General features: G+C 40.7%; 116 protein-coding genes, 2 tRNA genes and 2 pseudogenes (1 of these 120 running past the window's edge). 45 read left to right on the forward strand and 75 right to left on the reverse strand.

What is annotated here, in order from left to right:
* Positions 1 to 100: 100 nt before the first annotated feature.
* From E0E36_RS25110 to E0E36_RS25195, 19 genes are all read right to left on the reverse strand, one after another.
* Entirely contained in the window at positions 101 to 1015 is a 915-nt protein-coding gene (locus E0E36_RS25110) for a DUF932 domain-containing protein (protein WP_130858244.1), read from the reverse strand.
* Positions 993 to 1175 carry a hypothetical protein gene (locus tag E0E36_RS25115; RefSeq protein ID WP_130858245.1) on the reverse strand — a complete coding sequence of 61 codons (183 nt, stop codon included), beginning with the start codon at positions 1173 to 1175 and terminating at the stop codon, positions 993 to 995. The genes E0E36_RS25110 and E0E36_RS25115 overlap by 23 nt, the downstream gene beginning before the upstream one ends.
* A gap of 52 nt (positions 1176 to 1227) precedes the next feature.
* Complete coding sequence (locus tag E0E36_RS25120) at positions 1228 to 1740, reverse strand: hypothetical protein (RefSeq protein ID WP_130858246.1); 513 nt, start codon at positions 1738 to 1740, stop codon at positions 1228 to 1230.
* A 534-nt stretch (positions 1741 to 2274) separates the two neighbouring features.
* Entirely contained in the window at positions 2275 to 2730 is a 456-nt protein-coding gene (locus E0E36_RS25125; protein WP_130858247.1) for a hypothetical protein, read from the reverse strand.
* Positions 2731 to 2860: 130 nt separating this feature from the next.
* Complete coding sequence (locus E0E36_RS25130) at positions 2861 to 3037, reverse strand: hypothetical protein (protein ID WP_013663556.1); 177 nt, start codon at positions 3035 to 3037, stop codon at positions 2861 to 2863.
* 146 nt (positions 3038 to 3183) lie between these two features.
* Complete coding sequence (locus E0E36_RS25135; protein ID WP_130858248.1) at positions 3184 to 4167, reverse strand: hypothetical protein; 984 nt, start codon at positions 4165 to 4167, stop codon at positions 3184 to 3186.
* Between the two features lie 83 nt (positions 4168 to 4250).
* A complete protein-coding gene (gene traM, locus E0E36_RS25140; RefSeq protein WP_165447078.1) occupies positions 4251 to 5336 on the reverse strand; it encodes a conjugative transposon protein TraM in 1086 nt (361 codons plus the stop codon).
* A gap of 26 nt (positions 5337 to 5362) precedes the next feature.
* Complete coding sequence (locus tag E0E36_RS27865) at positions 5363 to 5590, reverse strand: hypothetical protein (RefSeq protein ID WP_041387017.1); 228 nt, start codon at positions 5588 to 5590, stop codon at positions 5363 to 5365.
* Positions 5587 to 6198, reverse strand: a complete 612-nt coding sequence (gene traK / locus E0E36_RS25145) for a conjugative transposon protein TraK (RefSeq protein ID WP_013663559.1) — start codon at positions 6196 to 6198, stop codon at positions 5587 to 5589. The genes E0E36_RS27865 and traK overlap by 4 nt, the downstream gene beginning before the upstream one ends.
* A gap of 20 nt (positions 6199 to 6218) precedes the next feature.
* Complete coding sequence (gene traJ, locus E0E36_RS25150; protein ID WP_130858250.1) at positions 6219 to 7430, reverse strand: conjugative transposon protein TraJ; 1212 nt, start codon at positions 7428 to 7430, stop codon at positions 6219 to 6221.
* On the reverse strand, positions 7427 to 8026 hold the full coding sequence (locus E0E36_RS25155; RefSeq protein ID WP_446686259.1) for a TerB family tellurite resistance protein: 600 nt from the start codon (positions 8024 to 8026) through the stop codon (positions 7427 to 7429). The genes traJ and E0E36_RS25155 overlap by 4 nt, the downstream gene beginning before the upstream one ends.
* 46 nt (positions 8027 to 8072) lie before the next feature.
* Positions 8073 to 8759, reverse strand: coding sequence for a hypothetical protein (locus tag E0E36_RS25160; RefSeq protein ID WP_130858252.1), 687 nt, complete (start codon positions 8757 to 8759; stop codon positions 8073 to 8075).
* The gene (locus E0E36_RS25165; protein WP_242627395.1) at positions 8743 to 9426 is read right to left on the reverse strand and encodes a conjugal transfer protein TraI; all 684 of its coding nucleotides are present in this window, start codon (positions 9424 to 9426) and stop codon (positions 8743 to 8745) included. Before E0E36_RS25165 ends, E0E36_RS25160 begins: the two co-directional genes overlap by 17 nt.
* 53 nt (positions 9427 to 9479) lie before the next feature.
* Positions 9480 to 11933 (reverse strand): TraG family conjugative transposon ATPase, encoded by a 2454-nt coding sequence (locus E0E36_RS25170; RefSeq protein ID WP_130858254.1) that lies wholly within the window; start codon positions 11931 to 11933, stop codon positions 9480 to 9482.
* 9 nt (positions 11934 to 11942) lie between these two features.
* Positions 11943 to 12284, reverse strand: a complete 342-nt coding sequence (locus tag E0E36_RS25175; protein ID WP_130858255.1) for a DUF4133 domain-containing protein — start codon at positions 12282 to 12284, stop codon at positions 11943 to 11945.
* Positions 12285 to 12296: 12 nt separating this feature from the next.
* Entirely contained in the window at positions 12297 to 12635 is a 339-nt protein-coding gene (locus E0E36_RS25180; RefSeq protein WP_130858256.1) for a DUF4134 domain-containing protein, read from the reverse strand.
* A 32-nt stretch (positions 12636 to 12667) separates the two neighbouring features.
* Positions 12668 to 13192, reverse strand: coding sequence for a hypothetical protein (locus E0E36_RS25185; RefSeq protein ID WP_130858257.1), 525 nt, complete (start codon positions 13190 to 13192; stop codon positions 12668 to 12670).
* 134 nt (positions 13193 to 13326) lie between these two features.
* Positions 13327 to 14190, reverse strand: coding sequence for an RteC domain-containing protein (locus E0E36_RS25190; RefSeq protein WP_130858258.1), 864 nt, complete (start codon positions 14188 to 14190; stop codon positions 13327 to 13329).
* Between the two features lie 156 nt (positions 14191 to 14346).
* The gene (locus E0E36_RS25195; protein ID WP_130858259.1) at positions 14347 to 14592 is read right to left on the reverse strand and encodes a helix-turn-helix domain-containing protein; all 246 of its coding nucleotides are present in this window, start codon (positions 14590 to 14592) and stop codon (positions 14347 to 14349) included.
* Between the two features lie 102 nt (positions 14593 to 14694).
* Here E0E36_RS25195 and E0E36_RS25200 point away from each other — a divergent pair, with 102 nt between their 5' ends.
* Positions 14695 to 14934 (forward strand): hypothetical protein, encoded by a 240-nt coding sequence (locus tag E0E36_RS25200; RefSeq protein WP_130858260.1) that lies wholly within the window; start codon positions 14695 to 14697, stop codon positions 14932 to 14934.
* Here E0E36_RS25200 and E0E36_RS25205 read toward each other — a convergent pair whose 3' ends face one another.
* Genes E0E36_RS25205 through E0E36_RS28250 form a run of 5 tightly spaced genes read right to left on the reverse strand, consistent with a single transcriptional unit; the run spans position 14935 to position 19381 of the window.
* Positions 14935 to 16140: a hypothetical protein gene (locus tag E0E36_RS25205; protein WP_130858261.1), complete on the reverse strand. Its 1206-nt coding sequence runs from the start codon at positions 16138 to 16140 to the stop codon at positions 14935 to 14937.
* Positions 16141 to 16153: 13 nt separating this feature from the next.
* Positions 16154 to 16861 carry a LytR/AlgR family response regulator transcription factor gene (locus E0E36_RS25210; protein ID WP_130858262.1) on the reverse strand — a complete coding sequence of 236 codons (708 nt, stop codon included), beginning with the start codon at positions 16859 to 16861 and terminating at the stop codon, positions 16154 to 16156.
* Entirely contained in the window at positions 16861 to 18051 is a 1191-nt protein-coding gene (locus E0E36_RS25215) for a sensor histidine kinase (RefSeq protein ID WP_130858263.1), read from the reverse strand. The genes E0E36_RS25210 and E0E36_RS25215 overlap by 1 nt, the downstream gene beginning before the upstream one ends.
* A 13-nt stretch (positions 18052 to 18064) precedes the next feature.
* Complete coding sequence (locus tag E0E36_RS25220) at positions 18065 to 19198, reverse strand: LpxL/LpxP family acyltransferase (RefSeq protein ID WP_130858264.1); 1134 nt, start codon at positions 19196 to 19198, stop codon at positions 18065 to 18067.
* Positions 19199 to 19252: 54 nt separating this feature from the next.
* On the reverse strand, positions 19253 to 19381 hold the full coding sequence (locus E0E36_RS28250; RefSeq protein WP_278045580.1) for a hypothetical protein: 129 nt from the start codon (positions 19379 to 19381) through the stop codon (positions 19253 to 19255).
* A gap of 430 nt (positions 19382 to 19811) precedes the next feature.
* On the opposite strand from E0E36_RS28250, the gene E0E36_RS25225 reads away from it, so the two are divergent.
* The 9 genes from E0E36_RS25225 (at position 19812) to E0E36_RS25265 (ending at position 28166) form a co-directional block, all read left to right on the forward strand.
* On the forward strand, positions 19812 to 20921 hold the full coding sequence (locus E0E36_RS25225; RefSeq protein WP_130858265.1) for an ATP-binding protein: 1110 nt from the start codon (positions 19812 to 19814) through the stop codon (positions 20919 to 20921).
* 275 nt (positions 20922 to 21196) lie between these two features.
* The gene (locus tag E0E36_RS25230) at positions 21197 to 21565 is read left to right on the forward strand and encodes a hypothetical protein (protein WP_130858266.1); all 369 of its coding nucleotides are present in this window, start codon (positions 21197 to 21199) and stop codon (positions 21563 to 21565) included.
* Between the two features lie 227 nt (positions 21566 to 21792).
* Positions 21793 to 22356: a helix-turn-helix domain-containing protein gene (locus E0E36_RS25235; protein WP_130858267.1), complete on the forward strand. Its 564-nt coding sequence runs from the start codon at positions 21793 to 21795 to the stop codon at positions 22354 to 22356.
* Between the two features lie 90 nt (positions 22357 to 22446).
* Positions 22447 to 24864 carry a heavy metal translocating P-type ATPase gene (locus E0E36_RS25240; protein ID WP_130858268.1) on the forward strand — a complete coding sequence of 806 codons (2418 nt, stop codon included), beginning with the start codon at positions 22447 to 22449 and terminating at the stop codon, positions 24862 to 24864.
* 32 nt (positions 24865 to 24896) lie between these two features.
* Entirely contained in the window at positions 24897 to 25286 is a 390-nt protein-coding gene (locus E0E36_RS25245) for a hypothetical protein (protein WP_130858269.1), read from the forward strand.
* 330 nt (positions 25287 to 25616) lie between these two features.
* Complete coding sequence (locus tag E0E36_RS25250) at positions 25617 to 26123, forward strand: plastocyanin/azurin family copper-binding protein (RefSeq protein ID WP_130858270.1); 507 nt, start codon at positions 25617 to 25619, stop codon at positions 26121 to 26123.
* A gap of 103 nt (positions 26124 to 26226) precedes the next feature.
* Positions 26227 to 26472 carry a heavy-metal-associated domain-containing protein gene (locus E0E36_RS25255; protein WP_130858271.1) on the forward strand — a complete coding sequence of 82 codons (246 nt, stop codon included), beginning with the start codon at positions 26227 to 26229 and terminating at the stop codon, positions 26470 to 26472.
* A gap of 106 nt (positions 26473 to 26578) precedes the next feature.
* The gene (locus E0E36_RS25260; protein ID WP_130858272.1) at positions 26579 to 26995 is read left to right on the forward strand and encodes a helix-turn-helix domain-containing protein; all 417 of its coding nucleotides are present in this window, start codon (positions 26579 to 26581) and stop codon (positions 26993 to 26995) included.
* Between the two features lie 100 nt (positions 26996 to 27095).
* Entirely contained in the window at positions 27096 to 28166 is a 1071-nt protein-coding gene (locus E0E36_RS25265; RefSeq protein ID WP_130858273.1) for an iron-sulfur cluster-binding domain-containing protein, read from the forward strand.
* A 10-nt stretch (positions 28167 to 28176) separates the two neighbouring features.
* Here E0E36_RS25265 and E0E36_RS25270 read toward each other — a convergent pair whose 3' ends face one another.
* The gene (locus E0E36_RS25270) at positions 28177 to 28443 is read right to left on the reverse strand and encodes a hypothetical protein (RefSeq protein WP_130858274.1); all 267 of its coding nucleotides are present in this window, start codon (positions 28441 to 28443) and stop codon (positions 28177 to 28179) included.
* 206 nt (positions 28444 to 28649) lie between these two features.
* Between E0E36_RS25270 and E0E36_RS25275 the strand changes: the two genes are divergently transcribed.
* From E0E36_RS25275 to E0E36_RS25310, 8 genes are all read left to right on the forward strand, one after another.
* Positions 28650 to 29255, forward strand: a complete 606-nt coding sequence (locus E0E36_RS25275) for a helix-turn-helix domain-containing protein (protein WP_130858275.1) — start codon at positions 28650 to 28652, stop codon at positions 29253 to 29255.
* Positions 29256 to 29629: 374 nt separating this feature from the next.
* Entirely contained in the window at positions 29630 to 30196 is a 567-nt protein-coding gene (locus tag E0E36_RS25280; protein WP_130858276.1) for a DUF2652 domain-containing protein, read from the forward strand.
* 176 nt (positions 30197 to 30372) lie between these two features.
* The gene (locus E0E36_RS25285; protein ID WP_130858277.1) at positions 30373 to 31455 is read left to right on the forward strand and encodes an efflux RND transporter periplasmic adaptor subunit; all 1083 of its coding nucleotides are present in this window, start codon (positions 30373 to 30375) and stop codon (positions 31453 to 31455) included.
* Positions 31452 to 34553 carry an efflux RND transporter permease subunit gene (locus E0E36_RS25290; protein WP_130858278.1) on the forward strand — a complete coding sequence of 1034 codons (3102 nt, stop codon included), beginning with the start codon at positions 31452 to 31454 and terminating at the stop codon, positions 34551 to 34553. The genes E0E36_RS25285 and E0E36_RS25290 overlap by 4 nt, the downstream gene beginning before the upstream one ends.
* Before the next feature lie 23 nt (positions 34554 to 34576).
* The gene (locus E0E36_RS25295; protein WP_130858279.1) at positions 34577 to 35926 is read left to right on the forward strand and encodes a TolC family protein; all 1350 of its coding nucleotides are present in this window, start codon (positions 34577 to 34579) and stop codon (positions 35924 to 35926) included.
* Positions 35927 to 35970: 44 nt separating this feature from the next.
* The gene (locus tag E0E36_RS25300; protein WP_130858280.1) at positions 35971 to 37398 is read left to right on the forward strand and encodes an MFS transporter; all 1428 of its coding nucleotides are present in this window, start codon (positions 35971 to 35973) and stop codon (positions 37396 to 37398) included.
* 142 nt (positions 37399 to 37540) lie between these two features.
* Complete coding sequence (locus E0E36_RS25305; RefSeq protein WP_130858281.1) at positions 37541 to 37774, forward strand: heavy-metal-associated domain-containing protein; 234 nt, start codon at positions 37541 to 37543, stop codon at positions 37772 to 37774.
* 213 nt (positions 37775 to 37987) lie between these two features.
* A complete protein-coding gene (locus E0E36_RS25310; protein WP_207303812.1) occupies positions 37988 to 38791 on the forward strand; it encodes a hypothetical protein in 804 nt (267 codons plus the stop codon).
* Between the two features lie 149 nt (positions 38792 to 38940).
* Here E0E36_RS25310 and E0E36_RS25315 read toward each other — a convergent pair whose 3' ends face one another.
* The 9 genes from E0E36_RS25315 to E0E36_RS25360 form a co-directional block, all read right to left on the reverse strand.
* Positions 38941 to 39333: a biotin/lipoyl-binding protein gene (locus tag E0E36_RS25315; protein WP_130858282.1), complete on the reverse strand. Its 393-nt coding sequence runs from the start codon at positions 39331 to 39333 to the stop codon at positions 38941 to 38943.
* Positions 39334 to 39399: 66 nt separating this feature from the next.
* Positions 39400 to 39678, reverse strand: a complete 279-nt coding sequence (locus tag E0E36_RS25320) for a hypothetical protein (RefSeq protein WP_130858283.1) — start codon at positions 39676 to 39678, stop codon at positions 39400 to 39402.
* A gap of 112 nt (positions 39679 to 39790) precedes the next feature.
* The gene (locus E0E36_RS25325; RefSeq protein WP_130858284.1) at positions 39791 to 41971 is read right to left on the reverse strand and encodes a TonB-dependent receptor; all 2181 of its coding nucleotides are present in this window, start codon (positions 41969 to 41971) and stop codon (positions 39791 to 39793) included.
* 65 nt (positions 41972 to 42036) lie between these two features.
* Positions 42037 to 42357: a DUF6660 family protein gene (locus E0E36_RS25330; protein WP_130858285.1), complete on the reverse strand. Its 321-nt coding sequence runs from the start codon at positions 42355 to 42357 to the stop codon at positions 42037 to 42039.
* Between the two features lie 219 nt (positions 42358 to 42576).
* The gene (locus tag E0E36_RS25340; protein WP_130858286.1) at positions 42577 to 42972 is read right to left on the reverse strand and encodes a type II toxin-antitoxin system VapC family toxin; all 396 of its coding nucleotides are present in this window, start codon (positions 42970 to 42972) and stop codon (positions 42577 to 42579) included.
* Positions 42954 to 43154 (reverse strand): hypothetical protein, encoded by a 201-nt coding sequence (locus E0E36_RS25345; protein ID WP_130858287.1) that lies wholly within the window; start codon positions 43152 to 43154, stop codon positions 42954 to 42956. The genes E0E36_RS25340 and E0E36_RS25345 overlap by 19 nt, the downstream gene beginning before the upstream one ends.
* An 84-nt stretch (positions 43155 to 43238) precedes the next feature.
* Positions 43239 to 43607 carry a helix-turn-helix domain-containing protein gene (locus tag E0E36_RS25350; protein ID WP_130858288.1) on the reverse strand — a complete coding sequence of 123 codons (369 nt, stop codon included), beginning with the start codon at positions 43605 to 43607 and terminating at the stop codon, positions 43239 to 43241.
* An 11-nt stretch (positions 43608 to 43618) separates the two neighbouring features.
* Positions 43619 to 44017 (reverse strand): helix-turn-helix domain-containing protein, encoded by a 399-nt coding sequence (locus E0E36_RS25355; RefSeq protein ID WP_130858289.1) that lies wholly within the window; start codon positions 44015 to 44017, stop codon positions 43619 to 43621.
* Positions 44018 to 44027: 10 nt separating this feature from the next.
* Positions 44028 to 44411: a helix-turn-helix domain-containing protein gene (locus E0E36_RS25360; RefSeq protein ID WP_130858290.1), complete on the reverse strand. Its 384-nt coding sequence runs from the start codon at positions 44409 to 44411 to the stop codon at positions 44028 to 44030.
* A 471-nt stretch (positions 44412 to 44882) separates the two neighbouring features.
* Between E0E36_RS25360 and E0E36_RS25365 the strand changes: the two genes are divergently transcribed.
* The 3 genes from E0E36_RS25365 to E0E36_RS25375 are packed head-to-tail and all read left to right on the forward strand — an operon-like array spanning position 44883 to position 50849.
* Positions 44883 to 48146, forward strand: a complete 3264-nt coding sequence (locus E0E36_RS25365; protein ID WP_130858291.1) for a SusC/RagA family TonB-linked outer membrane protein — start codon at positions 44883 to 44885, stop codon at positions 48144 to 48146.
* A gap of 20 nt (positions 48147 to 48166) precedes the next feature.
* On the forward strand, positions 48167 to 49483 hold the full coding sequence (locus E0E36_RS25370) for a RagB/SusD family nutrient uptake outer membrane protein (RefSeq protein WP_130858292.1): 1317 nt from the start codon (positions 48167 to 48169) through the stop codon (positions 49481 to 49483).
* Between the two features lies 1 nt (position 49484).
* Entirely contained in the window at positions 49485 to 50849 is a 1365-nt protein-coding gene (locus E0E36_RS25375; RefSeq protein WP_165447079.1) for a TlpA family protein disulfide reductase, read from the forward strand.
* Here the strand turns inward: E0E36_RS25375 and E0E36_RS25380 are convergent.
* From E0E36_RS25380 to E0E36_RS25500, 27 genes and pseudogenes are all read right to left on the reverse strand, one after another.
* Positions 50839 to 51867, reverse strand: coding sequence for a hypothetical protein (locus E0E36_RS25380; protein WP_130858294.1), 1029 nt, complete (start codon positions 51865 to 51867; stop codon positions 50839 to 50841). The genes E0E36_RS25375 and E0E36_RS25380 overlap by 11 nt on opposite strands.
* 10 nt (positions 51868 to 51877) lie before the next feature.
* The gene (locus E0E36_RS25385; protein WP_130858295.1) at positions 51878 to 52165 is read right to left on the reverse strand and encodes a hypothetical protein; all 288 of its coding nucleotides are present in this window, start codon (positions 52163 to 52165) and stop codon (positions 51878 to 51880) included.
* A 111-nt stretch (positions 52166 to 52276) separates the two neighbouring features.
* On the reverse strand, positions 52277 to 52750 hold the full coding sequence (locus tag E0E36_RS25390; protein ID WP_130858296.1) for a MauE/DoxX family redox-associated membrane protein: 474 nt from the start codon (positions 52748 to 52750) through the stop codon (positions 52277 to 52279).
* Positions 52751 to 53063: 313 nt separating this feature from the next.
* Positions 53064 to 53639, reverse strand: coding sequence for a Crp/Fnr family transcriptional regulator (locus E0E36_RS25395; protein ID WP_130858297.1), 576 nt, complete (start codon positions 53637 to 53639; stop codon positions 53064 to 53066).
* An 85-nt stretch (positions 53640 to 53724) separates the two neighbouring features.
* Positions 53725 to 55737 (reverse strand): conjugal transfer protein MobC, encoded by a 2013-nt coding sequence (gene mobC, locus E0E36_RS25400; RefSeq protein WP_130858298.1) that lies wholly within the window; start codon positions 55735 to 55737, stop codon positions 53725 to 53727.
* A complete protein-coding gene (locus E0E36_RS25405; RefSeq protein WP_242627397.1) occupies positions 55734 to 57020 on the reverse strand; it encodes a relaxase/mobilization nuclease domain-containing protein in 1287 nt (428 codons plus the stop codon). Before E0E36_RS25405 ends, mobC begins: the two co-directional genes overlap by 4 nt.
* The gene (locus tag E0E36_RS25410) at positions 57002 to 57412 is read right to left on the reverse strand and encodes a mobilization protein (protein ID WP_130858299.1); all 411 of its coding nucleotides are present in this window, start codon (positions 57410 to 57412) and stop codon (positions 57002 to 57004) included. Before E0E36_RS25410 ends, E0E36_RS25405 begins: the two co-directional genes overlap by 19 nt.
* 189 nt (positions 57413 to 57601) lie before the next feature.
* Positions 57602 to 57778, reverse strand: a complete 177-nt coding sequence (locus tag E0E36_RS27870; RefSeq protein ID WP_165447080.1) for a hypothetical protein — start codon at positions 57776 to 57778, stop codon at positions 57602 to 57604.
* A 463-nt stretch (positions 57779 to 58241) separates the two neighbouring features.
* Positions 58242 to 58586, reverse strand: coding sequence for a four-helix bundle copper-binding protein (locus E0E36_RS28285; protein ID WP_130858300.1), 345 nt, complete (start codon positions 58584 to 58586; stop codon positions 58242 to 58244).
* Between the two features lie 29 nt (positions 58587 to 58615).
* Positions 58616 to 59233 carry a DUF305 domain-containing protein gene (locus E0E36_RS25420; protein ID WP_130858301.1) on the reverse strand — a complete coding sequence of 206 codons (618 nt, stop codon included), beginning with the start codon at positions 59231 to 59233 and terminating at the stop codon, positions 58616 to 58618.
* Positions 59234 to 59252: 19 nt separating this feature from the next.
* On the reverse strand, positions 59253 to 59816 hold the full coding sequence (locus E0E36_RS25425; RefSeq protein ID WP_130858302.1) for a helix-turn-helix domain-containing protein: 564 nt from the start codon (positions 59814 to 59816) through the stop codon (positions 59253 to 59255).
* 70 nt (positions 59817 to 59886) lie between these two features.
* Positions 59887 to 60297 carry an HYC_CC_PP family protein gene (locus E0E36_RS25430; RefSeq protein ID WP_130858303.1) on the reverse strand — a complete coding sequence of 137 codons (411 nt, stop codon included), beginning with the start codon at positions 60295 to 60297 and terminating at the stop codon, positions 59887 to 59889.
* 99 nt (positions 60298 to 60396) lie between these two features.
* Positions 60397 to 60609 carry a heavy-metal-associated domain-containing protein gene (locus tag E0E36_RS25435; RefSeq protein WP_130858304.1) on the reverse strand — a complete coding sequence of 71 codons (213 nt, stop codon included), beginning with the start codon at positions 60607 to 60609 and terminating at the stop codon, positions 60397 to 60399.
* A 43-nt stretch (positions 60610 to 60652) separates the two neighbouring features.
* Entirely contained in the window at positions 60653 to 61522 is an 870-nt protein-coding gene (locus tag E0E36_RS25440) for an alpha/beta fold hydrolase (protein ID WP_130858305.1), read from the reverse strand.
* Between the two features lie 15 nt (positions 61523 to 61537).
* Positions 61538 to 61789 (reverse strand): annotated as a pseudogene (locus E0E36_RS28450) (heavy metal translocating P-type ATPase); the annotation flags it as partial.
* Between the two features lie 252 nt (positions 61790 to 62041).
* Positions 62042 to 62263: pseudogene (locus tag E0E36_RS28455) on the reverse strand (cation transporter); the annotation flags it as partial.
* Between the two features lie 125 nt (positions 62264 to 62388).
* The gene (locus E0E36_RS25450) at positions 62389 to 64872 is read right to left on the reverse strand and encodes a multicopper oxidase domain-containing protein (protein ID WP_165447081.1); all 2484 of its coding nucleotides are present in this window, start codon (positions 64870 to 64872) and stop codon (positions 62389 to 62391) included.
* 35 nt (positions 64873 to 64907) lie between these two features.
* A complete protein-coding gene (locus tag E0E36_RS25455) occupies positions 64908 to 66983 on the reverse strand; it encodes a copper-translocating P-type ATPase (protein ID WP_130858308.1) in 2076 nt (691 codons plus the stop codon).
* Between the two features lie 27 nt (positions 66984 to 67010).
* Positions 67011 to 67487: a heme-binding domain-containing protein gene (locus E0E36_RS25460; protein WP_130858309.1), complete on the reverse strand. Its 477-nt coding sequence runs from the start codon at positions 67485 to 67487 to the stop codon at positions 67011 to 67013.
* A gap of 78 nt (positions 67488 to 67565) precedes the next feature.
* Positions 67566 to 68774, reverse strand: a complete 1209-nt coding sequence (locus E0E36_RS25465; RefSeq protein ID WP_130858310.1) for an efflux RND transporter periplasmic adaptor subunit — start codon at positions 68772 to 68774, stop codon at positions 67566 to 67568.
* Between the two features lie 2 nt (positions 68775 to 68776).
* Positions 68777 to 70003 carry an efflux RND transporter periplasmic adaptor subunit gene (locus E0E36_RS25470; protein WP_130858311.1) on the reverse strand — a complete coding sequence of 409 codons (1227 nt, stop codon included), beginning with the start codon at positions 70001 to 70003 and terminating at the stop codon, positions 68777 to 68779.
* Positions 69981 to 71231, reverse strand: a complete 1251-nt coding sequence (locus E0E36_RS25475; RefSeq protein ID WP_130858312.1) for a TolC family protein — start codon at positions 71229 to 71231, stop codon at positions 69981 to 69983. The genes E0E36_RS25470 and E0E36_RS25475 overlap by 23 nt, the downstream gene beginning before the upstream one ends.
* Positions 71218 to 73152, reverse strand: a complete 1935-nt coding sequence (locus tag E0E36_RS25480; RefSeq protein ID WP_130858313.1) for an efflux RND transporter permease subunit — start codon at positions 73150 to 73152, stop codon at positions 71218 to 71220. Before E0E36_RS25480 ends, E0E36_RS25475 begins: the two co-directional genes overlap by 14 nt.
* Before the next feature lies 1 nt (position 73153).
* Positions 73154 to 74452 (reverse strand): efflux RND transporter permease subunit, encoded by a 1299-nt coding sequence (locus E0E36_RS25485; RefSeq protein WP_130858314.1) that lies wholly within the window; start codon positions 74450 to 74452, stop codon positions 73154 to 73156.
* Positions 74453 to 74553: 101 nt separating this feature from the next.
* Positions 74554 to 75180: a DUF3347 domain-containing protein gene (locus E0E36_RS25490; RefSeq protein WP_130858315.1), complete on the reverse strand. Its 627-nt coding sequence runs from the start codon at positions 75178 to 75180 to the stop codon at positions 74554 to 74556.
* Positions 75181 to 75198: 18 nt separating this feature from the next.
* The gene (locus E0E36_RS25495) at positions 75199 to 75588 is read right to left on the reverse strand and encodes a heavy-metal-associated domain-containing protein (RefSeq protein WP_130858316.1); all 390 of its coding nucleotides are present in this window, start codon (positions 75586 to 75588) and stop codon (positions 75199 to 75201) included.
* Positions 75589 to 75687: 99 nt separating this feature from the next.
* Positions 75688 to 76089: an HYC_CC_PP family protein gene (locus E0E36_RS25500; RefSeq protein ID WP_130858317.1), complete on the reverse strand. Its 402-nt coding sequence runs from the start codon at positions 76087 to 76089 to the stop codon at positions 75688 to 75690.
* Positions 76090 to 76357: 268 nt separating this feature from the next.
* On the opposite strand from E0E36_RS25500, the gene E0E36_RS27875 reads away from it, so the two are divergent.
* Positions 76358 to 76522, forward strand: a complete 165-nt coding sequence (locus E0E36_RS27875; RefSeq protein ID WP_165447082.1) for a hypothetical protein — start codon at positions 76358 to 76360, stop codon at positions 76520 to 76522.
* A 28-nt stretch (positions 76523 to 76550) separates the two neighbouring features.
* Positions 76551 to 78113 (forward strand): recombinase family protein, encoded by a 1563-nt coding sequence (locus E0E36_RS25505; RefSeq protein WP_130858355.1) that lies wholly within the window; start codon positions 76551 to 76553, stop codon positions 78111 to 78113.
* Here E0E36_RS25505 and E0E36_RS25510 read toward each other — a convergent pair.
* Positions 78076 to 78147 (reverse strand) — tRNA-Glu (locus tag E0E36_RS25510). The genes E0E36_RS25505 and E0E36_RS25510 overlap by 38 nt on opposite strands.
* A gap of 116 nt (positions 78148 to 78263) precedes the next feature.
* Entirely contained in the window at positions 78264 to 79448 is a 1185-nt protein-coding gene (gene nhaA, locus E0E36_RS25515; RefSeq protein ID WP_013663409.1) for a Na+/H+ antiporter NhaA, read from the reverse strand.
* Positions 79449 to 79553: 105 nt separating this feature from the next.
* On the opposite strand from nhaA, the gene E0E36_RS25520 reads away from it, so the two are divergent.
* Together E0E36_RS25520 and E0E36_RS25525 are read left to right on the forward strand one after the other, a co-directional pair.
* Positions 79554 to 80123 carry a porin family protein gene (locus E0E36_RS25520; protein ID WP_165447083.1) on the forward strand — a complete coding sequence of 190 codons (570 nt, stop codon included), beginning with the start codon at positions 79554 to 79556 and terminating at the stop codon, positions 80121 to 80123.
* Between the two features lie 223 nt (positions 80124 to 80346).
* The gene (locus E0E36_RS25525) at positions 80347 to 81540 is read left to right on the forward strand and encodes a pepsin/retropepsin-like aspartic protease family protein (protein WP_013663407.1); all 1194 of its coding nucleotides are present in this window, start codon (positions 80347 to 80349) and stop codon (positions 81538 to 81540) included.
* Positions 81541 to 81590: 50 nt separating this feature from the next.
* Here the strand turns inward: E0E36_RS25525 and E0E36_RS25530 are convergent, their stop codons facing one another.
* Entirely contained in the window at positions 81591 to 81941 is a 351-nt protein-coding gene (locus E0E36_RS25530) for a VOC family protein (protein WP_013663406.1), read from the reverse strand.
* A 177-nt stretch (positions 81942 to 82118) separates the two neighbouring features.
* On the opposite strand from E0E36_RS25530, the gene E0E36_RS25535 reads away from it, so the two are divergent.
* Together E0E36_RS25535 and E0E36_RS25540 are read left to right on the forward strand one after the other, a co-directional pair.
* A complete protein-coding gene (locus tag E0E36_RS25535; RefSeq protein ID WP_130858319.1) occupies positions 82119 to 83081 on the forward strand; it encodes a hypothetical protein in 963 nt (320 codons plus the stop codon).
* Between the two features lie 24 nt (positions 83082 to 83105).
* The gene (locus E0E36_RS25540; protein ID WP_130858320.1) at positions 83106 to 83792 is read left to right on the forward strand and encodes a hypothetical protein; all 687 of its coding nucleotides are present in this window, start codon (positions 83106 to 83108) and stop codon (positions 83790 to 83792) included.
* Positions 83793 to 83848: 56 nt separating this feature from the next.
* Here the strand turns inward: E0E36_RS25540 and obgE are convergent, their stop codons facing one another.
* The 4 genes from obgE to E0E36_RS25560 form a co-directional block, all read right to left on the reverse strand.
* On the reverse strand, positions 83849 to 84847 hold the full coding sequence (obgE, locus tag E0E36_RS25545) for a GTPase ObgE (RefSeq protein WP_013663403.1): 999 nt from the start codon (positions 84845 to 84847) through the stop codon (positions 83849 to 83851).
* A gap of 23 nt (positions 84848 to 84870) precedes the next feature.
* Positions 84871 to 85443 (reverse strand): adenylate kinase, encoded by a 573-nt coding sequence (locus E0E36_RS25550; protein ID WP_130858321.1) that lies wholly within the window; start codon positions 85441 to 85443, stop codon positions 84871 to 84873.
* A gap of 433 nt (positions 85444 to 85876) precedes the next feature.
* Positions 85877 to 86632: an SDR family oxidoreductase gene (locus E0E36_RS25555; protein ID WP_013663401.1), complete on the reverse strand. Its 756-nt coding sequence runs from the start codon at positions 86630 to 86632 to the stop codon at positions 85877 to 85879.
* Positions 86633 to 86714: 82 nt separating this feature from the next.
* Positions 86715 to 87095 carry a helix-turn-helix domain-containing protein gene (locus E0E36_RS25560; RefSeq protein WP_130858322.1) on the reverse strand — a complete coding sequence of 127 codons (381 nt, stop codon included), beginning with the start codon at positions 87093 to 87095 and terminating at the stop codon, positions 86715 to 86717.
* Positions 87096 to 87360: 265 nt separating this feature from the next.
* Between E0E36_RS25560 and E0E36_RS25565 the strand changes: the two genes are divergently transcribed.
* Positions 87361 to 88755, forward strand: a complete 1395-nt coding sequence (locus E0E36_RS25565; protein WP_130858323.1) for a hypothetical protein — start codon at positions 87361 to 87363, stop codon at positions 88753 to 88755.
* Between the two features lie 240 nt (positions 88756 to 88995).
* Here the strand turns inward: E0E36_RS25565 and E0E36_RS25570 are convergent.
* Positions 88996 to 89069: transfer RNA gene (locus tag E0E36_RS25570), tRNA-Arg, on the reverse strand.
* 235 nt (positions 89070 to 89304) lie between these two features.
* Here E0E36_RS25570 and E0E36_RS25575 point away from each other — a divergent pair.
* Entirely contained in the window at positions 89305 to 90132 is an 828-nt protein-coding gene (locus tag E0E36_RS25575; protein ID WP_130858324.1) for an alpha/beta fold hydrolase, read from the forward strand.
* Here the strand turns inward: E0E36_RS25575 and E0E36_RS25580 are convergent.
* Entirely contained in the window at positions 90129 to 90314 is a 186-nt protein-coding gene (locus E0E36_RS25580) for a hypothetical protein (protein WP_013663396.1), read from the reverse strand. The two genes, E0E36_RS25575 and E0E36_RS25580, sit on opposite strands and share 4 nt — an antisense overlap.
* 114 nt (positions 90315 to 90428) lie before the next feature.
* On the opposite strand from E0E36_RS25580, the gene gap reads away from it, so the two are divergent.
* Together gap and E0E36_RS25590 are read left to right on the forward strand one after the other, a co-directional pair.
* Positions 90429 to 91433: a type I glyceraldehyde-3-phosphate dehydrogenase gene (gap, locus tag E0E36_RS25585; RefSeq protein ID WP_130858325.1), complete on the forward strand. Its 1005-nt coding sequence runs from the start codon at positions 90429 to 90431 to the stop codon at positions 91431 to 91433.
* Positions 91434 to 91696: 263 nt separating this feature from the next.
* The gene (locus E0E36_RS25590; protein WP_130858326.1) at positions 91697 to 92887 is read left to right on the forward strand and encodes a phosphoglycerate kinase; all 1191 of its coding nucleotides are present in this window, start codon (positions 91697 to 91699) and stop codon (positions 92885 to 92887) included.
* 68 nt (positions 92888 to 92955) lie between these two features.
* Here the strand turns inward: E0E36_RS25590 and E0E36_RS25595 are convergent, their stop codons facing one another.
* Positions 92956 to 93267 (reverse strand): BON domain-containing protein, encoded by a 312-nt coding sequence (locus tag E0E36_RS25595; RefSeq protein ID WP_013663393.1) that lies wholly within the window; start codon positions 93265 to 93267, stop codon positions 92956 to 92958.
* Positions 93268 to 93683: 416 nt separating this feature from the next.
* Here E0E36_RS25595 and mraZ point away from each other — a divergent pair, with 416 nt between their 5' ends.
* The 14 genes from mraZ (at position 93684) to E0E36_RS25665 (ending at position 111075) form a co-directional block, all read left to right on the forward strand.
* The gene (gene mraZ / locus E0E36_RS25600) at positions 93684 to 94148 is read left to right on the forward strand and encodes a division/cell wall cluster transcriptional repressor MraZ (RefSeq protein WP_013663392.1); all 465 of its coding nucleotides are present in this window, start codon (positions 93684 to 93686) and stop codon (positions 94146 to 94148) included.
* Positions 94141 to 95052, forward strand: coding sequence for a 16S rRNA (cytosine(1402)-N(4))-methyltransferase RsmH (gene rsmH / locus E0E36_RS25605; RefSeq protein WP_013663391.1), 912 nt, complete (start codon positions 94141 to 94143; stop codon positions 95050 to 95052). The genes mraZ and rsmH overlap by 8 nt, the downstream gene beginning before the upstream one ends.
* 4 nt (positions 95053 to 95056) lie before the next feature.
* Positions 95057 to 95470 carry an FtsL-like putative cell division protein gene (locus E0E36_RS25610; protein WP_013663390.1) on the forward strand — a complete coding sequence of 138 codons (414 nt, stop codon included), beginning with the start codon at positions 95057 to 95059 and terminating at the stop codon, positions 95468 to 95470.
* Positions 95471 to 97552, forward strand: coding sequence for a penicillin-binding protein (locus E0E36_RS25615; protein WP_013663389.1), 2082 nt, complete (start codon positions 95471 to 95473; stop codon positions 97550 to 97552).
* Positions 97549 to 99012 carry a UDP-N-acetylmuramoyl-L-alanyl-D-glutamate--2,6-diaminopimelate ligase gene (locus E0E36_RS25620; protein ID WP_130858327.1) on the forward strand — a complete coding sequence of 488 codons (1464 nt, stop codon included), beginning with the start codon at positions 97549 to 97551 and terminating at the stop codon, positions 99010 to 99012. The genes E0E36_RS25615 and E0E36_RS25620 overlap by 4 nt, the downstream gene beginning before the upstream one ends.
* A 23-nt stretch (positions 99013 to 99035) precedes the next feature.
* Entirely contained in the window at positions 99036 to 100280 is a 1245-nt protein-coding gene (gene mraY / locus E0E36_RS25625) for a phospho-N-acetylmuramoyl-pentapeptide-transferase (protein WP_013663387.1), read from the forward strand.
* Between the two features lie 7 nt (positions 100281 to 100287).
* Positions 100288 to 101661, forward strand: coding sequence for a UDP-N-acetylmuramoyl-L-alanine--D-glutamate ligase (murD, locus tag E0E36_RS25630; RefSeq protein ID WP_130858328.1), 1374 nt, complete (start codon positions 100288 to 100290; stop codon positions 101659 to 101661).
* A gap of 30 nt (positions 101662 to 101691) precedes the next feature.
* Positions 101692 to 102885, forward strand: coding sequence for an FtsW/RodA/SpoVE family cell cycle protein (locus E0E36_RS25635; RefSeq protein WP_130858329.1), 1194 nt, complete (start codon positions 101692 to 101694; stop codon positions 102883 to 102885).
* Positions 102886 to 102896: 11 nt separating this feature from the next.
* Complete coding sequence (murG, locus tag E0E36_RS25640; RefSeq protein WP_130858330.1) at positions 102897 to 104012, forward strand: undecaprenyldiphospho-muramoylpentapeptide beta-N-acetylglucosaminyltransferase; 1116 nt, start codon at positions 102897 to 102899, stop codon at positions 104010 to 104012.
* Positions 104013 to 104033: 21 nt separating this feature from the next.
* Positions 104034 to 105398, forward strand: coding sequence for a UDP-N-acetylmuramate--L-alanine ligase (murC, locus tag E0E36_RS25645; protein ID WP_130858331.1), 1365 nt, complete (start codon positions 104034 to 104036; stop codon positions 105396 to 105398).
* Entirely contained in the window at positions 105391 to 106224 is an 834-nt protein-coding gene (locus E0E36_RS25650) for a cell division protein FtsQ/DivIB (protein WP_130858332.1), read from the forward strand. The genes murC and E0E36_RS25650 overlap by 8 nt, the downstream gene beginning before the upstream one ends.
* Before the next feature lie 2 nt (positions 106225 to 106226).
* Positions 106227 to 107561 (forward strand): cell division protein FtsA, encoded by a 1335-nt coding sequence (ftsA, locus tag E0E36_RS25655; protein WP_013663381.1) that lies wholly within the window; start codon positions 106227 to 106229, stop codon positions 107559 to 107561.
* A gap of 256 nt (positions 107562 to 107817) precedes the next feature.
* The gene (gene ftsZ / locus E0E36_RS25660) at positions 107818 to 109515 is read left to right on the forward strand and encodes a cell division protein FtsZ (RefSeq protein WP_130858333.1); all 1698 of its coding nucleotides are present in this window, start codon (positions 107818 to 107820) and stop codon (positions 109513 to 109515) included.
* Positions 109516 to 109833: 318 nt separating this feature from the next.
* Positions 109834 to 111075, forward strand: coding sequence for an aminotransferase class I/II-fold pyridoxal phosphate-dependent enzyme (locus E0E36_RS25665; protein ID WP_130858334.1), 1242 nt, complete (start codon positions 109834 to 109836; stop codon positions 111073 to 111075).
* 97 nt (positions 111076 to 111172) lie between these two features.
* Here the strand turns inward: E0E36_RS25665 and dapA are convergent, their stop codons facing one another.
* The 4 genes from dapA to acnA form a co-directional block, all read right to left on the reverse strand.
* Positions 111173 to 112078 (reverse strand): 4-hydroxy-tetrahydrodipicolinate synthase, encoded by a 906-nt coding sequence (gene dapA, locus E0E36_RS25670; RefSeq protein ID WP_130858335.1) that lies wholly within the window; start codon positions 112076 to 112078, stop codon positions 111173 to 111175.
* A gap of 66 nt (positions 112079 to 112144) precedes the next feature.
* Positions 112145 to 114163, reverse strand: coding sequence for an NAD-dependent DNA ligase LigA (gene ligA, locus E0E36_RS25675; RefSeq protein WP_130858336.1), 2019 nt, complete (start codon positions 114161 to 114163; stop codon positions 112145 to 112147).
* A gap of 215 nt (positions 114164 to 114378) precedes the next feature.
* Entirely contained in the window at positions 114379 to 114564 is a 186-nt protein-coding gene (locus E0E36_RS25680; RefSeq protein WP_013663375.1) for a hypothetical protein, read from the reverse strand.
* Positions 114565 to 114766: 202 nt separating this feature from the next.
* A protein-coding gene (acnA, locus tag E0E36_RS25685; protein WP_013663374.1) for an aconitate hydratase AcnA crosses the window boundary here: on the reverse strand, positions 114767 to 115343 show its final stretch. The gene runs 2147 nt beyond the window's last position; the window shows 577 of its 2724 coding nt (coding positions 2148-2724); the start codon falls outside the window, past its right edge; the stop codon is at positions 114767 to 114769.

Here is a 115343-nt window from a genome sequence, read left to right on the forward strand (position 1 = left end):
TCACCGACATGCTACACTCCCTGTCCAGTTTCCCTTCCAGATAAGTCGGTTGATGATAGGCTTCAAAGAACACTCGCCTAATACCTCGCTACAGGTATATTTATTGCACATCCAGTACGGGCGCATCTGTAACCGCATTATAACAGCCATACAGCGTCCCCCTTGTGGTTGGATCAGTCTGAGAAGGATTATTAAAAGCATATTCTAAAGCAACATCAATCTTTTTATTGAACTGGGTCGATAGTTCTTCTTCCCTGTTACTATAAATCTTGTCCAGTGCTTCTTTATTGGAAGCTAAGGCCAGCTGTATTAAGCGTTTGACATTGGTATCAGTTATGCGAATTTTTGACCAGTGGTTGAAAATTTCCTGAAGCTCACAACCAACTGTATGGCTGATCCCTAACAGCTTATGCGCTTTTTTTAGCTTTTCATGTGCACTGACTGTATGCCGTATTTTAACTATCCTTTCTGTTGCCCGAAGGGCAGCATTAAGACTATTATTGCAAACGATCCTGATCGGTGTAAATGCAGCCGTAATACTATTTGTCCCGTCATGCGCAGTGGTAAGGAAAATATATTGATCTATCAGATCATCACGGCCAACCCTGATAAAGTCAGGCAATTTAGCTGTGATAAATATGCGTTCTCCCTTTCCCAATACACCGGCCGTTTCATACAGAATCCCATTTTTTGCCCCGACAATGCTATCAAAAAATTCGAATGCGAAAACGTTCTGTACAACTTCATAATCTTTGCCGACGTTCTCGCCTAAAACTTCCTCGTTATCGGTTCGATAGGTAAAAAAACTGTTTTCCGAAAACTGTTCTTTTCCGCTCGGGAAAACCTGCTTATTGGGTGATTTTGCAACTTCATAATTAAGCCCCGCATATTTTATGGCTTCCTCGCTTGTGGGGTAATCCTGCAATATTGTACCTAGGCCATGCCAGGGGATTTCCTTCACACTGAAAAAAGAATGTTCTCCCATTTCTGAATTATAATTTATATTGTGTGCCATTTCCTCTAATTTTTATTTTACGGTTTTCGGTCATTGTTGCATGCTCACAGATAAAAGCCGTTAACTGAACCTGAAACTCTCTAGGGTTTTCTTCTCTGAATACTTCGCCGTAACCTTCCCAATAAAGCCCGTCCAAATACTCTAAAAATGCTGTTTCCATAACATGGGTAATTAATTTGCCCCTCGCCGTAAATGACAAGGGGCATCCATAACTAAGCAGGTAGTTGAATTTCACCTTCAATCTCGGCTAATCTATCCATACAAAGCGTGTTGATGTATTCGGCTACCTTTTTGATGATGTAAGGGTTTTTAGTGATAAACTCTCTCCGCTTATCGTCCCCGATCGATAGTACGCAGCCCTGAAAATGGTTGCTATCGGTTTCTTCCGCATCGTCTTTCTGCGCTACTTCAAAAGCATTAAGTGTATCAATAGTATCGATCAGCTTATCCCGTTGGATTTTTCGACGGTGCAATTCTTCCACAAGCTTCAAGGTGCTTTCTAAGTTCAGTGCAAGTTTTTCCAGTTTTGGAGCTGTTTCTGCCGCTTTCGGCTCTTTTTGTTCAGCTATTGAAGAAGCTTCTTTTTTTGTATCTATAGTCTTATCCTGCTGTTTTTCCTGAGGCAAAGAAGGTTTTACATTGTCCTGTGGTTTAACTCCATTTTGCACACTGTTCTTTACAATATTCTCCAAATTGCTTTTGCTATTTATTTCTATAGTTTTCATAATTTCTATTTTTTGATGTCAATAATTCTGTTTGTGTAATTTCTTTTCTGGAGCAGAGCGAGCGGAAAGCCGCTTCGTTCTGCTGCTGCCTGTCATCAATGGCGGGCTTCTGCCTTTAATTTTTTTCATAGCGCCTAACTTTTAAGTCCTTCGGGCGCAGGGGCCCTCCGGCAATTGTTAAGCAGCCTCACCTTAATAGAATCCCCATCCGTGCAAGGCTTTGCCGAAAAAAATACGCTCGCGAGGAACGAGCGAGGAAGATTTTTTTCGAGCAAACCAACGGGCAGGCTTGCTCGGGTGGGGATTGTTTAATTTTTTTGCTAACGAATCGCCGGGGGTACGCAATCACTAAGCGTTTTATGGGTTAAAGGAATATTAAACAAAGGGTTTGACCTAAACAGAAAGCAACTGGCGGCCGAGGAACGAGGCTCCCTGTTGCAAAAAAAAGAGGATAGCGGCTTCAAGGCACGAAGAAGCGGCTATCCTCTTGCATTTTACAGAAGTTTATATAAAAAAGTTGATGGTACTATATTCTCAATCGCTGACTTTTGTATAGATCAGTGTTTCACCATCATCTCTTGGCCATTCCATTATTGCTTTATCAAGATTAAATTTGAGAATTTTCACACCTCCTCTTAGCTGACCTACGATACGCAGCGTGGTATCACTGGTCTGAAAATCCGCAACCAATATAGATCCCGGCTTTCCCTTATTCCACACCCCGGCAACTTTATTCATAGGACGTTTGGGGTCATCCTTTTTTGCATTGCTCCAATGGGCTATTACCTGAACATCAAATTTCCCTTCATCTGCTGATTTGATTTCCACCGTATCTTTGTAATAGTCAAAGATGGATTCACTTTGAGATGCATATTTACCAATTAGCTGATCTTGTAAATTTGATTCCCCCTTCTTTGGTGATGAACAGGAAAACGTAAAAGATGAAACAGATAGCAAAACGATCCATCTAACTTTTTTGTATACTTTCATAATCAGGAGTTTAGACTACAAATCAAACATAAGTATTAAACAAGAAGATAAGAAAGTATTATTCGAAACAGGGTATGTTAGCATACAAAAAAAGCCACTATGGTGTGGCTTTTCTTCTTAACTAAGAAACCTACTTGGCGTTCTTCTTTGCAGTAACTTCGTTGCGTATTTCCTGCGCCAACGCTTTTGTTTTCTGGAGCGCGTTCCGTAGACGCGTACCTGCTGCTTTGTTTCCTTTCTCATAAAATGCCTGTGCATCTTTTTCAGCAGATGCGATCAGTTCTTTCAGTGTTGCAAATTTTTCCATGATACAGATTGTTTTTAAGATTGAGATATAGAGCTCGTTTTGAAAAGCCCCCAAATCTTTGTGATTATAATTGTGTTAATACCGAACAATAGGCTTGGCCGGTAACCAAATCTATTGTTCAAAACCCTAAAATACGGCAAATCACTTTACCGGGCAATACCTGCCGCTCTTTCCTGCTTATTTTCCCTGGATACTTTATTCTGTTGTTCGGCTTTTATTCCCGGCTTTAAAAATTCTTCCCGTTTTTCAGGTTTACCATTTTCAAGGAAGAAATTGGCTTTACGAAACCTTACCGAGGCTTCTACATAAACATTAACCGTTTCTCCACTGGCTTTCTCCGCTTTTACAAGCTCCCTATTTCCGTTCATGATTCCTGTAAAAATCTTTTCCGCCCTTTCTGGATTTTCAAGATCTTTGATATTAAATGATTTGAGTGATTCTTTAAGATCAAAACCATAACTCGGATCGTGGAATATCCTTGTCGTCAGGTTATTGTACCTGTCACGGGGCTTGTCAGTATTCAGCATCACCCACGCTTTATAAACCATACCCTGTATATTCAACAGATCATCCCGGTACACGGCACGTCCCTGCACCAGATTTCCTGCCTGTTCCTTATTGAATCCTTTTCCTTCTTCTACGTAAAATGTCTGTGGTATGGGATTGGCATAATAGGCAGATTGGAAAGTTTTTGCTACAAAATTGACCTTTCCATTCTCCATGTTGGCAACCATACTTTTATGGGCAGGGTCTTTTCCGATAGCAAGTTCGGCGTTTCCTTCCTGCTTTTTGAACAGTTCAATAGCTTCATTAACGTTATCAAGCTTCTTGACTATGTTTTTGCCATCTTCGCCTTTGAGGATAACCATATATTTCTGACCGATCTCCAGTGGGTCGACCTTATTGTGTACGGCGTCAAATTTGTTGAAATAATAGAAATCCGATTGGCTGGATTTTTTGTAATGCAGCGTAAAATCAATCTGTCCTTTTGCCGTTGCAGGCATACTGTCATATGCTTTAAATTCGGGAACACCCAATTTGATATTTTCTTCAATCTGTGCAATGGTTTTTGGGCTAAAACCAAGGTTTTTAGCTTCGTCGATTCTATCTTCTAAATTGTTCAGATTCATAACATTTAATTTTTAATTTACGGATATTGTTAAATATGAAATGGTTGTTTTCTTCTCCTTTTAGGAGGGCGGGCTCTTCCAACCTATCTAGTGTTTTTTAAATCATTGTTCTTTAAGAGTACAGACTCCCCGGCTTTTACCTTAACCTTTATTTTGCGAACTTTTTTGCTGATTATGTTTTTAGCGGCCTCCATACCGGCACCCGCTACCTGCGTGGCAATGGAGCCATCTAGCCCGTACATACCAATTCCACGCACCAGATTGTCCGTCCCAAGATTTGCGGCTTCCGTGATGACCGCTTCGGGAGCGTAAAGACCCTCCATTCCATCGAGACTATAAACGCTTAGGTTTACGGGGATAATCGATGTTCCCAAACGGATATTGCGGATATTTAGCATAATCCGTTGATTCGCTATCCGGCAGGTAGCGAACAGATAAAAGCCTTTGGGAATATGATGGCCCTTGATGACCATACTATCCTGCAACTGAAGCCTTACCGTAGCTCCCTGTACTACTTTTTGTTTATTGGTAATGATCGCCGGTATTGCCCTGAAAAGGCTATCCTCGGCTGCAATCATCTCTTTTTCGCTTTGGAGCTTTTCTTTGACCCGGTCCGGGTGCTGAATATCCAGAATCGTCTGGAGTAGTCCATTGAGCTGCTCCACCTCTCTATCATCAGAGCTGTCTGCATGCATGCTTTTCATCAAAGATTCCAGCCGATCTACTTCGCTGTTCATCTCTGATTTGGGTCTTGGTTCCACCATTGGATTTTCAGCTACAACCGCAAAAGGAAATTTTTTCTGTTTTTCTTGTGGCCTGCTGATTTCCTGCCGGATTGCTTTTAGCTTTTCATCAATTTCCTCGGCTTTTGGATTTTCCTCTGGCGAGAAACCCAGCCTGTTTATGACATTTTCAATACCCTCCTGCTTTTTTTCCTCATCCCTCGTCGCCTGCCGGTAAAAATCCATCTTATCACGGGGTTGATTTTTTTGCCTGAATGCAGCATTAGGTAATTCCGTATTGATGCCTTTTTTTTCGATTTGAGCATCGTCCTTTGTTCCCTTACCGCCCCCTAATGTATAAAATGCAAATACCAAAAAGGGCATTACGAGCAATGGCAAGAAAAGCCATATTTTACGGGTGTCTCTCTTTTTTTCCTGTTCTATCATGATATTGTTTTTTTTGATGATCAATTTCAATTCAGTGCCCGGACCAACAGGTAAATACAGTAAGCTCCAATAGAGAGAAAGCATAAGAGGAAAGCGGATAGCAAAACCCATCGGGGTAAGCCACTGGCCTTTTTATTCAAAAAGGAAGCAAACCGTTGTTGTCCCTTAACGATTTTCATCGCTATCCGGTAAGCCGTTTCATCCTGTTCATGTTGCTGCTGCTTCCTATCCTGTTGTTTCCTGTAGAGTTTCATGGCAACTGGTTTTCGTTTTTGAGGACTTCCCAATGCTCTATCAGAAAGCCATGTGGGTTATTATCGGTCTGTTGCTTTAAGTCGCGTACTTTCCCTTTGGTGACCAGTCTCTTCAATGCCGTGCTGGTTGAGCGGGTGAGCTTTTGGGTAGCATAACAGATAAATGTGTAGGGATATTGGTCTATATCAAGCACGGTGCTGTCCACCTCAATTTCCTGTGAGATATTGGCCGAGATCAGGTTGTTGTAATAACCCGATTCCTTCAGGTTGTCATACTGCTTCTTGGCAGACTCGTCCGCGAGATAAAATGCCTTTGAAACACTGGTCTCTATGGCTTTATCGTCCGGAATGAGGTTAAAAAAGTAATAGTGGAACGTTTTGATATGATCCCGTAGCTCAACAGGCAGGTTACCTTGCCTATGTGTTGCAAGGGCTTCCATCACCTTCCCGTTATATAGAATATAAATCCGTTGCTGAGCTGCTTCTACCATCTGATAGCTTTTGTAGGCACAGAAACAGACTGTCAGAACATTGGCCAATATCAGGGCGATACTGAACCTTTTTATATGCCTGAAGGCCGTATCAATATTTCTGAACTGTGTAAACATAGGCTTGTCTTTAATTTGAATTATTTACCGGAAAGCTTGTCATAGAGGTAGGCTCCTCCTTTTCCCATTGTACCTGATGCACCATATGAGCCCGAACCTTCCTGCTGCCCGGAATATTGTTTTCCGGCCTGTAAGATGTTGGAACCTCCCTGCATTACACCAGCAGCCCCACCTGTCGCCAAACCTCCCGCGGCCATGGCCGAAGTGGTTACGATACTGGTTACTTTCTGCAACATCGCATTGGCTCCTCCTGCCTGCACCACGTAGTTAGCTACATTGGGAACAGTGAAATACCCTACAATTCCGATCAGCATAAATATCAGGTAAGCGGTATCATAGGTACTGAAAAAGGTGTCACCTGACTGGCCGATCTGTCCGATATCTATTTTGAGCATATTCTCCTGAATTTTGCCAAGTATACTTCCGAATATGTTACTGATGGGAAGCCATAAAAAGACGTTGATATACCGGGCAAGCCATTGGACAAGCGATTGCTGGAAACCATCAAAGACCGCTATACCAAGCACAAAGGGCCCTAGTATGGAGAGCACGATCAAGAAAAATGTCCGGATCGTATTGATGCACAGAGAAGCAGCTGCGAAAACAACCTGCAAAACCTCACTCATCCATTGCTTTACCGAATTGCGGAAATTGTAAGATTGTTTCTCCATCCAGAACTGCATATCGTGGCCCAGTCCTTCCAAAAGTCCCTCGCCGGAGCCGTTCTCGTTTTCGGGATACTTGTATTTATACCATTCGGAACGATCGCCGTTACCGTCTTCTCCGACATAAATATTATACAGATCGGATTTTTTTACTGCCGCCTCTTTTTGTTTCAGGAGTGCTATTATTGCATCATTACTGTCTCTGACCATTGCCCCAGTGGCAAGCACAGTCGGTTGCAGTACACCGTTCATCAGATCGATAACCGCGGGAAAAAACATAATGGCAAGACCAAGACCGAATGGACGCAAAAGCGGATAAAAATCGATGGATTCAGCGGCCGCAATCTGGCGCCATACACGACTGGCGGTATACCAGAGGGCGCCAAAACCAGCTATGGCACGCGCAACGTCGATGAGTTTTCCGCTTAACGGCTGCATGTCGTCCCGCACACTGTCCAGTACGGGCTGCATGCCGCCCAAGGTCTGGGCAATATCCGCGCGACTGGCAAGCGGGAAGACAAGTGCGACAACCGCCAACAGGACGGCCGCAAGTTTAATTTTTTTCATGGGTTTTTACCGTTAAAAAATTGACTGATACCTTTGATATCATTTATTTCTCTTTTCCTCTGCGCCAGCAATACATTACCTGATTCATTGAATTTCCGGAGGAAAAGTAACTTATCCTGTATGTCGTTGTAAATACGGTCGATCTGCGCTAGACGCTCTTCATCGCTCATTCTCAATTGAGAGGAAGTGATCACCAGGAGAAGATCCTCCAGGTTGTCTTTGCTCTGGTTCAATAGCCTTCCGTACACATTAGCCATATATTCCAATTCTCCGGAGTTGAATATTGCCGAACTTCTGAAATGTGATAGTGCGGATCGATATTCCGAATTGATCCTACCTTGCAAGCTGATGATGTCGGCAATCCGTCCATATTTTTTCACTTCGGGACTGACCAGCATCAGGCCATCAAGAAAAACGGTATGCAGGGAAAAGTTGCCCTCTGCTATATTCCTGATCGTATTATAACCATTGCTGATTATATCATAACCCGTTTTCATATCCCTTAAAATGTTTTTGAACTGGCTCAACTTTTCTGCATTGAGGATCAATTGCTGTATTTCGGTAGACTGCCCAGATGACCGTAAGGGCAATGCCATTGTTAGGCAGTAAGCAGCTACCGCAAAGAGAAAATACCTGCCTTTTTCAATTAGCTGTTTCATACATATGGTGGATTTGATTCACGGACTTTAATTCTGATCTTATCTGTTCTTTTAAAACATTTACTTGTCCCGCGAAATGTTGGGCAAATGAGAACTTGTCACGCATAGACGTAAACACCTTATCTAACCGCTGCAAGCGCTGAGCTTCTGTCATTTCGATTTTACCGGGAGCAATAATCAGGAACAGTTCCTCCATATCCCTGCTACAATCCTCCGACAGCTTAGCGTGAATCTTTTCGATATAGGCCTTATGTGAAACTGAAAGGTCTCCATTGTCCCTTTCGAGCATATTAAACAGTTTGCTGATGGTAAGCTGGAAAGCGATGATTTCAGCCACTTTTATATGGTTTCTGATGAAGGGGCTTACAGTTTTTAATGAGCTGATAAAGGCATTATGGAGACTGAACTCCCCACCAGTAAAACCCTTTACCGTTTGCAGTCCTGAACGCGCAATATTATAACCATCTCTTACATAGCCCGAATAAAGCTGCAAGGCTGCAATCTGTGTCAACAGGTATTTTTTCTGCGTCTTTTTCTGTTTAAAAAACTCCGAGAATGTTTGGGCTTGGGCAATATTGTTCACAGAAGAAAGTGGCAATATTGCAATCCAGCACAATAATACGCTGAACAGCGCACTGTAAAATACCGATAGCTTATTCCTGTATCCCATAAATCTCTTTTAAGGTGACCACTTCATCCAATGAGGTTGCCCGCTGGATGCTCAGTTTAATGTTTTCGTGATTGAATTTTTTCAGGTCGGTAAGGTTCCGATCGATTTTATCGGCTGCACCGGCAATGATTTCCAGTCTGGCGGCATCCGACATCTGTGTTTTAAAGCTGTTCACCACTAATAAAAGCTCATCCGCATTTTTGACGCTTGCATCCAGTATCCCTGAATAAACTTTCTCCATAACGGAAATCTCTTCGGGCGAGAAATGTTTATCACGTTTAAAGAGATTCCATGCCCACTTATATTCATTGACCAGTTCAACCTGTTTTGCCGTGAGTTCTTTCAGGCGTTTGTAATAGGTAACAGCTGATTTGATTTCCCAAAGTTCCTGATAGTATTTACGGTAGAGTTCTTTCTGTTTTTCCGTCCAATCGGCAATTTCGGTGAGTTTCAGCTTGGAAAGCTGATTTTCCAATACTTTCTGGGCATTCTGTAGCCATATCGCTTCGTTCTGCAAGCGTTGTATCTTTAGATCTACCGCTTTGATGACCCTTTTTACGCCCGTGCGGATCACTTCCGCTAGGGCAATCTGTGCGCTGGCCCCTTTCGGTACACCTACAAACAACGTGGCGGCGCTAAGGGGAAGCATAATCATATACTTCTTCATAATCTTCCTGATTTTGTGCGTCAAATTTTTTATAGTTTTCATTAGCTTATTCATTATTGACCGAGTGTTTCTTTGACAAGCATCTCAATACCTTTCTGCATACTACCATATCGCAGGGCGTATTCCTGTACCTTTACCTTTTCACTGGCCTCCGTGGTATAGGTCCAATACTCTTTGGGTGATACTTCGGTACGGTAGACCTTGCTGTGTCCACCAAGGCTGATAAACACCTCCTTGTACGAGTGGTCGGGATCGTTAGCTTTGTTCATGGATAGCACCAGTGCTTTCTCCTTATCCGTAAGCCCCAGCAGTTCCTGTACCTGCTCAAACTTGTTGGCATATTTGGACTGATCGAGCAATATCTTCGTGTCAGAATTATTAATGATGGCATTTTTTACGATGGGCGAACTGATAATGTCCTCGATTTCCTGCGTCACTACGATAGGTTCACCAAAGAACTTGCGCATGGTTTTCCATAGGTAGCGCACATGTTCGGCCATACTATCTTTTGCAATTGCCTTCCATGCTTCTTCCAGCAGCACAACTTTCCTGATCTGCGGTATTTTCCGCATCTTTGATATAATCATTTCCATTATGACAAGGGTAATCACAGGAAAAAGCACGGGGTGGTCTTTCACTGCATCCAGTTCCATCACAATGAACCGTTGATGAAGTAAGTCCAGATTTTCATTGGCGTTCAACAGGTAATCAAACTCCCCACCCTTGTAGTAAGGATTGAGTACATAAAGAAAACTCCCCAGGTCAAAATCTTTTTCCTTTACCTGCGCTTCTTTAAGTACCGGCGAATATTCGGATAAGAGAAATTCGTAAAAGCTGTTGAATGAAGGAAAGATGTCGGGATTTTCGTCTAAGTAAGCGTAGTAAAAGGTTAGGGCATTGGATATCGCAACATACTCGGACCTTTTGTAAGGTTCGCTATCCTTTTTCCATAAGGATAACAGCAAGGTCTTAATGCTTTCTTTTTTTTCGGTGTCGAGCGAGCTACCTTCAGGCAGATAGAAAGGATTGAAACGTATGGGGTCATCATCCGAATAAGTAAAATAGTAACCGCCTACCAGATCGCACAATCCCTTATAGCTGTGGCCAATATCCACAATAATGATATGTGCACCCTGCTCATGGTAGCTCCGCATGAAATGGTTGGTCAGAAAACTTTTTCCCGAACCCGAAGGACCCAATATAAATTTTGCCCGATTGGTGATCCATCCCTGTTTCCAGGGCTCGTCCGAAATATCCACATGCACGGGTCGACCACTTATCCGGTCTCCAAGACGGATACCGAACGGACTGATGCTATCTTTATAGTTGGTTTCCAGATTGAAGAAACATGCAGCCTGCTCGGCAAAGCTGTCAAAAGTATCATTGATGGGAAAATCGGCCCCTGCTCCGGGCATTCCGGCGTACCATATCTGGGCCATGCCGTCTGTCTCCTGTTTGGCCGTGCAGTCCATTTGAGCAAGTGCCGAACTGACCTGATTTCTAAGTTCTGCATCTTCCGGTTTATCCGACCATACCAGCACGTTGAAATGCGCTTTAATAGGCAGCCGCTGCTCACCGATGGCCTCGTTCAGAAAGCCGTTGACTGCCTCCATTGCCAGGGCGTTTTCCCTGCTGTACATCGAAAGAGATTGTAGCCGGAGCTTTTTAGATTCCAGCGCCTTGATCGTTTTTTGCGGATCTTCGATCAGTATATATTGGTTGTAAATATGATTACAATTTAAGAGCTGCCCTAATGGACTTGCAAAACCAATACTGAACTTGGTCCGATCTGTACTGTATTTTTCATAGTTGATCCTGCTTCCGCACAGGGCAGGAAGGTTCTCGGTATCAGCAAGTGTATACAGCTGACAGTACCGGTCACCTATTTTCAAACCATTTTGCAGATTAATGTCACGTACTATCGACTGCTCGTTTTCTGTTAACAGAAAACAGTAACGTTCCATAATCCCTGCCTTTACCGACGTTCCCGCTAACTCATCATTTCTCAATCGCCTCGGCCTAATAAATCCGCTATCTGTTAATATCCGTTCGAATTGCCCCGCGCTGTCCAGAAAATGTTGGAAAAGGTTTTCGTCCACGGTTTGCGCCGGAACAATCGTCCTCCGTAAAAGATTGTTATAAGCGGATGTGGCAGGCTTGCGCCCATTTGGCTTTTTGGTCAGGAAAAGATAGCAGGAATGAGCCAGATAAGGTCGTTCATTAAAAAACTTTTCACTGCTACGGGCAAGGAAACCATCCTTTCCTTCGTAGTCTGCTTTATAGCTCGCCTGTGTGTGCCAATCCTGTTTATGTAGGACGGTATGGTTTTGCAGTACCTTGATTGCCTTGACAAAGGTGCTGTGATAAGCCGTATAATCCCGTTCCGATAAAGTGAAAATCTCGGGCAGGGTCAGTTCATAGGCTACCGTAATATCTCCCTGTCTGCTGAGTATACAGTCGTGCTCCACTTTGTAAATAGGAAATATGTTTGTTGCTTCGGCTATCATATCATTTTTTTATTTATGGTTAACGGAATGCGTGTGTGCATTTAAAGAAGTAAATAGACGGCGCGAGCGGAATCGTATGGTGTGGGGCAGCCTTCTCTTTGCCAGATATTTCATCAGGCCGTGCGTTCCGAAGCGGTGGCTTAAATGAAAAACCAATAAAAAATGTGCTGTGCCCAGCATCAGAATCAGGGGTAAAACGATCAACAGACTGGTATCCATGATATACAATAACGCAAAGAGAATCAGAAGAACAACCAGCCCTATTGCCAGATAGATAATATACTGCGCCTTGAGGCCTTTGAACACAATTGGCTGCGAAACACCTTTGTTGATGGAATAAATGCCGCTCATAGTCTGCTCTTTTTATACACCAAAAAATGATTTGAGAACAGTGGCCACAATGACCAGAAAGACGCAGCTTCCAAACCATGAAGCTGCCACTTTATTCGTGTCGGGTTCTCCAGCATTCCATTTATTGAAAACCTTGACAGCTCCTATAATGCCTACCACCGCACCGATGGCATACATCAGGTCAATTCCCGAATCAAAATACCCCTTCACCTTATCGGTTGCTGACTGGATACCGGCATCCCCGTCCTGCGCAAATAGTGGAATGGAAAGGAAAAACTGATAACTGAAAAAGATATATAAGGCGAAGAGTATCCTGGCAATAGCCTGTTTTTTATGATTGTTGCGATTCATATAAGGATGATTTTAAGTTTCTCTAAAAAATTTTATTCCCAGAAGTTTTCCAACTCTCTTTCCGAAAGGGGAAAAGGGGCATGCCGGGTAATAAATTCATTAAGGGATTGCTGGTTGGAATCGGTACGGATAGCCTTGAGGCGTGGTTTGAATCCATCCATCAGGATAAGGAAATCTTCTTTTGTCCCTTCCTCGTCTTTTAGGATCTGAAAAAGCTGTTTCATCTCTTCCAGCAGATCGGGAATGTTGCCGAGCATTTTTTCTTTGTGCTCTTCATCCCTTTTCCGGAAAGAGAATTCGTCCATGCCCATGACACTCATCCCTTCGGGAAGTTTCGTCTTACCCATCAGGTCATCGTCCACGCTTTCCGTTTGTTCTGTATCGAGGTCATTCTCCTTTGTTCCGCTGTGTGGTCTTTTTTCGGCACCGTGTTTTTTACCTGTCAACAACCTTTTTAATTCTTTTCTGAAAAGGAGCAGGATTACGCTGATATACCATAGGAATGTCAACAAGGTGGCGGCAAGTAAGAACTCCTGCCATGTGATATGTTTTAACATAATACTTTGCTTTCAGCTGCACTCCATTATGCAGCTTTTACGAAGCAAAGTTTGATAGACTACGTTTTTTTGCTTGACAACCTACTGGGTAGTACCCAAAAATAAACGCGTAAACACCTGAAGGACAATCTGATTTAAAATCGTCTATTTTGGATGTCCGGGCGATATGCATCTTCATCATCCAGCTTTTGGATTATAGCTTTACCCATTTCGTCAATATATTTGGTACGACTGAGCCTTTTGCGCTGCTTGATTTCGGCAAATCTTCTGTAAGGGCGTCCGATTTTTACATTGAAGAGAATTTCCAGCTTACGGACAATTTCACCTATTCCCGCGTGACCCTTGTTGATCTGTCCGGTACAGTACCATCCGTAGGCAGTTTCCAGCAAATTAATGCTTTCTCCGGTCCAAACCATGTCGTTCCCCGCTTCGATGTCGGTAACATTGTCCTTTCCATCTATCAGCTTCCGTAGATAGGTGGTCATACGCTCATTGGAAAGAATCTTACCGATGAGATAATCTGCCGGGGTGGAGAAACGTTCGTCGTAGTCAATCCGTACCGGACAGAGCCATGACGGTGGTTCTGTAGACGAACGCATAAACAGAAGGCGGTCGAGGTGGTCAGCTCCGGAACGATGATAGCTGTGAAGTTCACGGTTGTCGCGATAGAATTTCTCGATCCCTTTGAGGAGATAACGGTAATATTTCTTAAGTTGATCGGCCGTGCCTTCCGGTTTCGTCAATTCAATCCGTTGTCTGGCAGAATAATAAAGTACCTGACTTATAAACGTAGGCTTTTTAGTCTTAAAAAAAGCTATTTCTTCCTGTTCACTGCTAAAGGTATAGTTTACAGTCCTGTTTTTAAGTTCAACGAGATAAGAACGCGCAGTCAGCAATTTTTTGGCAATTTCCAGCTTATCTGTTATTTCTTCCTGTTCGATCATTGCCAGCTCATCTGAAAGTTGCCGGTAAAGATTATTGGCGATTTCGAGTATCATAAGCAAAAATTTTGGTGCGCTACAAATACTCAGGTTTTACGGATGGAAATAAAGTGGTGAAGGTGGTGTCGGAACAGCTACATGTGTAATATCAGAGCTTATTTACGGCCTATTAAAGGTATTAGGTGGTGAAAAAATGAGAAAAAATGTGCAATATTAGTCAAAACCTTCACTGAAGAACTCTTTGGGTGTCACATTAAGTGCTTTCATGACTTTCAAAAGGCTTTTGTACTGTAAGTTTTCGCCTGCCTCATAGCGACCATATTGTGCTCGCGCTAGATCATGGGCATTGGCAAATTTTTCGTAATTGGCATACCCGGCTTTGATCCGGAGTGCTTTTATCCTTTCTCCCAGTTTTCTTAAATCTTCATCTTCCGATGGTGATATTTCCTTTTGCGACATACAAACAAAATAAGCCATAAGGATATTTATATGTTACCATTAATAAGTTACTACTAATTAGATACTACTAATAAGTAGTAAAATATTCTTATTTTTATGCCGATGAATAAGATGTCGGAACTGGAAAAATTAACGGGCCTGGAGACACTTCCCCTGAACCAGCACCCCTTAAGCGCTAGTTTTATTAAAACGTGCAACAAAATTGGATGGCTAACGATAGAAGATATTTTCAATGCCGGACTGGAAAAGGTTGCAGAACATCCAAAGATCAACGACGAATGGTTTGATGAACTGTTGGCTTACCTGAGAGAGCTTGGGATGCTATATAGGATGAACCCTTGATCAGGGATACTTGGAATTTATGTAATTCAACATTGAGGTTAACATCTGTTTTACTTTATTGATCACCTGTTGAGAGGGAATGGTATCCTTACTCAGTAAACTATGCAGCGCCAGGTGTTCTCTGTTGGGTGTTCCGATAAAGTCTGCTATAAAAGCAAATAACATTTTCTTGGTATCCACCACAAGTATTTTCATTTCCAACAGCACGCGGAAAAAGAAAAGTAGCTGCCGTTCGGTAAGGGAAACCTGAAAATGGTAGCGGCCCGTTGCCGGATCAATTGCACCCACCGGAAATTTTGACCATAAGCTTCGACGCTTGCGGAGCTCTTTACGCTTACGTTTACTGTATGTTAAAAGTTGCTGCCTTATGGACGGCATCTGGTTATCGGCGGCCTGTTTTTTTACTTCAGGGATCAGCGCCAACTGGTTTCTGTAAATTAGCCATTGTTCTTCTTTTTTATATTCATCGTCCAGATTTTCCACAGCCTTTGCCATTTTTTCTTTGATAAGATGACAGAAGGGGCCATAATTGAAATTCAGGGTTATCAGCTGTTCGATCAGCTCCCGTTCGTAGCGATCCGAATATTTCAGGTAAGACAGACGTGAAGGCAATTCAGCTACAAGCCTGATGGCATAATGCCAATGATGCCATTTAAAATAACTCATCATGCTTTTATCAGAAAACCCGGAAAAGTAGTTTTGTAGGGAGACGATCAGCTGTCGATCCACGCGATTTTTATATAGCTCTCCCAATAATGTGCGTACATTCCTCAAAAAGGTTGTTGACCTGAAATAGGGTATAAAAGGGGGCAGTGGTCTGTCTTCGTGAAAACAATCGGGATAGTGCTGAAATAAGCCTTCCAGAAACCGGATTCCCTGGTTCAGTGCATAGTAATAGACCGCAGCCCGGTAGTTATTCCCGTAAGCTATCTTTATTCTTCTTTCCTTTTCCTGTTCAAGTTTCCTCCACCACTCCTGCATTACATCGGTTATATTGAGTTGGTATTTTCCTATTAATGTATACCTGCTGAACGGCTCATGGAGGACTGTAGCCGAGATATTTGTTTCCAGACTTAAAAAATATTGTTTTATGACCCGTTTATAAGACGTGAAGCTCTCTTTATAATACGTTTCTGATATCAATACCTCATTAATGAGTTCATGAAGGTCATCGGCGCGCACAATTCGGTTCGATCTGGCATACATCTCATGTTGGTGATTAGTGTTGATACAACGTCTTTAGAACATAGTCCTTATATGTTTTTCCGATGATCAGCCCTGTTTTATTTTTCAGTATAACCATACCTTCATCGATCAGGTCAATCATCTTTATAGATATGATATAAGATCGGTGGATTCGTATAAAACCGTCAGTCAGACGCAGTTCGGATTCAACATCGTCCATCCGCATGGAAGTCAATACAAATTCATCATGTTTGTGGAATATTACATCGTTTCCCCTTGCTTCTACATAAATGATATCATTGAAATCTATCTTCTTTAATTTTCCTTTATGTTCGATCTGTACAAAGATGTAATCGTTTTTTACTGTGGGTAATTCCAATGTTCTGTGCAGTATCCTTTCCTTCAGCTTTTCCACTGCTTTTGCAAATCGATCGAATTGAACAGGCTTTAACAGATAATCCACTGCATCGAGCTCGATACTTTCGATTGCAAATTCTGTATAAGCAGTACAGACCACCACTTTAACCGAAGGGTCAAGCTCGCGCATCACTTCGGTACCCGTCATTTCATCCATTTCCATGTCAAGAAAAACTGCATGAACATTTAGTTTCGGGATCATTTTTAAACCTTCGAGTGGCCTTGTGGCGGTTCCTATCAAATGGACGTTCGGTACCTGCTCCAGATAACGGGAAATCTGTTCCAGTGCGGCAGGTTCATCATCAATTGCGAAACAGTTTATCATTATATTTCTTTTGTATCACTGGAAAAATCAATAAATAGCTCAACTGTATAAATCTCATTGTCTTCCGTACGACTAAGTCTCGCCTTGTTCTTAAAAGCACCTTTCAGTCTCCGTTCCACATTTTTCAAGCCAACATGGCTGCCCGAAGTATCCAATGTTTTGCTGATCCTTTTTTTATTGGAACTATAGAAATAAATCTTATCCCGGTTGACCACGATCTTGATCTGTAAGGGATATAGCGGATCTGATAGGTCTCCATATTTGAAGGCATTTTCCACAAGTGTAATAAAGGACAAAGGTGGAATCGAATGCAGATAGCGATCGCCTTCAAATTCAAATACAATATTTTTTCCTTTGCCGAAACGTCTCCGATTGATTTCGAGGTAAATTTCCAGATATTCCAGCTCCTTATGCACCGGCACAAGCTGTTTGCCTTTCACCGCATTGTCCAACGAATAACGCATCATCATGGAAAGCAGGTAGATGCTCTCGGCCAATGACTTGGATAAAGAGAGCGCCTCTGTATAGATAAAATTTAGTGAATTATGCAGAAAATGGGGATTGACCTGGGCTCTTAAAAATGCCTGTTCATATTCGAACTTTTCCCGTTCCATTTCGTAATGTGCTTTTTCCATCCGGCGTTTATACGCCAGATTGGCAAACCATTTCAGTATAAAATACACGATAATGGCATAGCTGGCGTATTTGATATAAGGGGAAAGTATATTGCGCAGGTACAGGCTCAGTTTAAACGGCACATCCTCATAATATAATTTAGCCCCAAATAGCGGCAATATTCCATAGATGCAAACATAGCCCAGTGCTGCCAGTATAAAGAAAGTGGAGATTACCAATAATATAGCGATCCCAATATTTATTTTCCGGCTTTCGATAAATTTAAAGAGAAAGAAATTACTGTAAAAGATAATCGAATACAACAAGCAGAGAAAAAGTATATGACTGTAGTCGACATAACTGATTTTGGGTAGGTTGTAGATATATACAAACTGGGCATAGATTATCCAACAGATAAAATTGAACAACAGGGGGTGTTTACGGAAAAAAGTGGCCATATCTTCCGGATTTTTTGGTTCATCATTCCACAAGATAAAAAAATTAGGCCATTTTCCGTAAAAAAGTGTGCAAAGAACGTTATTTCTCTTTGCACTGATAGCATCTAATGATTGCATATTCTCTTCTTTTTTAGATTTCCAGAACAACTCTGCCGGTTATGAGATCGCTCATATGATTCCGCTGTAATAAAGGGACTGTAAAAGGATAATCCCTTCTGTAAATCTGTTCCAGCCGCTTATATAACCAGTGTTCGATATCGAAACATTGATAATCTCTTTTCCTGAAAAGAAAATATTTGCCGGTTATACTGAAAAAGCTATAATCCTCTTCGTTGAATCTGATCAGTCTTTTCTTTTTTCCTTCTGTGATAATTGGTTCGGATATCTGTTCCGCGATCGGATTGACGATATCGGCATGCTCATGCAAATGCAGCCATGTTTCCCATTGCCAGGGCTTTATGGAGACAACTTTCTCCAGATGTTTATAGATTCGTGAAACGGCCTGCCCTATAAATATTTGCCTATTAAGCTCCTTATTCGGTAATATCGGAGGAAAAAAATCGAGACAGGGAACACGCTTCCATTGCCGTGTAGAAACTACCGGATAAATCGGGGATTTGCTCAGGTAAGAAATAAAAGCTGCCCCTGCTCTTACTTTGACATGTTGGTTCAGAAAAGGGATGGATATAAGGTTACGGCTCGTCAGGTCGTCTCCTGTTCCGGTATTACCATCTACATAAACTAAAATATTTTTTCCGTCCCTTAATTCTCTATTTATTCGCAGTAGGCTACTTTTATCGTTGGCATTGATCAGACTAAAACCAAGGTGTTCTATTTTTTTGTTGTCATATTTAGAATCAACCAGCTCTGTTTCCCTTTGCATCCCGTCTTTTGAAACCACCAGTACAAATGGAATATCATTTTTTGCCAGGTAATGCCCGATCATCCGGAAAGATCCGCTATGAAAGGTAGCAATTACTCCCGGTCTGGCTTTTATGTCCTGCAAAGCATAGCCATGAAAGCGAACTTTAAGGTTTTTGGGTACATCTGGGAGTGACTGTTCAAAATAGCTTTGCTGCTGGTTGGTCAACAGTTTAAAGAAATTTGACTCGTGCTCTCCATATTCCATCGATGGAAGAAAATTTCGAAAGCTTGCACTCACCACCTGAAATTTGTACCAGAAGGGGTTTGTAGGTTCTAAAGGAACCTTTATACCACTGATAGCAAAGCTGAGAGTATGACTTTTTACAAGAGCATTCTCCATTTTTTTAATGATTTAGCCCGACGGTCGAAAACCGCCGGGCGGTAAACACTACTTCTATAGTCCCTCATAAGGGATACATTTATCTTCAGTTTCTGCTACCAGCATAACAGCCTCCAATGCGAGCAATGTAATGGGCCGGCTGAAGAGTTTTCCTGTCCGGGATTTTCCACTTTTACGTTTCATCTTTTTTTGTATGTATAATTAAACCATTGCCTACTCTGATCAAGGGTTTTCGGTTACGCCCTACCAATGGCCACGGGTTTTCTGGATATCCGATAGCGAATTTCGAGCGTTAGGGAGGTCTGTCCAACTAACTTGGTTTAAATAGCGGGATTCTATATGTGAATGTCGCTTTTCTGTATGCGAAAGTTTTATAGCGACATTACAGCGGAGGTAAAGATTTTCGATGTAGTGAAAAGATGGGGTAACAAAATGTCAGGAGTATTTCTGATCTTAAACTATTAACTGAAAGTCTAGTTAAAATGAAATTATGTGCACATTTCTGTATCTATTATGAGTATACCGAAATTCTTTTTGCATTCCTAAAGTTTTATTTAAATTTAACGCTGAGACAAACTTATCCTATAAATATAATATACCGGTTATAACATTAATGAAGAATACGCTTATTGGCAATTGGCTAAAATATTATAGAAACAGCTTGGCAGATGGTGAGCTTTCCGATATATCTCCAGATGTCTGTGAAAAAAAAGGTCATTTCGTTGGTTCAAAATCTGATCTGTCAAATGAAAATCTAAAATCTATCAACATACTCATCTCTCCATTTTATATATCAACTAAAGTAGCGCACGGAAAGAACAAAGGTGAAATAAAAAAGAATTTCCCTTTCTGGATAGAGGTTAAGTTAACTCATGAAGGAACGATTATTGTAGACGAATCCCTGCGCAAGCCCTGGATATGCCGAAGCTTTTTAGAACCTATTTCAATAGCGTCAGGTATCTGGCCCATTCTCAGCACGATGGACAGTTATGATAGTGCCCTGGAGAACCATCGGTTTGATTATAAATCTTTTGACAACTATTGGGAAAGTGCCGCTAAGTTCTTTGAAAAGATAACAGGTTATAGGAACTATAAAGTAGTATTCGATGAATTTAACGCGAAGCATGAAGTGTGCATCATCAAATCGGATAAACTAATTTCTGCACAAAATATCCTGAACACCTATGCCGACCTTCAGAAAAGCGGAGCCTTTCCTTTACTACTATCCAGCATATTAGATTTTACACCCAAATCAATACGAAAGATTCCAGCTGACAATTTGCTTTTTGCAGAACCTGGCCACTACGAACAGTTCAGCAATCAATTCCCGCTAAATAATTCCCAACGAAAGTCACTGCTGGTATACGAACAGCAAACAAATGGCAACATACTGGCAGTAAATGATCCACCAGGAACAGGTAAGACTACACTATTGCAAAGTATCCTCGCGAATGAACTCGTAAAATCTGTTCTTAATGGTGCAAGACCTCCCAGACTGGTAGAAGCTCCTGCAGCAGGTGATATTTATTTTGGACATTACGAAGCGTACAAAGGAAAAGGTACCCCCATAGGTGCAAAAATTGGTTATGGCTGGTTTAAAGTAGTCAAAGTTGAAGGAGAAGACTATTATCTTGCAAGGAATACGGAAATGAATAAAGGCCATAAGCCAAAAGAACAACTCAATAGTACAGATTTTGAAACAGAAAGTATGCCCCGCCGCTAAAACTATCGAAACAAACGGGATATAACATACGTTTCAAATCATCCGACGGATTGACAGAGGTCTATATAACCGACAAAAAGTAATATGACGATCAAGAAAATAATGGGTATCGTTGCGTTGATAATCATTGGAGGTGTTGGTTTTTTCTCCTTATCCTGTACGGCACAATAAAAACCAAGTCCACCAGCCTTAATAAATACAAGCCGTTCAAAGAATGAGTGGGGAAAACCGTTGTACTGAATAGGGAAACAATACTGTTTAAAGAAAAAATCCGTATGAATGATAACACTGATTATCCCTTTATCCTGTTAGATAGTTTGCATCCGCAATGGCAATATGTGGAAGAGCGAAAGAATATGGCAGTGCCCGACTTGGAAGAAATTGTCACATTTCCGGCTGGAACGAAATTACGTATAGAAAAAGCTGTGCAATATACCAATGGCGTTTCCGGATCATCGTACCCAACGGTATTTGGTTCAATTAGCACAAACGGAAAGTCTTACAAAATGGGCTATCAATGGGGAAAGATAGACATTGGAAAAAGCTTCGACAAAATTGAAAAATGCTGGCACTTTCATCAGGCACCTTGGCAACAAAAAACCGATACCGCTTTTTATGCATTGCCAATAGCGAATTTTTGGTGATGAACAATGAAAATATAACCAATGAAGTGCCTTCATAAATAGTATGCATAAACAGGGGGTTAATTGTCCATATACCCCTACAATAGAGCAGATGTTAGCTGTTTTCTTCATGTACTTTCCTATACAGGTGCTTAATCGCATCACTTAACCGTTCTTAATAAATACTTATTTTATTCTACATTTGTCATATATGTTTATGCAAAATATTCATATTGATTTAGCGAAATATGCGTACATTATTTATAAAAAATATGGTCTGCAATCGTTGCATTCTCGTAGTTCAACATGAACTCGAAAAGCTTGGCATAGCGGTTAATAGCGTAAAGCTGGGTGAAATTACGCTAAAAAAAGATTTGACCACCAAGGAGCGTGCGGCAATGGAAAATGCTTTGATCCCCTTGGGCTTTCAGCTCATAGACGACAAGAAGAGCAGGATAATTGAAAAGATAAAAAACGTTATCATTGATTTGGTGCACCATCAGGACAATGATGCGAAAACCAATCTTTCGGACATATTGAGTAATGTATTGCACCACGATTACAATTATCTTTCCAATCTGTTTTCCGAAATTGAGGGTACAACCATTGAGAAGTATTTTATTGCTCAAAAAGTTGAAAGGGTAAAAGAACTGTTGGTGTACGATGAACTATCGTTGAGCGAAATCGCTTTCCGTCTAAACTATTCGAGCGTTGCCTATTTGAGCAATCAATTCAAAAAAGTAACCGGACTTACAACGAGTCATTTCAAGCAAATACGAGAGGATAAAAGAAAACCCTTGGACAAGGTTTAAAGTAAATTTTACAAAACAAACCCATAATTCTGCAATAGGCATCCAAATAATTGTCGCCAAATTTGTATTGTAAATAAAAGCAATCAGAAAATGGCGGCAAATAACAATAGAGAAACCGTTTATCTCCCTTTGGAGGACGTAGAAAGCGAACACTGCGCATTAATCGTTGACAAAGGATTGGCGCAGGTAAAAGGCATTGAAACCCATAAGGTAGAGCTTAATAACCATAGAGCTGCTATTACAGTGGACAATGATGAGGTGGTAGCAGCAGCCGTGCAGGCGATTAAAGATCTTGGCTATGGGGTTCCCACCATTAAAAATTCCTTCCCTGTATTGGGGATGACCTGTGCTTCTTGTGCAGGAAGTGTTGAAAGCATTGTAAAATACGAGCCGGGCGTTGTGAATGCTTCTGTTAACTTTGCTACGGGCAACCTTACCGTAGAATATCTACCCAACATGACTGATGCTTCTAAAATTCAGCGGGCCGTTCAGGGTGTTGGCTATGACCTATTGATAGAAGATGAAACCAAACAGCAGGAAACCCTGGAAGCGATTCACACCGAAAGATTCAGGAAACTTAAAAGCAAAACCATTTGGGCAATCATCTTATCGCTTCCGGTGGTCATTATTGGTATGCTCTTCATGGATATACCTTATGCCAATGAGACCATGTGGCTTTTCTCCACTCCAGTAGTTCTTTGGCTAGGCAAAGACTTTTTTATCAACGCATGGAAACAGACTAAACATCGTTCTGCCAATATGGATACCTTGGTTGCATTAAGTACAGGTATTGCGTATATATTCAGCGTATTCAATATGCTGTTTATGGACTTCTGGCATCGGAGAGGTTTACACGCACACGTGTATTTTGAAGCCGCAGCGGTTATCATTGCCTTTATTCTATTAGGTAAATTATTGGAGGAAAAAGCTAAGGGGAATACCTCATCAGCCATTAAAAAATTAATGGGATTACAACCAAAAACAGTTATTATAATAGAAACAGACGGCACAGAAAGACAAAAAGCCATTGAAGAGGTGAACGTAGGGGATGTTATTTTGGTAAAACCGGGCGAAAAAATCGCAGTAGATGGTATGGTAACTTCAGGCACTTCATATGTGGATGAAAGTATGCTAAGTGGCGAACCGGTGCCCGTACTAAAAAAAGAAAAAGAAAAGGTATTTGCAGGAACGATTAATCAAAAAGGCAGTTTTCGCTTCCAAGCCGTTAAAGTGGGTAAAGAAACCATGCTTGCTCAAATCATCAAAATGGTGCAGGATGCACAGGGGAGTAAAGCGCCTGTACAGAAATTGGTTGATAAAATTGCAGGCATTTTCGTGCCTGTAGTGATCAGCATTGCTATCCTTACATTTGTCCTATGGTTGATTTTGGGAGGCAACAATGGAATTGTGCAAGGTTTATTGGCCGCTGTTACCGTATTAGTAATTGCTTGTCCTTGTGCTTTGGGCCTGGCCACTCCCACCGCTATTATGGTTGGGGTAGGTAAAGGTGCTGAAAAGGGTATCTTGATTAAAGACGCAGAAAGTCTGGAACTGGCAAAAAAGGTAAATGCCGTTGTTTTAGATAAAACTGGAACGATTACCGAGGGGAGACCACAGCTTACCGATATTCAATGGCTAAATAATGATGATGCGACCAAAGATATTTTATTGAGCATTGAAAAGCAATCCGAGCACCCCTTGGCAGAAGCTGTGGTAAAGCATCTGGACGAAGTTTCTACTATTTCACTGTCGAATTTTGACAGTATTACAGGTAAAGGTGCAAAAGCTGATCATAATAATGAAACATACTATGTAGGCAACAAAAAATTGTTAGCCGAAAACAAGATCACTATTGCTGAACAATTGCAAAAACAAGCTGATGAATGGGGTAAACTATCTAAAACTGTTATTTGGTTTGCCAGCAGCAAACAAGCGCTATCGGTAATCGCAATTTCCGATAAAATCAAAGAAACGTCAGTAGCAGCAATCAAGGAAATGCAGGATATGGGTATCGACCTATATATGCTTACTGGAGATAACGAGGCAACGGCTAAAGCCATTGCTGAGCAAGCAGGTATTCATCATTACAAAGCGGAAGTATTACCGCAACATAAAGCAGACTTTGTGAAAAAACTGCAAGAGCAAGGCAAAGTAGTAGCAATGGTTGGGGATGGTATCAATGATAGCACGGCTTTGGCCACCGCCGATGTAAGTATCGCAATGGGTAAAGGATCGGATATCGCAATGGACGTGGCAAAAATGACCATTATTTCATCTGATCTTACCAAGATACCGCAGTCGATAAGATTATCAAAACAGACTGTTGCAACCATTAAACAAAACTTGTTTTGGGCATTCATCTACAATCTTATTGGTATCCCGATTGCTGCGGGTATTCTTTACCCAATTAACGGCTTCTTATTAAACCCGATGATTGCCGGTGCAGCCATGGCATTGAGCAGCGTCAGTGTGGTAAGCAACAGTTTACGTTTGAAATGGAAAAAGTGACATCATTAACTTCCTAAATTAGTTCAACAAAAATGAAAATAAACAAATTATTAATAGGGGCTTTTGCCTTGTTGGTCATGATTATTTCGTCCTGCGGCAGCGATGCTAAAAAGGCAAAAAACGATCACGTACATGCTGCGGATGATGGACACGACCACGCTACAGAACTGCTGGAAAAATCCCCGGGAAAAATCGGCAACAACAGAAATGAAAAGGGCGAGTTGGTAGATGCAGCTGGGCATTTGATTACCGGTTGTCCCTCGCATAAAGAAATGATCGGTTCAGAAGGAGATATGTGTCCGAAGTGTGGTTATATGACGATGATCCCTATTACTTGGGATATTAGCGGAGTAGACACTGTGCGTGTTACAACGTTGACTGACTACAGTCCTCCGGCGGATAAATTAAAAAATAATAACTAGGCTAGACTTGATTGCGTTTGTTAAACGGTGGTTCATTCAAAACGAACCGCCGTTTTTTTAGAGCCGTAAAAATTACAAATTTTACAGGTTATATCACACTTCCAACACATTAGCCGTTAGGTAGATTTGGATATTGCTAAACTGTCAAAGAGGAAATTTCTCATGAATAAAAACGATATAAAAAATGCTAGCCTTGTCCGAAAATCTATTACGGACATAAGGTCTATTTTGTTGACCAGGGAAATACAACAGCTAAAAATTTCAGGTATTGTTTCGGTAGCAAAACTCCCTAAATTGTGGTATCAGATAACAGATAAATCTTAAGTAAAAATGAAAAAGTTCATGTTAGTATTGTCCGTAATCACTTTAAATGCCTGTAACAATACGGCTAAAAACGAAAAAGCAATAGAAAATCATTATCCCGAAACGGAGAGAGCAACTATTCGGGCTGAAAACAGAAATGAAGAAGTCATTACCATTAATGGTGACGATGATATGAAATTCGACAAAACCGAACTCAAGGCCAAAGAGGGTCAAACCGTAAAGCTTATGCTGAAACATGTTGGTAAAGCACCTGTTGGAGCCATGGGGCATAATGTTGTCATACTTGCACAAGGCACAGACTTCAATGCTTTTGCCAATGCAGCGATAGATGCCAAGGACAATGACTATATTCCAAAGAGAATGGAAAATGCAGTAATCGCTAAAACCAATATAATTGGCGGCGGGCAAATTACTGAAATTACCTTTATCGCTCCAGCAAAAGGCTCATATGATTTCCTGTGTTCATTTCCAGGTCACTGTATCTATATGAAAGGGAAGTTCATTGTAGCGTAACTCAGCATCTCGAAATCAGTAAAAATCATAAATCTTACATGGAATAACATAATAATAGCCACCGTTTGATACGGAAATTTGTAACATAAAAAACAAGTTCAAAATGAAAAATGTAGAATTAAGCATACCAGATATGCAAAGTGCACATTGCCAATCAAGAGTAAACAATGCTATCAATGCTATTGCTGGTGTCAAAATCGAAAGATTGGAAGCAGGAAAACTTGCAGTTTCAGTTGAAAGTGACGAAATAAAAGAAGAGATGGTAGCGGTTATTGAAAAAGCAGGTTACAAAGTAGAGGGTAACGACAACGGAAAAACTTCGACTTGTTCAACGGGATGCTGTGACTAGTTTTTTTGGCAAATCTCGGGGAGATATTTTAGTACATCTCCGGGATTTTACCAAACCGCCTCTAAAGTATAAAACTGTAAAAATCTTGGTCTATAAGTAAAAAGGTATGTTATTTAATCAAAATTCAGGCGATTGTTCGGATATCATGACAAAGGTTTGCAATATAGCAGACCAGCATATTCAGAACCTATTGTATACAGGAACATCTGCACCATTCAACGTACAGCTTACAAAGGAACTAAAAACGGATTATAAACAATTGAACAAGATGTTCCTCATCAACTGCAATATGAGCCTCGAAATTATTTTCGTAATGCGGATCGTTGAAAAGGTAAAAGAAATGCTTGTATACACCGAGCAGTCTATATCGCAAATTGCAAAAGCATTAAGCTATAGAAAACCAACAAAACTATCTGAGCAATTGATGACCTATACAGGATTAACATCTGCCCATTTCAAACAGATAAGAAGAAACAAGCTGGAAATCATCAGAAAACGGCAGGAAAGCCAAAACGAATTATAATTATCAGACCAGCAACCTTCTATATAAAGGGCTCTATTAACCTCTCTTTGCGTAAAAGCGGAGGTTTTCTTTTTATAGGTAGCGTAAGAACAACTTGGGAATGAAGAAATACACCTGGCGAACACATAAAATTATAAAGGAAACTAAAGACGCGATTACTATATGCTTTGATCCAGGGCATCAGAAATTTGCCTATTTGCCTGGTCAATATCTTAACATCAGAATTAGCTTAAACGGAGAACTGTTGATACGCTCGTATTCGTTTTGCTCTAAGCCATCTGATGAATTTCCTGCTATTACCATTAAAAGGGTTATTGGCGGAAAGATGAGCAATTTTATTTTAGACAATGCAGCAGATATCGAAACCTGGGAAATAGAGGCTCCCTTTGGAAATTTTGTATTGGATAAGTCAATTGTAGAACAATCCGAAATTGTTCTGTTGGCAGGTGGAAGTGGTATTTCTCCTTTGTTCTCCATGTTAAAAAGCATTGAAAATACAAACCAAATTCCTCTGTTAGTCTATAGTAACAAATTGCCACAAGAAACCATTTTTTGGAATGAATTGGAGACAATGCATACAAACGAGAAACTGAACATTTGCTATTCCTTCACCGACCCTGAATTTATCTCAACAAAAATCAACCACATTGCAGGCAGGTTTTCCTTGCTTGTTCTCAGGTCAGTCATCAAAAGGCTAGTTTCGGCAGTTAATGATGCCCATTATTACATCTGCGGACCTACTGGGCTAATGGATTTATATAAGGATGCACTCACTGGCTTGAAAATCCCCGAGGAAAATATCCATATGGAATATTTTGATCCAATACAGATAGATGCAAACGATATGGAAACGGACTGTACTACCAAAGATGTTATTGTAAACTATTATGAGGACAACTATGTGAACGATGAAATGCAGACTTTTGAATGTACATCACTCATTGAAGTTCAGCCAAGGCAGTCTTTATTAGGGGCGATGAAAGCACACCATATCAAAGTTCCTAGCTCCTGTAGGAAGGGAACCTGTGGGGCTTGCTGGGCGGTAAAAACAGGCGGTGAAATTCGGATGCTTCATAGTGGTGCATTGACCGAGCAAGATATTGCGGAGGGAATAATTTTACTATGCCAAAGCTATCCACTGAATGCGGATGTATGCATTACCGTACAGTAAACATATCCATTCAAAAATCCTCTTTCAGCAAATCTTTGAGTTTTCGATATTGCACGTACAGATCGGTATACATTGTTTTTAACTTGCCGTTTTCTTCGTTTAAATTTACTAATTCTACGAGAATATCCATTCCTAAATCCTTGTATTTTTGTCTCAGTTCAAAAATATTTGTGCCGTAAACGCCGTATTTCTCGTAAAGCTCCAGACCGCTTTTCCCAGCGTTGTAGTCTTTCAGCACTTTTATAACCTGATGTTCATTACTTTTTTTGTTCTTCATTTTTTTAGGATGTTACCTGCTACAAAATTCTATAAGAACAGCAGGAGTAGCTATATACTTTTTCCCCTTTATTTTATAATATTTAATGTTGAAATATTGCTTTTCATAAAATTTCACAAATCAAAGCTGGAATATCATAATAATTTACTGGGTTCGAATGCTGAATTTTGATCTATGAATAAAGAGATTAAAACGGTCTAGATGTTATGACACTATTGATAAAAGGAATGGTGTGCGATAGATGTATATATGTTCTTGAACAGGAAATGACAGCTTTGGGTTTTGAGGTTTTAAATATAAAACTGGGAGAGATGGTTTTAAAAGATACAGAAGTGGTTTTACAGAAGTTGGAAGCCATCAAAACGATGTTGAAAAGTAATGGTTTTGAACTGATATACAACAAGAACCAAAAGACGATAAATATGATAAAGGAATTAGTGGAAAAAGGTATCAGGATGCAACTGGATAGCGGAACGCCTACTAAGTTCACAACCTTAATTAGTAATAAGCTGCACAAGAACTACAATACATTAAGTGCCTTATTTTCTTCGGCTGAGGGAGTGACGCTTGAAAAATATATCATTCACAGAAAAATTGAAATGGTAAAAGAGTTATTGGTTTATACCGAAATGTCTTTGACCGAAATTGCTCATCGGTTGGGTTATAGCAGTCAGGCATATCTATCCAACCAGTTGAAAAGATACACGGGCTTTACATCGCGCTATTTTAAACCGATGAAGCAGGAAAAAAAGGATATCATCAACATGCGGAGGGATGAAGCACTTAGCTCTGATGGTTCGCGGCCCATATAAGTCATTCAAAAAAGTAAATTTCATAACATTTAACCGTCATTTCGTATAGCTGCTCCTACGTTACAATCCGACCTTTGCCTTTGCTATTTGAATAGTCAGTTTGAGGGAATAAAGAAGTGTCATAAAATAAACATAAGATGAGAACAAGTAAAATAGGTTTGGTATCCCGCTTCCTAATTGGAGCAGGAATAATACAGCGTCTTGAGCAGCAAATGAAAAATCAACGGGCCGGATATGTCTGATACAAAATGAATTAAATATAAATTCGCAAAATTCGTAGGGTGATGCGCTAGGTTAAAGCATGTTAAGATTGAACCCAATATGGAGACCCTTAAATACTATTCTAACTTTTCATCATACTAAAATCCTAAGTCATGGAAGAACAGATTACCCAATATAAAACAGGAATGGTGATGATACCGGACATATCAGGGTTTACTGATTTTGTCATTAATACCAATATGTTCGTCGGTAGATATATAACTGAAAAACTTCTGAAATCGATTTTGGATAGCAATCGTCTAGCACTAAAGGTTTCTGAAATCGAGGGTGATGCTATACTGTTTTACAAATACAATAACATCCCCACATTTGATGATGCCATTACCCAGGTTGAAATAATGTACAATAACTTTAAAAAGGAAGTAGCTCGTTTAGCCCTGCAGTTTGCAATAAAAATTCCGCTATCATTAAAGATTATCCTACACTACGGTTCTTTTTCAAAATACAGTATTGGCAAATTTGAAAAGCTCTATGGAGTCCCAGTCATTGAAGCACATAACATGCTCAAAAATAGTGTTGCAGGATTTCCTCCTTATGCTCTTTTTTCTGAAGCTTTTTTAAAAATAAATTTCGAAATACCTTTCCATTCAATAAATAAATACCATGCCTGTGATAGCTGCAAGTATCTGCCAGACATTGGCTACATACATTATCTTTAGAACGCAAAAAAACCAGTAAATATTACAAATCAAACAAGGAGTTGCGTATTCATACCCCTTAGTGAATGATCAACTTTGTAGTGTTAATTCAGCATATGAATACTGTAAAAATTTCAATTATCACGCTATAAAATAATAAAGTTTAATCATTTGTTGCACAATTAAATAATAAGACCATGTTATACAAATATACGAAACTCAGGTTTGGGGTTTTGATTCTCCTGTTGGGTAATATATTGATTGCCTGTGAGAGCAAGCCTGAAAACGCATTAGAAGAAACGGCGACTGCTCATGACGATGCAGCCAAATTACCCGTAGATATTATGATCGCAAAAGAAAAAGAGCTTAATCACGATGAAATCGTGGTAGGAACAATGATGCCCTATCGCGAAGTATCCATTGTCAGCGAATTACCCTTAAAAATCACCCAAGTGGCTTTTAAAGATGGTGGCTACGTGAAACAGGGAACTATACTTTACACATTGAATGATGCCGATATCAGATCCCGTTTAAAGGAAATCGAGGCTGCACTGGAACTGGCACAACTGAATAAACAGCGGTTGTACAATCTTCTGAAAACCGAAACCGTAAAACAGCAGGAGTACGACGAGGCACTTATGCACTTCCGCTCCTTAGAGGCACGACAGGAATTGCTTCGCGTAGAACTTGACAAGACGGTGATCAAAGCCCCTTTTTCAGGAAAAATTGGTATTTCAAAAGTGCATACCGGAGCATATGTAAGGCCTGGTACAGATTTGGTTACCTTGCAAGACCAAAACAGTGTCAAAATCAATTTTTCCATTCCCGAAAGATACTTGCCATTAATAAGTACTGGAACGAAAGTACGGTTTACTACTGAGCTTTCTGAGCAACAACTTGAGGCTACCGTAGTGGCGACCGAACCCGGACTTGATGCTTCTGGCAGAAGCCTACAGGTTCAAGCCATGGCTAATAATTCCGATGGAAAATTCCGAGCGGGTCTGTCTGCAAAGATATATTTTGGTATCAGTGGCCAAGGTGCTAAAGGCGTAAGCGTACCAACCGAAGCCCTCATGCCCGGTGAGGGTGGGTACAATGCTTTTATTCTAGCCAATGGAAAAGCGAAACCTGTGGCAGTTACCATAGGTAACCGAACCGAATCAGAAGCTGTTATCACATCTGGTTTAAGCACTGGCGACAGTATCATTATCTCCAATATGCTACGCATTAGCGAGGGTATGCCAGTAAAAGCCATTATATCAAAAAATAATACGTTATGAGTATATCGTCACTAAGTATAAAAAAACCAGTATTGGCAGGAGTATTCTCTCTTTTGCTGGTTATATTGGGTATCATAGGATGGAAACAATTGGGAGTGCGAGAATTTCCATTGACAGAACCGCCGGTTATTTCTGTTATCACGTTTTACCCCGGAGCAAGCCCTGATGTAATTGCCTCCAAACTTACAAGACCAATGGAAGAATCCATTGCTGAAGCAAGCGGTATCCGTACAATTTCTTCCGAATCACGGGAACAGGTAAGCGTTATTTCAATAGAATTTAATCGCGACACCGATATTGAAGACGCCTTGAATGACGTTAGAGATAAGGTGGCCAAATCCCGTAAGCAACTTCCAGCTGATGTGGACCCACCGATTGTTCAGAAGGCATCTTCGGCGGATAATCTGGTTGCCTTTCTTGAAGTTGAAAGTGATACCAAGGACATCAAAGAAGTAAGTCATATTGCATCAACCGTCATCAAAGACAGAATGCAGTCTATTCCTGGCATTAACAACGTAGCTATCGTAGGCGAGCATAAATATGCCATGCGGCTCCGATTTGACCCCGTAAAACTAGCGACTTATAAACTTACGCCTGAAGATATCAGACAAGCTCTACTCAGGGAAAATATTGACCTTCCGGCCGGCCGGATAGACGGCGAGAATAGTGAGCTAAGCATACGGACACTTGGTCGGCTTACAACCGCAGAAGAGTTTAATGAAATGCTGATAAAGCAAACCGGCAATACGGTAATTAAATTGAAAGATGTTGGAACTGCGGAGCTTGGTGAAATGAATGAGCGTACAGCCATCATCAATGAAACCGGAAACTTGAACCGTATCGGCGTAGGGGTGGCCATCCAGATTCAACGGGATGCCAATGCCATTGAGGTAGTGGATGAGTTTTACAGACGCCTAGAACAACTGCGAAAGGATATCCCAACGGACTATCGTCTGATCGTCGGTTTTGACTTTACACGCTCCGTTCGCGAATCCATTAAGGAAGTAGAAGAAACATTATTTATTGCATTCGGATTAGTCGTGCTGATTATCTTCCTTTTCCTCCGTGACTGGCGTTCCACTATTATTCCTGTGCTGGCGATTCCTGTTTCGATCTTGTCTGCATTTTTTATTATGTATATAGCTGGATTCTCCATCAACGTCCTCACTCTTTTAGGATTAGTGCTGGCAATTGGGCTGGTGGTGGATGATGCTATTGTAGTGCTGGAGAATATCTATAAAAAAATAGAAGAAGGCATGACACCTATTCAGGCAGCATTTAAAGGGTCTAAGGAAATTTACTTTGCGGTTATTTCTACGACTATTACCTTAGCTGCCGTATTCTTGCCTATCGTATTCATGGGCGGTATCAGCGGTCAGCTTTTCCTGGAATTTGCTATCGTTGTGTCTGGTTCTGTATTGGTTTCAGCCTTTGTAGCGCTAACGCTTACACCTATGCTGAGTGCTTATTTCCTAAAAAAGAAAGAGGGACCGGGATGGTTCTACCGGGTCACAGAGCCATTCTTTGTTCGATTGAATAACGGATATGCCCATCTACTTAAGAATTTTATGCGGGTCAGATGGTTGGCCTGGGTCTTTCTGATAGCCACTACGGGGCTCATCTATTTCGTAGGGAAGCAATTACCATCAGAACTGGCTCCTGTAGAAGACCGTTCGAATATGAACTTAATTGCCATTGCTCCCGAAGGCGTTTCCTTCGATTACATGAAAAGAAACATGATGGAGGTAGGTAAATACGTAAACGATTCTACTGATGGATTGTACCAGACCTACTCGATGGTGGCCATTTCGTTCATTCCGGCCCCAGCACCTGTCAATATTGCCGTACAAAGTATCTACCTGAAAGATCCTAAAGAAAGAAAAGCTTCCATACAGGACCTGTATAATCAATATGGAGCAGCATCGGGCAATTTCAGGGGATTTCTTTTATTTCCTTACTTGCCGCCTACAATCGGTACACGATATGGTGGTGGTATGCCCGTACAGTTTGTATTACAGGCACAAAATCTGGACAGTCTGACTTCCGTACTTCCAAAATTTTTGGGAGCGGTACGTCAGAGTAAAAAACTTATGTTTGCAGATGCTGACCTAAAGATCAATAAGCCCGAGGTGAAAATCAGCATAGACCGTGAAAAGGCCGCCCTAATGGGTGTTTCCATAGAGGAGGTAGCCCGTACGCTACAGCTTTCTCTCTCCGGGCAGCGATATGGATATTTCCTCCGTAACGATCGTCAATATGAAGTGATCGGACAATTGTCTCGTTCGCATAGGAATAACATCAAAGACCTTAATGCTGTCTATGTCCATTCCACAACAGGCCAGATCATCCCCTTAAGCAACCTCATCACAACAGAGGAAGCGGTAAGTCCTGCAGCCATTTACCGGTACGATCAATACACATCTGCCACCATATCAGCTGCACCCGCACCCGGCGTTAGCCTTGCCGAAGCCATACAGGAAATTGAAGAAATAAAAGCCGATGTGCTGGGAGAAAACTTTAAGACTTCATTGGCTGGACAATCACGCGACTACACCGAAAGCCAAGGCAATATCACTTTTACCCTTATATTGGCGCTGGTGCTTATTTATATGATACTTGCGGCACAATTTGAAAGCCTGCGCGACCCGCTTACCATTATGCTTACCGTGCCAATGGCAGTAACAGGCGCAGTCCTCAGTTTGCACTGGTTTGGCCAGAGCCTAAACGTATTCAGCCAGATCGGAATTATTACCTTGGTAGGCCTGATCACAAAGAATGGAATTTTGATTGTAGAATTCGCTAATCATCTAAAAGATACCGGATTATCTAAGCTTGATGCGGCTATAACAGCTGCCGAACAACGTTTCCGTCCCATCTTGATGACATCGCTTGCGATGATATTTGGGGCATTGCCGATCGCCCTTACTGTCAACAGTCGCCAGTCTTTAGGAATTGTGATAGCGGGAGGTTTGGTCTTTTCGGGCATCCTCACACTATTTATTATTCCTGCAGTTTACTCCTATTTATCCAGCAGTAAGCGCAGAAAGGCTGTTGTGGAAGAAAACATAGAGGAAATAAGCGAATCGGCAGTGTCCTAGTTATAAATTTCGATTAAGTCACAATGAAAAAAACAGCATATATAATTATTACAACTTTTCTGTTATTAGGTGGTCACAGCCCCTTACAGGCACAGAAAAAACTGTTATCCCTTGCAGATGCTTTGGGAATGGCAAGTGAGGGAAATAAGGCGCTGCAGGTGCAGGTCTTGGAGGAAATTCACGCTGCGGCACTGACACGGGAGAAGAGAGGCACCTTGCTGCCAAGTATATCGGCAAACGTAGCCTACTCCCATTTCTTTGACAGACAGACAATATTCCTGCCCGGCTCGTTTGCTGGCACGAGCAAGCCGGTACAAGAGATAGCTGTAGGTGGCAGAAATGCCTACAATGGATTTATATCCCTTTACCAACCCATTTTTGCCCCCAGCATAAAGCGACAAACAAAAGCAGCTTTGATCAACGAAAAGATGCAGCACGGAAAAACAGCAGACTTCAACAGCAGGATTGCGCTTCGGGTATCTACTAACTATCTCGGTATATTGATGATGATGGGACAGTTAGATTTGCTGGAGCAAAGCCTGCAACGAAATATCAAAGCACTGAAGGATGCCCAGTCACTGTTTTTACAGGGGCGCGCATTAAAATCTGATACCTTACGGAGTTTTATCGCTGTTGAAAATTTAAAATCTTCGGTTTCGTATCTAAAAAACAGTATTAACGTGTCTACCATTGAGCTAAAAAGGCTTATTGGTTTGGAGGAAACAAACGATATACAATTGAGCGATAAACTCGATGTTGATCTACAGAGAAGTCAGTACGAGTTTTACACAGTAGATGAAGCATTGAAAACCGCAGAAGCAAACCGCAAGGATTTGGGCGTCCAAAAATTGGCTATTGATTTTCAACAAAAAAAAATGAAAGTGGCACAGGCAGAACTAATGCCTACACTATCGTTGATAGGGCAATATCAAGTGCAGGCGCAATCCGATGACATGCGATTTGGAGATTATGCCTGGCCGAGAACGTCGTTTTTAGGTGTGCAGCTTTCTGTCCCCATTTTTAATGGTAACCGAACTAGGTCTCAGATCAGTCAGGCAAATATCAGATTACAACAGGAACAGATACGTCTGAACGATTTCAAGGACGAAATCAAAACGCAATTGGCCACTATCATCAGCAAATGGAAAGAAGCAAAATCGCAATTGGAGATACAGAAAACAACGGTAAACTCGGCAGAGCTGAACTACCAAATGAACGAAAATCGCTTTGAAAATGGCTTGAGTTCAAGACTTGAACTGACAGATGCAGAACTGGCATTGACACAGGCAAGGATAAACCACCTGCGGGCAACCTATAATCTGCGGGTACTCCATACAGAACTGCAACATACGTTGGGGCTTTTGAGCCTTTGATAAAAGATAAATTTTAGAAGAACAATTTAAAGACAATTCATAAGATGAATAGGGAAACAATACAAGCGACAGACCAAGCTGCTCCATACCCCAAACGTTGGGCAGCACTTTTCTTGCTATGTACTGCACAGTTTGTGGTTATCATGGACACGTCAATCATTGGGGTGGCACTACCTGCAATAAAAGAAGATTTGGGCTATTCACAATCCGGCCTGCAATGGATTTTTAACGCGTACGTGATTGTGTTTGGTGGGGTTTTACTACTTGGCGGACGTTTGTCTGATCTTTTCGGGGCACGCAAGATTTTTATGTGGGGATTTGCTATCCTTACTGCCGCATCGTTGTTAGCAGGTATAGCCTGGTCGGAAACGGCACTTAATATGGGCAGGGGTTTACAGGGCTTAGGGTCGGCATTGATTGCCCCAGCAGCCCTTACGCTGGTCATATCCAAGTTTACCGACCCTAAAGAGCTGAACAAAGCTTTCGGTTTCTGGGGGGCATCAGCCGCTGCTGGAGGTTCGGCAGGGGTTTTCCTTGGTGGGGTGATTACCGAATGGCTTTCCTGGCATTGGGTGTTTCTGATTAATATTCCTGTTGGACTTCTTGTAATGCTTTTCAGTCAACGCTTATTGCTGAGGGGCGCCACTAGAAAAGGGAAAGTGGATGTTGCCGGTGCAGTACTGACTACAGCTGCACTTGTTTTAACGGTGTATACCATTGTATCAACAGAACATGCAGGTTGGCAGTCAGCACGAACCACCTTCCTATTTGGTTTATCATTGGTCTTGTTCATTGTTTTCTTCATAGTGCAGAAGCAAAAAAGCGAACCTCTGGTCCCCATAGGAATCTTTAAAGTCCCCAATCTTTTAGCTGGTAACCTCGTAATGGCGTTATTGGCAGGAGCATGGATACCGCTATGGTTTTTCCTCAATCTTTACTTACAGCAGATCCTGCACTATTCCGCCTTTCACAGCGGACTCGCCCTGCTACCCATGACCATCGCCATTATGGTACTGATGGTAGGCTTTACTGGAAAACTCGTAGCACGGTTTGGTTTTAAATCAAATATAATAGCCGGGCTTATGGTACTTGCAAGCTCGCTGTTGCTGTTTAGCAATATTCCTGCAGACGGGTCTTTCGTAATCAATGTCCTGCCAGCCTCTTTATTAGGTGCAGTGGGTATGTCCTTAACCTATATACCGGGGACAATTGCGTCCATGTCGGGCGCTAAACCTGAAGAAACCGGGCTCGCTTCCGGGCTGGTAAACACAAGTTATCAGGTCGGTTCTGCTTTCGGATTGGCCATCATCGTAGCTATTTCTGCTATGGAAACCAAGGCCGTAAAAATAAAGGGTGAAGCCGACATTGAAGCATTAAACGCCGGTTTTCAGACCGCGTTTTTCTCGGCGGGCATCGTATGTGTGGTGACGGCATTAATTGCGACGATTTCTATCAAAACCCTTAAACAATAAGGCGAGAAGGGTATGAAAGACATGGATAACGAATAAAATATTAATCAGTAAATTTTACAAATTAAAGCAAGAATAACGTAAGTAGGAGTAGCCTTTGTTTGCTCAACTTTGTATCATAGACAATAATAAAAATTAAAAGAAAATGAAAAATAAAAATCTTCAGTTCAAGACAAACCTTAATTGTGGAGGTTGTGTATCAAAAGTACAATCAGATTTGGATAATGCAAATGGAGTTTGCGAATGGAATGTGGACGTCGCCAATAATGATAAAATCCTTACCGTAAAATCGGAAGGTATTACAGAAGATGAAATCGTAGCGATTATCAAAAGTAAAGGCTTTAAGGCTGAACCAATAAGCGCTTCATCGCAATTCTAAAATTTGTATAAAAATGGTATTAGCCGTGGCTGTATTGTTGTACGGAGTTTCGGCATTACCCAATTCAAAGTCGCATTTAGACAATTAGATTAATATTAAAACGGTATTGATAGGGTTAAACACATAATCTAAAACAATATTGCTACAATCAGCGGTTTCTTGGAAATGTTAAGCCGTTACAATGCAGAATGCAATAAAAATAAATCATCAAATATGAACACACACCAGCACGCACAGCACAAACATTCCGATAGCAAAGGAAAATTTGAAGTAAAAATTGCTTCTGAGCCACAAGCGATCGAAGTGGGTAAACCGACAAAACTATCCATTGCCATTACCAAACATGGCAAAAATGTACCATTGGACGTTGTGCATGAAAGGAAAATGCATTTTCTGGTAGTGGATGAAGACCTAAGCTGGTTTAATCATACCCACCCTGAAGAACAGGCAGACGGAACATACAGCGTTTTAGAAACATTTCCATCAGCAGGAAAATACTTGTTGTTTGTTGATTACAAACCAATCGGCGCCGGGGCAGATATCAATAAGCAGGAAATCAATTTAACGGGTGAAAAGACTTTACAATTAGCAGAAACTGCGGTTAATTTTGTCTCCGCCACGGACGGGTTTACTGTAACTTTGTTAAACGGAAATGATTTTAAGACAAATGGAAACCAACGCTTGCAATTCACTGTGGAGAAAGATGGTCGCAAATTAGAGGAAAAAGATATGGAAAACTATCTCGGAGCACCCGCGCACATTGTGATGATAGGCCAAGTCGATAAAAACTTCTTACACATCCACCCTGTATCAAAGGAAGGTTTTCCAATTTATGCTGAAACCCATGTCGAAAAAGCTGGCATTTACAGATTGTGGGTGCAGTTTCGGATAGATGGGGTGGTACATACTGTTGATTTTACGATAAATATTACCGAAGGCGAAAAAACTGCGAAAGATGACAGAGCGATCATCACAAACATTAGGAAAAATCCTGATAGCAGGCCTAAATTAAGATAAGAAAAATGGTACATAATGCGCACGGCCCTATTTTATTAGCGTAAAAAAAGAAAACCGATGAGTTGTGTTTCCTCTTCTTCAGCATATCCTTCTGGTTCTCTATCCGTTACTGCAAAATAAAATACCTGCCATCTGCTTCTACAATAGCATCATTGGGTACAGCGGCAGTAGTCGGCAATTGTAGCAATTACCTGTCCCTTTTTTACATGATCGCCTATTTGTACAGTAAGTGCCTTTACCACACCGCCATATATAGAAGTTACGTTGGCCTTGTTGTTATTGGGCACCCTGAGCAAACCGTTGGCTTTTATGGTAGCGGTAAGTCCCTTTTTTTGGATTGAACCCAATTCTATACCTACCGTTTTTATTTGCTCTTCGGTAAGCGATGCAATGGTTGCTGTTCCTTCTTCGTGGGCTTCCGCTGCTTTAGCTTCTTGTTTTGGGTTCTTGTCGCTTTCCTGTTTATTATTGCCACAGGCTGAAATAAGAAGTACCGAAGCAATTATCGCTACCGTTATTATTTGATTTATATGGAATTTCATTTTTATCTTATTGGTTAATGAGCGAATAGATAGTAATAATAGACTGATTGACCTGCTGAATGCTTCTTAAATAGTCGAATTGTATGTCTGTAGCCGTTTCCATAGCGTAAAGATATTCGACGTAACTAAGTCGCCGGTGCGATAACCCAATTGGGCCGCAGAAGCAATATCCCTTGCATTGGGCACGGCTTTCTGCGGGTAATAGTTAAACTCTTGCAGCTCTTGCTTGTACTGGTTTATCGCATTTTGAAAGTTGCTAAACAGTAGCCTTTCCTGCTGTTGTGCACTGGCTGTGGCTGCCTGTTTCTGATAATCCAATGCCCTTACTTTTGCGAAAGCAGCCATTGCTCACCTTCAAGCTCGGGCCTTACACGTCCTTTCATGTTCACACTTACATCTGCTTCAATAAAAAATGGCAAAGTATATCTGAAACAGATACAGGGTTTCTAAAATTGAACTAGAGCCTGAGTTTCACGCCTCCGTTTATAACAAAGCCATCAACAGGAGCATAAATATCCCTGAATACAGGATTGGTGATACTTCCCGTATAAATGGTGTCAAATTTGGTCTGTCGGGTATCGCTGAAATTCTCCAAGTTTATGAAGATTGAAAAGCGTTCCCATAGTTTTTCTGCCATGAACCCGGTGGTCCAGTAGCCTTTGCCCGTAGCGCCATCATTGAGCTTTTGTTTGCTGAAGTAATAGGCTTCCAGGCCAATCTTCCACTGATCTTCTATTTCGTACATCAGCACATTGTTCAAACGGTGCCTCGAAACAAGCGGATAGGGGTTGCTGGTACTTTGGGTGTGCTGATTCACATCGGCCATGGTATAGCCGATGAACAGCTTAAAGTCAGCATAGGTAATCTTGGCGTTCGTCTCCATTCCTTTGGTATCCAGGCTGCCCTTGGCTTGCACATAGGCCAGGTTACCGCCGGTTGCAGCAGCTAACAGGATCGGATCGTTGATGCGGGTATAAAAAAACATGTGGTTGATACTGAACCCTACGTTACCATCAAAAAGTGAGGTACGGTAATTAACATCATAATTAGCTCCGTAAGAACGCTCCGCTTTTGTGTTAGCTACATCAATAGGCAATACATTCCTGAACTGAATACGCTCGGCATCTTCTGTGAATACAGTAGGTGCTTTATAACCCAGTCCACCGCCCAAGCGGGTTGAAAAATGTTCGCTGATCTTCCACAAACCGGAAATCTTCGGTAAAAGAAAGAAGCCATACGCATTGTGATAATCCCCGCGAATGCCCGATTCAATACTCAATTTTTCAGACAGATTCCAGGTGTTCTGGGCAAAGGCACCAATGGTATTGTAATTATAGTTTCTTAAGACTGTGGCGCTCTTCCGGTCTTCCTTGAAGTTGTCCGTCAGGAAATTGATACCCAATACCCAGTCCGCTTTTTCTCCATTCCGGCTATAATTAGCTTCACTATAAGTAGACGCCTGTACACCGGAAAAAAGATAGTTTGGCAGACCGATACTACGGTCATAATAGCTTACTGAATTGCGCAATGTCAGCTTCTGGTTTTCATCTATTTTGTGATTCATTTCGATCTGCGTACTATAACGCCCGGTTTTGTTTTCTTCAAAATAAGCGTGGTTTGCGCTGCCATTTCCTTTAACGTATTCCAGGTCACCCCCGATCCGTTTTTCAGCGGTGGCGTTAATCCCGGCAGACAGGGTGGTCGCTGCATTGAAATAAAAGTATAGTTTAGGGTTTAAAGTAAAGCGATCAAACTTAGGAATAGCCGTTAAGCCAATATCGGAAGGATCGTAGGCCGTTCCTTTATTATAGGCACCGTAAACGGTAATACCAATTTTATCAAATTTTTGCGCGTAAAAACCGCTGGCATCTAAGCCCAGTGCCGAAGTTCCGTTCAGCAGAAAATTGAGCTGACGTTCTTCGGTAGGCTTTTTGGAAACCAGGTTCACAAGCCCGGCAATAGCTCCACCACCATAAAGGGTTGAAGACGATCCTTTGATCACCTCAACCTGTTGTAAGTCCAGCGGAGCGATCTGTAACAGGCCCAAGCCGCCTGAGAAGCCGGAGTACAGCGGAAAACCATCACGGATAATCTGGGTATATTTTCCGTCAAGTCCCTGAATACGTATGGCCGAGTTACCACTCGTAGCGGATGTTTGCTGCGTTTGTATGCCGGTGCTTTCGGCCAGCAGCATACGAATGTCGCCCGGTTTCATATTGCCCTTTTCGTCCAGTTCTTCGCCAGAGATGACCTCCACACGAGTAGGTATATTGTCGATGGTACGGCTGCTCCGCGTAGCGGAAACCACCACTTCTTCCAGCTCTTCATCCTCTTCGGTTGCTTCTAGTAAAACGGTAGCTGCTGCAGTTTCGGCAAGCGGAAAGGTTAAGGTATCGGTTTTAGTCCGAAAACCTACATAGTTATATTGTATCACCTGCCGGCCAGAAGTTATTCCGGTAAGCGTTACCGAACCGGTATTGTCAGATGTTGATCCAAGTGTTGTCCCCAGAACTTTTACGGTTGCTCCCGGCAGGGGTTGATTTGTTTTTGCGTCTTTGATGATCGCTTTGTATGTGTTTTGGGCATAGACCATGGCTGTAAAAAACAGCATGGCCAGAAGCACAATTGTTCTTTTCATGATTTGATTTTGTAATACTGATTTCGATAAATAAGTCCATCTCGGACAGTGTGTAAAATGTGGACTTAATAAAGCTTAGGCGGCTGCCAGATGGAAAGGGCAATAAGAGGCAGTCCGGCCGTAATGTAAGCCGTATTATGCTTTACAGGTTTGATCGGTATGGCGAAGGTAACTGCCTGCTGTGTGGTAAATGTGAATCCGATGCAAGTTCCGCATAAGTAGAACGGAGAGCAATCTTTGCAGGAATCATCTGATTGCCCGTCGCATACGTGTTTTTCCTTTTGCGTTGTTTCATGTGCACATGAATCAGCCCCTTCCAAAGCACAGCAAGGTGCGACGGAAAGCACGACTACAATAATGGCCAGAAATAAGGATACGAACTTCACGCCGTAAAAATATTCATTTAAGATTTAAATCTTAAATGAATTTGATTTCAAATAGAATTCCCGTTGAAGCCCGCTTTTCAATGATATCAAAGCAATAAAGTGCGTCCAACTCAATTGTCGTATTGCTGATCCGACAATTAGTTCACGAAAATATTGTGACAGACCTATGTATTCTGCTTAAACAGGTCAAAAACAACCATACTTGATTGATTTTAACACTTAATAATCTATTTTCTTTGGATTGATATATTCCAGCAAAGGGACTTTAAGAAAATCTTTGTCATTGTCAGCAATTAAGGTGAGCCCGTTAACAATAGCTGTAGCGGCAATAAGGGCATCAGGCAACTTCAACTTATAAGCCTTCCTAATTCTTATCGTTTCTGCAACAATACGCTCATCAACTCCCAATATTGTAGAGCTGTTAACAAATTGGTGGAACGTTTCAATGTCTGAGGGATTTTCAGGAGACCATACTAACAATTCAATTTCTGTAATAAAGGATATTACACATTCTCCATCTATTATCTCATCGATCATTTCCAATGAAGCATCTGGAAATGTACCGTTGAGGTACTTAATTACGGCTGATGTATCAATTAGGTATCTCTTCGCCATTCGTTACGCAATTTCTCCAATTGTGTATCTATTTTATTTTCGCTCATAGGAGTTTGAATTTTCTTCCTTAACGAAGATAACTTGACGGGGCTTTTCATCATCTTTATCAGATTTAACTCTTCAAGCTCTTTCAATAAGCGATAAGCTTTTTGATTCGTCAACTCTATTACTATTCGTTCCATATAACAAATTTACGCATAAGTGGTGGAAAAAGAAAGATTAACGCGATGCTTTAACAAGCATCGCGTTAATCTTTCTTTATTGTTTCAATTATTCCTCGTTTGCACGCGTGCTTGTAGACGATTTGCATCCCGTTTACTTTTATCGACCTGTTCCTCTAAATTCTTGATCTGGTCAGAAGAGCAACCTTGGTACATTATGTTCACTCCCTGATTACCATCATAATTGTTAAAGTGGTTTGTATAAGTGGCCTTTTCTTGATAGTTGAGTATATATTCTGGGGCTACTCCGAAAATCTCCGATAGCTCGTAAAGTCTTGACACTGTAACGTCTGCAACATTATTTTCTATATTACTATACGCTTTAACTGTTATACCGAGAGCCTTTGCTACATCCTCTTTGTGCAAGCCTTTTTCCTTTTCTCGGATTTCTTTAATATTCTCTCCAATCTTCATATCTTAAATATTTAAAATTCTATATTATTGTTTTTCAATAGTGCTTCAAGTAAAGAGATTCGTTTCCGTTCGCTTTCTAGCAATTCCTCTTGTAATTTAAGGATTTTCTTATTGTTTTCGGACTCTACATTTGTTCCGCCTTGATGCATAATATTAGTCCCCTTATTGCCGCTTTTGTTGTGAAAATAATTATAGAATTCTTTCTTCGATTGCTTATAGTTCAGGATATATTCTGGACTACATTCAAATATTGAAGCAATCTCTTCCAGTCTAGTTAAACTGATATCTGTAACATTATTCTCAATGTTCCCATATGCCCTTTCGGAGATATTTAACCTATCGGCCATATAGCTCCTTTTAAAGTTTTTTTCGGTCTCTCTAATTTCTCTTATATTATCGCCAACTTTCATGTTAAAAGGTTCAAAAATCTATTGGTATATTGTTTTCGCGCAACAACTTTTCAAGCTTGGGTATCCTTTTTAGCTCTTCACTATACAACTCTTTGTATGCTTTCCTTACTTCTTTTTGATCAATTCCCTGAATCTTAATATTTGTTCCCGAATTATCACTATGATTAAAAAAATAATTTTTTATTCCGTTGGTCGGTTCGTTAAGCTGAAGTAATTCTACAGGAGTTAAAGACAAAACACTACAAATTGCGTCCAACATACTTAAAGTTATGTCAACATCATCATTTTCAATTGATTTGTATTCATCAACACTAATTTTCAATTCGTCGGCCATAAACTCTTCAGTATACTTGTGAGCTCTTCGGATCTCAATGATGTTTTTCCCTATTTTCATTTTATAAATTTTTACGATCGTAAATATAGTAAAACTTCCACAGAAGAACAAATACTTCTAAATAAACTTCCGTACAAATTCATCTTTCTGAACTACAACATCAATTACTAGAAGCGATTTTCTCTAATTTTCATCACATTTGTTTTTTCTTTGCTGTTCCTAACAATAGATTATGAAAAAGAAAAAGACACCAAAATCAATCCAAACCATTTTAGAAAAGGTTCTAAAGGGTTACCGTCTATCTAAGCTTTTTTCATATCAATCCTTTAAATTTCGTCCGATAGTAATACTAACTGATGAAGAAATCACTGTCAATAACTCGAATTTCAATCTAACGATTCAATGTGCTGCGGAAAAAAGCACTAAAAAGGACCTATACAAGAATCTCATTAAATCTCCTGTTTAGCCCCTTTCCCCTTCTTTCCAAAAAGAAGTTCAACCTAATTTTTAACCAAACCGTAATCACAGAAAATGAATTTAACGCTCATAAGGGCTTTGCTGTGCCCAAAAGGCGAGCTATCGGCTTTCGGCAATCGGCTATCAGCTAAATCCCTGTTCAAGAAAAAAAGTACTAATAAAAGAAATATCACCTATCTCCACGCTACTGTCCGTCCCCATTTTTTGGGACGAACGACCGTGTGCAGGGACGAACGACATAAAATTATTGCAAATGGCACTCTAGGGATTATTAACAGATGTTTCCCTAAGCTAGACATGAAGCCCAATTTGGCCAAAGTGGCCTTGCGCGGCCTTAATCCTTATAGCTCATACCTTAAACCTTACACCATATACCTTATAACCTTAAAGATTTTGTTCTGTGTTTGTTTGGCACACGCCCGGCAGTCCTCCTCCACGGAGGCTGCCACCGGCGTGGCTTTGCAGCAAATAACGCTGAAGGGTAATGTATTGTCAGCGGTTAATGGCGAACCGCTTGAAGGAGCCACCGTACGTACCGAAATCACCTCTATAAAGACTGATCAGAAAGGGAATTTCACTGTCATAACCAAAAAGAACAAGGGAACATTTACGGCCACCTATTTGGGTTATCAAACCAAGGAAATTCAGTACGATATTTCTACCAGCCAGTACTATACCGTAAAACTTGATCCACAGCAAAATACCCTAGATGAAACCGTCGTAATTGCTTATGGACAAACTACCAAACGCTTCAACACCGGTAGTGTTGGGCGTATAACCGCAGCAGAAATTTCAAGGCAACCGGTTGCCAATCCTATAGCTGCGTTACAGGGGAGAATTCCGGGAGTAGAGATAACACAACAGAGCGGACGTACGGGATCAAATTTTAATGTTCTTATCCGTGGAAGAAGTTCCATCGACAACGGCAACGAGCCATTATATATTGTAGACGGGGTACCTTGGTTGAGTAATAGTATAGGCCAGATAACGGTTACGGGAGGTTCAAGCAGTCCATTCAATAACTTAAATCCGAACGATATAGAAAGTATAGAAGTGTTAAAAGATGCGGATGCAACTGCTATTTACGGTTCACGAGGAGCTAACGGTGTTATTTTAATTACCACAAAGAAAGGAAGCGTCGGAAAAACCGAAGTTGATGTTAATGTATATAACGGATTTAATAAGGTCGCAAATATTGTTCCTTTAATGAATACCGAAGAATATCTGAATATGCGGAGGGAAGCATTGAAAAACGACAACATTACACCTACGGTTACAAATGCACCTGATCTTCTGCAATACGATCAAAATACATTTACAGATTGGACGGATCTCTTGATCGGAAGTAGCTCAAATGTCACCAATGGTCAAATTACGTTATCCGGTGGAACCGGCGAAACGAATTTTAGGCTCTCGGGAGGATTTCGATCGGAGGGAAACGTATATCCTGGCGAAGAACTAAATAGGCGCTATAGTGGTCAGTTAAACCTTAATCACAGTACAAATGACAAAAAGTTCCTGGCAGTTATGAGTGTCGGTTATTCCAACGACAACAATAATATTCTACCATTCGATCTGACTTCCGGGATATATTCTACTCCTAATTTAAAGCCTTTTGAAGATGATGGTACCATGCTTTATGGAAACTCTCCTTTTTCGATGACCTTACATCATTATAATCAATTACAAACCAATCTTATTACAAACATCAACTTATCATACTCACTTTTTAAAAGCGTAACCTTACGATTAAATAATGGATATACAAAAACAGATAATGATCAAATAGAGGTTACTCCTTTAGCTGCATTTGGGAATAATTCTACAAGAACAAGCGGCGAATCCCGTTTTTCAAATTCAGCATTTAGCAGCTGGATTTTAGAGCCCCAACTTTCATATCGGAAGACTTTCAGCGATCATGCCTTTGACATTTTGTTCGGAGGTACGTGGCAACAGGAATCTCTTAAAGGAACGAGAATCAATGCAACTGATTACAGCAGTGAAGAACTTCTATATACTACCACTGGAGCGGCATCAATTACCGCAAGTGAACAATACAGCTTATATAAATATCAGGCAGTCTTCGGAAGAATAAACTACCAATTTAAAAATCGTTATTTAATTAACCTGACAGGCAGAAGGGATGGATCGTCGCGATTTGGACCAGGGAAACAATTTGCAAACTTTGGAGCGCTCGGAATCGCATGGATATTCTCTGATGAGCATTTTATAAAAAACAAATTGCCAAAAATGAGCTTTGGAAAAGTGCGTGCAAGCTTTGGCACTACCGGTAACGATAAAATCGGTGATTATCAATTTTTGGACACGTATGGAGGAGTTGCCTATCCTTACGATGGTGTTAGCGGGTTAAAGCCACAACGCCTATACAATCCAGATTACGGTTGGGAGAGCAATCGCAAACTTGAATTTTCTGCCGATTTGGGTTTTTTCGATAACAAAATTTTGTTTTCAGCAGGATGGTTCAGAAACAGAAGCGGTAATCAACTTTTGCAATATTCCCTTCCAACACAAACAGGCTTTACCGGAGTTACAAGAAATTTACCGGCGTTAGTGGAAAATAGGGGATGGGAAATAGAGTTGAACACCATAAACCTTGCGAACACGGCAATAAAATGGAACACAGCATTCAACATAACCATTGCGGGTAATAAGCTGTTAGATTTTCCAAATCTTGAAAAATCTAGTTATGCAAGCCAATATTCCATAGGTGAATCGTTGAACATTATGAAGGTTTATCCATACTTGGGTGTAGATCCAATGACCGGCCTTTGGAGTGTGGATTTAAACGCCGGCAGATCAGTCGTCAAGGATTTAAGCACAAAATTTTACGGCGGACTAAATAATCAATGGCAATACGGTCGATTTCAATTGGATGTATTTATTCAGTTTGTGAAAAAGAATGCAAGAAATTATCTCTCCAGTTTACCGGCAACAGCCGGTATTCAGGGAGCCAACATGCCAAAACTGTTTGAATCGCGATGGCAAAATCCCGGCGATATTACCGATGTACAAAGGTTCGGCACCGTTGCACCCGCGACAACAGCGAGGACAAACTTCCTGATTTCAGAAGGGGCATTTGCGGACGCATCTTTTTTACGGCTAAAGAATATATCCTTAAGCTATTCACTTCCCGCATCGGTGACCAATAGAGTAAAAATGAAACTAGTAAGGTTTTATCTACAGGGACAAAACCTCCTAACCATTACAGGCTATAAAGGCAATGATCCCGAAGTAACTAATATGACGGTATTACCACCATTACGGACCGTTACTCTGGGAACACAAATTACCTTTTAGGCATCAATAAACTAAAAATAATGAAAAGCATATACTTATTTATGATCTTGATTTATCTGGCATCCTGCAAAAAATTTGTTGAGGTCGATATGCCACCCAATCAGTTATTTTCCGAGAATGTCTTTAATGATAAAACTTCGGCAAACGCCGCATTTTCCGGTATATACAGTGAGTTATCTACTATAACGCACCCATTAAACGCAGATATACAGATCGCAGCGTCTATGTACAGCGGTATTTTAGAATATACAAAATCTGAACAGAGCTATCTCGATTTTGGAAATAAGGCGATCCAGATCAATAACTCAATCGTAGGTAGTATGTGGACCGCTACATACCAAACGATTTATCAGGTCAATTTGGCAATACAAAAACTCCAGGCTTCTTCTTTGGAGTTATCGTTGAAAAATCAATTATTGGGAGAAGCTAAGTTCATTAGGGCATTCTGCTACTTCTATTTTGTAAGTCTATACGGTGGTGTTCCATTAATTACGGAAAATGCATATGAAAATAATGCAGGAGAAGCTCGTGCTATACCTGCAGCAATACATGAACAGATTTTAGCAGATTTAACAGATGCTATCGAATTGCTTGCGGATATCCGAGGCGAGGGTGAGAAAATCAGGCCCGATTATTTCTCTGCTTGCGCTCTGTTATCTAAAGTGTATCTATCCGTTGGAAATTGGCAGAAAGCTTTTGACTTCGCATCTTTAGTTATTGACCAGGGAGAATACGAGCTGGAACAAGATTTGCGCAATGTGTTCGCAAAGGAAAGTAAAGAAACGATTTGGCAACTAAAGCCATCATTTCCTTTTTACAACACCAACATCGGTCGAATTTTAACGCCTTCTTTAACAAATAACACGATTCCTAATTTCTGCTTAAGTGACCAATACATACGGTCATTTTTACCTGAAGACAAGAGATTTAAGGAATGGATTGGAAATAAAACCGTCGAAGAAAGGTCTTTCGCATTTCCTTATAAATACAAAGTACAGTCAGGAGGAAATCTGACAGAATATCAAGTGATATTCAGATTGGCCGAAATATATCTGATCCGGTCGGAGGCGGCTGTGAATCTTGGGAATTTTGAAGAAGCGCTGCAGGATATCAATAAAATAAGAGATCGTGCCGATCTGCCCCCTGTCGTTAATGAAATTTCGAAGACACATCTTATTGATATTCTCACTACGGAGGTACGTCATGAATTATTTACGGAATGGGCGAATGAATGGCTTGTTGAAAAGAGGCTTAATGATACTTCCATAAAGCTATGGCCGATTCCCTTAGCTCAGTTGGAGCTAAATCCAAATCTTGAACAAAATAATGGCTATTAAAATGAAAATCAGATTTTATTTGAGTGTATTTACTATCATATTATTTAGCATGAACGGTGCCTATGCCCAATCCATGGATATTAAGGAACTAAAGGTAAATGACACTATACCCAGCGAGTTGCTACTAGGCACGCCAAAGGATAGAACTGAACCGATCAAATTTTCGGACATTAAAAGAAAACTTATAGTGATAGACTTTTGGGCAAGCTACTGTCAACCCTGTATCAATGCCCTTCCTAAATTTCAAAAACTTCAACATATTTTTAGAGATGAAGTGCAGTTCTTAATCGTTACACATGAAGACGAAAATCGGGTAGAAGGCTTACTGAGACGATCAGAAATTACAAAAGAGATTGACTTTTCCATACCATTTTTGGTTCGGGATACCATACTGAGAAAATTGTTCCCACATCAGGTAATACCGCATGAAGTAATTATTGACTCCTCGGGTATCATTAAAGCCATTACATATGAATCGGAAATCACGGAAAAAAACATTCGCTTAGCTCTATACACCGATAAAATCAATGTAGCTTCCAAGAATGATTTTCAAGCTAATATCGATTCCATAAAATCGGACGAGCCTGAAATATGGTTATCTAGCCTACAGTTGGGAGGAAATGGTAGGGGCAGTGTAAAACACTATCGGAATAACGAATACATAAAATCCATAAGCTTGGAATTTACTCCGATAAATTTGTTTTATAAAGTTTATTCCTATTTCAAACTTGGTCAATTAGCTCCGCTGAATGTGAAAAGGGTTTTGGTACAGGTGAACGATTCTGCAAATTTTAAGAGATATGCAAATAGAGATTTACGTCCATTACCTTTCTTTCCGAGCCGATTTCCATACTTACATTACAACAATCGTCAAGAATACGATAATGATAACACATATATCTACAAACTCCATGTACCTTATGGAACAGCAGATTCTAGTATTTTCCGTGTTGCGATGGAAGATTTAAATCGTTATTTCCCGATTAAGGGAAAGGTTGAAAAACGAAAGGTACCAGTGTGGGTTATCCGCCGGAATAATAAACAACCGATAAAACCTTCAGACGGCGATAGCTCCAGATTAATACTTACAAATACGGAGATCGGCATTGTAAATAAGCCAATAGACGACATTTTCTTTTTACTGACCCGTTTTGTAAACGCTGATCCATTCATAAATGAAACTGGCCTGAAATATCCCATAGATCTTGTAGTAAATTTCAAAAACTCTAAGCTGCGAGATCCAAAAAATGGACTCGTTAACAATAGTCCTTTGGATAGCGAAATACTAAAAAACACGCTTGAGGACAAAGGATTGACAATGGTTCGGGAATATCGGGAAGTCGACTTATTAATCGTTAGTGACTAGTTAGGCGATTTAATCCCCGTATTCTGGAGATTAGTACGATATTATCATAATACAGCGCCGCTATAACGCCTTTATTATAAGCTAAGCTTTTGAAAATCTTGTTATTATGTAAAGGGAGATAAAAGCTCCCTTTATATTTTTCATTCATGAAATCGTAAATATCAACTGGCACATTTTTCAAATATTTCTGTCTCTCTTCATTGTCTGCTTTCAAGTTGGAACAGACAAAAATTAAATTTTTATAGATACAGCTTTTTTTGTTCGTTACCAGCAATGGTTTTCGACGATCCATATCGGGATTATACTTGATTGTATCAATAGTGTTCAGTGTTTTTTTTCTATGCAGAGTAGTGTCAAAAATTACAATGTTGTTGTTATAATAGTGCATATAGATACAGAGGCCAAATGCCTCGGCATAGTGCAGCTGACCATCTGTACTTAGTCCGCTATTATTGCTTTTGAAAGTAATATCATGCTCCCATTGCGAAATCGGATCATTTGTATTGATATACCTAAATCTCATATCCTTGGTATTACGAGAATACTGCCTGATCACGAAGGAGTGTCGGGAAATTCTTAGCGCATATGAAAAAGGGTTATCTGTTATTCTTTTTTGGGATAGTGGTTCAAGCTCGAAAATAGATGCAAGTTTTTTTGCAAAAAGGGTGACATCATCGCAATTTCCGCTCATTGAATAAGAGAATGTACTACCTATTATTGCCTTAAGAGAATCAGATAAGTTCCATTGTAATGTCTCTGTCCTGAGAGCACTAAGATGCAGGACTTTTATGATGCCCGGTGAATCAGTTGAAAAAAGTATCTTCGAATCATCAAAATATATTATTTCTCTTAAAGGACTGCCGAAGTTTATCCTTTTTGGGTCCTGTAACTCTATATCTAAAAATTTTCTAAAAAAACCGTTGCTGCGCTTATTTGGAAAATCGGTGTTTTCCCAGAGTAGGAAAACAAGGCTGAGACCAAGCAAGATTGCAGCAACGATTTTAAGAACAATTGTCATGGCTGACTAATTAGAACTTAGTTGCTCCTCCGTTCCATTCCTCGATATTGTTTGGATTTCCGACTTCTTGAGCGCATTCTTGTCCCGAAGACGGACATAGTGCTTGGACTGTAGCCAAATCTCCTTCAAGTCCAAAGTTTGGATGGCTTTCATCTGTTATTCTGTACACTTCCTGAACTTTAGTCATCGGAGTTACTGAAACTTCAGCAGCATTTACTTTGTTATCATCATTCATTACCCAGTTTGCAACACCGACCAACCCTGCGGCCAGTGTTATTCTTAAAATTATTTTTTTCATTTTTTTTGTTATTCAAGTTTATCTGTTAATTCGCTTTTCATGGTAGAAGAGACCGTCGTACAGTTGTTCATCATGGCGGTGGATGAGGAAATAAGGTGTTCAAAAATTTTTTCATAATCCTATTTGTTTTTGTTGGTTGGTTTCCTGAAGTGCGACTCCGGTTATGGCTAGAATTAAAAATATGATATTGAATATCAGATGCTCTTCCCAAGTGAGTGATTCAACGGCTGCCGAGCACAAGCAAGACGTAAAATAACTGTAATTAACTAGCATGTATATATAAGCGGTAAATAAGCTCATAAGAAAAACCGATGCGTACAAGCCTTTTAATCTTGTTTTATCTATACTTAATGCAACGGCCACTGCCAACTCAACCAATGGTGTCCCTATTGCAATTATGAAAGCATAATTCATAAGAAATGGGGACTTACCCAATTCGCTGTAAAACCTCTCAAAGCGAATTGCCTTGTCAAATGCAGTTAAACCAAAAAGAGCAATGAGAAGAATAGCAACTACTTCCAATGTTATATCTTGCCAACTCTTCCTTTCCTTTTTTCTTTTTATGTCGATATACGAGGCATCCATCTTAGTATCTTAAAAGTTGTGATCTAATATGATAAAGTTCTGAAAGTGAGAAATAAATCTTTGTATCAGTTTTCGAAAACTTTTGTCGGATATGAGACATGGTCTTGTCGTAAAAGACACAGATTCTTGTCACAAAAGCGATAAATTTTTAGGTCATTAAACATGCTTAAGCAGCCTTTATGTTAAACTAGAGCAGTTTTGAAAGAAATGTTGTGTGGAATAAAATGGTTTCACCCCATAAAAATCGTCGGTGTGAAAATCTGCTTATTTTTGGCTTGATGTAGAGAAAACCTACGATTTTACAGTAGTGATTTTATTTGATAATCTTGTACAGATATCTCCTGTCAATTTGTAGGTATTGGGCCTGTTGTTCAATGGTCAATTTTCTGGCAAGATCAGGATATTCCATAAGAAAGTAATTATATCGGTCTGTTGCATTTTTAATTCGCAGCATGATCTCTCTTCCGGCACCTTCCACTACGGCCTCTTCATAAATTTCCAGCAGCATTCTGTACATATTGATGTTGTTGCGTGCAATGGCATCTGCGCGTAAAAGGTTAAGGGCGTATCCTTCTGTATCATTTAAAACCTGAATAAGTTCCTCTTTTTTTGTTCCGGATAGAAAGCCATTACCCGGCACTATAAAACCTTTGTCGATTATCCATAAGCAGTAGTCTCCACTGGATTTAGAAACCACACTTCTTACCAGACCACCTGTGATATAATAAAGATATGCAGTAGAAATACCTGTAGGATAGGAAATCACCCAGCTTCGTTTAAATGAAATTGGGGAGAAGAGATCCTCTAACAACATGATGGTCTTTTCGTTAGCTGTTTTTAGGGATTGTAGTCTTTGTCGTAATTCCACCATAGCCTGAATTTTATTCATAAAGGAAAAATTATTTTTTCAATAAAATGGGTGGTGAGGGTGGCGCGGATTAACCACCCATTTTACAATCGATTAAAAAAGTACTTTATAAAGACAGGGAAGTCTGTTCAGGAGGCGTTGGAATATTTTTTGGAAGGGTATCATTTTCTTTGGGAAGTGATCCGGTCATCTTTGCCAACTCTTTTGTTATCAACTGCTGTATATCATCTTTTATACTGAGATAGGTTTCCTGTATATCTGCTGCTGTTACCTTTTCAACAAGTGGTATATCTCTATAGGAAGCTTCTTCTGCCTTTATAACTTCATGGTCATTCTGTATTTCTGCATGAAAAATTTTCTGTGGTATCTTACAGTCCGGGTTGTCGGCAACAACGCCAACAAACACGCCTGATGAAAGTGTTGCTATCTTGCTTGCCGGAATGGCGGCATCCAACTGCGTAGATTTTGAGATGGATGTGTCACTGCTGTTTATGCTCAGACTCTGTCGATCCTGAACAATTTTGCCAAACGTCTCCGATAACTTTTTTGCAGTATCGCCGGTCACCTGTCCGCTGATAATATTCCCGACAATTCCGGTTATTACATCTGCTTGGTCGGCCCCGTAATCTTTTTTTAGCTGGCTGAAATCCTGAACGGCTAATACCGTGGCCACTTTGTTGCTCCTTGCTGTGGCAATAAGGCTATCAATATTGTTAAAGTAGATCGTTGGAAACTCATCAAAAATAAGGCTGCTTTTAAGTTGGCCTTTCCTGTTGACCAGTTTTATCATTCTTGAAATGAAGAGGGAAAGTATAGGGCCGAACACCTGTAGTTTCTGCGGGTTGTTACCAACGCATACGATTTTTGGAGCTTTTGGGTTATTAACATCCAAGGTAAAATCATTGCCGCTCAGAACATAATATAACTGGGGCGAGGATAATCTGGCCAATCCGATTTTTGCGCTGGCGATCTGCCCCTCCAGCTGCTCTTTTGCGTTATTCTGAAAAGCAGATATAAATGGGTTGATCAGTACCTTGATCTGCTCCTCCTGTTGTAATACGGCAAAAAGCGGATCGTAATCCACCTGCATTAGCTCTATAACATGCGGCAAGGTACAATATCTCCCATTTTCATACTTCCGAAGAAACCAGATAATGGCTGTTAGGAAGTTTATGGGACTCTCTACAAAGAAGTCACCTTCCTTTTTTATCCAGTCGCGGTTAAGGCCAAGCATAATGGTACGGCTTGCCTCCGTAGCATCGGTAATATCGTCCATACTTTCGGGATCCAAGGGATTGCACCGGTGATATATTTTCTCGAAATCAATCACCCAGAAAGTTGGCTTCACGGCATAATTCTTCCGATATCTCAATAATGCATTATAGGTAATCCTGGACAGATCATCGAATTTAAAATCATATAAGAAGACGGAGAACCCCTTTTTTATATGCTGATCAATGATATGGCGGATGACAAAATAACTTTTCCCTGCACCGGGGGTTCCCGCTACCAATAGTCCTCTGAAAAGATTGATAAAGTTTATCCAACCGTTCCTTATCTTCCCCTTAAGCTGATATTTTGTCTGAAGGTTAACGGAAAATTCGTTTTCCAATAGCCGTTCTTCCTGTGGAAAGGTTTCATTCTCTGTATTGAAGATATCATGGCTAAGCTTTTCTTTTAATAGCCTTGAGAGGTATACGCCTCCCGTTAGGATCAGGAGGTAACCTATTGATGTCATCAGCATATAGAGTGCTGCAATGACCGCTATTCGTGTAGGGAGATAAAAACAAAGTATACTTATGAAGTAAAGTAACAGTCCGGTAATAATATAGCAAACGATCACCCTTACCTTCATCTTTTCATCCTTTTTGCCCTTTGCTCCCAACAGGGATATCGACAGCAAACCCAGTGCAGCAAGTTTGGGCAAGAAGATGTGGGAATAAAGGCCCGTCTTTGCAATAACACTTATGATTCGATTGGTAATTTCTGCTGTCCAGCCCCATTGTTCAAAAACTTTATAACAGCATAGGTAAAAATGGATAGCCAATATGAATATGCTGATCAGTCTGGAAAAGTCTATAATTTTCCTTAAGCCCTGTATATCTTCTCCTGTGTTCATGGTTGTTTTCGCTTTATCTGTCTTTTTTTCTTTTTGGAAGTAATAGAAGGTGCATATCCGGTATACTCGGGATTCAGAAGGTCTTTCAGTATTTTATCGGTTGTAGTGGAGACAGTCAGATTGGAAAAGTTGGTTTTTCCGGCATGTTGAAGGTGCTTTTCTTCACTGTGGGGTTTTAGGTAACTGTTTATTCTTTTTGGCTTCGCCAGATAGGTCTTGACCTTATCGTTTTCGGCAAGTTTTTCCTTCAGGGCTTTTGCACTGTAAGCTTTCCCAAGACTGCTGCCATTAAAAACGGTTTTACACCGGTGATCAATAAACGTGGTGCCGTATATAAATCCTTCTTCGTTCTGGCGGAAAAAAAGCGCTATCTCACTTTTCTGTAATTCGGTATTCAAGGTCTGTTTGGTGATGCCTTCATACCTGTTAAGCACCTGGTCGATCCGCTCTTTTAGATCATCGCGATACGGCTTCCTTTTCTCGACATTCTGTTCAAACTTTCTTTCCAACCGTTTAAGGATAGGTTTACTATAAAAGCTGCTTGCTTTGATCGGAACTCCAACCTTATTGCCCTGTCTGTCCAGCACTGAATAAAGAAGACCTTTTTTTCTGAACATTTCGCTTTCCTCACTCCCCCTGTCTGCCACGACATTGAACTGTTTGAGCACTGCATTAAATTCTGCAAGTGACGTGAACTTATAGCTATTCATCACCGTCGTAACCACACTGCCGATTGCCCTTTTGGTAGGCAAATGACCATATTGTATTCTCTCAGGATCAATTGCCTTTATAGCTGGCTCTGGATGATATGTTTTGCTCTCCGCTTTTATCAGGCCAAATTCTTTCTCTATGAATTTTCTTGCCTGTTCCGATTTTATCCTTCCTATGTTATGTAGGTTGATAGAGTTGCCATCCTTTTTTATATTTACCGTTGCGATGTGGAAATGCTGATGGGAAACATCGTGATGCCGATATACCAGAAAAGGTTGGTCACCAAACCCGATACCTTCCATATAGGCTGCTGCGATCTGTTGCATTTCAGCGTCGACCAATTTTTCACTTGAATGGAAGTTAAGTGAAATATGAAGTGCATTCGTTTTTACGCTTGGTTTGAGATTGGTTAGATGTTCAAATCGCGTAAGTTTATGAGCGAAATTCAACTTTTTGATGTCATCTGCAAACCCACTGGCCATAATCAGCGTGGCAGAACCTTCCGCAACCTTCTGCTCGTTATAATGCAATATGCCCCGAATACTTTTACCTATCATGATCTTTGCAACCATTTTTCAGCAAGTTTTGAAACGATATCCAATAGCCGTTCTATTTTTGGTTCCATCTGTTTATAGGTACTGGCTGTTTTAAGGGCAAAAAAAGCCCGTTCAGCCTCACTCTGACTGGTGTGAAAACGATGCGTCTGCTGATTGATATTGACACCTATTGCTTTGATCTCTTTTCTTATCAATGCAAGCTCTTCCATAGGACCATTCATAGAAACATCCCTATGCAGGTAAGTTATCCGTTGTTTTAAGAGCGTCTTTCTGACCACTTCTCCAATGCTCCTGCAATTACTTTCTTTCCGGATTTTTTCGAGCTTATTAAACTCATTTAAAGTGACTCTAATAACAATCGGATTAGTAAGTACCTGTTCTTGATTTTTGATTTCTTTCCTTGGCATAAATCACACCTTTTAGAAAGTTCAGACTTTACGAGTTCCGAGTAAAGTCTCCGGCCTCAAGGACGGCAAAGATATTTTCGTATACGAAAATACATCTTTGCTGCCCACCCGCGTGGGCCATAACTCACCTGCTGGAATGTAGTCTGAACTTCGGTTATATTTTAGGATTGTCCTTACTTATCTTTTTATTTAATTGGGAAATTGCTGATAAATATCATTGACATCTTCAGGTAGAAGGAGCGGAATAAAAGACCGAAGAAGTTGCCTTATTCGTGCTCGAGTATTTCTTACAGGTTTGATAATTAGTTTGAGATTTTTGTGTAAATCTGTTCTTTTAATGGTCTCGTCTTTTGTGTTCTTTTTCATGTTTTTGACTATATTTTCAGTCAAAGTTGAGGGAAAGTTTTTGGCCTATTTGACAACCTGTTGGGGAGTGGTTAAAGATTCTTTTTTTCATTCCAAAAAAGAATATGCCTTGATATTTTTTAGTAAATTTTTTTAATGTACTGTTTATGAGCGAAGCTATTGGTCAGCACATTGTTCACCGGTGCTATTTGAAAATTTCGCAGTTGACAAACGAGCCGAGGAAGCGTAGATAGATGTGTAATGTTTAAAAGAGATAGCAAAAAACGATACATCGACAAAACATAAAAAACATCCGTAAAATCAGAGAGTTTTATACGTTTGATAATTTGCACGGACAAGATAGGCGCTGGTTAGAAAATTACTATTCACAAAATATAGAAAGCTTGTATCATGAAGTTTATCGAACTTGATAATTTGTGGTAAATCAGCGAGGCTCCACCTTGAACAGAGCCCCGCTGATTTATTAGGCTACGTGAGCCATTTCCTCACATGCTTGCGCACATTTACGACATGCTTCCGCGCATTCGCGGCAATGTTCCATCCCCATTTGGGCATGTTTTTCACACTCCTCTCCGCATACATTACAAATTTCAGCGCAGATTCTACAAAGTTGTTCGCTGTAGTTACCTCCCAAGCTCATAACTTCAGCCGCAGACCGACAAATCGCTGCACATTCAAGGTCCAGATGAATGCATCTTTTAAGATGACTTACATCTTCTTCATTTAAACATGCAATAGCACAGTGGTTGCAGATAACTGCACAAGCATTACATGCTTCAATGCAGTTTTGATACTGTTGATGTGACATAGATAAAATGTTTAATGTTAAAAAAATGATTAATTGTTTCGGTTAGTCAATAACCAGTCCTGTAAGTCGGCGATCTCTTTTTGTTGGTCGTCGATAATCTTCGTTGCCATAATCTTCATTTGTTCGCTCTTACCCAACTGTAGAAGCAGTTGTGAGCTTTCGATTGCACTTTGATGATGGACGATCATTAATGTGGCGAAATCTTCGTCTGTACTACCATTGATAATCTGTAAATCAGCATTCTTGGATGATTTTTCCATACCTTCCATCGTTTTCATTTGAAATTCTTCATTGACAACTGAGGGTTCGTTACTTTCGATGAAAGCCGTCAGTTCTTCAATTTCGGCCTGTTGGGCGGCTACAATATTTTCAGCCGTTTTGCGTATGGTGCCGTCAGTTCCTGTCGATAGTTCCTGATTGGACATCTTAATTGCCCCTTCGTGATGCATACGCATCATCATGGCAAAATCGATATCAGGATCCTTCGTAAACTGCATAGCATGCATATTATCCATCATTTCATGCATGATACCCATCATCGTGTTTTTATCATGCTCCTCAATTTTAATAGTGTCATCGTCTTTTGAACAGGACGAAAATGCAAAGGCAACTGATGCCAATAGTGTTAGTTTAACAACGTTCTTCATGGTAGGTGCTTTTAATTTTTTAAACTTTATCAAGTGATAGCCTTACTTGTTTATTCAACCCTTTGAACTGGCTAGGCGTTAAGCCTGTAATGGACTTGAATTGATTCGAAAGATGAGCATTACTGCTATAACCCATTTCGTAGGAAATCTCATTAAGGGTCAATTCTCCATATAACAATAATTCTTTTACTCTTTCGACTTTCTGCTGGATAATATATCGCTCAATGGTAACGCCTTGAGAATCGGAGAAAAGGCGACTTAAGTAAGCTTGATCCTTGTTTAGACGCTTGCTGACAACATTCATTATACTCTCGTTTAGACTTATAAGATCGGAATGATGCACAAGCTCAATCACTACATTTTTTATACGTTCGATAAGCTGGTTCTTTTCTTTAGTTAATAGCTCAAAGCCTAAAACGTTCAAAGATGAGCTTATCAGATGTAATTGTCCTTCCGTTGGATCGGGCGATATTTTGACAGTACCGAGAGATATCTCTAAAACCTGTAATCCCAGATTTTCTAATTGTTGGCGAACAACCATTATACAGCGGCCGCACACCATGTTTTTAATATGTAATAACATGTAATTTCCAAGCTTAATAAAAAAATAGAGTTATGATCTCTTGTAAAGAGCCTTACAAGACAGCTTGAAATCAAATAAGGAAGGTTTGGTTTAGTATATAAATGGGCTTCTTTCGAACCTTGGGCGGTCCGGTATCCATAGAGTATACCTGTACTTTTACCTCGGTTCTGTAGAAGGTGTATAAGAAACTTTTTTCTTGGTCAAGCAAACAATATAATTCAGGCTCGTTTATCGTCTGTTTATGGGTTGCGATATTTTCCTTGATGACATATTCGCCATGTTCGTTACAACAATCGCAGTCTTTGCCTTTGTCGCAAGTCTTCTTTGATTTGTGCTCTTTGCTGTCGCTATCGTGTACTAATGAAATTGAGAGTTCGTCGTTAAACAGATAGGCACCGCTACAATGCAGAATACATACAAACAGACCCGTTGTAAGTAACAGATAGAATGCTGCAAAACTTATGGCTCCGACTTTTCTCATATTCTTCACCGAGGACTGGTTTCCTAATCTTAGTACATAATAGACTTTTTTTTGTTTTAAAAAAATAAAAAAACAGGCAGAATTTTCTACCTGTTATGATTAGGCCTTTTCTGCCTTATATCCCGCTTGATCCAGTGCAGACATTACCTTCTGACCGTCTAGCGATTCGTCGCCTTGAACGGTTAGTATTTTGTCTGGATCAGTGATGTCAACCTCCCATTTTTTAACTTCTGAGAGGTTATTCAAAAAAGGGGTAACAGTCTCTATACAGCCGCCGCATTTGATGTTTGTTTTGAACTTTAATGTTTCCATGATATTTACCGAAAAATAATAGAAAATGTGGGTTTAACTTGTATTAGTCTTTATGTAAAATTTTCTCAGACGGCAGATCATTTATAAATTGTTTTATACACGGCGCCAAGAACTTTGAGAAATCATTGATCGTTCGAATATCGCTTGAAAGTGATGTCGTCGAAAGCTGTGCATTAACCAAAAGTTTTACTAAATTTTTGGCTAGTGCCGCAGGATGTCTATCATCATCCCCGGGTATTATAAATGTTGGAATGGCAATATCTTTTAATTCTTTATAACTATGAAAAGCCCGATCGTATACTATTGCCGCCGCCGCCGCAATACTTGCCGGTTCCGAACGGGGAATGGCATCTTTCACCATATCTCCGATCACAGGTGACAAATTCTTAAGAATAGGTTCCCAGGCAGCCTCCAGGCCATGACTTAGGACTCGAGTGGCAAACGCTTCCAACAGTTCAATTTCTTTCGCTTTCGCGTCATCGTCTTCAATTTCTTCAATACTGATAAGAATCAATGCACATAACCTTTCAGGAAAAGTCATTGCCGATTTGAGGGCAATCGTCGTTCCTATTCCAGCGCCTCCCAAGATTATTGAAGGCACTTGTAAATAATCGATTAAGTCCCTGATATCCTCCACATATCGATTCCATGTATATGAGTTCCTATCATAACAAATTGACTTTCCGTATCCTCTTAAGTCTGGCAAAATAACGGAATGTCTGCTAGACAGAGCTTTTGCTAAAGGAATGAGACTTTGATGATCCGGGCCACCTCCGTGCAACAACATGATAATTGAGTTTGCGTTTTTTTTGATTGCGCCAATAGAAGTCGCATAAAGGAGTCGGCCATCACTGCTTTGAAAGCAAAATCCCTGTATTTCATTATTGGTTGATCGTATCAGCTGATTTTCCATCTTGCCTATTTTTTGTCATTTTAAACGAATACTGTTACTAACAACAGAAACAGAACTTAGGGTCATCGCGGCACCTGCAATAATTGGATTCAACAGAAATCCGTTGATCGGGTATAGAATCCCTGCCGCAATAGGAATTCCAATTAGGTTATATATGAACGGCCAGAAAAGATTCTGTCTGATCGTTTTAACCGTTTGCCTCGAAAGACACAGGGTTTTGTAAACCTGCTGTAAATCAAACGATACCAAAGTTATTTTTGCTGCGTCAATTGTATCCGAGTTAGCTTCCCCATGCTTAGCTTGCTTGTATGCATTGATAAAAAAGCTTTTCCCGAAGATAAACAGTACAAGAGTTGCCAATACACAAGACATGTCCGTTAGGAACATTCCGAGAATGACAATGGGAATAGTTAGAATAGAAGTGGCAATAATTCTGGATTTTAATGCTTTATAATGGATTTTTTGCACCTCTAGTACTTCTTTACCCTTTTCCGTATCCAAAATTAAGTCATAACCGATAGATTGCAATACTTCCTTGAATTTATTTAACTGAACTGCAATAGAGTCAAATACAACCTTTACGGTTTGGGTAGCATAGTTCACTTCAGCATTATGCACTCCGAATATCGATTTAATCATAGATTCTACGCTTACACCGCAAGCTGCAAAGGTCACTCCCAGGACAGGGAGCGACGCGGTTTCTATATTTTCTTTGCTTAACATTTCCTTCGATTTTGACATTACAAGGGTAAGTAGGGACCTTGTCCGATACTTTACATGATTTCGATAAAAGTTTACATAATTTTTAATTAAAAAAGTGATGCCTTTTAAAAAGGCACCACTTGGACTAATCTCCACACTAAAAACTAAAATCGTACCAATAGACCTCCTCCCCAGCGATACCTTGAATCGTAGCCAGCTGAGATTGATAACTTCTTTGCAAGCATATATTCAATGTCCAAATGATATTCTTTATCTGTATTTGCACGCCAGTTAAAGAACATTCGTGGAAGTAGCCATTGCTCTCCCTCAAGTTCAGCCCTTACACGCCCCTTCATATTCACACTTACATCTGCTTCAATAAAAAATGGTAACGTATACCTGAAACCGAGAACCGGGAGTTCATAATCCTGTTCAAAGGTTTGTCTACCGTTAAATACGTTATAGTATTTTTGCTGTAAGCCCCGAAATCCGATATAAGGCCTCAACCAATCATTCAGATACCTTTCATATGACACTTCGGCTTCATACTGACCGCCATAGTTTGCATTTGCTTCTAGACGAAAAGCGTTTCGCGAATTAAAGTAGTTGGCCTGTAATTCACTCATATGGCTTTTGGCAGCAAAATTTCCGTAAAAAAACCACTGTCTATCTTCCTTAAATAAATTCTTGAGAGGTGCTGTAGCCAACGCAGTGTCACGCTTGCTTCCTTCATAATGCACGATGCGTGCCATGCCGCTCATCATATGATATAAGATATGACAATGAAAGAACCAGTCTTTATCCTCATCCGCAGCAAACTCGATGGTAACGCTGGTCATTGGTGGAACATCAACTGTATGTTTAAGTGGGGAGTAGTCCCCGTTTTTATTCAGAACCCTGAAAAAGTGGCCATGCAAATGCATGGGGTGATTCATCATCGTGGTATTCTCCAAAGTGAACTGTACAACTTCACCCTTCTTCACGTTGATCATATCGGCTTCCGATAGTACTTTTTTATTGATTGACCACACGTAGCGGTACATATTGCCTGTCAGCGTAAGATGATAATTCTTTTTTGTACGAGCAGGATCAAAAGTGGTTTTTTCCAAGGCCTTCAGCATGTCGTAATTAAATACTACATCTGCCATTGAATCCTGTCCGATTTGGTGATCAGCCATTTCATCGTGCATGGAATGATCCATGTTTTTTTCGTTATGCTCCTTCGTTTCCCTATGCTGTCCATATGCTTTATGGTCGGCACTGTCCTGTTCCAACTTCATTTTCGCCATATCGTTGCTCTCCATATTGTGTCCACCGTGATCCTGTTTTTGTAAGGAATCCAGTATCTTCTCCCCGTCATCCATCTTCATATCATGAGCGGGGTACTGATTGTCGGATTGGGACTGTTTTTCCTGAGAAACTTTTTTAGGCGCCTTGTTTTTTTCTTCCATACCACCCATGTCCATTCCGTCCATATCGGTGTTTTCCGTCGCCCCATGATTCATGCCGTTCATTTTCATTCGTCCTGGAAAATTTACGGTCATATCCATCATCATTTTGTTCATGTTCCATACATCCGGCTTAGAAATGTCTCTTGCCATTACCTTCTCACCAGAGCCGATAAACACAGAAGTAGAACCGGAAATATCCTGTGGGGTAGCCCGCAATTCATAGGCACCGTCGGATGGTACGGTGATCAGGAAATCATAGGTTTCCGCCGTTCCGATCAATATCCTATCAATAGATATTGGGCTAACATCTAAGCCGTCTGCCGCTATAAGGAGCATTTTTCCTCCTCCGTAATTCAGGTAAAAATAAGTAGACGAAGAGCCATTGATTACTCTTACTCGAAGACGGTCACCCGGTTTATATTGCGACAGATCAATGGAACGTTTTCCGTTTACCAGAAAAGCATCGTAATAGACATCTGATAGATCCATTGCAGGCATCCTTGTCCATGCACTTTTTACCCTTTGGAAATAAGACCCGTGCGAAATCAGTTTATCAAGACTTTGCGCATAACCCTTTTTGATGGTATACCACTCACTTGCGGGGTCGTTACGCCGGAGGGTGCGATGAACTTCGGATGGGTTTTCATTGGTCCAGTCCGACAATAGTAGAACAACGTCGTGATCTACGGTATGTGCTTCCTTTTTTGGATGTATTAAAATAGATCCATATAACCCACTCTGTTCCTGCAACATTGTATGAGAGTGATACCAATAGGTTCCGCTCTGTTTTAAAGGAAAGACAAACTTTCGGACGCCTCCTGGTTTTATGGGTGGGGTAGTGAGATAAGGAACGCCATCTTCGATATTGGGTAACAATAGCCCATGCCAGTGCGTGGAGGTCTCGTGATGATGTAGCATATTATGAACATAAATAATAGCTGTATCACCCTCGGTAAACTCAAGTGTCGGCGCCGGAATCTGTCCATTTATGGCAATTGCCCGAACTATTTTATTGTTTGCGTAATTGACAGTTGTATCGCTCACATAGAGGTGGTAGGTAACTGTTTTTTCGGAGCCTGAAGACACTTCAATTTTATGGGACAGTGGATTGTCAAGCGCGTTTTTATTAGGATGCGAATGCTGCGCTGATGCCAGCGTAGCAAATGCTAACTGAACGGCTACCAATATTATTTTCATTATATTTTTACTTTTCATCATCTTCATCCTTTATTTCAGTTTCCTACTTTTAGTAGACTGGCATTGATAGCAACAACGACGGTACTCACGCTCATCAGAATAGCTCCAGCGGCTGGGCTCAAAAGAATTCCCTGTCCGTAAAGTACACCCGCAGCCAATGGTAGGGCGATAACATTGTATCCAGTGGCCCATATCAGGTTTTGGATCATTTTACGATAGGTTGCCTTCCCGAAAAGGATGAGATTAGCAACGTCTTTTGGGTTGCTGTTTACTAATACGATACCTGCTGTCTCCGCAGCTATATCGGATCCTGACCCAACAGCGATACCAACATCGGCTTGAGCAAGTGCTGGTGCATCATTGACGCCGTCTCCCGTCATGGCTACATATTCACCTGTTTTTTGCAGCTCTTTTATTTTTTCCAGTTTTTGATGCGGTAAAACCTCCGCAAAGAAACTGTCCATATTCAGTTTACTGGCTACAGATGCAGCCACTTCTTTATTATCTCCTGTTAGCAAGATAGATTTAATATGGTGATCGTGTAATGTACGGATTGCATCAGCGGATTCGGGACGAACGGTGTCGGCCAATGCAATATAACCGATCGGCATTTCATCAAGCAGCACAAATACGACAGTAGACGCTTTATCGGTGTCCGGTTCGATCGGTAAATTCAGTTTATTTTCTTTAAGGTAACCCGGACTGACTACTTTTATATGCTGTCCCTCTACATCTGCCTCCACTCCTTTACCAGTGATAGCGTTGAAATTCTTTGTCTTCGGAATATCGATATTCAGATCTTTAACCTTTTGGATAATACCTGTAGCAATGGGATGTTCTGAATTTTGTTCTAAAGCCGAAGCAAATCGTAGTATTGCAAGCTCGTCTAGGCCGCTTTGATAACTAACCACCTTCGACACCTCAAACTTACCTACAGTGAGTGTTCCGGTCTTATCGAAAACCAGCGTAGTGATCTTACGGGCATTTTCAAAAGCTGTCCGATTTTTGATCAACAAGCCATTCTTGGCAGACTGAGCAGTCGATTTGGCAACTACTAAGGGAACCGCCAACCCAAGGGCGTGGGGACAGCAGATGACAACCACGGCAACCATACGCTCGATGGAAAATGCCAGATCTTTCCCTCCAGCAAAATACCAATAGGAGAAGGTAAGGATTCCTATCACAATCGCTATCAAGGTAAGCCATCTGGCAGCAGTATTGGCCAGAAGCTGAGTTTTGGATTTTGAATTCTGCGCATCCTGAACTAGTTTGATCACTTGCGATAAATATGATTGCTCTGATCCATGAGCAACTGAAATCCTGATGGCACCGTTTCCGTTGATGGATCCGGCAATTACCTCATCTCCTTTTCGTTTCTGCACGGGTTTCGACTCACCAGTAAGCATGCTCTCGTTTAAAGAACTTTCACCCTCTACTATGGTGCCATCGGCAGCGACTTTTTCCCCTGGCTTGATCAGTATGACATCGCCTGTTTTCAGATCGGCTGTTTTGACTTCATTGACCAGACCCCCCGTTACCAAATGTGCTTCATCTGGCATCAGCTGTACAAGTAACTCAAGTTCTCTGGAAGCACCCGCAATAGATTTCATTTCGATCCAATGCCCTAGCAACATAATCAGGATCAAGGTTGAAAGCTCCCAGAAAAAATCCATCCCTGTCAACCCGAATACCGTTGCAACACTATATCCATAGGCTACGGTAATCGCAAAACCAATCAGGGTCATCATGCCCGGATCTTTGCTGCGCATTTCATCCGTCCATCCTCTAAGAAACGGCCATCCGCCGTAAAAAAACACCACCGTTGAAAGTATCGCCAAGACATATTGATCTCCCGGAAATTCGACATGAATACCTAGCCATTGCTGGATCATGGGAGACAGAAGGAGTACCGGAACGGTAAGTATAAGAACTACATAAAAGCGTTTTCGGAAATCGGCGATCATCATTGCATGATGATCGTTTCCTGCATGTTCCATGGGCGAATTATGTGTAGGATGTGTCCCGTTGCCGTGCTTTGGATGTGCTAGCTGACTATGGATATGATGGTGATCACTACTGTGTTTGCCTCCATGAGAATGAGAATGTTCCATAACTGTATTGTTTACTCGGTTTATACTTTACAATTTAGCATCGATCTTGTTTCTTAATTCCTTCGACCAGTTGATCAGAAGTGCGACTTCCTCTTTCGTTAGCCTCGCATCCCTATGGATAAGAGTATACGTCTTTAGAGGCATCGTCCGGTCCTTTAATTGGCTCTCGATTGACCGAAGCTTATTGTATCGTTTCTTTATTGGATATGATCCGAATTCGTCAAAATTAAGTTCCTCTTTTCCATGGATAATGTGGTTTTCCATAAACCTAGCAAAAGGCTGTATGTTACTATACCATGGATACTCCGTACGATTGCTATGGCAGTCAAAGCACGCCTTTTTTAACACAGCGTTTACCGGTTGTGGGACTGTATATATATGAGTAATAGCATTTGTCCCTGCCGATCCGGTGTTTCTTTTCTCTCTTGGAATCAGTTGTATCAGTAACATCGCAAACAAAAGGAAAATCCCGATCACTAACACCAGTCTTCTTAACGTATTCATAAGAACGTTTATTTAAAATTAAATAATTTAACAAAAATTTACTACTTTTTTGTCTCTTAATGAATATCATTCAGGAAGCTAAACGTCTTGTAAAGGATGTTTCCCTTTTTTCAAGACATACTCGCTATAGAGTAAATAGGCACCGGTGACTACCACTGTGTCGCCTACTTTCAAACCTGATCTGATTTCAACTTGTTCAAAGGATTCTAGCCCTGTGGTCACTTTTCTCGGTTCAAAGCGCTCATTATCCAGCGCAATCCACACATGTTGGGTATCTCCATCATTGATAACGGCATTTATGGGAATCGACAAGTATTCGGACGACGACTTTTTGGATAGCATGATATTAGCCTGCATCCCGGGTTGCCAACGGTTGTCCAGATTGGGGATACTTCCACGAATCTGCAAAATCTGTTCGTTGCTCGCCAGGTTAGGTGTTATAAACTCAACGGTCATGTCTTGCGGATCATTTTCCCAGCCAGCAACCATTACTTTCAATGTTTGACCTTCCTTTATTTGGCCAATTTCGGAAGGATATACGTCTGCCTCGACCCACAAACGCTGGTAGCTTTCTAATTGTAGTAAGGTGGCACCTTCTGATACATACTGGCCTTCGGTAATAGAAATCTCAGAAACTTTGCCGCTTTGCGGCGCATAATACGTAATGTAAGGATTTGTTCTTTTTGTATCTGCCAGGTGTTTGATTTGCGTATCGGATTGGCCATATAGAATCAGTTTCTGTTTGGACGCTTTATGAATATCCTGAAATCTCCTGTCGTTATTGAACTGCGCGGATTGTGCAAGCGCCATCAGGTATTCTTCTTGCAAGGTCAACAATTCTTCTGAGTAAATTTTATAAATGGCCTGCCCTTTTCCTACTGATACGCCGGTCTCTTTTACATATAGTTCTTCGATCCTTCCGGCAACCCTGCTGCTAATAAACGTCGTCTGTTCCGGATTGACAACAAGTTTTCCATTTAAATAACTATTGTCTTCAAATCCTTCGGTTCCGATTATAGCTGTTGTGATGTTAGCCAATGCCTGTTGATCCTTACTCAGAGTCAGACCTTTGTCTTTGTTGTTTTTATTGAAGGGGACAAGATCCATACCACAGATGGGACAAGTCCCTGGTTTATTCTGAACGATCTGTGGATGCATCGGACAGGTAAACGTTTTAAGCGAAGCATTCCCTTTCGCACCCTTCTCTTTCTCCGAACATGCGGCAATGATAATGGACGGCGACACGACCGTGAACAATACCGTCTTTAAAAAGGTTTCTCTTTTCATAATTAGCTGTCTTTTTGCGTGATGATGAAACTTTCACTATCTACCAAATAATAGGCATTTTCCGCAACGGACCATTCGCCGATATTATTTAATATTTGAACTTGTCCATTGACTGTAACACCACTTTTAACTTCAGTAGGTACAAAAACGCTCCCCTGTTTTTTGAATACAATTGATCGGCTACCCAATTTTAATACCGCCTGCTTCGGAAGCCACCAACCGCTTGTGATCGTTGTTGGGATTTTTCCACGTAGTAACTCACCAACCCGGAGATTCGTGGTTGCCCCATAAACCCTCGCCAGCGTGAAATTTTCCCCTGCCCTGTAGGTAGGTTCGAGTAGCTCAACCCTATCCAAATAACTTTTGCCCGGGTTTGCTGTGCTATTGTAGAGTATTCTTGCATTTAATTTGACCATGGTAGCCAGTTGAGGAGCGATGGAAAACTCTGCGATCAGATCCCTGTTGGTATAAATATTGAACAATCCTTGGCCCACGCTGATATACTGCCCTTCCCGTAGTATCAGTGGGGTAGTAGTCGCAGTGGTTGGAGTGCTTGTTGCGTTGCCTAGAGACATGGAATTCCCTCTCGACATCCCCTCCATACCGCCATCTATGCTAGGAGCCAGAGCTGCCGCTGTAACCGGAGCTGGGGATGTGCCTTTTTCCAAGATGTAGCCATCCGCTGGACTATAGATGGACACCCGATAGTCCGGTTGACCTTTCTGTAATATGCTATTAATCTGCTGCTGCGTTAACCCAAGAAAGCGAAGTTTGTTGATTGCCTTGTTGTATAACTGTTCGTTGGTCATTTTATTTCCCTTCAGCAGTAATAACTCCCGCTGTGCTGAAACCAGTTCAGGAGAATATATTTGCATGATCAGTTGGCCACGCCTGACAGGCTGATAGTTATATTTTATATACAGTTTTTCAATTCTTCCTCCAACACGAGAGCTGATCGATGTATTATTTCTGGTATCCAACGTTACTTTACCGGGAACTTCAACCATCAAAACCTGTATACCGCTATCGGCCTTAGTAGTCGATATACTGGTTTTAATCTGTTCATTTACCGGTTTCAATAACGATTGAAGACTAGCATCTACTGGGGACTTTCCGTGCTGTTCATGCCCCTTACTCGGAACCTGATCGGGTTTTTCCTGCCGACAACTAATGATCAGAGCCGTCAAGTAAAAAAGCACTATACGCTTATTTATAAAGTTCTTTCTCATAATCTACAATCATTTTGTATAGTTTAAGCTTTTCGTCCAATAACGAATTTCTCATCATAGTTACCGCTTCCCAGTCATTGATTACCACGGTGAGCTCCTGTTTATTTTCTTGGTAGGCTTGAAAATTTGCATCAAGTGCGCGGTTCAGTGACGGAATTACTTTTTCCTCGATAGCGCTGATCTGTTTCTGCATATTTAGTATTTCGTACTGCATCCCATATAGCATACCTTGACTCTCCACCAACATGCCGGTTCTTTCTTTTTGCATTGCCTGTACGTTCAGCTCCATCGCTTTTACCTCGTTCTTGTACATCTTACTGCTCCAGGGAGCTATTGGTATACTTACCATTCCCATTATACTATAAGCGTTCGGCATCATTTTTCCCAACGGGGACATATGGTCAAAGCGGATTTTAAAATCCGGTTTTGACTCCTTTTTCATGGATTGTATGTTCAGTTGCATGCTTTCGATATCGGCATCCATCTTTGTAATATCTTTTCTTCTTGTAGCCAGAATGGAAGTGTCCAAACTTGCTTGAGGTGTAAATTCCGGAGAAAAAGTTGTGTCAACTGTGAACAAGGTATTCCCCGGCTGGTTCATTAAGCTATTGAGCCATGCACGGGCTTTGGCAATTTCCCCTTCTTGCATGCGGATTATATTCTCAGTGTCCTCTATGCGCGCATCTGCTTTAAAGACGCTACCTAGGGAAGATCGGTTATATTCGTAGCGAATCCCTTCTATTTCCTTCATGGTTTTCATCAGAACCACATTTTCTCTGAGTATATGGATGCGCTTTTCGGCAACTAACCAGCTATAATAAAGCATTTTGGCTTGTGCTTTCAGTTCATTGAGCTTGACCTTTCTTGATTCCATTTCCGATTTTCCCTGTGAGGCAATAAAATCCCGTTTTCCCCTTAGTTTTGATGGATTCGGAATATCCTGTTCAAATTGCAGCATAAGCGATCCTTTATCGCTATCCGACATAATTTCTTGTCCCGGATATGGTGTCATAAACGTTCCTACACCAACCATTGGAGCCATCCACGAAGTGGCCGCTTTTGCGCTATACTGAAATCCTTCCGCTTTCAACGAATAAGATTTCAGTTGCTCATTTTGCTCATCAATGCGTTTTAGTATAGTATCTAACTGTAACACAGATGTGTCTTGCCCGTAAGTGAAAACAGGATATAAAACGAGGATAAATAGTAATTTCTTAATGGTTTGCATCGTATATTTCTAATTTTCCGTATTTACGTAATTCATATTCTTTTGTCATCAGAAATATCAACGGAGTGACTAATAGGATGTGCGTAGAAGATGTTAGAACACCTCCAATCATCGGAAGTACAATAGGTTGCATGACATCGATCCCTACACCATTTGCCCATAATACCGGCACCAAACCGAACAAAGCGACACTTACCGTCATCAATTTTGGTCTGAGGCGTTTAGCGGCACCATGTATTACATATTCCCTTAAATCTTCTTTGGTTATGGTATCGCTACTGTTTCCTTTCAGTTTGACCAATTGTTGCATGGCATCGTTAAGATAAATGACCATGACAATACCTGTTTCTACTGCAATTCCGAACAGAGCTATAAATCCTACTGCCACGGCTACGGACAGATTGACTCCCCAGAAGTAAATCATATAAGCGCCACCTATCAGCGCGAATGGTATCGTCACAAGGCTTAAAAACGCTTCCCGCAGAGAATGAAAGGCAAAATATAAGGCGAAAAATATAATCACGAACACGATGGGTGCAATCCATAACAGTGTTTGCTGCCCTCTGATCAAATTTTCGTACTGCCCGCTCCACTCTAAGAAATAACCGTCCGGCATTAACCCCTTGCTGCCGTTGATCTTGTCAATAGCTTCTTTAACCGTACTTCCCAGATCCCTGTCACGAACATTGAACATGACAGCACCTCGCAGTAGCGCATTATCTGACGTGATCATAGGAGGACCTGTTTCAAACTTGACGTTGGCAACAGAGCTTAATGGAACTTCTCCGAATGATGGACTCTTAAGAGGAATTCTTTCGATTTTTGTGATGCTGTTTCTATAATCCTGACTTAGCCTCACGTTTATGCTGAATCTCCGACGGCCTTCGATGGTCTGTCCTATGGGTGCACCTCCTAAGGCCGATTCAACGGTTTGATTCACATCATCGACGGTTAAACCATAACGGGATAATGCTGATCGGTCAATATCTATATTTAAGTATTTTCCACCTGTAATAGGCTCTACGTATAAATCCTGCACACCCCGAATCCCTTCCAGAACGTTTTTGACACGTTCAGAGACCGATGCTATGCTGTCCAATTGCTGTCCATAAACTTTAATCCCCACATCGGTACGGATACCCGTTGCCAACATATTAATCCGATTGATAATGGGTTGTGTCCAGCCATTCACCACCCCCGGAATCTGAAGCTTTTTATCCAATTCGTCGATGATATCCTGCTTCGTTATGCCTTCTCTCCATTGACTTTTAGGCTTGAGCATAATAATGGTTTCGATCATACTGATAGGGGAGTTATCCGTTGAAGTACTTGCCCTACCGGCCTTACCGAGCACCTTTTCTACTTCCGGAACACTTTTAATGATTTTGTCTTGGACCTGTAAAATGCGCTTCGCTTCACTGTTGCTTATATCTGGAAGCGTAACCGGCATGAAGAGAATGCTTTGTTCATCCAAAGGGGGCATAAACTCGGTACCTAAGTTTTTAAGTAAAGGAATAGTTATTAAAAGAGCGATTACATTAATGGCTATAGTCGTTTTCCTCCATTTTAATACTTTCCGGATAATCGGCTCATAGATTCTGCTGAGAAAACGGTTGACAGGGTTTGCGTCATCTGACTTGACCTTCCCTTTCATAAAAAAGGATATCAACACAGGGGCCAGAGTAATAACCAAAAATGCATCAACAATCATAATGAAGGTTTTGGTATAAGCTAAAGGATGAAACAGTTTTCCTTCCTGTCCAGTCAACATAAAAACCGGCAAAAATGAGGTTATAATGATAACGGTTGCAAAAAAGACGCCCCGGCTTACCTGTTTGCTACTTTTTTCAATGACCTTTATTCTTTCTTCATCAGAAATCCATTGAGGCGATCTTTTGAATATATTTTTAAATTTCTTCATATTATATTTCGCTGGACTTTTTATTGGATGATTCCCACTGCTCGTATCGCTCTGACAGATGTTTATACGCATTTTCGCTCATGATAATACCATTATCTACGATGACACCTATAGCGAGCGCGATACCGGTCAATGACATGATATTCGATGAAATTCCAAACGCGTTAAGTAATATAAAACTGACGGCCAATGTGATGGGTATCTGGATAATGATACTGAGAGCACTTCTCCAATGGAAAAGGAAGATGATAACCACAATGGAAACAACGATCATCTCCTCTATCAAGGTACGTTTAATTGATTCGACCGACTCCTTTATCAATTCTCCACGGTCATACACAATGTCAAATTTGACCCCTTCAGGGAGTCCTTTTGCAACTTCCTTCATTTTCAGCTTGATACGATCTATCACTTCAGCGGCATTCTCGCCGTAACGCATAACAACAATTCCACCTACACGCTCGCCCTCCCCATCTTGATCGAAAATGCCCAACCGTGCCTCGCCGGTCATCTGGACGGTGCCTATGTCCGATATTTTGATGGGATTTCCGTTTTGGTTGGCAACCGGTATATTTTCGATTTCTTCTATAGATTGTAGATAACCGCTTGTTTTAATAATGTAGCCGATGTCGCTCATTTCAAATTTTCGCCCTCCGCTTTCGTTATTGTTCGTTCGCACGGCGTTGATAACATCAGGTACAGATAATTTATAATAGAGAAGTCTGTTCGGATCAACGGTAACTTGGTATTGCTTTTGAAAACCACCGAAAGAAGCTATCTCACTTACTCCTTGAACATTTTGCAAAGCAAACTTAATGTACCAGTCCTGTACAGCTCGCTGTTCTCCAAGATCTAGTTTGGGTGCATCTAAGGTATACCATAAAATATGTCCAACTCCCGTTCCATCCGGACCGAGCTGTGGGGTTGCGCCTGTTGGCAAGGTACTGGAAACAGTACTTAGCCGTTCCAATACACGTTCACGCGCCCAGTAGATATCGACATCGTCGTCAAAAATGACATAAATAAAGCTCATACCGAACATTGAGCTTCCTCGAACGTATTTTATGCGGGGTAATCCCTGTAGGTTTGTAACCAAGGGATAAGTGATCTGGTCCTCGATCAATTGTGGTGCCCTTCCCATCCATTCGGTAAATACGATCACCTGATTTTCAGACAGATCAGGAATGGCATCGATGGGATTCTTCTTTACCGATATTACTCCCCAGACAAATATGCCCAGGCTTAACATCAGTACGATAAAACGGTTACGTAACGACCACTCGATAACTTTATGTACCATATCGATAAAGTAATTTTGCTGTAAAAACTAATTGATGGTTTAATTTGTAGTAACGGAGCAGCCTGAAAAGTAACCCGTGACTACGTCACGGGCGAAATAAACTAATTAATAACTTCCTTAACAGACCCGCACTTAAGCATTTTACTTCCGAAATATGGATTTTTTATTTCATTCGATTCCGTTAACCACATAGCGCCTTCATTATCTTTTGCCATAGGGCAATGTGCATTATACAATGTTCGTCCAGCTCCGAAGCCTTTCACCAACGCATATACATCCTCGCTCATCATGATGAAATGTTCTCGTTGATGGTTAATATTGCCCACATTTTCACCAATATGTTCCGCATGCTCTTTCAGATCGGCTTCATTCTGGTTATAAAGTGCTGCTTGTTCGGCAGTTAAGACAGATTTATCTAACTGGTTCATGGCTGCAACCATTGCTTCACCGCCACTTGCAGCTTCTTTATCATCATCATTGGATAATGCAGTTTTTACATGGATATAATGATCGACGATCTGTTTTATCGATGAGGCCACTTTTGGATCCACATCCGTAAAACTGGCCTTGATCTCCGTAATGTTAGTGTTTCCATCGGCCGCTTGATGTTCTACATTTTCCATGGTCTCCATATTTTGATGATCATCGGTTTTCTTTTCTGAATTTGAATTACACGCAGCGAAAGTGAAGGCTGTGACGGCCATCACACCAAAAATTAGATTTTTCATTTCAGTTATTTTTATTGTTTAATGATTATGTGGTTGTGATTTTTCCTGTTGATGCCCTTCATGTTCACCCTGTGATGCATCTTTGCGATCGTATTGACAACACCCCGGTAGCTTGTCATAGGCAGCATCCGAGGCAGAGAGACCTTGTGTATCGTGCCCAGCCTTGGCGATTTGCTTCTGCACATCTTTTTCGGATACTTTGTCCGCATTGAATGCTAACGTCATCATTTTTGTTTCGACATTCCAGCTCGCGCTTTTTACACCTTCAATATTGGCGGCCTTTTCAATGCGCTTTTTGCACATTTCACAATTGCCATAAACTTTAAAAGATGTGTTTTTTTCCTGACCGTATACAGTGGTTCCAATGATAGCCATAATAGCTACTAGCATTAATCTGATAGATTTCATGATAAGAAGGATTAAATGTTTAATGATTATTACAGGCATATAGAAATGCCATCTTATTCGAATCTGAGACGAGATCGAAAAAAAGAAGTAGAAATAGTTTTAAATTCGGAAAACTTGGTTTTTGAGGTATAATGGTGTTTTGATCACCGCGGGAGGCGAATTGCTTGCCAGATTCTCTTCGGTTACCGATGGAATAATCAGATAGTTCGAAATACCATTTGGAGTTTTCGGTAATAGGAAACTGATTTTTTGGAATTCTAAAAAGGTATTCTCCGAACTTTTATGAACTTTATCCAGTTTTACCTGTTTATGCTCATCCTTGCAACAGTCATTTTTCTTCTTCGATTTCTTAATCATACCGCACACTTCGCAGGCATCGTCTTGGCCGTGCCATAAGGAGGTGTCTACCAGTTTTTCCATGCAGTAATGCAGATGCATGGTAAATCCGGTAGATGTACCGAGATAAAAAAGGGTCAATATGATAAGTAATATCTTCTTCACAGCATTGCAAAGTAAATAAAAAATTTACATAAAAAATTACATAATTCCGTTGTTATCTTACAAAATTTCGTTGTCAATTAAAATTGTATCATTAATACAATATAGGTTAAATAGATATCATAGTGATTTAATTTACGGGCATTGTAAATTGCTTTTTACGTAGCCTAACTGATCTTTTTATTTTTACATCTTCTAGCCAGTCACCAAAGGGTTGTCAAATACTTTTAAATATAGTCAGCAATTTTGTCTATTGTAAATAAGAACAAATATGGCAAAACGGCTTTTGGAAAAAAGAAGTATCGCTCCAGAACAGGCTATGAAAATCTTGATTAAAAACGGTTTAGAAGTAAACGAGAATCAAGCGAAAATTATTTTGGATTTCTTGCGTATTTTGGCTAAATTAACAGTGAATCAATACTTTAATAAAGATTAGTATATTCGTTTATGTAAAAAAAAGCGCCATGATACCAACGTACCTTTATATCCGAGTAAGTACAGACGAACAAGCAAGAAGAGGTTATTCTTTAAGCGAGCAGGAGGACAGACTCTTACAATATTGTACTCTAAACGGCATAGAAGTTTTAGGCATCATCCGTGAAGATCATTCAGCTAAGACATTTAACCGTCCGGAATGGAAAAAGTTGATGATAAAGCTAAAGAAAAAACGTAAGATGGCCGTTCAGATACTTTGCGTCAAATGGGATAGATTCAGCCGTAGCATAGAAGCCGCCTACGAAATGATAGGAATATTGAGATCATTAAGTGTCACAGTTAACTCGATTGAACAACCTGTGGATGTGTCTATTCCGGAAAACAAAATGATGCTTGCCATTTATTTGGCAGTTCCGGAAGTTGAAAATGACAGGAGAGCACTAAATGTTTTTTACGGAATGAGAAAGGCAAGACGGGAAGGGCGGTGGATGGGAACAGCGACCATAGGTTATATAAACAGAATTACCCCCGATGGGAAAAAATATATCATGCCGAAACGACCGGAAGCAGACATTATGAAGTGGGTTTTTGAAGAGCTGGCCAAAGGTATCTATGCCGCTGAGCAGATACGTAAAATGGCAAACGAAAAAGGGCTAAAATGTGAAAGGAATAACTTCTGGAAGATTATCCGTAATCCTGTATATTGCGGAATAATCATTGTCCCTCCTTACAAAAATGAAGAGATGGAATTTGTTAAAGGCCAACATCAGCCGATTATTTCTGAAGCTCTTTTCTACAAGGTACAGGACATATTGAATGGTAACAAAAGACCTATCGCAACAAAAGTTGTTTCCAAAGATATGCTACCGTTAAGAGGATTTCTTCAATGTCCCAGTTGTAGCAGAATGCTAACCGGAAGTGCGTCAAAGGGACGTAATCGGCATTATTACTATTATCACTGCTCCTCCTCAGCTTGTGGCTGTAGATTTAAGGCAGAGGAAGTGAACAGATACTTTGAAAGGGAGTTATTAAAGTACAAGATCATGCCCCAAGCAGGTGAGCTTTTCAAAATGGTTGTTCTGGAGGAATATCGTTTATCTAATCGCGAGGAACTAGATGAACGTGCCACTTTGTTTAAAAAAATCGAAGAGCAAGAGGCTATTTTATCTAATGCCAGAAAAAAATTAATGAAGGATGAAATCGATAGTAGTGATTTTAAGATCATTAAAATAGAGTGTAGTGAAGAACTAAAAAAATTGGAAGCACTATTGGCGGGTCTCCCAAGTAAGTCCCAAAATTTAAGAACCATAGAAACCTTATTGGATAACGTAGTAGAAATGTATTCAAATATCGATAAGCACTATTTGGAGGCAGATATAGAAGGGAAGCGTAGAATCATTGGTTCGATGTACCCGGAAAATCTGTGCTTTGACGGCACAGAACATCGAACCGTCCGGCTTAATGAAGCACTATCGCTTATCTTACTGATCAACAACGAATTAGACGCAATAAAAAAAGGGAAAGATTCGTTTAATTTGAATCTTTCCCCTGAGGTAGCCCGTAGGGGAATCGAACCCCTGTTTCAAGAATGAAAATCTTGCGTCCTAACCCCTAGACGAACGGGCCTTTTTTATTCCGGAATGCGTGTCCGTTTTTCGGTCTGCAAAGATAGACAAGGATTTTATATTTCAAAAGACAAATTTTAAATATTTTGTTAGAGCTTGACTATCAGTAAATAAAAATTACAGCGCTTTCTTAGCCTTCTTATTTGTCAACAGTAGTAGGACGCTGCCCGCGATGCCGGATAATACGGAACCGGCTAAAATGGAAAATTTAGCTTCGGCTAATACATGCGTAGCATTCGCGAAAGATAAGATGGCAATAAAAATCGACATGGTAAAGCCAATTCCTCCCAGCATACCGACTCCTAAAATGTGTTTCCAAGAAGCACCGTGTGGTCGATTACTAATTCTTAATTTAACAGCTAACCAGGAAAAAGCAGTAATCCCGACTGGCTTTCCAAGAAACAAACCAAGCGCTATTCCTAATCCTAAAGGTGTAAATAAACCTTCTAGCATGCCATCTTCATATTTGATGTTCGTGTTTGCCAAAGCGAATATCGGCATGATCAGGAAATTCACCGGCTTTACTAATAGATGCTCTAATTTTTCTAAAGGAGACTCTGTAGCGTCCGGCGTGGTAGGTAAGGTAAAAGCTGTAAGAACACCGGCAATCGTTGCATGAATACCTGAATGGTGAATGAAATACCACATGAATATTCCCGGGATTAGGTAAAAAATAATTTTTTTGACTCCTAACTTATTGAAAATCAAAAGTAGGGCGAACAATAGACCGGCATATAGGAGGTATTGATATTGCAGGGAGGTTGAGTAAAATATAGCAATAACAAGTATGGCCATTAAGTCGTCTACAATAGCCAATGCCGCCAAGAATATTTTCAATGAGGAAGGTACTTTATTGCCTAAGAGCGTGATGATAGCCAAGGCGAAGGCTATGTCAGTTGCCATTGGAATGCCCCAACCTCCTGCGAATTCCGAGTTTTTATTGAAAAAGGTATAGATCAATGCCGGTGCGATTACACCACCGAGTGCAGCAAATACAGGTAAGGTTGCCTTTTTGATCGATGCCAATTCACCTTCTACCAATTCCCGCTTAATTTCCAAGCCTACTAAGAGAAAGAAAATGGCCATTAATCCGTCATTAATCCAAATGATAATAGGATATTCCAAATGAAGGGTTTCAGAATGGTAACCTACTTTCATTTCTAAAAAATTATTAAAAGCACCACTGAAGGTTGTGTTGGCAATGATAAGGGAGATGACAACACAAAGAATCAGAATTACCCCACCCGCAGTACCGGATTTTAAGAACTCTTGAAAGGATTTGAAGTTAATTATTTTAGCCATACTGGCGAAAATAGCAAAAAAAGCCTGTATTTGGCAGAAAAAATGGTAAAACTATAGGGGTATGAAAGGGCAAAGGTGTCATAGTTTTAAAATAATATGAGAACTATGAAGCTGTTTAAATTATTGGCGATTATCGCTATTATCGTAACAAGTGCATCAAGTACAAAAGCGCAAGTAGGGGATTGGACCATTGGCTTAAAGGCAGGAGCCAACTACGCTAATCTTCATTCGGATGCACAAGGACTAAATGACAAAAAAGGAAAGGTAGGTTTTACGGCGGGTGCATTCGCTCGCATAGGCCAAACAGTTTTTTTTCAACCGGAGCTCAATTTTGTACATTTTTCCAATGAATTTCAATACAACGGCCAAAGGCATAATCCAAAGCTGAGCCAGTTAAATGTGCCTTTGATGTTGGGATATAAGCTGCTGGACCAAGAAGCACTTGCGTTAAGAGTTTCTTTAGGGCCTGATTTTAGTTACAATCTGAATGAGCCGGATGTGTTTAAATCCGGCGACTTTAAAAAATTCAACATAGGCGGCGTTTTTAATGTGGGGGTGGACATAGGAAATATTACCTTGGATGCGCGCTATAGTAGAAGTTTTACCGATCTGGACAAGCGTCTTGGCCAAAAGACAGGCATATACTCATTAGCTGTCGGATTTAAGATTTTTTAGGTAACAATAAATTGTTTTGTAGACACTTATCTTTTTGTTGTTTTTTAAAAAAGTTATAACAGCTTAGAAAATTTTGTGTTTATGGAAAAAAGTATTAGCTTTGTGCTTTCATAATTTAGGTTTATAATTGGTTGACAGGCCTCTAATCTCCCCGATTATTGGCCTGTTACTTTTTAAAATTATTTAGTATTTTTATACTTTAATAACCATTTATAAACAGAACATGCGTCTCGTCTTTTTTGCCTTATTACTGGTGGGCTATATGCGTAGTGCTGCGCAAGAAGAAATTGTTCCTTCGCCTTCTCAAGTATTAAGCGAGGTGCATTTTAAAACCTTAATGGGTGGAGTGGTTGTTTTGCCCGCCTTGTTGAATGGTTTTCCAGATACATTAAATTTTATTTTAGATACCGGGAGCGGGGGTATTTCCCTGGATTCTTCCACGGTTGTTTCTCTTGGATTGAAACCGACGCCAAGCGCCACCCGCATCCGAGGCGTTGCAGGCATTAAACAGGTTAGCTATCTATATAATCAGCATCTTAAGTTCCCGGGATATACGGTTGATAGCTTAAATTTTCATATCAACGACTATTCTTTTCTTTCAAGTGTGTACGGGGTTAAAGTTGATGGGATCATTGGCTACTCATTATTTAGCCGATATATAGTGAAAATAAATTATGATGATAGCCTGATGCATATCTGCTCGCAAGGCACCATTCGTTATCCAAAGGGAGGTTTTCTTTTAAGGCCTAACATAAAAAGTTTAGTGGTGCAGCGGGCCTTATTAAAAGATAAGCACCAAGTGAATGCGCGCTTTTTGCACGATATCGGTGCGGGTGTATGTGTTATGCTTTCGAAAGAGTTCGTTGAAGATAGTACACTGTTAGCATGGAATCGAAAGCTATGGCCGAAAGAAGGACATGGTTTGGGGGGTAAGATACAGATGGATTTAACGGTTATTAAGGAGCTCCGTTTTGGTCCGTACAAATTTAAACATGTCCCTACCTTGATTTTTGATGATGTGTATGATGTGACTTCCTATCCCTACTTGGGCGGCTTGATCGGGAACGATATTTTCAGGCGTTTTAACATGATCTATAACTATGAAAAGGGAGATATTCACCTCATACCTAATAACAGTTTTCGGGATCGGTTTGATTACGCCTATTCGGGCTTGGACTTGCAATTAATTGATGGAAACATAGAAATCGGAGGCGTGGCGAAAGGGTCACCCGCAGAATTGGCCGGGTTAAAAGTTGGCGATTTGTTGCTCGCTGTAAATGGTGATTTCAGTGTGAATTTTGCCCAATATAAAAAGGCGCTGCAGCGGCCAAAAAAGGAAGTCATGTTGCTGGTACGACGAAAGGAAGAGCTGCTAATATTTAAGTTCAAGATAAAAAGTATAAAACAAGTTTTTTAGTCACTTAACCTAATTTTACTTCTATGCGGATAGCTTTGATGAAGTGGGGCTTATTCATGAGATAGAATATTGATAATATTGTCGAAAGGATCCTTTACAAAAAAACGCCTTACTCCCCAAGGTTCATGGGAAGGTCCATAAATGATCTCAAAGCCATGTTTTGTTATTTCCGTTAATGCTTGGTCTAAGTCGTCCACTTCGATAGACAAATACGGTACAGGCAGGCCGTCTCCTCCCTGAGAGGCGAAACTTACCTGCGTTCCGCTTTCTTCAGAGGACGCATAAGTTGCGATCCATCCATGGTTCATCACGTTTTGTAAGCCTAATACGTCACCATAAAAGGTTGCTGCCAATTCAATGTTATCTGTTTCTATATTTGCTACAATACGTTTTACCTTCATGAGCTTACTTTTTCTTTGTCCCCTTAGATGAAAATTTATCTAGCTGAAAACAGGGGTTTTCCGGGTTCAATCAGCCTAATTTAAGAATCTTTCTTTATTATTGTAAACGTTGCTTTTGAAATCGTTGTGTTTTTTGGGATGTGTATTGCAAACATGTTGACCTTAAAATGAAATATAATGAGTTACTTTTGGAAAGCTTACATGTTCTTCTTCGCGGTTCCCTTTCCGATGATATTGTACTATAGTATCAATTACAATTCTGAAATAAGGGGAGACGGTACAAATCCTTGGTTGGCTTTAACCTATCTGTTAATTTCGCTGGTATTGTGGACGATCGTTTTATATAAGCTTTATCAGCGATGGATCGCACTCACTTTACAGACCAAATCAAATATTGAGTCGCTGCTTCGTGATGGCGTGTTAAAGGATGGGGAAATTGTGGACGTGAAAACGCTCAAACCTGTCGCAAAAGACGTTGAAACCTTGGAGGTATCGGTGCGGTTTGAGAATTTTTCAGGCACGAAGGTTTTACAGACAATACCTATTAATGATAGTAAGCCGCAACAGAATCGATACGAAGCAGGTAAACGTATAAAACTACGGATTGATAAAACCTTAAAAAGCAGCCCCGTCTTCATACCGGATGGGGTGCAAGTAGAATTAAGGAAAAGTCAAATGTTTCTTTCTATCATAGGATGGTTATTGGCTTTAGGGCTTGTTATCGCCTATTATATTTTCTCCTATCAATTGGAAAGCAGAGGCACCGGGTGGCGATTCCTTATCTTCTGGCATCCCTTATTATTATGTCCTTTAATTTTATTGCTCAGCTTCCTCGGCTTGGATGCTTTACTGGGACAACTTAGTGGCTTACCCAAGGATGTATTACGATTGATCTTCTATGGAAAGCAAGCTACTGCGAGGATTTTAAGCGCAAAACAAACCGGTACTTACATTAATGAACAGCCACAGGTGCGGTTTGAGTTGGATTTTAAGGACGAGAGGGGTCGGACGCATAGGGTAAGTCTTAAGAAAATCGTAAGTCTGCTGGAGGTGAGTATAACTCAGCAACAGACGGTAGACATTTTTTATTTAGAAGAAGATCCCCAAACAATAGCTTTTAGCAAGGATCTGAATGATTAATTTCAATAGGGTATTTAAATTTTCATGAAAACTTACAAACTTACTATCTTATTGATAGGTTCCCTAAATATTATGGTTGCTTGTAACAGTATAACCAAAAGCATTCGAGATACTTTTGATGACTCTTCAAAAGCTGAGAAAGATACTGCGGCTTCAGCAAGTAACCTCATGCCGGATACTAGTAAGCAAGAAACTGTTCAACAAAGAAAAATATATAAAGAAGTTACACCACCTCCGGTAAAAGATTTTTTAAGTGATACCCTTGCCCTTGGAAAGGCAGAGCAATCCTTAAGGAAACTTCCGCAATATAATGGAAAGAAAATCAGACTATATGACGATATTCACTTTTACGATGATGGAAGGGTGATGCTTAATCTTCAACATCCCGAGAATCCGGAGTATATTGATGCTTACGAATATGATGATGGGGTATGGAGTGAGCCAAAGCCTGTTCAAATTTCTATTAGAACTAATCTACAAAGTAAGCTGTTTGATCTGGATAGAATTAAATTCAGAACGGTGTCAACTATTATGAATAACTATAACGAAAAGGCGGGAACGATAGAGGGAGCAAAACCGGTCAACCATGTGTACGGTATTGTTTGGGATGGTGAATTTATTTGGTATCCTCGAAGTATAAACGGTTCAAGGCAACGTTTTGCCATCGACTTTAACCTAGATGGTTCGGTGAAAATGTTTAGGCGTGAGTAGTTGGACAATATGAATTTAGCCTTAACATTGGTTTTCTGTTTTGCAAAAAAGAGTGCTTAGCTGTTTATCGCTTTCCAGATTAAATCTTTAAGTTCCTGCAGTCCTTTTTGTGCGACGGAGGAAATGAAGATGTAAGGGATTTGCTCTGGAAGGTCTTGCTCCATTTCCAGCTGTAGTTCCTCGTCTAGCATATCGGATTTTGTAATGGCTAACAGACGGGGTTTATCCAAGAGCTCCGGATTGTAAGCCGTGAGTTCGTGTAAGAGAATATTAAACTCTTCTGCAATTGAGCGGTGAGTGTCAGCAGGAACCATAAAAAGCAATACGGAATTACGCTCGATATGTCTTAAGAATCGATAACCCAGTCCCTTTCCCTCAGAGGCGCCTTCAATGATGCCAGGAATGTCGGCCATCACAAAAGATTTGTTATCGCGATAAGATACGATACCCAAATTGGGAACTAATGTTGTAAAGGGGTAATCGGCTATTTCGGGCTTAGCTGCAGAAACTACGGAAAGTAGCGTGGATTTACCTGCGTTCGGAAAACCGACCAAGCCTACATCAGCCAATACTTTGAGCTCCAAAACAATCCATTCTTCTATGCCAGGCTCACCAGGTTGAGCAAAGCGTGGTGTTTGTTGCGTTGGTGTTTTGAAATGCCAGTTGCCTAATCCGCCGCGCCCCCCGGGTGTGAGAACCTTGGTTTCACCGTCTTCGGTAATATCAAATAGGACTTCCCCTGTTTCGGCATTCCTGGCGATAGTGCCCAACGGAACTTCCAAGATTTCATCTTTTCCGTTCTTGCCATGTTGCAATGCGCTGGAGCCCGGCCCGCCGGGCTCAGCGATAATGTGCTTTCTGTATTTAAGGTGCAAAAGCGTCCATAATTGACTATTGCCCCGCAGTATAATATGGCCTCCTCTGCCCCCGTCGCCCCCGTCAGGTCCACCCTTTGCTGTATGTTTGTCGCGATGGAGGTGGGCAGAGCCAGCCCCTCCATGACCGGAACGACAACAAATTTTAACATAATCGACAAAGTTTGAACCTTGAGCCATTTTTTGTTATTGAATTACTGGAATTAATAGCGGTCTACAACAGCGCATATTGCCTTAAAAATCTCATCAATGGATCCTATTCCATCAATATTCTGTAGTTTTCCTTGTTGCTGGTAATAACCGGCAACCGGTGCTGTTTTTGAATTATATTCTACGATACGTTTGCGGATGATTTCGGGATTAGCATCGTCGGCACGACCGGAATCTTTTCCACGTAGTAATAGTCTTTTTTCCAGCTCGTCTTCATCAACCTGAAGTGCTATCATGCCGGATATTTGCGCTCCTTTTGATGCTAAGAGTTTGTCAAGAGCTTCAGCTTGCGCTACGGTACGTGGAAAACCATCGAAAATAAAACCCTTTGCCTCTTGATTACTATCAAGCTTGTTACTGATCATACCGATTACAACTTCATCAGGAACCAGCTTACCATCATCCATCAGTTTTTTAGCTTCTAGTCCTAAAGCAGTTCCCTGCGCAATTTCACTTCTAAGGAGGTCTCCTGTAGATAGATGGACTAATTGATACTTTTCAATAAGTTTTTGGGATTGTGTACCTTTTCCGGCGCCTGGAGGGCCAAATAAAACTAAATTTAGCATGTTATGAATTTTTTGCTCAATGTGTTTTTACATCGAGACACGGTTAAACTTGTACAACCAACGGTTTCCACAATCTACATCTTTGCCGCTAGCTTTCTTCGGAACTTTACTTCTTTGAAGTTTTGTACGTTGTTAATGATAACAAAAGCCTTGCCCACTTAAGAATTCGGCCCTTGTTACATTCGTATAAATGACTCTTTAGTAAAAAAGAGCGGTCGCAAAGGTAAGGCTTATTTTTTTATTTTTTTGCATTCAATCATGAAAGATTCATATGTGCAAACAGGCGCTAAACGATAAGTATCCGAATACTTTGTAAGAAGGAAGGTTTGTTTTATAGGTGGATGATATGTTTTAAGTCAAAAGAACCTAATGTGCTGACTATATACAGGAAAAGAAAGATGATGGATAAAACATCATCTTTCTTAGATATGCTTTAGCGTGTGGTGTAGCCACCGTTTGCAAAAATGGTTTGTCCGGTGATCCACCAACCATCTGTTACCAAAAATTCAACTAACGGCGCGATATCTTTGATGTCTGTTAGGCCACCCAAAGCGGAGGCAGATTTATGATAAGCCACCGCATCGTCGCTTTCTTGCCCATAAAAGAAGGGGGTATCCATTGGTCCGGGCGCTACTGCTGTAACGGATATGCCACGTTCACCGAATTCCTTCGAAGCCGATCGCGTAAAGTCTTCTACCGGTGCTTTTGCACCGGCATAAGTTGAATAATAACCGGTATAGGCAGCAAGTAAGGAGGTTACAATGGTACATATTTTTCCGTTATCGTTAAGCTGTTTTCCAGCCTCCTGAAGGAAGAAATAGGCTACTTTTGAATTGATGTCAAACATGTTGTCATATTCTTCTTCTGTAGTATCTACGAATGGTTTTTTCAATACACGTCCTACCGTATTAATCGCAATATCGATTCCTCCATATTTGCTTTTTGTTTCTTCAAAAAGCTTTTTGATATTGGCAATCTGGGTGAGATCAGCCTGAAAAAGAAACGCATCACCACCCGATTGTTTTATAGCTGCAAGTGTTTGCTCGGCATCTGGCCGGGTCTGCTCACTGTTGTAATGAATTGCGACTTTTGCACCTTTTGCTGCCAGATTTCTACTCAGCAAACCTCCAAGGTTTTTACCTCCACCGGCAATAAGAACTACTTTTCCATTCAAATCATTTCGTGCCATAGCATTTAAATTTTAAGTTTATGAATTAGACAAAAATCGGATTCGGTTCACTATTATTATGGTGAACTTTTCGGATTTTTATTTAAGAGACCTTCGGTGTCCGGGATTCCCGGAATTGACCGGGAGTTTGACCGGTCATTTTCTTGAAGAATTTTGAAAAATTAGAAGGATCATAAGTTAAGAGAAGCGCAATTTCCCTGACAGGATGTTCAGAATCAGACAAAAGCCTTTTTGCCCAATCAATTATTTTTAGATCGTAGAAATGACAAGGATGGTGGCCCCTCGTCTTTTGTATTGTATCAGTTAAATGATTGTGCGATACAAAAAGCTTTTCAGCGATTTGCTTAAGGGACATCATTTCTGTGGCTCGCGCCTCAACGATATCCAGTAGATGCTTATCTAATAAGCGAAAGTATTGTTCCGTGATCTCTTCACTCCTTGTAAGCTGTTTCTCGTTTTTCATCGTAGACTGATTAACGGTTTTATTAAACAGTTGAATTATTTAGCGTTAATCGCAAGTTAAAAATAATTCTATAAAGACGAATAGCGTATAGTCCTGAAATTTGCGGCTTGTTTGTGCATTTCGCCAAATACCGGAAATTCAGTTCGCAAGTTTAAGGAATAGTTTACTGAGCTCCTTATTGATTTTTAATCGAACAATACGGATATTTAATTGGAATAATTTTTACAAATAAGTTGTCCGAAAAGATTGTTTAACATGTATTTTTATGACAAAAAAACGCTTCCTATCCCTTTGTCTGTTCATTGTAATGATATTTGTTGTGCATGCACAGTCGTTAAGGATTAACGGTGTATATATTGGTGCAGAGCTATATACCACACCCTTTCAAGGCATGCAGATCAATAATATCGTGATCTATTTCAGAAACGATGGTACCTTTAATAACGCATTAAGCCAAACTGACTGGAAAACGAAAGTTAGCGGTTATTATACAAATACAAATAATATCGTACAGCTGACATTCCAAAACGGGGATGAAAGCGAAAAGTATACGTTGGCAACCAATGGTAATCTCGAAAGCACCGCTGGTGTGAAGCATACTTTACATAAGGTGAAGAAAGTGGCGGTTCTTCCCGCGGGGGGATATGAAAAAAGGAATGCTTCTACCAGTGGGGGTATGGGAACAGGTACGCCGGCTGTAGGTGCTTTTTCTTCAAATTATCTGTATTTTGATGGAAAGGGAAATTTTTCGATGGACCGTTCCGGCATGGTAGGAGTAGCAGGAGATGCAACAGGGGGTACCGTGGGTGGCCAATTTGAAAAAAGGGGTATAAGCAGTGGAACGTATCAGCTTGGCGATGGAGAAATAACGTTTACATTCGGCAATGGAACAGTTTCCAAACATAGCTTCTTTTATAGTCCACCGAACGAAGAAGACCTGGTTTTGCTGGATGGAGAATTCTATTTCCGACAGGAAGAGGGGGAAGCGACTATAACTACACAACGAACAACAGAGGATAGCGGCCCCGCCGACCTATCTGTGACAACCCGGCTTCCTACACCAGCCGATCTATTAATTGGTCTCCGGAGGCAGTATGGTGGCGAAAGTATAGATAAGATAACAACTGTCAGAGAAATTGCCACCATAACAGGTAATATACAAGCTACCCTTGTAACCGATATTGTCAACAATAAAATACGCGCCGAGCTGCGACGAAACGGTAAGTTGCTGCTGGTAAAACAGCTGAACGGAAATGAAGGCTGGCAGTGGGTAGAGGGAGTAAAAAAAGCCCTGTCGCAAGACGAAAAAGAGGAGCTAATGTTAAGCTTGTACCAAGGGGTGCTGGGTTTACATAAAAATTTAAATAGCTATTTCTTAAGCGGAGTTGTCTCTCCATCCGGAGACGATTATATCATTACTTTCTACAAAAATCAGCATAAAATTGTTTATTTGATTGGCAGTGATTATTCCTTGAAAGGAAACGCCTATACCATTCATGCTGATCCCAATATGTCCATTTATAAAGATTTTAGGGAGACAAACGGCATCACATACCCCGGTACTACGGAATCTTCCGATGGAAAGACAAAAGTTACCGCAACCACTACTTCGATTGAGTTTAATCCGGTTTTGATGAGTAATGACTGGAAGATACCGTAGAAATATAAAAACGAACGCAATAGAACGGACAAATTAAAGTGGTAGAAAATTAAGAGCAAAAAAAGTTGAGAGTATAAAATTATTCGAAGGAACAGGGTTTCTATAATGGATGCTATAGAAAGGAGCCGAATGAAAAGTGAAATACCAAGTACGCAAGGTTACATTTGGGCTAGAAAAGAATAAAGATTTTTGCAAAATAAAAAAGCGAAATATATTCATTATATATCTCGCTTTCTGATGTGCACTTGAAGGGAGTCGAACCCCTAACCTCCTGATCCGTAGTCAGGTGCTCTATCCAATTAAGCTACAAGTGCGTTCCGAATTGGAATGCAAAGATATGAACGATTGTTAAAATTCCAAAAATATTTAAATAAAAATAGCTTAAAAATTTTGTGCTCTTTGTTAAATAATTGATTATGTGGGTAAAAAAAGAAGTGATTTTTTTGATGGGATGTATTTCAGTGAATATTTGTACATCTTGGTACAAGATATGTGGTAAAATGCATGCATTGGTAAAACTTATTTTTAGCTTTGAAGTTTATAAAGAACATGAATTATCAGTTTTCCGTACAACGAAAAAAAATACGAGTGGGGGATATCAGCGTCTCTTATTTGCTGAAAGAGTCTGCCCGTCCAACGAAGACCGTCATTTTTATCCATGGCTTTCCCTTTAATAAAAATATGTGGATATATCAGTTAGAAGCACTACCGGAAGACATTCGAGGTATTGCTATGGATGTGCGTGGCCATGGGAGGAGTACAAGTGGACATGGTTACTTCAGTGTGGATGTTTTTGCACAGGATTTAATCGCGTTTGTAGAGAGATTGGGATTGGATAAAGTGGTGTTGTGTGGAATTTCTATGGGAGGTTATATCGCTTTACGGGCTTATCAATTAGCTCCTTCAGTCTTCCATGGAATGGTGCTGGCCGATACGAACTCGCAAGCGGATTCAAATGAGGCTAAAATTAAACGCTTCGATACCATACAGTCGGTACTAAAATATGGTAGACGAACTTTTGCTATAGGTTTTGTAAGGAATGTTTTTTCGGAGACGAGCTTGCAGACAAGGACGGAAGAGGTCGACTTGATTCGTAGTAGCATCAGAAGGAATGATATCCGTAGTATATGTGCAACTCTTTTGGCTTTGGCTTCAAGAACGGATACAACAGAAAGTCTGCATACCATCCCTTTTCCTTGTTTGATCATTAGGGGAAGTGAAGATAAGTTGATGACCCGAGAGCAAGCCCAAGTATTGAAAGAGCATATTAAATATGCAGAATTAGTGGAGATTGAGCACTGTGGGCATCTGCCTAATTTAGAAGCCCCTGAAATTTTTAATCAGATCTTGGAGCAATATCTTGCCAAACTTGTTTAGTTGTGGGTATTGTGCTTTGTGGGAGGTTGTTCGCTGAATTCTTTCTTTTTGGCAGGGCTTTTTAAATTGGCCGGCTCTTTTTTGTATTGCGTGTCTTTCTTTTTTTTAACGACTTTATTATCCTCCGGTGTAGATTGCTCGGAGTCGTGGGGTTCAAACTTGTTTTTGCTTTGCCTGTTCATGGTGTAACGATTTGTTTGTAGAATGTTTACGTTGATTTAACACAAAAACACATTTTTTGTTTTAACTGCACAGTTAGGTAAAGTAAATTTGCCTATTCCTAATATATCAAACGAATGAGGGTAGCTATTAATGGTTTTGGTCGTATCGGCCGAAACACTTTACGAAATATAATACGAAGAAATGATGCGATTGAAATAGTTGCCATTAATGACTTGGCTGATGTAGCGACGCTTGCACATTTATTTAGATATGATTCGGTACATGGTCCGTTCGAAGGGCAAGTCGCTATCAGTGGTGATGATTTGGTTGTAAATGGAAAATCCATTCGGATTGTTAACGTCCGTTCTCCACAGGATTTACCTTGGGATACGCTCGACATTGATGTGGTGGTAGAAAGTACCGGAAAGTTTACGGCTAAGAACCTGGCAGCGGAACATTTGAAGGCGGGCGCGAAAAAGGTTTTGATTTCGGCTCCCTCTCCTGATAAGGAAGTGCCAACAATCGTATTAGGAGTAAATGATGAAACGGTCGATTGGAGTAGTCCCATTTTGTCTAATGCTTCCTGTACCACAAATAATGTAGCTCCACTCATTAAAGTATTGGATGCACATTGGAAGGTTATAGATGGTTATATAACGACCGTCCATTCCATGACCGGTGATCAGAATCTGCACGACGCGCCACATAAAGATTTGAGACGAGCGCGAGCTGCTTCTTCATCCATTATACCGACCACAACAGGGGCTGCGAAGGCAGTAACGAATGTTTTTCCTCATTTGGATGGAAAATTAGGTGGTGCAGGCATCCGTGTACCTGTATTGAATGGTTCGCTAACTGATTTTACCTGCATATTGGAGAGAAAGCCGTCGGTATCGGAAATTAACAATGCGTTTGCTAAAGCAGCTGAAAACGATCTGAAAGGAATTTTACAGTATACGGAAGATCCCATCGTTTCGATCGATATTGTCAACTCACCTTTTTCCTGTATTTTCGATGCCCAACTAACGTCAGTTGTAGGGGGACTGGTAAAGGTTGTGGGCTGGTATGATAATGAATTTGGGTATTCTAATCGCTTAGTAGATCTATTGCTTAAGTTAAAAGCTAATCAGGCTTTTTAGTTATCGATTTGATGTTTAGGGAATAGGACTTCGGAGCGTGATGTGTTTAAGTCTATGTTAATTCACGCTTTCCGCGGTATTGCTTTATTGCAGAAGCAAGCATTTTTCTATATGTTTGCTGCAACAGTGCAAGCTGCAAGGTTAATGAACAGGGGGCTTTCGAGCTTTTGCGAGACGGAAGTAACCCGTAATGGCATACTGAGCAGCAGGTTCTTTTTTACTGACTTAGCAACGCGAACAACATATTATTAATAACTATTCAAATGAAGACAATTGAAGATTTTAACTTTTCCGGGAAGAAGGCTTTAGTGCGGGTGGATTTTAATGTGCCATTGGATGAAAATTTTAATATCACAGACGATAATCGTATAAAAGGAGCAAAACCAACAATCGAAAAGATTTTAAAGGACGGTGGAGCTGTGATTTTGATGTCGCACCTTGGACGACCAAAAGATGGGCCTACCGACAAATTTTCCTTAAAACATATTGTAAACCATCTCTCTAAAGAGCTGGGTGTTCAGGTCGCTTTTGCAAATGACTGCATTGGTCAAGAGGCGATTGATAAAGCAAAGAATCTAAAAAATGGCGAGGTATTGTTGCTAGAGAATTTGCGCTTCTATAAAGAAGAGGAAAAAGGTGATGAGACTTTTGCCGAAAAATTAGCGGCATTGGGTGATGTTTATGTAAATGATGCATTCGGTACTGCCCACCGGGCTCATGCATCAACAGCAGTGATTGCGAAGTTTTTCCCTCAGGCTAAATATTTCGGTTATTTGATGGCCGCAGAATTAAAAAACGCGGAAAAGGTATTGAATAATCCAGAAAGACCATTTACAGCTATTATGGGTGGTGCAAAGGTTTCTGATAAATTAGAACTGATTGATGCATTACTTTCTAAAGTGGATAATCTGATTATCGGTGGCGGAATGGCCTATACTTTTGTGAAAGCAAAAGGAGGAGAAATTGGACAATCGCTTGTTGAGTTGGATAAACTTGACTTAGCAAATAGCTTAGTGGAAAAGGCGAAAGCAAAAGGAGTCCAGTTGATTTTGCCTACAGACTCGCAGATTGCCGACAAATTTGCAAATGATGCTGCTGTCTATGATGGTCCGAACAACCAAATACCAGCCGATAAGATGGGCTTAGATATTGGGTCCGAATCAGCGAAGAAGTTTTCAGAAGTTATTAAATCGTCTAAAACTATTTTGTGGAACGGACCAATGGGTGTGTTTGAGATGGACACTTTTGCAAAAGGAACCAAAGCAGTTGCGGAAGCGGTGGTGGAAGCGACGAAGGAGGGGGCTTTTTCTTTAATAGGTGGTGGCGACTCTGCTGCGGCTGTTACAAAGTTTAATATGACAGATGATGTAAGTTACGTAAGTACCGGTGGAGGTGCCCTGCTTGAGTATATGGAAGGTAAAGAGCTGCCAGGAGTAAAAGCAGTGAACGATTAGTTTTACCTAAAGATATAAGACAGCAAAGGAGGGACACTGCCCTCCTTTGCTGTTTATTTTTACAGAAATTATTGCGTTGGTTCATTTGAATCTACCGCTGTTTGCACTTTGTGTGCGACGGTGGCCTTGTTGACTACCGATTTGACACTTTTAATACTTCTTGCCGTCTGTTCCGCTTCTCTCATGCTTTCTTCATCCGGAAAAGTGCCGGTAAATGTTGCGATGCCTTCTGACACAACAACTTGTGCTCCTGGTTCTAATACGTATTCAATTTCCTGCTGGGCACGCTGATCCTTCAATGATTTTGAGCTACATGATATTAGCCAGAAACATACTCCCATTACTATAACAGGTAGTACGAATAACCGTTTGGAGTTCATGACTGCTAAAATTTGATTCTAAATTATAATTGGCCGCTATTTGTTTTATGGATGCGGTTTTCTCTAATACAATTTTGGTTGTATAATGTTTTAAACTGTTGCTCCTCAGTTGTTTAATCTGTTATAAATTTAGGGATATTCCATCAATGTTACAATATTTTTCAGTATTTCATTCGGTTTTTTTCAGCTGATATTTTTTCTTTTTTCGTTTGAAGGGGCTGATGGTCGAAGGTAAAAAAGGACTTGAAGCGCTTAAGAGACTGGTTTTTTCCAATCGTCAATTTATGGTTGGAAATTGCGAAAAAATGGCGGTGAGTGGGAGGAAGTACCTGTGGAAAACTTTTTTGTGGGAGAAAGTGGGAGAAAGTGGAAGATTTATCTAATTTTACATTTGATTATTTGGATAAACTGTATAGATGGCTCATTTTCTCGGAGAATTTGAATGCAAGCTAGATACCAAAGGAAGAATGGTATTACCTGCCGGCCTCAAGAAGCAAATGCCTGAGGTGGAGCGGGAAGGGCTTGTTATTAACCGGGGGTTGGAAGCTCATCTAGTGATTTATCCAAGAAAGGAGTGGGATCGTATTATGGAGGAGTTGAGTAGGCTAAATACCTTCGAGCGTAAGACTCGGGAATTTGTGAGAAAATTTATGCGCGGAGCCACTGAACTTACTTTGGATGCTGCTAACCGGGTATTAGTACCCAAGCCTTTGTTAGAATACGCGGGAATTGACGGGGAGGTGGTCTTGGCGAGTCAGTTTAACAAGATTGAAATGTGGGCCAAAGATGCTTATGACGCGCAATGGGATGATGAAGGAGATGATTTTGCTGCTTTGGCGGAGGAGGTGATGGGGAATTTAAATAAAAGACTGGATGGATAATGGTTATCATTTACCGGTCATGTTGCAAGAATGCATCGAGGCACTTGCCATAAAGCCCAATGGCGTTTATGTAGACGTCACATTTGGAGGCGGGGGGCATTCGAGTGCTATTATCCAACATTTAGGTGAGGAAGGGAGACTCATTGCTTTCGACCAAGATCCGGACGCTTTAAATAATGCCCTGCCGGATGAACGGTTTACGCTGATTCATCAAAATTTTAGGTATTTAAAGAATAATTTGCGTTTACAGGGACTTAAACAAGTTGATGGGATTTTAGCAGATTTGGGTGTGTCTTCGCATCAATTTGATGAAGCGGAAAGAGGGTTTTCCATTCGTTTTGATGCAGACTTGGATATGCGAATGGATCGAGTAGGTGAATTAGATGCAAAAGGTATTTTGAATTCGTATTCCGAAGAGGATTTGCATCGCATTTTTGGGATGTACGGAGAAGTTCAAAATGCAAAAAGCCTGGCCAAGGTAATCGTGACAAGTCGTTTGTCGAGGCCTATTAATACGGTGTCTGACTTGAAGTCCATCGTATCGAAATTGGTTCCGAGGGGAAAGGAGAATAAGTACTATGCACAACTTTTTCAGGCCCTACGTATAGAAGTAAATAAAGAATTGGAGGCCCTGCAAGAGTTTTTGGTACAGGCGCAAGCGGTTTTAAAGCCGGGAGGAAGGTTAGTCGTGATGTCGTATCATTCACTTGAAGATCGATTAGTTAAGAACTTTATGGCAAAAGGCAAATTTAAAGGGGAGGTTGAAAAGGATTTTTATGGGAATGAAATAAAGCCTTTTATGCTGGTGAGTCGAAAAGCCATTATTGCTTCGGAGGATGAAATAAGACAAAACAACCGAGCAAGAAGTGCTAAATTACGGGTGGCGGAGAAGTTAAATGGTTAAAGGTATGTTGAACAGGTACAAAAATGAAGGATTAAGTGAAGAGCAACAAGAGGCCTTGCAAAATGATGTAGAAGCGAAAGCAGATGAATCAAAGGACTTTCTGAAATCGCTGTTAACACCTAAAGGCTTTTCCGCGGCAAGGGCGGTTGCGGCGGTTCCTTTTATTGGTTATTTGGCACTTTTAGCTATTATATATATAGCCAATCGGCATTTTGCAGAAGACAGTGTACGTGAAATCGACACCTTGTCAAAAGAAGTAAAGTATTTGAGCTGGGAATATAAGTCGCTAAAGGCCGATCTCATGCTTAAGAGTACACAGAGTGAAGTGGCGAGGAAGGTTGATACGATCGGACTGAAGGCTTTGGTTGAGCCACCAAAGAAAATCGTTTTAGGGCAAGAAGATATTGTTAATAAATAAATGAATATTAGAACAGACATATTGTTGCGGGTGTACCTCTCCTTCGGGGCTATGGTTCTCTTTGCGGTGGCTGTACTATATAAAATGTTCAGCCTTCAGGTTGTACAGGGAGCGCATTGGCAGGCAATGGCAGATAGTTTGTCTACCCGCTATCAAACCATAGAAGCCACTAGAGGGAATATTTTTTCAGTAGATGGAAGTCTGCTTGCCACATCGGTACCGGAATATGATGTACGCATGGATATGATGGCGCCAGGTATTCTGGAAGACGATGTCTTTTATTCTAAAGTTGATTCATTAGCTGCGCGTTTGGCATCTTTCTTTCAGGATAAATCGGTTGAACAGTATCGACGTTTATTGCGTAAAGCCAGAAAGGATAAGAACCGTTATTTTTTGGTGAAGAGAAACGTGAGCTTTCAGGAAATGAAAGCCGTGCGTTCTTTTCCCATATTTAAATTGGGGAAATACAAAGGAGGGCTTATCGCGGAGCAAAAAAACAAAAGGATTTTGCCTTTCAAAACCTTGGCGGCCCGAACAATAGGTTATAAAAATGATAACGTGCAGCCCGTTGGTTTAGAGGGGGCCTACGCTGAGTATATGGACGGCGTTAGTGGGAGCAGGCTGGTACAACGAATTGCCGGCGGAAGCTGGATGCCTATCAACGAGGATACGGAAGTAGCTCCAACCGATGGAGCTGATATCATATCTACTATTGATATCAATATGCAAGATATTGCACAAAAGGCGCTCGAAAAACAGTTGATTGCCAGCGACGCAGATAATGGTTGTGTGATTTTAATGGAAGTAGCAACTGGGGAGGTGCGCGCTGTAGCGAATTTCACAAGGGTGGAAGAAGGTGTTTATAAGGAAAAGTTCAACTATGCCATTGCGCAAAGTTCTGAGCCCGGATCAACGTTTAAATTGGCCTCTTACATGGCGGCGATTGAAGATGGTAAGATTGATACCAGCGATATTGTAGATACGGAAGATGGAACATTTAGAGTCTATAGGCATACGATTCGGGATTCGCATAAAGGAGATGGCAAGATTTCAGTAAAGCGCGCCTTTGAAGTTTCATCTAATACCGCGGTCACCAAATTAATCTATAAATATTATAAAGATAATCCGTCTGCTTTTACAGATAGACTCTATGCAATGCATCTAAATGAGCCGCTCGGGTTACAAATACCGGGAGAAGGGCAACCTTTGATAAAAACGCCTAAAAGCAGATCGTGGAGCGGGTTAACGCTCCCTCAAATGGCTTATGGATATGAACTAAAGATAACGCCATTACAAATGCTTACGTTATACAATGCGGTCGCAAATAATGGTAAAATGATCGCCCCACTTTTTGTAAAAGAGATTCGGCGCTTAGGCAATACTGTAGAGAAGTTTGAGGCAAGAGTGATCAATGAGAAGATTGCTTCAGACCAAACGATTGCTAAAATGAGGGGAATGTTGGAAGGGGTCGTTGAAGAAGGAACCGCTAAACAGCTAAAAAATTCTCTTTTTAAGATGGCGGGTAAAACCGGAACAGCCCAAATGGCAGATGGAGCCGCCGGATATAAAACCAAAAGAAGGTATCAAGGGTCTTTTGCAGGATATTTCCCGGCAGATAACCCAAAATATTCGATGATTGTCGTTGTACAAAATCCAAGGAAGGGAGGGTACTACGCAACCACGATTGCCGCGCCTGTTTTTAAGGAAATTGCAGAAAAGGTATACGCAGGAGACAGTCGGATGTATCATGATTTTAAGAAATTGCAAATGGCTTCCGTACCAGCTGCTCCGCCGATTAAATATGGCTTTCAGAAGGATAGTCAATATGTATTCGGTGCTTTAGGGTTAAAGTCGACACAACACCTGAAACAAGATACGGCGAAAGTGTTGTTATCGGATGATCATCTACCGGAAGATAAAATCCCTGATTTGAAAGGGATGGGGCTTAAAGATGCCATGTATCTATTAGGCAATATAGGAGTAAAGACCTTTGTAAAGGGAAAAGGTAGAGTAGTTAAGCAATCTGTTAACCCCGGAGAGCTGGTAAATAAAGGTGGATTTATTACAATTGAGTTAGAATGATTTCGCTATCGAAAATATTGAATGGTGTATCTATAAAACAGGTTATAGGTAGCATGGATGTGACTGTTCATGCGGTACGTTTTGATTCCCGCCAGGTGGTAGATGGTGATCTTTTCGTTGCTGTCAGGGGAACTCTTACCGATGGTCATGTATTCATAGATAAAGCAGTTGCCCTGGGAGCTAAGATAGTGGTATGCGAGCAGCTACCTCAAGACCTTAGTGGGCACATTACCTATATACAAGTTGAGAATGCAGGCTTTGCACTAGGGTTGATAGCTGCTAACTTTTATGATAACCCATCCGCCAAATTGAAGTTAGTGGGCGTAACCGGCACGAACGGAAAAACGACGGTTGCGACGTTACTATATAAATTATTTATTGAACTCGGATTTAGAGTTGGCCTTATTTCGACTGTACAAAATAAGGTGAACGAGCGCGTCATTGAATCAACCCATACCACACCTGATCCGATAAGCTTAAATGAGCTTTTATGTGAGATGGTAAACAGTGGTTGTGATTATTGCTTCATGGAGGTTAGCTCGCATGCGGTTGCACAGCATCGAATTACAGGTTTGTCCTTTGTTGGTGGTGTTTTTACCAACTTAACGCATGACCATTTGGATTTTCACAAAACTTTTGATGCCTATCTAAAAGCGAAAAAGGCTTTTTTCGATATGCTGCCTAAGTCGGCTTTTGCCTTGGTGAATATAGATGATAAAAATGGAAGCGTCATGCTCCAGAATACCGACGCTTACAAAAAGACATACGGTTTAAAGAATATTGCCGACTTTAAAGGGAGGATTGTGGAAAGCCATTTCAATGGTATGCTAATGCAAATCGATACACGTGAAGTATGGATACGTTTAGTTGGTGCGTTCAATGCTTATAATTTGTTGGCAGTGTATAGTGTTGCCATTCTTTTGGAACAGGATACGACCCGAGTGTTAACGATTTTAAGCAGATTAACCGGAGCAGAAGGTAGATTCGATACGCTGGTTTCGGGTAACGGTGTTATTGGTATCGTGGATTATGCGCATACGCCTGACGCGGTGGAAAATGTCTTGCGAACGATTGTAGATTTGCGAAAAAATAAGGAACAAATAATAGCTGTATTAGGGTGCGGCGGAGATAGGGATAAGACGAAGCGACCCGAAATGGCGGCGGTAGCCGCAAACCTAAGTGATAAGGTGATTTTAACCTCAGATAACCCAAGAAGCGAAGATCCGCAACAGATTATTCGCGAAATGGAAGCTGGGATACCTGCCGATAAGAAAAGACATGTGTTTTCCATCACGGATCGCTATGAAGCCATCAAAGCAGCTGTTCATCTTGCACAACCAGGTGACATTGTTCTCATAGCGGGCAAGGGACATGAAAAATATCAGGAAGTTATGGGGGAAAAAAGATCTTTTGACGATAAAGCAATATTAAAGGATCTTTTTAAAGAGGTAAACGACTAATAATAAACAATATACCAAAGGGGATGCTGTATTATTTATTTACATATTTACATGATCATTTTAATTTACCTGGTGCCGGGGTATTCCAGTATATCTCCTTTCGCTTTGGTATGACCGTTATATTGTCCCTTATTATTACTACTGTTTATGGTGGTCGGCTTATCGGTCTGCTACGGAAAAAACAGGTTGGTGAAACGGTGAGAAGCTTAGGGTTGGAAGGCGAGACGCAGAAGCAAGGTACGCCTACAATGGGTGGGCTAATTATCATCGCCGGTATTCTTTTACCTACGCTGCTGTTTGCTAAGTTAGAGAACGTTTATATTATTCTAATGATCATTGCTACGGTCTGGATGGGAACCGTTGGTTTCATAGATGATTATATCAAAGTATTTAGAAAGAATAAAGAGGGACTCGCCGGAAAATTTAAGGTGGTTGGACAGGTAGGATTGGGAATTATTATTGCCTGGACAATGCATGATCATCCGTCTATTGTGACAAGACAGAAAGTGAATGGCCCAATAAAAGGTGAGAATATTGAAATGCAGCAAAACTTTGATGGTACGAAAAGCTATTACAACGTAGAAGTTAAATCTACAAAAACAAATATTCCTTTTTATAAGAATAACGAGTTTGATTATGGAAAGGTATTAAGCGTTTTTGGCGTTCCGGATGGAAAATATGCTTTTTTTGTTTTTTTAGCTTTCGTCGTATTTATCATTACCGCTGTGTCAAATGGTGCTAATATTACGGACGGCATTGATGGTTTGGCAACAGGTACATCCGCTATCATAGGTGCAACATTAGCCATTTTGGCCTACGTGTCGGGTAATAGCATTTTTGCCGATTATTTAAATATCATGTATATCCCCAATTCCGGTGAGCTAGTAGTGTTTGCGGGCGCCTTTGTTGGGGCTTGTGTCGGGTTTTTATGGTATAATTCCTATCCTGCTCAAGTCTTCATGGGTGATACCGGGAGCTTGGCTATTGGTGGCGTTATCGCTGCTTTTGCCATCATGATTCGTAAAGAATTACTCATACCTGTATTATGTGGCATCTTCCTCATTGAACTTGTATCAGTCATTATGCAGGTATCGTATTTTAAATATACAAAAAAGAAATTCGGAGAAGGAAGAAGAATCTTCTTAATGTCTCCGTTACATCATCACTACCAAAAGAAGGGCTATCATGAATCGAAGATCGTTACTCGATTCTGGATTGTCGGAATCATATTAGCTGTTATTACAATTGTAACGTTAAAAGTGAGATAATAACGAGATGGAGCATAGGAGTCATCATACACGTCAAAAGAAACCACTGCTAGTAATTCTGGGAGCAGGGGAAAGTGGTTTTGGTGCAGCTGTTTTAGGAATGAAACAGGGCTTTGACGTGTTTGTGTCGGATGGAGGCGAAATCAAAGAGATATATAAGAGTCAGCTAAAACATCATCGCATTCCATTTGAAGAAAAGGGGCATTCGATCGATAAAATTCTAGTCGCTGATTTAGTCATTAAAAGCCCGGGCATACCCGAAAAAGCAGGGATTGTACAAGCCTTAAGGAAACAAAGGATTCCTGTGATAGGAGAAATCGAATTTGCGGCACGTTATACGGATGCGAAGACCGTTTGTATCACTGGCTCAAATGGCAAATCGACAACCACGATGCTTACGTACCATATCCTCCAAAAAGCGGGTATCAACGTTGGCTTAGCGGGAAATATCGGGAAAAGTTTCGCCCTACAGGTCGCTACGGAACAATATGAGGTATATGTGCTCGAAATTAGCAGCTTCATGTTGGATGATATGTACGATTTTCGAGCTGATATTGCAGTGCTGTTGAATATAACGCCCGATCATTTGGACCGCTACGATTACAAAATGGAAAACTATGTTAATTCTAAATTTAGAATTACTAGAAATCAACGCGGGAACGACATCTTTATCTATTGTAAAGATGATCCGGAAACAAATAAAGCGCTGACCGCGAAAGAAATTAACGCAACAATGTATCCTTTTAGCTTGACAGAAGAGGTGCAATATGGGGCTTATTTGAATGAAGAAAAAGAAATAGTAATAACATTACCTAACCAGGAAAGATTTATCATGTCTATTAACGATTTAGCATTACAGGGAAAACACAATGTTTACAATAATATGGCTTCTGGAATTGTTGCCAAGGTTTGGGAGTTACGGAACGAGTCGATTCGGGAGAGTATGGGCGACTTTGTGAATATTCCGCATCGTTTGGAGCATGTAACCAAAATTTCCGGGATAGAATTTATAAACGACTCAAAAGCAACGAACGTAAACTCTGTATGGTACGCATTGGAGAGCTTACCAGGGAAAATTGTATTGATTATGGGAGGGGTAGATAAGGGCAATGACTATAGTATGCTTCGTGAATTGGTGCAAAGTAAAGTGCGCGGTATTGTTTGCCTAGGTAAAGATAATCGTAATATTCATAACGCTTTCGAAGCTGATACGGATGTAATTGTGAATACCCAAACAATGAGTGAGGCCGTTCAGATTGCTTATCATATTGCACAAAAAGGGGATACGGTGTTGTTGTCACCTGCTTGCGCCAGTTTCGACCTGTTCAAAAATTATGAGGACCGGGGCGATCAGTTTAAAGCGGCTGTGCGTGAGCTTTGAATAAATTGATTTATTTTATAATAACGAATTATGGAGCGTATATTCAATAAACTGAAAGGAGACAAATGGATTTGGATAATAGTCATATTATTATCCGTTTGGTCTTTATTGGCCGTTTATAGCTCTACAGGAACTTTGGCTTATAAAGAGGGGCGAGGAACTGAAACATACTTGATCAAACATTTTACGCTTATTTTTGCGGGCCTTATCCTGATGTATTTTTCCCATCTTTTGGATTATAGGTATTATGCGGGAATCTCAAAAATTTTGATGATCATTACCATCCCGCTTCTTTTGTATACCCTATTGTTTACCGAATCAGTGAATGATGCCAACAGGTGGGTTACCATTCCGGTTATTAACCAAACGTTCCAAACATCCGACATGGCTAAATTGGCGCTTATAACCTTTTTGGCTAGGATGTTAACTCGAAAGCAGGAAAATATAAAAGACGTAAAGAGAGCATTTATGCCTATAATGGGGTCAGTTTGCATTGTTATCATTCTGATTGCTATTGCAAACATGTCTACGGCCATTATGCTCTTTGCGGTGAGTATTTTATTACTTATTATCGGACGCATCAGTATTAAGCAAATAGCTTATGTAAGCGTAGCGGGTGTTTTCTTGCTTACATTAGTTGTGCTCTTAGGCCCTCGTCGACAAACCTATATATCCCGTGTAGAAACGTTTTTAGGCAAAGGTGAACCCGATCCGGATAAGGAGTTTCAGGCTAATCAGGCCAAGATTGCAATTGCGACCGGTGGCCTGTTTGGTAAAGGCCCCGGAAATAGTACACAGCGTAATATGTTACCTCACCCTTATTCTGATTTCATTTTTGCTATAATCATAGAAGAATATGGTGCCGTAGGAGGCGTCGTTTTGGCAGCTTTATATCTAGTATTTATGTATAGATGTATACGTATCGTTACGCAGAGCCCGAAAGCCTTCGGCGCCTTATTGGCTGCGGGCTTAGGTTTTAGTTTAACGATCCAAGCCTTTGGAAATATGGCTGTGGCCGTGGGGCTTGGGCCGGTAACAGGTGTGCCTTTACCCTTGGTGAGTATGGGGGGGACGTCGATTTTGTTTACCAGTGTGGCATTCGGAATTATTTTGAGTGTAAGCCGAAATATTGAAGAACTTAAGTCAAAAGGAAAGGAAAAGGAAACTAGGGGTAAAAAGGCAAATGACAAAGTGATTGTTGGTGAAATTCCGGCAATGGCATAAACTTAAAAGGTATGGAAAGCAAGACAAAACGTGTGATTATTAGTGGAGGAGGAACAGGAGGACATATTTTCCCTGCCATCGCCATTGCTAATGCGTTGCGACGTCTGGAGCCGTCTATTGAAATTCTATTCGTTGGTGCTAATGGGAGAATGGAGATGGATAAGGTGCCTGCCGCTGGCTATAAGATTATCGGTTTGGATATCCAAGGTATCAATAGGCAGTCGCTGCTTAAAAATATACTCCTACCTTTTAAATTGTGGAAAAGTATACAGCGGGCAAGAGCTATTATCCGAAATTTCCGCCCGGATGTAGTCGTCGGTGTGGGCGGTTATGCCTCGGGACCTTTATTGCATGCTGCCGGTCGACTGAATATTCCATATCTAATACAAGAGCAAAATTCATATGCGGGCATAACAAACAAGAAATTAGGAGCGAAAGCATCAAAGATATGTGTGGCTTTTGACGGGATGGATCGCTTTTTCCCCAAAGATAAATTGCTGATTACGGGAAACCCCATTCGACGTGATGCCGTTGATATTGTAGGGAAGGAGTTTGAGGCGAAAGAATTGTTGGGCTTAGATCACGATAAGAAGACGATTTTACTAACAGGCGGCAGTTTGGGTGCTCGAACGCTAAACGAAAGTATACTGAACGGTCTGCAAAAAATGCGTAAGGCTAATTTGCAGATTATATGGCAGTGTGGAAGCTACTATTATGAAAAAATGCAAGATGTGCTCAAAGACGATGGGTTGGAGGATGTTTGTTTGAAGCCCTTTCTCCACCGCATGGACTTAGCTTATGCGGCAGCTGACGTAATCGTTGCGCGGGCGGGGGCCGGCACAATTGCTGAATTATGTGCTGTTGGAAAACCGGCAATCCTGGTGCCGTCGCCAAATGTCGCTGAAGATCACCAAACAAAAAATGCGCTGGCATTGATCAAGAAAAATGCAGCGATTATGGTGGAAGATTTGAAGGCACAGGAAACATTAATGGACGAAGTGATTGCGTTAATAAAGGATAAGGAAGAATGTAAAGTTTTATCAGCAAATATAAAAAATTTGGCAAAAGTGGATGCTGATGAAGTAATCGCGAAAGAGGTTTTAGAACTTATTAAACTTAACAAATAACGGGCACGTAAAGGTTGACAAATGGAAAATACGGTATTGACAGCGATAAAACAAGTGTTCCTGATAGGTATAGGCGGTATCGGTATGAGTGCGCTCGCCCGTTACTTCCATCATAAAGGAATGCGTGTTTATGGCTATGACAAGACCGAAACTTCTTTGACAAGGCAATTGACAAGTGAAGGAATCAATGTTTTTTATAGCGATAACATAGACCTGATTGCGCCACCGTTTGTTGAAGATCGAGAGGGCAGTTTAGTGATTTATACACCTGCTGTTCCAAAAGATTTGGATTTGGTAGCTTTTTTTCAACGGCTGGGCTATCGCTTGTATAAACGATCTGAAATCTTGGGAAAGATAAGTGAGTCGCATTTTACGATAGCTGTGGCGGGCACCCATGGAAAAACGACGACAAGTAGTATGATTGCGCATATTTTAACAAGTAGCGGGCGCCCTTGTTCTGCATTTTTGGGTGGGATTGCAGCTAATTATAATACAAATTTACTGCTTGCGGATTCTGATTTATTCGTAGTAGAGGCGGACGAATTTGACAGGTCATTCCTTACGCTGCATCCCAATATTGCGGTGGTGACGGCGACTGATCCTGATCATCTTGATATATATGGCGATTCAGAACATATGTTAGAATCTTTCCGGCTTTTTGTAAATCAAGTAGCCAAAGATGGCAAACGTATTATTAAGGAAGGTTTGCACTTGCCAACAGATATTCGTTATGCAGTTGAAAAAAGGGCGGACGTATACGCAACAAATATCCAAATAAGGAATAAATGCTTTTATTTTGATTATCTGGGTTACAATAAATCCATTTTTGATATTAAGCTAGGTATTGCTGGCAAACATAATATTGAGAACGCCGTTGCAGCAATCACCGTTGCCAAGCTGTTGGGTATTGACGACGAGGCGATTAGCGGATCACTTGCTTCCTTTAAAGGAGTTAAGCGTCGTTTCGAATACATTGTAAATCGCGAAGACCAGGTTTACGTGGACGATTATGCGCATCATCCGGAAGAGTTGAGGGCTTGTTTGTCTGCTATGAAAGAACTGTATGGTGACAAGGAAATTACCTGCGTTTTTCAGCCCCATTTATTTACACGTACACGTGATTTCGTCGACGAATTTGCGGAGGTGCTGGGCTTGGCAGACGTTTTGTTATTAATGGATATATACCCTGCCAGAGAGCAGCCTATCGAGGGAGTGAATTCAGATTGGTTATTGAGTAAAGTGCAGTTAACACATAAGTATAAGCAATCGGCATCGGATGTGTTGGCTTATATAAAAAGGGAACGGCCGCCAGTGCTGCTTACTGTTGGGGCAGGTGATATTGATCTGTTAGTAAATCCAATAAAGGAGGTTTTGACAAATGTTTAATAGCATCAAAAAGATCAATTGGCGTCGGGTGACTTATTTATTCACCTGGGTGTTAGCCTTAGCCGGTTTTTTTGTGCTGATGGGGTTTATTAATACCAAAAAGAATGAGATAGCCTGTAAAGGAGTTAAAATTATTGTTCCCGGATCGCAGGCTTTTGTTTCGCAGGAAGATGTATTCGGCATTATCGAAGAAAGCGAAGGTCCGCTGACAGGACACCTTTTGAAAAACGTGCCGATACACGAGTTAGAAAATAAGTTAGCGCAAAATCCTTTTATTCAAAGTGTAAAGGTTTTTACCGAGATGGACGGCATGGTGCATGTTAAAATTGAGCAACGGGAGGCCATCATGCGTATCATTAATAATGTTGGAAATGATTTTTATATTGATAAAGAAGGTGTCAAATTTCCCACATCTAAATTGTACGCACCGCATATCATAGTTGCAAATGGGAATGTATCAGAACGTTTTGATGGAAAAAGAGATACCGTTCGTTCCACACTCGTAAAGGATTTATGCAAGGTGGCTGATTTTTTAGGAAAGGACTCGTTATGGAACAGTCAGGTGGAGCAGCTATATGTAAATGAAGAACAAGATATCGAAATTGTGCCTAGAGTAGGAAACCAAAAGATCGTTTTGGGTAACGCTGATTCGTTGCCGAATAAATTTAACAGGTTAATGGTCTTTTATAAGCAAATTATTCCGAAGGCAGGATGGGGAACTTACAAGACCGTGAATTTAAAATTTGCAAATCAAATTGTTTGCGAGAAGGCAGATAGTATTATACAGAAGGAAAAAAATAATAAACAGCATATTAACACGCATTAGACATGGAAAAACGAACTACTAATCCGAAGGACGCTCCTATAGTTGTTGGTCTAGATATTGGTACAACAAAGATCTGCGTAACAGTAGGTCGGAGGAGCGAGCATAATAAGATAGAGGTATTGGGCATTGGTAAAGCAGAATCGCTGGGCGTGAGCCGTGGAGTAGTTGCCAATATTCAAAAAACAGTTACAAGTATTGTTAAAGCTGTCGAAGAAGCAAGTGCGCAGTCCAATGTCGATATCAAAGTTGTAAATGTTGGTATTGCTGGTCAACATATCAAAAGTCTTCAACATCGGGGTATTCTAACAAGAAAAGATGATAATGAGATTGGTAGGAAAGATATAGAGAAGCTGGTAGAGGATATGTATAAATTGGTGCTTCCTCCGGGGGAGGAGATCATCCATGTGCTACCGCAAGAGTTTACAATTGATAATGAGCCAGGTATAAAAGACCCGATTGGTATGGCCGGTCGACGTATGGAAGCTAATTTTCATATTATTTCGGGCCATGTCAGCGCGGTAAGAAATATTAAGCGTTGTGTTGAATATGCTAGTTTAGAGGCGCAAGAGCTTATTCTGGAACCGCTAGCCTCTTCCGAAGCTGTGCTTAGCCCTGAAGAGAAGGACGCAGGTGTTGTTTTAGTCGATATTGGTGGCGGAACTACGGATGTAGCGATTTTCCATGAAGGTATTATTAGACACACGGCCGTTATTCCTTTGGGAGGGAATATTGTAACCGAAGATATCAAACAAGGATGCTCGGTTCTGCGTAATCAGGCAGAATTGTTAAAAGTTAGATTCGGTTCCGCATTAGCGGAAGAAAACCGGGAAAATGAAATAATTTGTGTGCCGGGGTTGCGTGGAAGGGAACACAAAGAGATTTCGGTTAAAAATTTAGCCTATATCATTCAAGCCCGGATGGAAGAAATTATAGAGCATGTTTATTATGAAATAAAGTCATCCGGATATGAGCGTAAACTTATCGGTGGAATCGTTATTACAGGAGGAGGGGCGCAATTAAAACACCTAGTTCAATTGGTGGAATACGTGACTGGTTTGGAATGTCGTATCGGTATGCCAAATGAACATTTGTCGAAAAATGAAGTGCTGCCGAAGAACACTTATGATGAACTGAAAAGTCCACTCTATGCAACGGGTATTGGCTTGTTAATTAAGGGAATTGAGGCCGCTGAGTATAATGAGGTGGAGCACCCGGTAAAGAGCCAAGCTGTCAAAGGTATAGCGGAAGAAGGAAAGAAGACATTTGGCTTCTTAGATAAGATTATTCGCTATATCAGCGATGATAATAAAATTGAAGATACAGACTATATTAAATAGTTTTCAACACTCGGTTTTTTTTCCACATTATAAACAATTGTGGAAAACAATTGTGGAAAAAGTATTAATATTACAATGCGAAAGTTACGTAAATATTAAATCAGGATACCACTCATTTAGAGTAAATTAAGACAGTATGGGTACGCGTACTTGCAGATGAACAGGAAGAAAAGGGCGCGGCATACTTTTACAGATTTGAAAAGGAGCAGGGAATAAATACATTTCATAGAGCCTTTAAGGAACAAATTATACACGTATGAAATTTGAAATGCTTAAAGAACAATCATCTATTATAAAGGTAATAGGTGTTGGCGGAGGTGGTGGCAATGCAGTTAACCACATGTACAGACAGGGTATTAGCGGTGTGGACTTTATAATTTGCAATACCGATGCACAAGCATTAGAGTTAAGTCCTATACCTAATAAAGTACAATTAGGTGCCAGTTTAACAGAGGGGATGGGAGCTGGTTCGGATCCTGATGTAGGTGAAAATTCTGCGATTGAAAGTATCGAAGATATAAAACGCATGCTAGGGGTGAATACCAAAATGTTGTTCATCACTGCCGGTATGGGTGGCGGAACCGGAACCGGTGCAAGTCCTGTTATTGCGAAAGCGGCTAAAGAGCTAGGTATCTTAACCGTAGCAATTGTTACCACCCCTTTTGCATTCGAGGGAAAGAGGCGGAGGAGTCAAGCGGAAGAGGGGCTTGGCGAGTTGCGGAAATATGTCGACTCATATTTGGTTATATCCAATGATAGATTAAGGGAAATCTTTGGTAATCTCACGATGAGTTCAGCTTTTGCCAAAGCAGATGATATTTTAACAACGGCGGCAAAGGGTATCGCGGAAATTATCACCATTCCCGGTTATATCAATGTCGATTTCAAGGATGTTCGGACGGTGATGAATGATAGCGGCGTGGCTATTATGGGGAATGCGAAAGCTAGTGGCGATGATCGCGCGCAAAAAGCTGTGGAAGGTGCTTTGGCATCACCTCTGTTAAAGGATAGTGAAATTGAGGGTGCTCGTTATATTTTGTTGAATATTTCTTCCGGAACGCAAGAGGTTACGATGGACGAAATTTCGGTCATTACGGATTATATCCAGGAGCGAGCCGGTTTCACGGCAGAAATTATCTGGGGTAATTGTTTAGACGAGTCCTTGGATAAGGATCTGTCGGTTACTATTATTGCAACCGGTTTCCAAACTACCGAGGAGCGTAAACAGGAGGAAAGCAACCGACGGATTGCAATTCCATTAGAGGAGGAGAAAGTGCCTTTGGTAAGGCCTGTAAATCAAATTATTAACAAGCCTAAAGAAGAGGTTGTAGAAAAAGCTCCAGCTGAGCCTGTGCAGGCAAAGGTACAGCCGACGGCGATGCCGCAGGCCGATTTATTTAGCGGCTTTGGACGACCATCTGGCCAGAACCCGGTTGATAATAAGGTGGCAACACCGAAGAAAGAGGAGATTATCAGACACACGTTGGTAGAGGAAGAGCCGGTATCGGAGCAAAATAAGCCCGCTGACGAATATCAATTGAAGGTTTCCGAAAGTGAATTTCTCTTTACGAACGAAGCGAATACTAATCAACAGGTGTCTGATCCAGCGGCCACCTCAACGCCGGAATCTGTTGATTTTAATGAAGCACCAAAAGCAGAGAGCACCCCGGTAAGCAAGCAAGTTGATGAATATAAATCTGACGAAAGTATTGAGGAGCAACTTCGAAAAACAAAGGAGCGTATATTACGTCTAAAAGACTTAAGTATGAAGCTGCGTTCTACCAATGGCCTACAGGAGATAGAGAATGAGCCAGCCTATAGAAGGAAGCAGCGGTCTTTAGATCAGGTGCCTCACTCTTCTGAGTCACAGGTTTCAAGATTTACACTTTCTTCAGAAGATGGAATCACTGAAATAAGACCTAACAACTCTTTTCTTCATGACAATGTCGATTAAATTGTTATAAACGATATCAAAAAAAGGCCGGAAAGAGTGGTATACTCTTCTGGCCTTTTTGTTTAAATAAATGCATAAAAGAGAAGTTTTTATACTCATTTCGAATATGGTTCACTAGAAAGTTGATAATTCTGAGGTGAAACTTTATCTTTGTAAACAATTTAATAACCACGTATTGTGGCTTTTAGGAAATCTGAACAGTAGTGATTAACCCGTGGGTAGGCAAGTAAACGGGATACATTTCAATTCGTTTTCTACGAAAGACCTAAGTTGGATTTGTGGTTTTGAGAGGTATTAATTAAATTAAACGTATTTACTTTGGATTTATTCGATAAAATATCAAAAAATTTAGGTCCAATCGGACAACATCACAAGTGGTCTCATGGTTATTTTTCTTTTCCCAAATTGGAAGGTGAGATTGGTCCACACATGAAATTTAGAGGGAAGGATCATCTTGTTTGGAGCCTAAACAATTATCTCGGTTTGGCCAATCATCCGGAAGTGCGCGCAACAGATGCTGAAGCCGCAAAGTTATATGGTATGGCTTATCCGATGGGCGCAAGGATGATGTCCGGTAATTCAAATCAACATGAAGTGTTGGAACAAGATCTAGCCGCTTTTGTGGGAAAGGAGGATGCTTTTCTTTTGAATTATGGCTATCAGGGTATGGTGTCGATCATCGATGCCTTGGTTGATAGAAATGACGTGATTGTATATGATGCTGAGTCGCATGCTTGCATTATAGACGGCGTTCGATTGCATATGGGCAAGCGATATGTCTATCAACACAATGATGTAGAAAGTTGTAGAAAGCAATTAGAGCGTGCAACCAAAATAGTTGAACAAACAGGTGGAGCCATTCTTCTTATTACTGAAGGTGTATTTGGTATGTCGGGTGCCCAAGGCAAATTAAAGGAGATCAACGAGTTAAAGAGTGAGTTTAATTTTAGATTGTTAGTAGACGATGCCCATGGCTTCGGCACTATGGGACCAACTGGAGCTGGAACGCATGAGGCTCAGGATTGCGTAGATGGTGTAGATATTTATTTCGGCACTTTTGCCAAGTCAATGGCCGGTATTGGTGCTTTTGTGGCAGCTAATGAGGAAATTGTAACCTTCTTGCGCTATAATATGCGTTCTCAGACCTTTGCGAAATCTTTACCTATGCCTATGGTTGTGGGCCTTCAGAAGCGTTTAGAATTGTTGAAGGGGCAGCCTGTGCTTCGGGAAAAACTTTGGGAAGTAGCTTTATCCTTGCAGAAAGGCCTAATAGATAACGGATTTGATATAGGCCATACGAATACCATGGTTACGCCTGTATTTCTGAAAGGCGACCTATCAGAAGCGACTGCATTAACGATGGACTTAAGAGAAAATTACGGTATTTTTTGTTCTATTGTTGTTTATCCGGTAATTCCGAAGGGACAAATTGAACTGCGCTTGATTCCGACGGCAATGCATACTCTTGAAGATGTGAATCGAACAATTTTCGCTTTCTCGGAAATCGCTGAGAAATTGAACAACGGTCACTATAGAGAACAACAAGTTGTGCCGGCCTAATCGCGCGACCTTGCTTTTATGATAAAAAAGCCTTCTAATCGAATATTAGGAGGCTTTCTTATTATTGTCTTAGCTTTAGCTTTATTGTTATTACTGCTTAGTTTGCTTCTGCTAGCTTTGTTTTAGCTTGTAGATCATTAACGGCCAGCGCAATTTTCCGTTTTGTTTCTTCACTTACACTTACTAAAGGTAACCGTACATAATTTTTGCATACGCCGAGCTCCTGGAGCATCTCTTTGACACCTGCAGGGTTCCCTTCAATGAAACATAAGTCATCGATGTTTAGTAGCTCATAATGAAGCTTGCGAGCTTCTTCATAGTGCCACTCATTGCAATATTTCACTAGCCGCTGAGTTTGCTTTGGGAAGGCATTCCCGACTACCGTGATTACGCCAACAGCTCCCAAAGACATCATGGGAAGGGTAAGGGCATCGTCGCCTGAAATCAATAAGAAGCTATCCGGCTTGTTTGCCATAATACGTGTAAAATGCTCAAAGTTGGCGGAGGCTTCTTTTACACCAATGATATTGTCAAAATCATTGGCTAAGCGAATAATGGTATCGACATTTATCATACTTCCCGTTCTGCCGGGTACATTATATAGTATAATAGGAAGATCCGTAGCTTGTGCGATTGCCTTATAATGCTGATAAATTCCTTCTTGAGTTGGTTTATTATAATAGGGGCTTACGGATAAAATAGCTTGATAAGCCGGATTTTTGAAGTCCTTTATTTGCGCAACCAATTCAGCGGTGTTATTTCCTCCGAAACCGGCTACCAAAGGTACGCGTCCCGCAACTTTCTCGGCAGTGAAGTCTAAAATACTTTTCTTCTCTTCTTTTGTCAATGTAGCGACTTCTCCGGTTGTACCCATACTAACCAGATAGTCCATACCTCCTTCTATTTGATACTCGATCAAATTAGCTAATCCCTCAAAGTCGATACTCCCATCACTGTTGAATGGGGTTACTAATGCCACTCCGGCACCATGTAGGCTATTCATTCCTTTTTATGTTTTGATTTATTATTCTTTCTTCTATATTCATTATGTGAAGTACGTTTTGCAAAGCTACTGAATCATTTTTATTAACTCCACTTCTGAAATGATTGGGATATTAAATTTCTGTGCTTTGGCGAGTTTCGACGGGCCCATATTTTCTCCGGCTACGAGGTAATTTAGCTTGGCGCTAATACCGCTTAGTAGTTTGCCTCCATTTTGAACAATGATTTTACCGAGGTCTTCTCTACTATAGTGTTCGAATACGCCTGATATCACGAAAGACTTGTCGGCTAGCTTATTGCTGTTCAATTGAAATTCTTCTTCAATAATAGCGAACTGTAGATTCTCGCCTTTTAGGATTTCAACTTGATGTAAGTGAAGCGTGTTGCTGAAATACTCCTTAACGCTTTGGGCAATTCGCTCTCCTATTTCGTCAACAGCGGCAATCTCTTCTACACTCGCCTGAATGAGGTTGTCGATGTTTTTAAAGCTATTCGCTAATTTCTTGGCAATAGTTTCGCCTACATAACGGATTCCGAGACCGAACAGCACTTTCTGAAAAGGTCGCTCTTTCGACTTCTGAATACCAAGAAGCATATTGTTGATCGATTTTTCACCAAAGCGTTCAATCTGTTCAAGTTCTTCTTTATGATGATGTAATTGATAAAGATCGCTTATCTGTTTCAGTAATCCCTTTTTGTACAATACTTCAACTGTTTCATTTCCCATCCCTTCAATATCCATTGCTTTTCTGCTGATGAAATGTTGAATCTTCCCGACTATTTGAGGAGGGCATCCCAATTCGTTGGGACAATAATGTACGGCTTCGCCCTCTTTGCGGATCAACACTGTGTTGCATACCGGGCAGTGTGTGGGGTAGGCTATCTGTTTCGTGTCAGGAACGCGTTTGTCCTTGTTTACACCAATGATTTTTGGAATAATTTCGCCGCCCTTCTCTACCATGACGGTATCCAACTCATGAAGATCGAGTCTCGTTATTTCATTGGCATTATGAAGTGTGGCTCTTTTTACTGTTGTTCCGGACAGTTGTACGGGTTCTAGATTTGCAACGGGTGTTACTGCACCGGTTCGTCCTACTTGATAGCTTACGGATTTGAGGATGGTCTCCACTTCCTCAGCTTTATATTTATAAGCAATTGCCCAGCGCGGCGACTTTGCGGTAAAGCCGAGCTCGTGCTGTTGTGCATAACTGTTTACTTTAATCACTATCCCGTCAATATCGTAAGAAAGCTTATGCCTAGCATCATCCCAATAGGAAATAAACTGTAAGACCTCGTCGATCGTGCGGCAAAGCTTTGTATGTTCGCTAACATGAAAGCCCCACGATTTAACGGCTTCCAGGCTCTCCCAATGTGTTTTGAATAACCGATCGCGGTTATCCATATATAAGAAATAAAGAAAGCAATCCAGTGGACGCTTAGCTACTTCTGAGGAGTCCTGCAGCTTGATGGTGCCTGCTGCGAAATTACGCGGATTGGCATAAGGAATTTCGTCGTTTTCCAGACGTTCCTTATTCAGTCGTTCAAAGGCCGCTCTATGCATAAAAACCTCTCCTCTGATCTCAAAAAGATCCGGAAAGTGGCCTGATTTAATTTTATTGGGAACACTTTTTATCGTTTTTATATTGCTGGTTACTTCGTCGCCTTGCGTACCGTCACCTCTTGTGACACCCCTGGTAAGTACGCCCTGTTCGTAAGTTAAACTGATAGATAGGCCGTCAAATTTCAGCTCGCATACATATTCAAAATCGTCACCCAGCACCTTACGGATCCGTTCATCAAAGTCTTTTAGCTCTTTCTCGCTATAGGTATTACTCAAAGAGAGCATAGGCCACTTATGACGGACTGTCTTGAATTGTTTAGTAATATCCCCGCCAACTTTCTGCGTTGGTGAATCAGGGTCTAAAAACTCGGGATAGTCCTTTTCCAAGGCAGCTAATTCAGCTAACTTTTGGTCAAAATCGAAGTCAGATATACTCGGTTGTGCGAGTACATAATATTTGTAATTGTGATCGTTCAGTTCTTTTGTTAGCGCTTCAATGCGGCTTAATGCATCATTCCTTTGCATATGCGAAGTTAATAAAAATTCTAGTTCTCTAGGACAATCTTAAATAGGAATGGTGTTTTTTAGGATCGGGTGCATTTTTTGGGAGAGAAACTATACTTTGAATCTGAACGTGCCACCTTATTAGAAATTGTAGCTGCCTATTTAAACCGGGAAATCGAGTTGGAAAAATGAATTGCTATCAATTTTAGAGTAGTACCCTTGCACAAGGGTACTACTTATTCATTAAATTTGCGTTTAGGACGCTTATAAAGCACGGTTGCAATAATTGTTACCAAGATAACGCCAATAACAAGATAAGCTACGGTTTTGGGTGTACTATACTCTTCGTCCGTACCTACCTGGTTCGCTAATGCTAAGTTAGAATAAATCGCTGCCATCAACACTAAAAATAATTTCTTCATTTTCCTAGTCCCTCCTTGATTTTAATAAAAAGTAAAAACACGTAACGTGATTTTTAGGCCTTTATTGATTATAAAACATAAATATAAGAAAAATAATATAAAAAATGAAATTTAATATTATTTTGTGCTTAATTGGAGAAAATTTTTACAAAAACGTGCTAACAGTCTGAAAGATAGATTTGTATGCTTGTCTTTCTTCGTTTTATTTTTTTAAAAAATCTCTTAAAACATAGTGGAGTATGCCGCCGTTTTTGTAGTAAGCTATTTCAATAGCCGAATCAAATCGAGCTTTAACTTTAAATGATAAATTTCGTCCCTGTTCGTCTTTTGCTTGTACGTCGAGCAGCTTGTGCGGTACTAAATCATCGGCTATCCCGGTGATATTAAAAGTTTCCCTACCGGTTAAACCCAGCGTATCGGCACTTTCTCCAGGTAAAAACTCCAATGGCGCTACTCCCATACCTACCAGATTACTGCGGTGTATGCGTTCGAAACTTTCCGCTATAACCGCTTTAACGCCGAGTAGGTTCGTACCTTTTGCTGCCCAGTCCCGTGATGACCCGCTGCCGTATTCTTTGCCGGCAAGGATAATAAGTGGTGTAGAATCCCGTTGATAAAGCGAGGCAGCATCATAAATGTTAAGTGTTTCATTGGTTCCAAAGTAGGTTGTATAGCCACCTTCTTTATCGGAAATTTTATTTTTGATGCGTACGTTGGCGAATGTTCCTCGCATCATCACTTCATGGTTACCACGTCTAGAGCCGTAAGAATTGAAATCC

The organism is Olivibacter jilunii (assembly GCF_900607235.1).
Taxonomy (GTDB): Bacteria; Bacteroidota; Bacteroidia; order Sphingobacteriales; family Sphingobacteriaceae; genus Olivibacter; species Olivibacter oleidegradans.

Coding starts and splice junctions, on each gene's coding strand:
- E0E36_RS25575 (WP_130858324.1), top strand. CDS start 89,305: ATGAATTATCAGTTTTCCGTACAACGAAAAAAAATACGAGTGGGGGAT.
- E0E36_RS25555 (WP_013663401.1), bottom strand. CDS start 86,632: ATGGCACGAAATGATTTGAATGGAAAAGTAGTTCTTATTGCCGGTGGA.
- E0E36_RS25365 (WP_130858291.1), top strand. CDS start 44,883: ATGAATTTAACGCTCATAAGGGCTTTGCTGTGCCCAAAAGGCGAGCTA.
- E0E36_RS25175 (WP_130858255.1), bottom strand. CDS start 12,284: ATGAGCGGCATTTATTCCATCAACAAAGGTGTTTCGCAGCCAATTGTG.
- E0E36_RS25125 (WP_130858247.1), bottom strand. CDS start 2,730: ATGAAAGTATACAAAAAAGTTAGATGGATCGTTTTGCTATCTGTTTCA.
- E0E36_RS25275 (WP_130858275.1), top strand. CDS start 28,650: ATGACACTATTGATAAAAGGAATGGTGTGCGATAGATGTATATATGTT.
- E0E36_RS25550 (WP_130858321.1), bottom strand. CDS start 85,443: ATGCTAAATTTAGTTTTATTTGGCCCTCCAGGCGCCGGAAAAGGTACA.
- E0E36_RS25290 (WP_130858278.1), top strand. CDS start 31,452: ATGAGTATATCGTCACTAAGTATAAAAAAACCAGTATTGGCAGGAGTA.
- E0E36_RS25530 (WP_013663406.1), bottom strand. CDS start 81,941: ATGAAGGTAAAACGTATTGTAGCAAATATAGAAACAGATAACATTGAA.
- E0E36_RS25250 (WP_130858270.1), top strand. CDS start 25,617: ATGAAAAAGTTCATGTTAGTATTGTCCGTAATCACTTTAAATGCCTGT.
- gap (WP_130858325.1), top strand. CDS start 90,429: ATGAGGGTAGCTATTAATGGTTTTGGTCGTATCGGCCGAAACACTTTA.
- E0E36_RS25535 (WP_130858319.1), top strand. CDS start 82,119: ATGAGTTACTTTTGGAAAGCTTACATGTTCTTCTTCGCGGTTCCCTTT.
- E0E36_RS25190 (WP_130858258.1), bottom strand. CDS start 14,190: ATGATACTCGAAATCGCCAATAATCTTTACCGGCAACTTTCAGATGAG.
- E0E36_RS25480 (WP_130858313.1), bottom strand. CDS start 73,152: ATGAAGAAATTTAAAAATATATTCAAAAGATCGCCTCAATGGATTTCT.
- E0E36_RS25225 (WP_130858265.1), top strand. CDS start 19,812: ATGAAGAATACGCTTATTGGCAATTGGCTAAAATATTATAGAAACAGC.
- E0E36_RS25495 (WP_130858316.1), bottom strand. CDS start 75,588: ATGAAATCTATCAGATTAATGCTAGTAGCTATTATGGCTATCATTGGA.
- E0E36_RS25170 (WP_130858254.1), bottom strand. CDS start 11,933: ATGATAGCCGAAGCAACAAACATATTTCCTATTTACAAAGTGGAGCAC.
- E0E36_RS25450 (WP_165447081.1), bottom strand. CDS start 64,872: ATGAAAATAATATTGGTAGCCGTTCAGTTAGCATTTGCTACGCTGGCA.
- E0E36_RS25425 (WP_130858302.1), bottom strand. CDS start 59,816: ATGTTATTACATATTAAAAACATGGTGTGCGGCCGCTGTATAATGGTT.
- E0E36_RS25310 (WP_207303812.1), top strand. CDS start 37,988: ATGAACACACACCAGCACGCACAGCACAAACATTCCGATAGCAAAGGA.
- E0E36_RS25560 (WP_130858322.1), bottom strand. CDS start 87,095: ATGAAAAACGAGAAACAGCTTACAAGGAGTGAAGAGATCACGGAACAA.
- E0E36_RS25160 (WP_130858252.1), bottom strand. CDS start 8,759: ATGGGATACAGGAATAAGCTATCGGTATTTTACAGTGCGCTGTTCAGC.
- E0E36_RS27875 (WP_165447082.1), top strand. CDS start 76,358: ATGGCAAAACGGCTTTTGGAAAAAAGAAGTATCGCTCCAGAACAGGCT.
- nhaA (WP_013663409.1), bottom strand. CDS start 79,448: ATGGCTAAAATAATTAACTTCAAATCCTTTCAAGAGTTCTTAAAATCC.
- E0E36_RS25235 (WP_130858267.1), top strand. CDS start 21,793: ATGCGTACATTATTTATAAAAAATATGGTCTGCAATCGTTGCATTCTC.
- E0E36_RS25315 (WP_130858282.1), bottom strand. CDS start 39,333: ATGAAATTCCATATAAATCAAATAATAACGGTAGCGATAATTGCTTCG.
- E0E36_RS25540 (WP_130858320.1), top strand. CDS start 83,106: ATGAAAACTTACAAACTTACTATCTTATTGATAGGTTCCCTAAATATT.
- E0E36_RS25615 (WP_013663389.1), top strand. CDS start 95,471: ATGAATATTAGAACAGACATATTGTTGCGGGTGTACCTCTCCTTCGGG.
- E0E36_RS28250 (WP_278045580.1), bottom strand. CDS start 19,381: ATGAAACGTAAAAGTGGAAAATCCCGGACAGGAAAACTCTTCAGCCGG.
- mobC (WP_130858298.1), bottom strand. CDS start 55,737: ATGAACACAGGAGAAGATATACAGGGCTTAAGGAAAATTATAGACTTT.
- E0E36_RS25380 (WP_130858294.1), bottom strand. CDS start 51,867: ATGACAATTGTTCTTAAAATCGTTGCTGCAATCTTGCTTGGTCTCAGC.
- E0E36_RS25590 (WP_130858326.1), top strand. CDS start 91,697: ATGAAGACAATTGAAGATTTTAACTTTTCCGGGAAGAAGGCTTTAGTG.
- E0E36_RS25485 (WP_130858314.1), bottom strand. CDS start 74,452: ATGGTACATAAAGTTATCGAGTGGTCGTTACGTAACCGTTTTATCGTA.
- E0E36_RS25200 (WP_130858260.1), top strand. CDS start 14,695: ATGAATAAGATGTCGGAACTGGAAAAATTAACGGGCCTGGAGACACTT.
- E0E36_RS25440 (WP_130858305.1), bottom strand. CDS start 61,522: ATGGAAAATCAGCTGATACGATCAACCAATAATGAAATACAGGGATTT.
- E0E36_RS25305 (WP_130858281.1), top strand. CDS start 37,541: ATGAAAAATAAAAATCTTCAGTTCAAGACAAACCTTAATTGTGGAGGT.
- E0E36_RS25375 (WP_165447079.1), top strand. CDS start 49,485: ATGAAAATCAGATTTTATTTGAGTGTATTTACTATCATATTATTTAGC.
- E0E36_RS25420 (WP_130858301.1), bottom strand. CDS start 59,233: ATGAAGAACGTTGTTAAACTAACACTATTGGCATCAGTTGCCTTTGCA.
- E0E36_RS27870 (WP_165447080.1), bottom strand. CDS start 57,778: ATGAAAAAGAACACAAAAGACGAGACCATTAAAAGAACAGATTTACAC.
- E0E36_RS25395 (WP_130858297.1), bottom strand. CDS start 53,639: ATGAATAAAATTCAGGCTATGGTGGAATTACGACAAAGACTACAATCC.
- E0E36_RS25595 (WP_013663393.1), bottom strand. CDS start 93,267: ATGAACTCCAAACGGTTATTCGTACTACCTGTTATAGTAATGGGAGTA.
- E0E36_RS25635 (WP_130858329.1), top strand. CDS start 101,692: ATGGAGCGTATATTCAATAAACTGAAAGGAGACAAATGGATTTGGATA.
- E0E36_RS28285 (WP_130858300.1), bottom strand. CDS start 58,586: ATGTCACATCAACAGTATCAAAACTGCATTGAAGCATGTAATGCTTGT.
- E0E36_RS25265 (WP_130858273.1), top strand. CDS start 27,096: ATGAAGAAATACACCTGGCGAACACATAAAATTATAAAGGAAACTAAA.
- E0E36_RS25360 (WP_130858290.1), bottom strand. CDS start 44,411: ATGAAAATAGGGAAAAACATCATTGAGATCCGAAGAGCTCACAAGTAT.
- E0E36_RS25130 (WP_013663556.1), bottom strand. CDS start 3,037: ATGGAAAAATTTGCAACACTGAAAGAACTGATCGCATCTGCTGAAAAA.
- mraY (WP_013663387.1), top strand. CDS start 99,036: ATGCTGTATTATTTATTTACATATTTACATGATCATTTTAATTTACCT.
- murC (WP_130858331.1), top strand. CDS start 104,034: ATGGAAAATACGGTATTGACAGCGATAAAACAAGTGTTCCTGATAGGT.
- E0E36_RS25180 (WP_130858256.1), bottom strand. CDS start 12,635: ATGAATCGCAACAATCATAAAAAACAGGCTATTGCCAGGATACTCTTC.
- E0E36_RS25345 (WP_130858287.1), bottom strand. CDS start 43,154: ATGGAACGAATAGTAATAGAGTTGACGAATCAAAAAGCTTATCGCTTA.
- E0E36_RS25520 (WP_165447083.1), top strand. CDS start 79,554: ATGAAGCTGTTTAAATTATTGGCGATTATCGCTATTATCGTAACAAGT.
- E0E36_RS25405 (WP_242627397.1), bottom strand. CDS start 57,020: ATGGTTGCAAAGATCATGATAGGTAAAAGTATTCGGGGCATATTGCAT.
- E0E36_RS25260 (WP_130858272.1), top strand. CDS start 26,579: ATGTTATTTAATCAAAATTCAGGCGATTGTTCGGATATCATGACAAAG.
- E0E36_RS25525 (WP_013663407.1), top strand. CDS start 80,347: ATGCGTCTCGTCTTTTTTGCCTTATTACTGGTGGGCTATATGCGTAGT.
- E0E36_RS25435 (WP_130858304.1), bottom strand. CDS start 60,609: ATGGAAACATTAAAGTTCAAAACAAACATCAAATGCGGCGGCTGTATA.
- E0E36_RS25430 (WP_130858303.1), bottom strand. CDS start 60,297: ATGAGAAAAGTCGGAGCCATAAGTTTTGCAGCATTCTATCTGTTACTT.
- E0E36_RS25470 (WP_130858311.1), bottom strand. CDS start 70,003: ATGAGAAAGAACTTTATAAATAAGCGTATAGTGCTTTTTTACTTGACG.
- ftsA (WP_013663381.1), top strand. CDS start 106,227: ATGGAAAAACGAACTACTAATCCGAAGGACGCTCCTATAGTTGTTGGT.
- E0E36_RS25110 (WP_130858244.1), bottom strand. CDS start 1,015: ATGGCACACAATATAAATTATAATTCAGAAATGGGAGAACATTCTTTT.
- E0E36_RS25165 (WP_242627395.1), bottom strand. CDS start 9,426: ATGAAGAAGTATATGATTATGCTTCCCCTTAGCGCCGCCACGTTGTTT.
- E0E36_RS25650 (WP_130858332.1), top strand. CDS start 105,391: ATGTTTAATAGCATCAAAAAGATCAATTGGCGTCGGGTGACTTATTTA.
- E0E36_RS25205 (WP_130858261.1), bottom strand. CDS start 16,140: ATGTATGCCAGATCGAACCGAATTGTGCGCGCCGATGACCTTCATGAA.
- E0E36_RS25135 (WP_130858248.1), bottom strand. CDS start 4,167: ATGAATCTGAACAATTTAGAAGATAGAATCGACGAAGCTAAAAACCTT.
- E0E36_RS25620 (WP_130858327.1), top strand. CDS start 97,549: ATGATTTCGCTATCGAAAATATTGAATGGTGTATCTATAAAACAGGTT.
- E0E36_RS25215 (WP_130858263.1), bottom strand. CDS start 18,051: ATGCAATCATTAGATGCTATCAGTGCAAAGAGAAATAACGTTCTTTGC.
- E0E36_RS25210 (WP_130858262.1), bottom strand. CDS start 16,861: ATGATAAACTGTTTCGCAATTGATGATGAACCTGCCGCACTGGAACAG.
- E0E36_RS25280 (WP_130858276.1), top strand. CDS start 29,630: ATGGAAGAACAGATTACCCAATATAAAACAGGAATGGTGATGATACCG.
- E0E36_RS25565 (WP_130858323.1), top strand. CDS start 87,361: ATGACAAAAAAACGCTTCCTATCCCTTTGTCTGTTCATTGTAATGATA.
- E0E36_RS25460 (WP_130858309.1), bottom strand. CDS start 67,487: ATGAATACGTTAAGAAGACTGGTGTTAGTGATCGGGATTTTCCTTTTG.
- E0E36_RS25355 (WP_130858289.1), bottom strand. CDS start 44,017: ATGAAAGTTGGCGATAATATAAGAGAAATTAGAGAGACCGAAAAAAAC.
- E0E36_RS25505 (WP_130858355.1), top strand. CDS start 76,551: ATGATACCAACGTACCTTTATATCCGAGTAAGTACAGACGAACAAGCA.
- E0E36_RS25195 (WP_130858259.1), bottom strand. CDS start 14,592: ATGTCGCAAAAGGAAATATCACCATCGGAAGATGAAGATTTAAGAAAA.
- E0E36_RS25240 (WP_130858268.1), top strand. CDS start 22,447: ATGGCGGCAAATAACAATAGAGAAACCGTTTATCTCCCTTTGGAGGAC.
- traK (WP_013663559.1), bottom strand. CDS start 6,198: ATGTTTACACAGTTCAGAAATATTGATACGGCCTTCAGGCATATAAAA.
- traM (WP_165447078.1), bottom strand. CDS start 5,336: ATGATAGAACAGGAAAAAAAGAGAGACACCCGTAAAATATGGCTTTTC.
- E0E36_RS25285 (WP_130858277.1), top strand. CDS start 30,373: ATGTTATACAAATATACGAAACTCAGGTTTGGGGTTTTGATTCTCCTG.
- E0E36_RS25115 (WP_130858245.1), bottom strand. CDS start 1,175: ATGGAAACAGCATTTTTAGAGTATTTGGACGGGCTTTATTGGGAAGGT.
- E0E36_RS25300 (WP_130858280.1), top strand. CDS start 35,971: ATGAATAGGGAAACAATACAAGCGACAGACCAAGCTGCTCCATACCCC.
- E0E36_RS25410 (WP_130858299.1), bottom strand. CDS start 57,412: ATGCCAAGGAAAGAAATCAAAAATCAAGAACAGGTACTTACTAATCCG.
- E0E36_RS25230 (WP_130858266.1), top strand. CDS start 21,197: ATGAATGATAACACTGATTATCCCTTTATCCTGTTAGATAGTTTGCAT.
- E0E36_RS27865 (WP_041387017.1), bottom strand. CDS start 5,590: ATGAAACTCTACAGGAAACAACAGGATAGGAAGCAGCAGCAACATGAA.
- dapA (WP_130858335.1), bottom strand. CDS start 112,078: ATGAATAGCCTACATGGTGCCGGAGTGGCATTAGTAACCCCATTCAAC.
- E0E36_RS25295 (WP_130858279.1), top strand. CDS start 34,577: ATGAAAAAAACAGCATATATAATTATTACAACTTTTCTGTTATTAGGT.
- E0E36_RS25120 (WP_130858246.1), bottom strand. CDS start 1,740: ATGAAAACTATAGAAATAAATAGCAAAAGCAATTTGGAGAATATTGTA.
- E0E36_RS25340 (WP_130858286.1), bottom strand. CDS start 42,972: ATGGCGAAGAGATACCTAATTGATACATCAGCCGTAATTAAGTACCTC.
- E0E36_RS25385 (WP_130858295.1), bottom strand. CDS start 52,165: ATGAAAAAAATAATTTTAAGAATAACACTGGCCGCAGGGTTGGTCGGT.
- ligA (WP_130858336.1), bottom strand. CDS start 114,163: ATGCAAAGGAATGATGCATTAAGCCGCATTGAAGCGCTAACAAAAGAA.
- E0E36_RS25325 (WP_130858284.1), bottom strand. CDS start 41,971: ATGAAAAGAACAATTGTGCTTCTGGCCATGCTGTTTTTTACAGCCATG.
- E0E36_RS25255 (WP_130858271.1), top strand. CDS start 26,227: ATGAAAAATGTAGAATTAAGCATACCAGATATGCAAAGTGCACATTGC.
- murG (WP_130858330.1), top strand. CDS start 102,897: ATGGAAAGCAAGACAAAACGTGTGATTATTAGTGGAGGAGGAACAGGA.
- E0E36_RS25680 (WP_013663375.1), bottom strand. CDS start 114,564: ATGAAGAAATTATTTTTAGTGTTGATGGCAGCGATTTATTCTAACTTA.
- E0E36_RS25270 (WP_130858274.1), bottom strand. CDS start 28,443: ATGAAGAACAAAAAAAGTAATGAACATCAGGTTATAAAAGTGCTGAAA.
- mraZ (WP_013663392.1), top strand. CDS start 93,684: ATGGCTCATTTTCTCGGAGAATTTGAATGCAAGCTAGATACCAAAGGA.
- E0E36_RS25245 (WP_130858269.1), top strand. CDS start 24,897: ATGAAAATAAACAAATTATTAATAGGGGCTTTTGCCTTGTTGGTCATG.
- E0E36_RS25455 (WP_130858308.1), bottom strand. CDS start 66,983: ATGGAACATTCTCATTCTCATGGAGGCAAACACAGTAGTGATCACCAT.
- E0E36_RS25465 (WP_130858310.1), bottom strand. CDS start 68,774: ATGAAAAGAGAAACCTTTTTAAAGACGGTATTGTTCACGGTCGTGTCG.
- rsmH (WP_013663391.1), top strand. CDS start 94,141: ATGGATAATGGTTATCATTTACCGGTCATGTTGCAAGAATGCATCGAG.
- E0E36_RS25370 (WP_130858292.1), top strand. CDS start 48,167: ATGAAAAGCATATACTTATTTATGATCTTGATTTATCTGGCATCCTGC.
- obgE (WP_013663403.1), bottom strand. CDS start 84,847: ATGGCTCAAGGTTCAAACTTTGTCGATTATGTTAAAATTTGTTGTCGT.
- murD (WP_130858328.1), top strand. CDS start 100,288: ATGGAGCATAGGAGTCATCATACACGTCAAAAGAAACCACTGCTAGTA.
- E0E36_RS25155 (WP_446686259.1), bottom strand. CDS start 8,026: ATGGCATTGCCCTTACGGTCATCTGGGCAGTCTACCGAAATACAGCAA.
- traJ (WP_130858250.1), bottom strand. CDS start 7,430: ATGAAAAAAATTAAACTTGCGGCCGTCCTGTTGGCGGTTGTCGCACTT.
- E0E36_RS25320 (WP_130858283.1), bottom strand. CDS start 39,678: ATGGCTGCTTTCGCAAAAGTAAGGGCATTGGATTATCAGAAACAGGCA.
- E0E36_RS25185 (WP_130858257.1), bottom strand. CDS start 13,192: ATGTTAAAACATATCACATGGCAGGAGTTCTTACTTGCCGCCACCTTG.
- E0E36_RS25610 (WP_013663390.1), top strand. CDS start 95,057: ATGTTGAACAGGTACAAAAATGAAGGATTAAGTGAAGAGCAACAAGAG.
- ftsZ (WP_130858333.1), top strand. CDS start 107,818: ATGAAATTTGAAATGCTTAAAGAACAATCATCTATTATAAAGGTAATA.
- E0E36_RS25390 (WP_130858296.1), bottom strand. CDS start 52,750: ATGGATGCCTCGTATATCGACATAAAAAGAAAAAAGGAAAGGAAGAGT.
- E0E36_RS25350 (WP_130858288.1), bottom strand. CDS start 43,607: ATGAAGATTGGAGAGAATATTAAAGAAATCCGAGAAAAGGAAAAAGGC.
- E0E36_RS25580 (WP_013663396.1), bottom strand. CDS start 90,314: ATGAACAGGCAAAGCAAAAACAAGTTTGAACCCCACGACTCCGAGCAA.
- E0E36_RS25220 (WP_130858264.1), bottom strand. CDS start 19,198: ATGGAGAATGCTCTTGTAAAAAGTCATACTCTCAGCTTTGCTATCAGT.
- E0E36_RS25475 (WP_130858312.1), bottom strand. CDS start 71,231: ATGCAAACCATTAAGAAATTACTATTTATCCTCGTTTTATATCCTGTT.
- E0E36_RS25490 (WP_130858315.1), bottom strand. CDS start 75,180: ATGAAAAATCTAATTTTTGGTGTGATGGCCGTCACAGCCTTCACTTTC.